Here is a 115343-nt window from a genome sequence, read left to right on the forward strand (position 1 = left end):
TTAGCCGCTGATTTATATGATCGAAATCATATATTTGTTTCTGAAATATGCCACTATATGAGTATGTCAGAATAAGGTTGTGTAAAATTTTAACGTTAAATGTTTAATGATGTTAAATTTTAAGGGTAGAAGAATGTTTATTGCCTGGTATTGGATTGTATTAATTGCACTCGTTGCGGTGGGTTATTATTGCCATATGAAACGTTATTGTCGGGCATTCCGCCAGGACAGAGATGCCTTACTTGAAGCGCGAAACAAACTCTTTCGCCGCTCTGGTGAAGATAACAGCGCGGTTAAGGAACAGGATTAGTCCTTCATATTCTGCTATGGATGAGCGGATGCTGTAAATTTGCAGGGTGGCATCCGCCCTCTGGATTATCCGATTCCCATCGACTGGAGGATGACGAGGCTTAATCCCATCACCGACATTCCACATAACACCCCATAGCTGGGATTATTATTGGGATCGATCTCTTTTGCCAACGGCATCAATTCATCGACGGACAGCGCCACCATAATACCTGCGACTGCCGCCATTATTGCCGCCATCACCACCGGTGATATCAGGCTACCGAGAATTAACCACGCCAGTACGCCGCCCAGTATTTCTGCCATACCTGAAATCCCTGCCCAGAATATCGCCGTACGTTTGGAGCCTGTGGCGGCATAGACGGGACCCGCCACCGCTAATCCTTCAGGAATATTGTGCAATGCAACGGCGAGGGCAATACCAAAGCCCAGCTCAAGGTTGCTACTGGCGGTAACAAACGTCGCAATCCCTTCAGGAAAGTTGTGCAGGCTGATGCCGAGCGTTAATAAAATCGCGGTGCGTTTAATAGAGCCGGGTAGAGGCTGCGTTGTTTTTTGTACCAGATCCTGAGGGTGCGCGTGCGGCAATAGACGGTCCAGACCAAAGTAGCCCAGTAAGCCGACGATAAACATTCCGTAGCCCAGCACTGGCGACATACCTTCAGCGGCCAGCGCAGCAGGTAGCATCTCCATAAGGGAGATCAGTAACATAATCCCGGCGGCGAAGCCTAAAGAAAAGGCGAGAACGCGGTTAGACGGTTTTTGCCCTAACACGCCGAGAAATGCGCCGATAAACGTGGCGGCACCTGCCAGTAAAGTCAGAAGTAAAGGTACTGACATCGACAAATAAAACTCCTTATCAATCTGCTGTCCGGGTTAGATCGTCAAAATAACTGATGATCTTCATCATGGTTATCTGAGTTCTTCATCAACCGAATAAGCGTATTGTGGTGGTATCAAAATGACTCCCTCAGTAAGGATATCATCATGTCTTCAACTCGTATGCCAGCATTGTTTTTGGGTCACGGTAGCCCGATGAATGTTCTGGAAGATAACGTTTATACCCGTGCCTGGCAGCAACTGGGGGAAACGTTGCCGCGTCCGAAAGCCATTGTGGTGGTCTCGGCGCACTGGTTCACCCGTGGAACGGGTGTGACTGCGATGGAAGCCCCCAAAACGATCCACGATTTTGGCGGTTTTCCGCAAGCATTATATGACACCCATTACCCGGCTCCCGGCTCGCCTGAACTGGCGCAGCATCTGGTTGACTTGCTTGCTCCAGTGCCTGTGACCCTGGACAAAGAAGCCTGGGGTTTTGACCACGGTTCCTGGGGCGTGCTGATCAAGATGTATCCGAATGCGGACATTCCGATGGTGCAGTTGAGTATCGACAGCACCAAACCTGCGGCATGGCATTTTGAGATGGGCCGTAAGCTGGCGACGCTGCGTGATGAAGGCATTATGCTGGTGGCCAGTGGTAACGTGGTGCATAACCTGCGCACTGCGCGTTGGCACGGTGAGAACACGCCTTATCCGTGGGCGACTTCATTCAATGACTATGTTAAGGCAAACCTGACATTGCAGGGACCGGTTGAGCAGCACCCATTGGTGAACTATCTCGATCATGAAGGTGGATCGTTGTCGAACCCGACGCCGGATCACTATCTGCCGCTGCTGTATGTACTCGGGGCTTGGGACGGTAAAGAGTCTGTCACGATCCCGGTAGATGGTATTGAGATGGGAAGTTTAAGTATGTTGTCGGTGCAGGTTGGATGATGAATGCCCGATGGCACTGCGCTTATCGGGCATTAAGTTCGCGTCGTAGGCCGGGTAAGGCGAAGTCACCACCCGGCTCTCTCAATTATTCGACAAAAATATGCGGATAGAAACGTGACAGATCCTGCGTGATTAATGCGCGGTCTTCACGAATGCCGATCCCGGCTGGTTGATCGTTGATCAGCCAGCTGCCAATCAGCATATAGCTGTCGCCAAACTTCGGTAGCTGATGGAACTGCTGCACGATCATGCCTTCTTCACCGTACGGTCCTTCCACGGATTCGATCGTTTTACCGTTCTCAATGATGGAGACATTAGCCCCCTCGCGCGAGAAGATCGGTTTGACGACGAATTTATCCATCTGCGGATGGTCGTCTTCGGCGAAGTACGCTGGCAGCAGGTTCGGATGGTCCGGGAACATTTCCCATAACAGCGGCAACAGTGCTTTGTTGGAGATAATGCTCTTCCAGGCCGGTTCCAGCCAGCGAACGCCAGCGTCTTCCAGCTTGGTGGAGAACATTTCACGCAGCATGAATTCCCACGGATAGAGCTTGAACAGGTTAGCAATTACCTGATCCTGCATGTCGGTGAACTGACCTTTTTCACCAAGACCAATATCTTCTACATAGAGGAATTCTGTTGCGATCTCAGCTTCGGCAGCGCAATCCTGCAGATACTGGATCGTACCGCGATCTTCTACCGTATCACGACAGCAGGTCAGATGAAGCAGTTGAAAACCATACTGCTCACGCAGCTCGGTGAAACGCTCGATCAGTTTTTCCTGCAGACTGTTGAACTGATCGCTGCCTTCCGGCAGGTTGCCCGCATTGAGCTGATCTTCCAGCCAGATCCACTGGAAAAACGCGGCTTCGTACAGCGAGGTTGGCGTATCGGCGTTGTTTTCTAAAAGCTTGGGTTCACCCGTGCCGTCCCACGCCAGATCGAGACGTGAATAGAGCGACGGTTGCTGTGTCTGCCAGGACTGGCGGACAAAGCCCCAGGTATGCTTCGGAATGCGAAACTTGGTCATCAACTCATCGCTGGCGATGACCTTTTCCACCACCTTGAGGCACATTTGATGCAGCTCTGCGGTGACCTCTTCCAGCTTTTCAACCTGAGCAAGAGTGAGCTTATAGTACGCGTCTTCACACCAGTAAGGCTCGCCGTACATAGTGTGAAAATTGAAACCGTATTCGGTGGCTTTGTCGCGCCAGTCCGGGCGCTCAACAATACTGACTCTTTCCATGACGATCAGCCACCCATTGAACGTGTGGTGGTGCCGCTTGCGCTACGCTGCATGGTGCTCTGTTTGGCCACAGACTCACCAAATCCGCCGCGGGTTACGGTAGAGGTGGTAGCTGGTTTCGGTGCCATAGCGGTTTTCGGTACGGTCATGGTGCGACCCGGCGTTGCTGCACCGTAGTTTTTACCGCTGGCATCCGTGTATTTGCCGTAAGCCGGGCTGGCTGGGTTTTTCGAGCTGAACAGCGGTTGCTGAGCGCCCATTCCGCCGCCCATCAGTCGGCCCATCATGTAGCCCGCCATCAGCGGCATCCAGAAGCTGCCGCTGCTTTGATTCTGCGCCTGAGCCTGGCCTTCACCGGTCGGTGCCATTCCCGCTTGCGCAGGAGCCTGCTGGCACTGGCCTTCGCCGAATTCAGCGATACAGTCTTCACGAGTGGCGTATTTTGGTGCGGTACGTTCAGCTTCTTTCAGCGCATTGTTAAACGCGGTAGTACATTCGGCGCTTTTACCCGGATTCGCCGCAGAGCAGTCGTCAGCGTTCTGATAAAGCGAAACCGTTTCGTCGCTCTTTTCACAGCCCGCGAGCATAAACACAGCGGTAACTGCCAGGGCGACAGGAGTCAGATGGCGCGCGCTCCAGCTTTTGCGGAACGAGGCGTGATGTATAGATTTTGTCCGTTTCATTTATGTCTTCCAGTACCCAGTGGTAACTCTGCTCAGAATAGAGGATGACTGGTCGAAATTGAAGCGGTAAGAGGCGAGAATGCGGAAGAAGGGGCGGATCTTTACGTTGTCTTACGTTCAGACGGGGCCGAAGCCCCGTCATCAGCATCAGTTACGGAACGGGTTGTTGCCGGTGCTGCTGGTTGAACGTACTGCTGTCGGCTGCGCCGCAGGCGTCGCGCTGTTGGACGTATAACCGTCCGCCGCGGCATCTTGCTGCGCGTTTTCCGGCGCGATCGAATCCGGGGTAGTGGATACGGGTTTACCCAGCGTATTGTTCAGTGCCACCAGATCCTGCTCGTTCAGCGTACCGAGCGCAGATTTGACGTTTAACTGGTTGATAAGATAGGTATAACGCGCATTCGCTAGTTGCTGCTTGGCGTTGTACAGCGTGGTGGTGGCATCCAACACATCCACAATGGTACGTGTACCTACGGAATAGCCGGCTTCCATCGCATCCAAAGAACTTTGTGCAGAGACAACCGCTTGTTTGTAAGCGTTAATGCTACTGATAGACGCATTAATGTTGTTGAACGAAGAACGAACGGTCTGCACCACGCTGCGGTGTGCGCTTTCCAGTTGTTCACTCGCGCCAACAAAGTTGTACTGCGCTTGTTTCACCTGCGAGTTAACCATTCCGCCCTGGTACAGCGGCAGTGAGAAGCTCAGACCGATTTTATTCTGGCCCATATTGCTGTCGTCATACTGGGAGCTGTTGGTTTTAGACCCGCTGTACGAGGTGTCAGATACCCCGGTAGAGGCGGTCAGGTCCAGAGTCGGTAAATGACCATCCTGCGCCAGACGAATCTGCTCACGTGCCAGATCCTGGCTCAAACGGGCCTGCAATAACGACAGGTTGCGGTTTTCTGCTTCTTTCAGCAGCGCATTCACCGCCTGCGGTTTGTTGGTTTTAAAACCATCAACGTTCAGTGAAGCCAGTTCCGGATAGTAGTTACCGGTTACCTGGCGCAGCTGTTCTACCGCGTTATCCAGATTGTTACGCGCGGTAACTTCATTCGCCAGTACAGTATCGTATTGTGAACGGGCGTTTTGTACGTCAGTGATGGCAACCAGGCCAACGTTAAAACGCTGAGTGGTCTGATCTAACTGACGATAGACCGCATCTTTCTGTGCCTGAGTGTAAGAAAGCACGTCAATTGCGTTTAGTACGTTAAAATAGGCCGTGGCGGTATTCAGGATCAGCGTTTGCTGATCGGTCTGATAGGTCACGTCCTGGATGCCCGCTGATTTTTCTTGCAGCGTCAGGGCACGCCATTTAGACATGTCAAAAATAGACTGAGTTAACTGCAAAGATGCGCTGGTGGCGTTGGAGTTGACGCCATTTGCATCACGGTAGCCATTGCTGTAGGTGTAATCGGCACCTAAACCCAGTTGCGGCAGTAATGGGCTACGCGCTTCGTTAATTTTTTCGAATGCAGCATCGCGATCGGCGGCGGATTTACGCAATTCCGGGTTGCTCAGGCGTGCTTGCTGATAAACCTGCATCAGGTTTTCTGCCTGGCTCAAAGTACTGAACCCCGACAGGCTCAGGCCGATAAGGATGGGGAGCAATTTCTTCATTTGCATTCCTTGTTGTGAAGCAGTATTTAGCGCTGATCAAATTGTAAAAATATTTGCTGATTCTAGCAGAATCCGCCACTTCAAAAAGTTGGCGTTACGTGCCATACGGCGTTAATTTGCATCAATTTAACACAAGGGCGTTCAAACATCAGTCAAACGACCTTGAAATTCACATTTTAATCACTATTGGTTTCAGGACAGCACAATGCGTAAACCAGACAACTTGCCAATGACTTTCACTAAAAATGATGTAGAAATTATTGCACGAGAAAAGCTATACCGCGGTTTTTTTTCACTGGATCTTTATCGGTTTCGCCATCGCCTGTTTAACGGGGGGATGAGCGGCGAGGTAACGCGCGAAATTTTTGAGCGCGGACACGCGGCAGTCTTGCTACCCTTTGACCCTGAGCGAGATGAAGTTGTGCTGGTCGAGCAGATCCGTATCGCGGCATTTGATACCAGCGAAAGCCCGTGGTTACTGGAAATGGTGGCAGGGATGATCGAAGAGGGCGAAACCGTTGATGATGTAGCCCGTCGTGAAGCAATGGAAGAGGCCGGGCTGGAAGTTAAACGGACGAAGCCCGTTCTGAGCTATCTGGCAAGCCCGGGTGGCACCAGTGAGCGCCTGTCTATTTTAGTCGGCGAAGTGGACGCCACGACCGCGAGCGGGATCCATGGTCTGGCTGATGAAAACGAAGATATTCGTGTTCATGTGGTAAGCCGGGAACAGGCTTACCAATGGGTAGAAGAGGGGAAAATCGACAACGCAGCGTCTGTCATCGCCTTGCAATGGTTACAGCTGCACTATCAAGAGTTAAAAACTGAGTGGAAAAAATGAAGCGTTACACACCTGACTTCCCTGAAATGATGCGTCTGTGCGAAACCAACTATTCGCAATTGCGCCGCCTGCTGCCACGTAATGATGCAGCCGGTGAAACAGTGAGCTATCAGGTAGCAAACGCACAATATCGGTTAACGATCGTGGAATCGACCCGATACACTACGCTTGTTGCGATCGAACAAACGGCACCGGCCGTCACATACTGGAGCCTGCCTTCATTGACCGTGCGCCTGTATCATGACGCAAGGGTGGCTGAAGTGTGTTCAAGTCAGCAGATCTTTCGCTTCAAAGCGCGGTATGATTATCCAAATAAAAAGTTGCATCAACGCGACGAAAAGCATCAAATTAATCAGTTTTTGGCCGACTGGTTACGGTACTGTTTAGCACATGGAGCGATGGCGATTCCGGTTTATTAGCGTCGTGAAACCTAAGGACACCATTTGGAAAGCCTGTTAACCCTTCCTTTGGCTGGTGAGGCCAGAGTCAGGATCTTACAAATTACAGACACTCACCTGTTTGCCGAAAAGCATGAAACGCTGCTGGGTGTGAACACCTGGGACAGCTATCAATCCGTACTGGATGCAATACATGCAGAGTCGCCTGAGTACGATCTGATCGTCGCGACGGGTGATTTGGCGCAGGATCAATCCGCTGCGGCTTATCAGCATTTTGCTGAGGGCATCGCAAGTTTTCGTGCGCCCTGCGTTTGGCTACCGGGCAATCACGATTTTCAGCCGGCAATGTACAGCGCGCTGCAGGATGCGGGCATTTCCCCGGCCAAACGCGTTTTCATTGGCGAACAGTGGCAAATATTGCTGCTCGACAGCCAGGTGTTCGGCGTTCCCCACGGTGAGTTAAGTGAATTCCAGCTCGAATGGCTGGAGCGTAAACTTGCTGATGCGCCAGAGCGTAATACCTTGCTGCTTCTTCATCATCATCCTCTGCCTGCGGGCTGCAGCTGGCTCGATCAGCACAGTCTGCGAAATGCCGCTGAGCTGGATAACGTGCTGGTGAATTATCCTCGCGCCAAGTATCTATTGTGCGGGCATATTCATCAGGAGCTGGATCTGGACTGGAACGGTCGCCGTCTGCTGGCGACGCCGTCGACCTGCGTGCAGTTTAAACCGCACTGTTCCAACTTCACATTGGATACCATCAGCCCAGGCTGGCGGACGCTGGAGCTTTTTGCCGACGGGACGTTGCAGACTCAGGTACGTCGCCTGCAGGGTAATCGGTTCCACCCTGATACCGCTTCAGAAGGCTACTGATGTCTACGCTTCTCTATCTTCACGGATTTAATAGCTCTCCTCGTTCGGCGAAGGCGTGTTTACTGAAAAACTGGCTGGCGGAACACCACCCGCACGTTGAGATTATCGTGCCGCAGCTACCTCCGTATCCTGCGCAGGCCGCAGAGATGCTGGAATCGATCATTCTTGAACACGGCGGAGAGTCGCTGGGGATTGTCGGTTCCTCTTTAGGCGGCTATTACGCCACCTGGCTGTCGCAATGTTTTATGCTGCCGGCAGTGGTGGTGAACCCTGCCGTACGGCCTTATGAACTGCTGGTCGACTATCTCGGTCAAAACGAGAACCCCTACACGGGGCAGCAATATGTGCTAGAGTCACGCCATATTTACGATCTTAAAGTCATGCAGATTGACCCGCTGGAAGCGCCGGATTTGATCTGGCTGCTCCAACAAACGGGCGATGAAGTGTTGGACTACCGCCAGGCGGTGGCGTATTACGCCTCCTGCCGTCAGACAGTTATTGAGGGCGGAAACCACGCATTCACGGGCTTCGAAGATTATTTCAACCCGATTGTCGATTTCCTTGGACTGCACAGTTTCTGACGATCAATTCGAATTGCTTATTTAAACCATGACGCAAACTTATAACGCTGATGCCATTGAGGTACTCACTGGGCTTGAGCCGGTACGCCGTCGCCCTGGGATGTACACCGATACGACCCGTCCGAACCATCTTGGGCAGGAAGTGATTGATAACAGTGTGGATGAAGCACTGGCGGGCCACGCGAAACGCGTGGACGTGATCTTACATGCCGACCAGTCTCTGGAAGTCATTGATGACGGACGCGGCATGCCGGTAGATATTCACCCTGAAGAAGGCGTTCCGGCGGTTGAGCTGATCCTCTGTCGTCTGCACGCGGGCGGCAAGTTCTCTAACAAGAACTACCAGTTCTCCGGTGGTCTGCACGGTGTGGGTATCTCCGTTGTTAACGCCCTGTCCAAACGTGTGGAAGTGAACGTGCGCCGCGACGGGCAGGTATACAACATCGCGTTTGAGAATGGCGATAAAGTGCAGGATTTACAGGTTGTCGGTACCTGCGGCAAACGCAATACCGGGACCAGCGTGCACTTCTGGCCGGATGAAAGCTTCTTTGACAGCCCACGTTTTTCTGTTTCGCGCTTAACGCACGTACTGAAAGCAAAAGCGGTACTGTGCCCTGGCGTTGAGATCACTTTTAAGGATGAGGTCAACAACAGCGAGCAGCGCTGGTGCTACCAGGACGGTCTGAATGACTATCTGAGCGAAGCGGTGAATGGCCTACCGACGCTGCCGGAAAAACCGTTTATCGGTAATTTCAGCGGTGAGACGGAGACGGTGGACTGGGCGCTGCTCTGGCTGCCGGAAGGCGGCGAGCTGCTGACCGAAAGCTATGTGAACCTGATCCCAACCATGCAAGGTGGTACGCACGTTAACGGTCTGCGTCAGGGACTGCTGGATGCGATGCGCGAGTTCTGCGAATACCGTAACATCCTGCCGCGTGGCGTGAAGCTGTCGGCGGAAGATATCTGGGATCGCTGTGCTTATGTGTTGTCGGTAAAAATGCAGGATCCGCAGTTTGCCGGACAAACCAAAGAGCGCCTCTCTTCGCGTCAGTGTGCGGCATTCGTCTCTGGCGTGGTGAAAGATGCATTCAGCCTGTGGCTGAACCAGAACGTGCAGTCAGCCGAACTGCTGGCTGAGATGGCGATTTCCAGCGCGCAGCGTCGTCTGCGTGCAGCGAAAAAAGTAGTGCGTAAAAAGCTGACCAGCGGTCCGGCACTGCCGGGTAAACTGGCGGACTGTACCGCACAGGATCTTAATCGCACCGAACTGTTCCTTGTCGAAGGTGACTCGGCGGGCGGATCGGCCAAGCAGGCGCGCGATCGTGAATATCAGGCGATCATGCCGCTGAAAGGTAAGATCCTCAATACCTGGGAAGTCTCTTCCGATGAAGTGTTGGCTTCGCAGGAAGTTCACGATATTTCCGTGGCGATCGGTATCGATCCGGACAGCGACGATCTGAGCCAATTGCGCTACGGCAAGATCTGTATCCTGGCGGATGCGGACTCCGATGGTCTGCACATCGCTACGCTGCTGTGCGCGCTGTTTGTGAAGCACTTCCGCACGCTGGTGAAACACGGTCACGTCTACGTGGCGCTGCCGCCGTTATATCGTATCGACCTCGGTAAAGAGGTGTATTACGCGCTGACGGAAGAAGAGAAAGCGGGCGTACTGGAGCAGTTAAAGCGCAAGAAAGGTAAGCCGAACGTGCAGCGCTTTAAAGGTCTGGGTGAAATGAACCCGATGCAGCTTCGTGAAACTACGCTGGATCCGAACACCCGTCGCCTGGTGCAGCTCATTATCGATGATGAAGACGATCAGCGTACCAACGCAATGATGGATATGCTGCTGGCCAAGAAGCGTTCTGAAGATCGTCGAAACTGGTTGCAGGAGAAAGGCGACCTGGCGGATCTCGAAGGGTAATTGCATGTAGAAAAGCCGGAGACGGGCGTAAAATGCCTTATCCGGCTCTCATCTGACGAAGCGATTTATGCCGGATAGCTAAGCGTCACCCGGCAAATCGACAATCTTAAATGCCCGACTCCAGAATACGAATATTCATGTCCAGCACGTCACCTTTCACGGCTTCGCTGTAGGCTTTCATATGCGGGGTCTGCAAATGCGCTTCAAGATGCGCGATGCTTTCCCACTGCTCAACCATCACGATTGAATCTGGTGCTGTAGTCTGAAAACTCACACCTGCGGCGTGATCCACCATCGGCGCATAGCCGTGGCAGCCTTCTTCTTTCAGTACGGTAGGAACGATTTTGGCAAACTGATCCAGTACCGCCTGGCGGTGATGTTGACCTGGACGTGTACGGATTTCTGCAATAACGGTAAGCATGGTTAACTCCTTCTAATTCCAGGTTACCAGTTAACCAAAAATTTCGGTCAGATGCTTGCGATATTCTGCGATATAACGCGGGACGTCCGGCATTTTAATCACGTCATTGGTGATAAAGGTCGGCAGCGCTTCCATTCCCAGGAACTGGTTTGCCTTATGGAACGGGAGATAGACGCCATCAACGCCAACGCCATGGAAGAACTGGTCTTTTTCAGTGAAGGCTTCCATCGGTGCGTTCCAGGTCAGGGACAGCATGTATTTTTTGCCCTGAATCAGCCCGCCGGAGCCGTATTTTTTAGAGGCATCTGAACGTGTGCGGCCGTCGCTGGCGTACAGCGTACCGTGACCTTCGGTAAACACGTCATCGATGTATTTTTTCACGGTCCACGGTGCGCCCATCCACCAGCCAGGCATCTGCCAGATAACCGCATCGGCCCAGACGAAATTCTGCACTTCTGCTTTTACGTCATAATCGCTGTCTGCGCGTACGACTTTAACATCATGCCCGAGGTCGCGCAGGATACCGTCCGCGACCTCGGTCAGGGTGTCATTCAGTTGACCATTAGAATGGCCGAATTTTTTCGCCCCGTTGATAATCAGAATGTTGCTCATTTTGTGTCCTCAAGGAAATACGTTTGAGGACGATTTTACTCCCACCAGCGGTGCGGTGAAATTAGCAAAATGTGCAAAGTCTTTTGCTATATGAGCAACAATAACGCAATTACCAACTGACTTTTGCTTCAAAGCCACCTTCCGGAGCGTTGCCAAACGAGGCTGACATTCCATGCAATATCGCGATACGACGGACAATCGACAGGCCGAGACCGCTGCCGGTCACGCTTTGCCCCGGTGGACGATAAAAGCGTTCTCCAATGTGCATCAGAACTTCCGGCGCAATACCTGGACCATTGTCTTTGACGCTAAAATTGCGGGCGTTGAGCGTCACTTCCACAATACTTCCCCGTGGACTATAGCGAATCGCATTATCCAGCAGATTTCGCACCATCAGGCTGAGTAACAGCGGTTGCCCGGTACATGTGATGCCGTGCGCGTTAATCTGCAAACGTACGTCAATATGCGCCTGCTGGGCCGAATGGTAGATATCCATCACCGAAGATTGCAGCAACTCCTCCAGCGAGATTTCTGCCACATCCTGAAGATTGTCGAGGGAGTCAAGGCGCGAAAGCGTCAGTAACTGATCGACCAGACGCGTGGCGCGATCGATCCCGGCCTGCATCTGCATTAAGGCTTTTTGCCGTGCCTGCGGGTCATCGTCAGACAGTTGCGCCACTTCGGTTTGCACTTTCAGCGCCGTCAATGGACTACGCAACTCGTGAGCGGCATCTGAAGTAAAGCGCCGTTCACGCACCATGGTGGTATGAATTCGGGTGAAAAGTTGGTTGAGTGATTCAACCAGCGGGCGAACCTCGCCAGGAATGCCTTTCAAACTGAGCGGTTCTTCTGATTCCGGGTCGCGTAAACGTAGCGCCTGCGCCAGTTTCTTCAGTGGCTTAAGTTCAAGACTTAACAACACAATCAGGATTAACAGCATCAGCGGCAGAGCGACCAACCACGGCACCAATTGTGCTGTCACAATCGCTAAAGCCATATCTTCACGATATTCCCATTCCTGGCCGACAACGATTCGATACTTTTTATCTGCGGAAGTCAGCCAGACAAAACGCCATTTATCGTTGTCGCCATTCAGATAGCCATCGTCAAAACCTTCCCGGCGGTAGCTGTAGGGAATGTATTGGCCATTGTCGCCATCGTGAAGAACCATTTTCCCTTCTGGCGTGTAGGCCGCGAAGGTCAGTACATCGTCGTCAATATGACCATGCTTGAATTTTTTCGGGGTATGCGCGATGCGTTCAGAGGCTTTGAGTTCATCAAGATCCAGCGTGACCAGACGCTTGGCGAACAGCATTTGCTGCGTGTCGAACATCTCATTCACGTTATCGGTGGTTTGCTTCCAGGCGACAAAGCTGGAAATCAGCCAGGTCACTAAAACCAAAATCATGAAGATAAGCGTTAGCCTGATGCGCAGGCTGAGGCGTTGTGCGAGTTTCATGCGTCACCCAGGGTGTAGCCAATGCCATGCACGGTACGGATAAAGTCGCTGCCGAGCTTACGGCGTAAGTGATGGACGTGTACTTCAACCGCATTGCTGGAGACGTTTTCGTCCCAGGTATACAGTTTTTCTTCAATCAGTTTGCGGGGCAGGACGCGACCTTTGTTGCGCATTAGCAGTTCCAGCAGCGCGAACTCTTTAGGTTTGAGTGACAAAGGTTCACCCGCCGCCGTGGCGACCAGCGCGCCGGGATCGAGCGTTACCTGGCCATGACACAATGTGTTGCTGGCCTGGCCGCTGGCACGACGTACCAGTGCCTCCAGTCTGGCGGCAACTTCGATCAGCGCAAAGGGTTTGCACAGATAGTCATCTGCGCCCAGGCGCAGGCCTTCAACGCGTTCTGCCAGTGCGTCGCGAGCGGTCAGAATCAGCACAGGCTCCTGCTTTCCGTTGGCTCGCCACTCGCGCAAAATGTCCCGTCCGTCTATGCCTGGCAGCGTCAGGTCGAGGATTACCGCATCATAAGGTGCGCTGTATAGTGCTTCTTTCCCCTGACGTCCTTCGGTAAACCAGTCGATGCTAAAACCCATTTTACTCAGACCTGTTTTCAGGCCATCGCCAATCAACGTGTCATCTTCGATCAGTAAAATACGCATATGTTCATCCCTGCGAACTCATTTGCAGTTAGTAAACCTGTGGCTACAGCCTCTGTACAGCAAAAAAAGTATCTTTTTTTGCCTTAAGAACTTGTTAAGGATTAACTTATTTAATAGTCGTAAACCAACATGAAAGGGAGACATGACGATGAAAAAATTAGCTGCAATGGTTGCCGTAATGGCACTGTGTTCCGCACCTGTTCTGGCAGCGCAGCAGGGCGGCTTCTCTGGGCCAACGACAACCACCACGCAGAGCCAAAACGGCGGATTTGTCGGCCCGAACGGTAGCAGCACGACGGTAGAAAGCGCCAAATCACTGCGTGATGACACCTGGGTTACCCTGCGCGGGAACATCGTTGAGCGTATTTCCGACGACCTGTACGTGTTTAAAGATGCGACCGGCACGGTTAATGTGGATATCGACCACAAGCGCTGGAACGGCGTAACCGTCACACCGCAGGATGTGGTTGAAATCCAGGGTGAAGTGGATAAAGACTGGAACTCCGTTGAAATCGACGTAAAACAGATTACCAAAGTTGCTAAGTAATCCCCATCAGGGCCGCATTCGCGGCCCTTTTCTTTGTGACTCAACACGCCAGATAGGGTAGTATCTGCGGCAATATTGCCCTTCAATAGAGGGGTACAAAGTTGAGGAACCACGATTAATGAGCGATATGGCAGAGCGCCTGGCGCTGCATGAATTCACGGAAAACGCCTATCTGAACTATTCCATGTACGTCATCATGGACAGGGCGTTGCCGTTTATTGGCGATGGTTTGAAACCCGTTCAGCGTCGCATCGTATACGCGATGTCCGAACTGGGGCTGAATGCCAGCGCCAAATTTAAAAAATCCGCCCGTACCGTCGGTGACGTGCTGGGTAAATACCATCCGCACGGCGACAGCGCCTGCTATGAAGCGATGGTGCTGATGGCGCAGCCGTTCTCTTACCGTTACCCGCTGGTTGACGGGCAGGGGAACTGGGGGGCACCGGACGATCCGAAATCCTTCGCGGCGATGCGTTATACCGAATCACGCCTGTCTAAATATGCGGAAGTCTTGCTGGGCGAACTCGGTCAGGGAACGTCGGACTGGGTGCCAAACTTCGACGGCACCATGCTGGAGCCGAAGATGCTGCCTGCGCGTCTGCCAAATATTCTGCTGAACGGCACGACCGGTATTGCCGTTGGTATGGCAACGGACATTCCGCCACATAACCTGCGTGAAGTGGCAAAAGCAGCGATTACCCTGATTGAGCAGCCGAAAACGACGCTGGATCAGTTGCTGGATATCGTGCAAGGGCCGGATTACCCGACCGAAGCGGAAATTATTACTTCGCGCGCGGAAATTCGTAAGATTTACGAAAACGGACGCGGCTCCGTACGTATGCGTGCGGTATGGACGAAAGAAGACGGCGCGGTGGTGATTTCCGCGCTGCCGCATCAGGTTTCCGGGGCAAAAGTGCTGGAGCAGATCGCTGCTCAAATGCGCAATAAAAAGCTGCCGATGGTAGACGACCTGCGCGACGAATCGGATCACGAAAACCCGACCCGTCTGGTGATTGTCCCACGCTCTAATCGTGTGGATATGGAGCAGGTGATGAACCACCTGTTTGCCACTACCGATCTCGAAAAAAGCTACCGTATCAACCTGAACATGATCGGTCTTGATGGTCGTCCGGCGGTGAAAAACCTGCTGGAGATCCTCACCGAATGGCTGGCGTTCCGCCGCGATACCGTGCGTCGCCGCCTGAATTATCGTCTGGAAAAAGTGCTCAAGCGCCTGCACATCCTTGAAGGTTTGCTGGTGGCGTTCCTCAACATTGACGAAGTCATCGAAATTATTCGTCATGAAGATGAACCTAAGCCTGAGCTGATGTCGCGGTTTGGCATTTCTGAAACCCAGGCTGAAGCCATCCTTGAGCTGAAATTGCGCCACCTTGCCAAACTAGAAGAGATGAAAATCCGCGGTGAGCAGGATGAGCTGGCGAAAGAGCGCGATCAGTTGCAGGCCATTCTGGCTTCCGAACGTAAAATGAGTAACCTGCTGAAGAAAGAGCTGCAGGCCGATGCAGACGCCTATGGCGACGATCGTCGTTCTCCGTTGCAGGAACGCGAAGAAGCGAAGGCGATGAGCGAGCACGACATGCTGCCATCTGAGCCGGTGACCATTGTGTTGTCCCAGAGTGGCTGGGTGCGTAGCGCCAAAGGCCACGACATCGATGCGCCAGGATTAAGCTATAAAGCGGGCGACAGCTTTAAGTCGGCAGTGAAGGGTAAGAGCAACCAGCCGGTGGTGTTCGTGGACTCGACCGGACGCAGCTATGCCATCGACCCGATTACGCTGCCGTCGGCGCGCGGTCAGGGTGAACCGCTGACCGGGAAGCTCACGCTGCCGCCAGGCGCGACGGTTGAGCACATGCTGATGGAAGGCGACGATCAAAAACTGCTGATGGCCTCCGATGCGGGCTACGGTTTTGTCTGTACCTTCAATGACCTGGTCGCACGTAACCGTGCTGGTAAGGCATTGATTACACTGCCAGAAAATGCGCGCGTGATGCAGCCGGTGGTGATTGAAGATGAAACCGATATGCTACTGGCTATTACTCAGGCTGGTCGCATGTTGATGTTCCCGGTGAGCGATTTACCGCAGTTGTCGAAAGGCAAAGGGAACAAGATCATTAATATCCCTTCAGCGGAAGCGGCGAAAGGCGAGGATGGCCTGGCGCAACTTTACGTGCTGCCGCCGCAGAGCACGCTGACCATCCACGTCGGTAAGCGCAAAATCAAACTGCGTCCTGAAGAGTTGCAGAAAGTGACCGGAGAGCGCGGCCGTCGCGGCACGCTAATGCGTGGTCTGCAGCGTATCGACAGCATTGAGATTGACTCGCCTCGACGCGCCAGTCACGGCGACAGCGAAGAATAACGCTACCGTCCGGCTCTCCCTGTTAAAGCCCAGGGAGAGCCAACGTTAAAAATTCCCGTGAAACCGTTGTTTATTCGTGCGTTGCGATTAACAATACGCTTTTCCAGAGAGCCGCCCTTAACAAAGCCCTAACCTGATACCGCGTGATGAATCAGGTGACGTAAAATGCCAGGCTCTTAGGCCTTAGAGGTTGTTATGCTATATATTTTTCGTTTAATTATTACTGTTATTTACTGCGTTCTGGTCTGTATTTTCGGTTGCATATACTGTCTGTTCAGCCCACGAAATCCAAAACACGTTGCAACGTTCGGCCATATGTTTGGCCGCCTGGCTCCCCTTTATGGCCTGAAGGTCGAGTGCCGCATGCCGGCAGACGCGCAGAACTATGGTAATGCTATCTATATTTGTAACCATCAGAACAACTATGACATGGTTACCGCTGCGAATATCGTTCAGCCGCCGACGGTGACGGTAGGTAAAAAAAGCCTGCTGTGGATCCCTTTCTTCGGGCAGCTGTACTGGTTAACCGGTAACCTGTTGATTGACAGAAACAACCGCGCTAAAGCGCACAGCACCATTGCTGCCGTGGTGAATCATTTCAAAAAACGTCGCATTTCTATCTGGATGTTCCCTGAAGGGACGCGTAGCCGCGGTCGCGGTCTGCTGCCGTTTAAAACCGGCGCGTTCCATGCAGCGATTGCTGCTGGTGTCCCGGTCATTCCGGTGTGCGTTTCCACAACCTCGAACAAGATAAAACTCAATCGACTCAATAATGGTCTGGCAATTGTCGAGATGTTGCCACCGGTGGATATTAGCCACTTTGGGAAAGATCAGGTTCGTGAACTGGCAGCGCATTGCCGCACGCTGATGGAACAAAAAATCGCAGAACTCGATAAAGAAGTTGCTGAGCGGGAAGCCGCCGGTAAGGTTTAATCCGCGCAATTCGGGTTTTTTACAGGAAATGACTTCCTGCGTGTTAATAGCCAGTTTTTTATGGAGTTTATATGTCATTCAGTCGGCGTCAGTTCATTCAGGCATCGGGGATCGCACTGTGTGCAGGTGCTGTTCCGCTGAAGGCTAATGCTGCCGGTCAGCAACAACCGTTACCCGTGCCTCCGCTGCTGGAATCCCGCCGGGGGCAGCCGCTATTTATGACGCTGCAACGTGCGCACTGGTCCTTTACACAAGGCACGCGCGCACCTGTCTGGGGAATTAACGGCCGCTATCTGGGACCGACAATCCGCGTCTGGAAAGGGGATGACGTCAAGCTTATCTACAGCAACCGTCTGACTGAAAATGTCTCGATGACCGTCGCCGGGTTACAGGTACCTGGCCCGCTGATGGGCGGCCCGGCGCGCATGATGTCCCCGAATGCTGACTGGGCGCCGGTGCTACCGATTCGCCAGAATGCCGCCACGTTGTGGTATCACGCTAATACACCAAATCGTACTGCTCAGCAGGTCTATAACGGTCTTGCCGGGATGTGGCTGGTTGAAGATGAAGTGAGTAAATCACTGTCTATTCCCAACCACTATGGCGTGGATGATTTTCCGGTCATTATCCAGGACAAGCGGCTGGACAACTTTGGCACGCCGGAATACAGCGAGCCCGGCAGCGGTGGCTTTGTCGGTGATACGCTGCTGGTCAATGGGGCGCAAAGCCCGTATGTCGAAGTCTCCCGCGGCTGGGTGCGCTTGCGTTTGCTGAACGCTTCAAACTCGCGTCGTTACCAGCTGCAAATGAGCGATGGCCGTGCGCTGCATGTGATTTCCGGCGATCAGGGTTTTTTACCTGCGCCTGTTTCGGTGAAGCAGCTCTCGTTGGCTCCGGGCGAGCGTCGTGAGATCCTGGTGGATATGACGAACGGTAATGAGGTCTCTATCACCTGTGGTGAGGCGGCCAGTATTGTCGACAGGATCCGCGGGTTCTTTGAGCCTTCCAGTATTCTCATCTCCACGCTGGTGCTGACTCTGCGTCCAACGGGCCTTCTGCCGCTGGTGACCGATAGCCTGCCAATGCGCCTGCTGCCAACGGAAATCCTCAGCGGTTCGCCGATTCGCAGCCGTGATATCAGCCTGGACGACGATCCTGGCATCAACGGTCAGCTGTGGGACGTCAATCGTATGGATATTACTGCCCAGCAGGGCTCCTGGGAGCGCTGGACGGTACGGGCGGATATGCCCCAGTCCTTCCATATTGAAGGTGTTTCGTTCCTGATCCGTAATGTGAATGGCGCGATGCCGTTCCCGGAAGACAGAGGCTGGAAAGATACTGTCTGGGTTGATGGCCAGGTTGAATTACTGGTTTATTACGGACAGCCTTCCTGGGCCCATTTCCCGTTCTACTTTAATAGCCAGACGCTGGAAATGGCGGATCGTGGCTCAATCGGACAGATGTTGGTGAACCCGGCGCCGTAATGCGCCGGGGTATTCGTTACGCCCGCCAGAACATGCGCGAGAACAGGATCAGAATGGGGTAAATCTCCAGACGCCCCATGATCATGGCCGCGCACATCAGTAGCTTTGCTTCCTCGTTTAAGGTGCCAAATGTTGTGGCGGTGACGCCAAATCCTAGCCCCATATTGTTGATGCAGGCGGCAACGGTGGCGAAAGAGGAGAAGAGATCGTAGCCCATCAGATTGAGCGCCCAGATAAAAAAGCTGGTGAACAAAACGTAGAGAAAGAAAAAGCTCCATACCGAACGCACCACCCGGTCGCTTACCACGCTATTGCCCACTTTGATGTTAAGCAGGGCACGAGGGTGCGCGAGCTGGTGTAACTCCTGACGGCACTGCTTGAACATAATCAAAAAGCGCAGCACCTTAATCCCCCCGCAGGTCGATCCCACACAACCGCCGAAGAAACTGGCGCTGAGCAGCATGAAGATCGTGTGCGAAGGCCACTGCGCGTAATCCGCCGTCGACAGACCATTATCTGTCAGCATCGAACTGGCCAGAAAAAAAGCATGCACCAGGCTGTCCGTTAATCCGTACATGCCTGCCCGCCAAACTTGCCAGGTGGCGATCAGAGTGACCACCAACGCAATAAGCAAAAAGAAACGCAATTCGGCATTACGACGAAAGGGTTTGAAGGTACGTTTCACGATAGCAACGTACCAGAGGGTGAAGTTAAACGCAGACAGCAGTGAAAATACCCCGGCGACAAGCTCAATGGCATGGCTGTTATAAAAGCCGATGCTCTCGCTGCGAGTGGAAAATCCGCCGAGAGAGACCGTCGACAGCCCGTGGCATAAGGCGTCGAAAAACGACATCCCGGCAGCCCAGTAGGCCAGAGTACAAATAAGACCCAGAATGACATAGGTCATCCACAGCGTGCGTGCAGTATCAGCAAGTCTTGGCGTGAGGCGTTCTTCTTTAAAAGGGCCCGGCATTTCAGACTGATACAGCTTCATGCCACCAATACCCAGCAGAGGCAATACCGCCACGGCGAGGACGATAACACCCAGACCGCCAATAAAATTGAGCTGAGCCCGATAGTACAGATACGACTTCGGCAAGGCGCTGACGTCATCAATCACCGTTGCGCCTGTAGTGGTAATCCCAGAAACTCCTTCAAACAGGGCATCCGCAAAAGAGAGGTTTAAGCCATCGTCCATCCACATCGGCATCGCGCTGATAAACGAAAACAACAGCCAGAACAGGACGATAATGACGAAACCATCCCGGGTGCGCAGTTGAATCCCCGCATGTTTGGTTGCCAACCACGCCCCGCCGCCGAGGGTGAAGAAAGTCATAAACGTGCTGAAAAAGGCGAACAAGCTCCGCTCTTTGTTTAACAAAGCGATGAGCATCGGTGGCAGCATAGAAAAGCTGTAGAGAAGAACCAGAAATCCGCACAGGTGAACAACAACCCGTAACTGGGAAATATGCAGTGAATCGTTGAGTCGCAATGAAAAATCCCCCGCCGAAAAAGAGTTATCTCAGCTGGCCGGCATGGTCTTAATTATGATCGATAAAAATGATCGTCGTAAAATTTAACAATTTATATAACTTTCTACTGGTCTGGTTCAGACTCCACTTCATTTCTTGCCGACATACAGCGTATAATCCTCGGCCTTTGATTATTTTTTTACCATTTTTGGAAGCATTATGAGCGCAATATCCCTGATCCAGCCGGACAGAGACCTTTTCTCCTGGCCGCAGTACTGGGCTGCCTGTTTTGGCCCGGCACCGTTTTTGCCGATGTCACGCGACGAAATGGACCAACTTGGCTGGGATAGCTGCGACATCATTCTGGTTACCGGCGATGCATACGTCGATCATCCCAGCTTTGGCATGGCAATTTGCGGACGAATGCTGGAAGCGCAGGGCTTTCGCGTAGGGATTATCGCCCAGCCGGAGTGGAACAACAAAGACGATTTTATGCGTTTGGGTAAACCGAACCTGTTCTTTGGTGTGACCGCAGGCAACATGGACTCGATGATCAACCGTTACACCGCCGATCGTCGACTGCGCCATGACGATGCCTACACGCCGGACAACGTTGCGGGCAAGCGTCCGGACCGCGCCACGCTGGTCTATACCCAGCGCTGTAAAGAAGCATGGAAAGATGTGCCGGTTATTCTCGGCGGTATTGAGGCCAGCCTGCGCCGTACCGCGCACTATGACTATTGGTCTGATACCGTTCGTCGCTCTGTTCTGGTGGATTCCAAAGCCGACATGCTGATGTTCGGCAACGGCGAACGTCCGCTGGTGGAAGTGGCGCATCGTCTGGCGATGGGCGAAACCATCGATCAGATCCGCGACGTGCGTAACACTGCGATTATGGTTAAAGAAGCGCTGCCGGGCTGGAGTGGGGTGGATTCCACGCGCCTCGACACGCCGGGCAAGATTGACCCGATCCCGCATCCGTATGGTGAAGATCTGCCGTGTGCTGACAACAAGCCTGTCGCACCGAAAAAGCAGGAAGCGAAAGCGGTAACCGTACAGCCGCCGCGCCCGAAACCGTGGGAAAAAACCTACGTGCTGCTGCCGTCCTTCGAAAAAGTGAAGGGCGATAAAGTGCTGTATGCGCATGCGTCGCGTATCCTGCACCACGAAACCAACCCAGGCTGTGCGCGTGCGCTGATGCAAAAGCACGGCGATCGCTACATCTGGATCAACCCGCCAGCCATTCCGCTCTCTACCGAAGAGATGGATAGCGTCTTTGCGCTGCCGTACAAACGTGTGCCGCATCCGGCGTATGGCGACAGCCGCATTCCGGCCTATGAGATGATCCGTTTCTCGATCAACATTATGCGTGGCTGCTTTGGCGGCTGTTCGTTCTGTTCGATTACCGAGCACGAAGGTCGCATCATCCAGAGCCGCTCTGAAGACTCGATCATCAATGAAATCGAAGCCATTCGCGACACCGTTCCAGGCTTTACCGGCGTGATTTCCGACCTCGGCGGCCCAACGGCGAACATGTATATGCTGCGCTGTAAGTCACCGCGCGCGGAGCAAACTTGCCGTCGTCTGTCATGCGTCTACCCGGATATCTGTCCGCATATGGACACCAACCACGAACCGACGATTAACCTTTATCGTCGTGCGCGTGATTTGAAAGGCATTAAAAAGATCCTCATCGCTTCGGGCGTGCGTTATGACATCGCGGTTGAAGATCCGCGCTATATCAAAGAACTGGCGACCCACCACGTTGGCGGCTATCTGAAGATTGCGCCAGAGCATACCGAAGAAGGCCCGTTGTCGAAGATGATGAAGCCGGGGATGGGCAGCTACGATCGCTTTAAGGAATTGTTCGATACCTACTCTAAGCAAGCGGGTAAAGAGCAGTACCTGATCCCGTACTTTATTTCCGCGCACCCGGGTACGCGTGATGAAGATATGGTGAATCTGGCGTTGTGGTTGAAGCAACGTCGTTTCCGTCTGGATCAGGTGCAGAACTTCTATCCATCACCGTTGGCGAACTCCACAACCATGTATTACACCGGGAAAAACCCGCTGGGTAAAATTGGTTATAAGAGTGAAGATGTGGTGGTGCCGAAAGGTGATAAGCAGCGTCGTTTGCATAAAGCCCTGCTGCGTTACCACGATCCAGCCAACTGGCCGTTAATCCGCCAGGCGCTGGAAGATATGGGTAAAAAGCATCTGATCGGCGGTCGTCGCGAATGTCTGGTCCCGGCGCCTACGCTGGAAGAGATGCGCGAAGCGCGTCGCCAGAACCGTCATACCCGTCCGGCGTTGACCAAGCACACACCGGTGGCGCATCAGCGCCAGACGCCTGCCGCGAACAAAAAACGCGGGAAAGTGGCAGGGCGCTAATCTGCCTTGCCCGGTGGTGAAACGCTTATCAGGCCTACGAATAGAACAGTTTTGTAGGCCGGATAAGGTGCTTGAACCGCCATCCGGCAGAGAGACTCAGTATTTATGCTTCACGAATTCTGGCCGCTAATGCGGCCAGTTTTGCATCATCCGCCCGTTCATGATCGTGTGAAGAAAGATATCCTTCATACTGCTCGAAAAATTTGTTCTGCCGCGCTTCAATCGGTTTCCAGTGAGTTAGATCGCCAGTGCCATGCATGGGGCTTAATTTGCTGTGCACATGGTCTACGCCGAAACCTTCGAAGAACATCCCCGTACGACTGACATCCGGGAAAGCCTTATCCAGTTTCTTAGCCACTTTTTGGGTCGCCAGCATCAGATCAGCCAGTGCCTGCGGCGGCATATCGAAGGCATAGCTGGGATAATGCTTTTTCGGGATCACCACGGTAAAACCGTCGGTGTTCGGGAAAATCGACAGAAAAGCCAGATGATGCTCGTCTTCCCAGACCTTATGGCAGGGTGCTTTACCTTCAACTATTTGACAGAAAATACAGGTCATTCCTTTTCTCCGCAGGTAAGGTGATTCGTCAGGACGCAGTCAGTTTAGTACAGACCCAACACCTTCCACCACATCAGACCCACGGTGATAAACACCGCCTGGTTAAACAAGCTGATGATAAATCCTGTACGCCACCAGACGCCCGTTGGAACGTACCCGGCACCAAACAGGATTGGACCGCGAGCGTGGGTGTACTGGGTGAGCGAGCAGTACAAACTGCTGGTGAAGGCCAGCATTAATGCCGTGGGGGCTGCGGGAATGTTCAGATGCAGACCGACACCAAGGAAAACGGCGTACAGCGCGGCAATCTGTGCATTACCGCTGGCAAAAAAGTAGTGGGTATAGAAGTAGGCGGCGTTCAACAGCAGCAGGACGATCACCCAACTGGTACCGTGCATAGTACTGCTCAGGCTATCGCCGATCAGATTGCCAAACCAGGTGGTGAAGCCCAGTTTTTTCAGCTGGTTCGCCATCATCAAAAGCGCGGCAAACCAAATCAGTGTGTCCCATGCGCCTTTCTCGCTCTTCACATCTTCCCAGCTCAGAACGCCGCTTAGCAATAAAATGGAAAGTCCCACGAACGAGGCAGTGGTGGCGTCGACGCCTAACGTATCGCCAAAAATCCACAGCACCAGCAGCACGCCGACGGTAGCCAGCATCAGCCATTCGCCGCGAGACATACTGCCCATTTCCGCCAGCTCTTTGCGCGCCAGGTTAGGGGCATCCGGCGTGTGTTTAATTTCCGGGCGCACGATCCAGTAGACCAGCAGTGGAACCAGCAGTAAGGACACCAGGCATGGCAGCAGCGCCGCCATAAACCAGCCGCCCCAGGTCAGCGTGACGCCCGCATTGGCCGCCAGCTTCACCGCCAACAGGTTGCCGGTATAGCCGGTCATAAAGAGCGCGGCGGTGACGTCGTTGACGTTGCCAATACAGGTGATAAGAAAGGTACCGATTTTACTGCGGGACTCATCTTCCGGGTTCGAATGGAAACTGCGTGCCAGAGAGTCAGCAATCGGATAGATGACGCCGCCGCAGCGTGCTGTATTACTCGGCATTGCCGGGGAGAGGATCAGATCGGCAAAGGCCAGACCATAGGCGAGTCCCAGCGTGCGCTTGCCGAGCAGACGGATCATCTGCAGCGCAATGCGTCGTCCGAGGCCGGTTTTGATAAACCCGCGGGCAATCATAAAAGCCACGACGATAAGCCAGATAAGTGAACTGTTCAGCTCACTCAGTGCTGTGGTGATAGCGCCGCTGGCGGTTTTATCCCCGGCAGCATAGGCGAGTGCAAAAACCGTAATCCCAATAATGCCGACCGCGCCGATGGGTAAAACTTTTGCCACGATAGAGGCAATAGTCGCGACGAAAATGATTGCCGAATGCCAGGCTGGCGCACTTAGCCCGGAAGGTGGAGTAAGCTGCCACAGTCCGGCAGAAATGAATATTATAAGAATTAATGGGAGCCATTTGACTCCGCTACTTTTTTTCTCAGTCACGTTTACGCACCTATAGATATGGTGAATATATTCATCAAATAAATATATTTATTTAATAATTAACAGGTTATGTTGCGTAATGCTGCTCCAGCGACTGCAAGAAATACATCAATATATGTGTGTGAATTGTTTCCTGATATTTCAAATCAGTAAAGGCCCGACGAGAGTGTCGGGCTGGAGGAAGGGGTTAACCGCCGAACTGATCCGGGTCTGGCCCCAGACGTTTGCCCTGATCGAGTTTCGCGATTTCGCCTAATTCGTCTTTATCCAGGCGGAAGTCCCAGACGTTAAAGTTTTCTGCGATACGCGCAGGGGTGACAGATTTTGGAATCACCACCAGCCCGCTATCCAGATGCCAGCGGATGACAATCTGCGCCGGTGATTTGCCATATTTCTCAGCGAGGTCACGGATGATCTTTTGATCAAAGACGTCTTTGCCGCCCTGCGCCAGCGGGCTCCAGGATTCGGTCTGAATTTTATGCGTTGCGTTCCAGGCATGCAGTTGGCGCTGTTGCATAAGCGGATGAAGTTCGATCTGGTTAATCACCGGAGGTACGCCGGTTTCATCCATCAACCGCTGGAGATGATTGATCTGAAAGTTGCACACGCCGATGCTCTTAATCAGACCTTCTTTTTGCAGGTCGATCATGTTTTCCCACGCTTCAACGTAGTGGTCGATCGCCGGAACCGGCCAGTGCATCAGGTACAGATCGAGGTAATCAAGCTGGAGTTTTTCCATGCTTTCGAGCAAGGCTTCCCGGGGGCGTTTTTGGTCATCATTCCACAGCTTGGTGGTGATGAATAACTCGTCCCGTGGTACGCCAGCATCGCGTATTGCTTTGCCGACACCTTCTTCGTTTTTGTACGCCGCAGCGGTATCAATTGAGCGATACCCCACTTCCAGCGCTTTATGAATGGCGGTGATGACTTCTTCGTTGCTTGCCTTCCAGACCCCCAGGCCCAGTTGTGGCATGACGTTACCATCCTGTAGCTTGATAATGGTTGGACCGGTCATAATTCCCCCCCACACTTAATCCTTCAGGCTGCCTCTTTGTTGGCTGCTTGCGTTTACCCCGGTCACGTACTTATGTACGCTCCCGGGGATTCACTTAATTGCCGCCTCGATGCCTCATGAATGATTGGGTGTAAATTGAGTTCACCGGGGCAGCCCCCGGTGAGTTAGGTGTGACTTAAGCCTGGTATAAATACCCAAAAACGAAAGGCGGAGGTTAAAAAACCTTAGCGGGCAGCTTCGTAAATCCGACGGCTGACTTCAAGCGTAATGTCCTGATGTTCGCCCAGTTGCGTACCACCGTGTGCTTCCAGTTTTTCCAGCAATGCCGGGATGGAGCTACCGTCCAGGCCATAGTCAGACAGGCGAGTGGGTACGCCCATTTGTTCGAAGAAAGCGCGGGTAGCGGCAATGGCGGCGTCGATGCGCTGGTCGTCGGAACCTTCGGTGATATTCCAGATACGCTCTGCGTATTGCAGCAGTTTGGCACGCTTGGTATCACGTTTTTCATTCCACAGCGCTGGCAGAACGATGGCCAGCGTTTGAGCATGATCCAGACCGTGCATTGCGGTCAGTTCATGGCCCAGCATATGCGTTGCCCAGTCCTGCGGTACGCCTGCGCCAATCAGGCCGTTCAGCGCCTGGGTTGCCGCCCACATAACGTTCGCACGCACGTTGTAGTTTTCCGGCTCCTGCAAGGCTTTCGGACCTTCTTCTACCAGCGTGAGCAGAATGCCTTCGGCAAAGCGATCCTGAATTTTCCCGTCTACCGGATAAGTCACATACTGTTCCACGGTATGAACAAAAGCATCCACAACGCCGTTTGCAACCTGACGCGGCGGCAGGGTGTAGGTGTAAACCGGATCCAGTACGGCAAACACTGGCTGCACGAACGGGGTCATAAAGGCCAGTTTATCGCCGGTGGTTTTACGCGAAATTACCGCGCCGGAGTTAGATTCAGAGCCGGTTGCAGGCAGGGTTAATACGGAGCCCATCGGGATGGCGCTTGTTACGTCGTTGCCGTGGGTTTCCAGAATGCGCCATGGATCGATGCCATCAGCGTACTGTGCCGCTGCCGCGATGAATTTGGTGCCGTCCAGCACTGAACCGCCACCTACCGCCAGCAGAAACGTCACTTTCTCATCACGCACGATTTTTACTGCGTTCATCAGCGTTTCATAAGACGGGTTTGGCTCGATACCGCCAAACTCCAGCACATCCAGGCCTTTCAGCGCGTCCTGAACCTGTGCCAGGACGCCAGTTTTTTTCACGCTGCCGCCGCCATAGGTAACCAGTACGCGAGCGTCCTGAGGAATTTGATCGCGCAGCTCAGCAATCGCGCCTTTACCAAACAAAATACGTGTTGGGGTATGGAGATTAAAGTTGTTCATTGCTCGTTCCCTTTGGTGGGTAATAAAAGAGGGCAGGTGAGTGTCTGCCGGATGATGAACATTGTGGTCGCCCGCCGCGCTGCTCTCAATGCTCATTTCTGCCGATGTCTTGCCCATTTCTACAGACTGCTGGAGAAAACGGATAAATCTGCGCATTATGTCAGGGTCGAAAACCGATGATGAAATGGTGCCCCATGAACCGTGATGAGATCTGTTTTCTGCTGACAGATAAAATTAAGCAGCTGAAAAACAATGAAAATAGACTTAATGAACTGCTGCCAGATGTCCGCCTGCTACACGGTACGGAGCCGGCGGCGCGTACACCGGTCATGTATCAGCCAGGCATCATATTTCTCTTTTCGGGACATAAAATTGGTTACATCAATGAGCGCGTATTTCGCTATGACGCCAACGAATACCTGCTGCTAACCGTACCTTTACCCTTTGAATGTGAAACCTATGCGACGCCGGAGGTTCCTCTGGCCGGTATTTATCTGAATGTCGATATCCTGCAATTGCAGGAGCTGCTGATGGACATTGGGGAAGACGAGCTGTTCCAGCCCGCCATGGCGGCCAGCGGGATTAACTCTGCAACGCTCTCTGACGAAATTCTCTGCGCTGCTGAGCGCCTGCTGGATGTGATGGAGCGACCGCTGGATGCGCGTATTCTGGGGAAACAGATTATTCGCGAGATCCTCTACCATGTGCTGACCGGACCGCGCGGCGGCGCGTTACTTGCGCTGGTCAGTCGCCAGACGCATTTCAGTTTGATAAGCCGGGTACTGAAGCGGATTGAAACCAAATACACCGAAAACCTCAATGTAGAACAGCTGGCGGCAGAGGCGAACATGAGCGTGTCGGCTTTTCATCATAATTTTAAAGCGGTGACCAGCACGTCGCCGCTGCAATATCTTAAGAGCTATCGCCTGCATAAAGCACGGATGATGATGGTTCACGATGGGATGAAGGCCAGTGCGGCTGCCATGCGCGTCGGCTATGAGAGCGCATCGCAATTCAGTCGGGAGTTCAAACGTTTCTTTGGCGTAACGCCGGGGGAAGATGCGGCAAGAATTCGTATGATGCAGGGGAGTTGATTTCTTGTAGGCCTGACAGGTATACCGTAGGCCTTAAAGCCGCGCGCCATCAGGCAAAATGCCGGGAATTACCCCGGCTACGGATAATACTCAGGCGCTACAGTATTTTTTTTTTAATCACCACGAACAATGTTCCCAACAATCCTGCGGTTAACAGGGCAATCGGCAGGATCATTAGAAAGGTCATCACCTGATCTTCATGGCGTTTAACGAACGGGATCATGCTCAGCGCATAGCCGAAACTGGTGACGACGGTGACCCACAGCAGGCCACTCAGCCAGTTAAAAAACTGGAACCGACGGTTAGGAAGCCCTGAAATGCCAGCCATCGTTGGCAGCAAGGTGCGAACAAACGCCAGGAAACGCCCTGCCAGCAGCGCCATCAGACCGTGTTGGTCAAACATGCAGGTGGCGCGCTGATGGTATTTTTCCGGTAATTGCGCCAGCCAGCCTTTCACCGTGCGCGTGTTGCCTAGCCAGCGTCCCTGAATATAACTCAGCCAGCAGCCCAGACTGGCTGCGGCCGTCAGAATAGCTATGGTAGGTAAAAAACTCATCACGTCCTGAGCGATCAGCGCTCCTGCCAGTAATAACAGGCTGTCTCCGGGTAAAAAGGAGGCGGGCAGCAGGCCATTTTCTAAAAACAGCGTGGCGAACATGACGAAGTACACCACGCTCACAACGTGCGGATCCGCCAGTGCGGCAAAATCGTGTTGCCAGAGCGCGGAGACAATATCTTGAATGACTACCATGGACTTTCCTGTGGAACAGCATTTATGTGTGGATTGTACTCCTGAATTGCCCGGGATGCCTTGATCCCGGACGCAACAATTGCAGACTTTTCCACCAGAAGTGTCTGCATATATGTCCATCTGTGGCAATTTTACTCGATTCGGGCAAATCCTGCGGCCAAATCGGCAATCAGATCGTCAACATTCTCTAAACCGATATGTAAACGGATGAGCGTTCCGCTGAAATCCACCTTGCCTTGCGGACGGATTGCCGCAATGTGTTCCGGCTGGTTGGCGAGAATCAGCGACTCAAAACCGCCCCAGGAGTAGGCCATACTGAACAGGCTGAAGTGATCCAGATACGCAGCAAGCTCCTCATTATTGAGCTTCTTATTCAATACAAAGGAGAACAGGCCGCTGCTGCCGGCGAAATCACGCTTCCAGAATTCATGGCCTTTACTGCCGGGCAGTGCCGGGTGGTTCACGCGGGCGACCTGCGGATGGCTGGCCAGCCACTCGGCGACCTTTAAGCTGCTTTCATGGTGCTGACGCAGGCGAACGCTCAGCGTACGCAGTCCACGGCTGGTCATATAGGCGGTATCGGCGTCCAGCATTTGCCCCATCAGATAGGCATTTTCGCGCAGTTGATCCCAGCAGCGGGTATTAGATACCGCCGTGCCGACCATGCCGTCAGAATGACCAATCAGATATTTGGTGCCTGCCTGAATAGAGATATCAATGCCAAAATCCAACGCTTTGAACAGCACCCCGGCAGCCCAGGTGTTATCAATCATGATGATTGCATCCGGCGCGACGCTTCTGACGGCGGCAACAATAGCTGGAACATCATGCACTTCCATAGTGACAGAGCCGGGAGATTCCAGAAATACGACTTTCGTGTTCGGCTGTATGTGCTTAACGATATCGGCGCCAACCAGCGGATCGAACCAGCCGGTGGACACGCCGAGCTTGCCGAGAATTTTGGTACAGAAATCCTGACTGGGTTCATAGGCTGTGTTGGTCATCAGCACATGATCCCCTTGCTCCACAAAGGCAAGGATGGTGTTGGCAACGGCCGCCGCACCGCAGGGGAACAGCGCGCAACCCGCACCACCTTCCAGTTCGCACATCGCTTCCTGCAGAGAGAAATGCGTCAGGGTTCCGCGACGCCCATAGAAAAGCGCACCGTTCGCCCGGTTGTGCGTGGCCTGTTTTTTGGCCTCTACGGTGTCAAAAACCAGCGAAGAAGCGCGCTGGATCACGCTATTTACCGAGCCCAGCGTGTACTTTTTACTGCGTCCTGCGTGAACGAGTTTGGTTTCAAGTTGCTTATCTGCCATGTTGTCTTACCTGTTTTTATACGTCTGGATGTCTAAACTACCATGAATCAAAGATGACGCATCCTGCAGAACGGTCATACAGTAGAAAATAATCTCAAAATGCTTCTGGTGACTTTTTTACTGCGTAAGCGCAAGGAAAAGAAACCAAAGGTGCGGCAATATGTAAATAGTAATGAGAACGACTATCAATTCGACGTCGTTTTGATATGATTACGCTCAGATTTTGTGATTTGCGTCCTGGAGATACAGAGTGGGTAATAATTTGATGCAGACGGATCTTTCCGTCTGGGGTATGTATCAGCACGCCGATATCGTGGTTAAGTGCGTGATGATTGGGCTGATTTTGGCGTCAGTGGTCACCTGGGCTATCTTCTTTAGTAAGAGCCTTGAGTTCTTTACTCAGAAACGCCGCCTTAAGCGTGAACAGCAACTGCTGGCGGAAGCCCGCTCTTTAGATCAGGCAAGTGAAATTGCCGCAGGATTCGATGGCAAAAGCCTGGGCGCACAGTTGATTAACGAAGCGCAGAACGAGCTGGAACTGTCAGAAGGCAGCGACGATAACGAAGGCATTAAAGAGCGTACCGGCTTCCGTCTGGAGCGTCGTGTGGCGGCGGTAGGTCGTCATATGGGCCGCGGTAACGGATACCTGGCCACCATCGGGGCTATCTCTCCATTCGTCGGTCTGTTCGGTACCGTATGGGGCATCATGAATAGCTTCATCGGGATTGCACAAACTCAAACGACCAACCTCGCCGTTGTTGCGCCGGGTATCGCAGAAGCGCTGTTAGCGACCGCAATTGGTCTGGTTGCAGCAATTCCAGCGGTTGTTATCTACAACATTTTCGCACGTCAGATTGGCAGCTATAAAGCGATGCTGGGCGATGTCGCGGCACAGGTGCTGTTGTTGCAAAGTCGCGATCTGGACCTGAATGCAAGCGCATCCGCGCATCCGGTACGTGCAGCGCAGAAATTACGTGTAGGATAATGTTCCATGGCAATGAGCTTTAATGAAAACCTGGACGATAACGGTGAAATGCATGAAATCAACGTGACGCCGTTTATCGACGTTATGTTGGTTTTATTGATCATCTTTATGGTTGCCGCGCCGTTGGCAACTGTAGATGTGAAGGTGAATCTCCCTGCCTCCACCAGCACGCCGCAGCCGCGTCCGGAAAAACCGGTTTACCTGTCAGTTAAAGCCGATAAGAGTATGTTTATTGGCAACAATCAGGTGACGGATGAAACCATGATTAACGAGCTAAATGCGTTAACTGACGGGAAGAAAGACACCACGATTTTCTTCCGGGCAGATAAAACCGTTGATTATGAGACCATGATGAAGGTGATGGATACGCTGCATCAGGCGGGCTTCCTGAAGATTGGTCTGGTTGGCGAAGAGACTGTGAAAGCGAAGTAATCTTCCTCATTGCCGGGTAATGGTTGCCGCCTTACCCGGCGTGTCTCTCCTGATTCAACTCCCTCGCACACTTGTTCTTATCTGTTCTCATCTAACGCGACCGTGGTTATCCTGGTGGGTTCGTAGTTCCCTTCAGACAGCTTTCGCGTCAGGCGTAAGGTGGCCGTTTCCCGCGCGAGTATATGCTGGTAGGTGCTTTCCAGTCGGGCCATGATTTTGTCCCGCAGTTCTGGTTGCTGCTCCATAATGGCTTCGATCGCGGCACCGTAGATCTCTTCTTTAGCCTGTAGCGAGTAAATTTCACGGCGATTTTGCCATTTCATCCGCACCAGTGCAGCGGGAATAGAGACTATCTCCTGAGCAACGCTTTCCAGTGTCGCGTTTTTATTGGCAATCAACACGGCTAAATTTTGCTTTAAGACAAACTCATCGCTTTTATGGTTATCTAAAGCCAAATAAACATTATTATCCTCAACATCTTTCATTTTATTTCTCTTCCAGAGAATAAAAAATAGGGTTGCTGGTTTCACGGGTAATTAAATTAAGCCAAATTTTGTTGCCCTGTTCATTTATGATGGCTGTTTTTTGAGTCAAAATTTTACTTAATTCTTGTGCATTAATGTCGCCTTCTGCCTGTAGTGAATTGAGCAGGCGAGAGAATGACTCAATTTTTGCTGCACGAAATAGGCGCTCTTTTAAATGGCGGTCGCACTCTTCAAATAGCATATTTCGTGACTGGCCGGTAGCAGCAGAGCTAATCAAAATATCGGATTCGTAATCGCTTAATGTTATCTTCCCCTGAGTCAAATTTTCACTATTATCTGTGGAGGTGGTATTGTCAGGTGAGCTGGATAAGTGAAAACGCGAGGGAACAAGATGCTCGGGAAGCATGTTGAAATATCCTTTGATGCCAATGATATGTTGTTTTAAATAAACCATGCCGCGTTGACAATAGCATGGCGTAATTTTAAAATCAAAAAAAATGGAGCCAGTATATGAACAGTATATTTTATTCTGTTATTACCCTGCTATTGCTGACCTGCGGGGTACTTTTGTTGATGCGCAGTGCAAATAAAAACCGTAATGCAGAAAATGGATACGCTGAAAACCAGCCGGAAATACTGAGTAAAGAAGAGGGTGAAGATCATTTCTCGGTACTGATGAATTCGATTACTCCGGTTTGGTATTGGCGTGTCAATCACGAATATATCGATTTTATCCACTCGACGATCAAACGGATGACAATGGTGGAGCTGAATGAGACGCCAGGGCTATTTGATGCGCAGCGGCGTTGCAGCGATCTCAACTCTGCGGTGTATAAATATTACGACAATATTAAAAAACGCTGTCTGAGTGGCGAGAAAGTCCCGCATGCCGATTTGGACGTGCTTAACTTACGTCAGTGCTTCAGGGAGTTCAGCCTGGAAGCCTATCCTGCACTTGTCGCGCTGGTGTGGCCGGAATATCAGCGCTCAGAAATCAAAGCAGAAGAGGTGTGAGGAGCTGGCTGGCCCGTATTACGTGCCGGGAAGAACAACGTTGCTACCCGGCACGGGATTACCTACGGCTATTTGTCAGATGAGGCCTGCCACAGGTTCAGCTTACCGTCCGCGACGTGCTTATCGATCTGCGCCAGTTCTTCGGCGCTGAACGTCAGATTCGCCAGCGCCTGAACGTTTTCTTCCAGTTGCTCCGGTCGACTGGCGCCAATCAATACCGACGTTACCCTGTTGTCTTTTAGCAGCCAGCTTAAGGCCATTTGTGCCATCGACTGTCCACGCTGTTGCGCCATCTCATTAAGCAAGCGCAGGCTGGTAAGGTTTTCTTCCGTCAGCATGTTTTCCGTTAACCCACGAACTTTTTTCCCTTCACGCTGCATGCGTGAACCTTCCGGAATCCCGTTAAGGTATTTCCCCGTCAGCAGTCCCTGAGCCAGCGGCGTAAATGCGATGCAGCCCATACCGTTGGATTCCAGCGTATCCAGCAGGCCGCTGCTGTCTACCCAGCGGTTAAGCAGGTTGTAAGACGGCTGATGGATCAGCAATGGAATTTTCCATTCCCGCATCAGCTCGGCCATTTTCTGCGTACGTTCCGGAGAATAGGATGAGATGCCGACATACAGCGCTTTACCGCTTTGCACGGCATGGGCCAGCGCCGAGGCGGTCTCTTCCATTGGCGTATTTTCGTCAACGCGGTGAGAGTAGAAGATATCGACATAGTCGAGACCCATGCGTTTCAGACTCTGGTCGAGGCTGGCGAGCAGGTATTTGCGCGAACCGCCAGAACCGTATGGCCCAGGCCACATGTCATAGCCTGCCTTGGTGGAGATAATCAGTTCATCGCGATAGTGCGCAAAATCCTCGCGCAGTAATCGGCCAAAATTCTCTTCTGCGCTGCCTGGTGGCGGCCCATAGTTATTGGCTAAATCAAAATGCGTGATGCCTAAATCAAATGCTTTACGCAACAGGGCGCGCTGTGAATCCAGCGCCTGAACGTGCCCAAAACTGTGCCATAAACCCAGCGATAGCGCGGGTAAACGCAAACCGCTGCGCCCACAGTAGCGATAGAGCATCTGCTCGTAACGTTCAGGATTGGCAAACCAGGCCATGAGATCTCCTTAGTGCAGGTGAATTTCGAAACAACGTTTCTATTCTAGCGGGTTCACGGTGAATATCCCGTTCACCAGGTCACACTGAGATGAAAAACTGGGCAAAAACAGGTCACTGTGCTTTGCTTAAAAAAACATCAATCAGGAGTGCGACGATGCCGCGTTTGACTGCCAAAGACTTTCCGCAAGAACTGCTCGACTACTATGACTATTACGCGCATGGCAAAATAACGAAACGCGAGTTTCTCAATCTGGCAGCGAAATATGCAGTGGGTGGCATGACGGCGTTGGCTTTATTCAATTTATTGAAACCCAATTATGCCCTCGCAACGCAGGTAGAATTTACCGATCCCGATATTCTGGCGGAATATATTACCTATCCTTCGCCTGAAGGGCATGGTGATGTGCGGGGATATTTAGTTAAACCTGCGAAGGTGACAGGGAAAGTTCCGGCGGTGGTGGTAGTGCATGAGAATCGTGGGCTGAATCCGTATATTGAAGATGTGGCGAGACGGGTGGCGAAGGCGGGCTTTATGGCACTTGCGCCGGATGGATTAAGTTCGGTAGGGGGATATCCTGGCAATGATGATAAAGGTCGGGAATTGCAGCAGCAGGTTGACCCCGTAAAGTTGATGAATGATTTTTTTGCCGCCATTGAATTTATGCAATCTTATTCAGGGACGACGGGAAAGGTAGGTATCACCGGATTTTGCTACGGTGGTGGTGTGTCGAATGCCGCTGCTGTAGCTTTCCCTGAACTGGCCTGCGCGGTGCCTTTTTATGGGCGGCAGGTTCCTGCATCAGATGTCCCCAAAATAAACGCGCCTTTATTACTGCACTATGCGCAATTAGACACACGTATTAATGAGGGATGGCCTGCCTATGAAGCGGCGCTTAAGGCCAATAAGAAAGTCTATGAAGCCTATATCTATCCCGGCGTTAATCATGGCTTTCACAACGATTCGACCCCCCGTTATGATAAAGCTGCCGCTGATTTAGCCTGGGAACGTACTCTTGCGTGGTTTAACAAATATTTGCGATAGAAAACAATAGATTATTTAATGCTTATAACTAATTACCTGAATAATAATGCTACCTAATTTCATTAGCATTCATATTGATATAGTGTGGAGAGAGAGTGGATGTACTTAAGAAAGTAAAAAAATAAAGAACGCATTATATCTTCTCTACTGCCTGCCGATAACAAGGATAAGTATCGCCTGATGGCGAATTCCTCATCAACGGCAAGGAAATTATTATGCGTTTGCTGAAAAACTTCACTATTCGTATTGTCATGTTGGCAATACTGGGACTTTTTTGCCTGCTCTGGTCGGGCGTGGGTTTATTCAGTCTTCATTCGTTATCAAAAATATCTGAAGGCAATGATATTGACCGTCATCTTGTCCATCAGATGACGGTTCTCAGTCAGGGCAACGATCAGTACTTTCGCTTCGTAACGCGCTTAAGTCGCGCCATGGATGTCAAAATGAGTGGCGGAACGCCTGATTTTGCGCCAGCGCAACAGTCCCTGGAGAATATGAGCAAAAAACTCCAGGAGATGAAAACATTATCTCCGGGCCCTATGGACCCTGACGTCGCTAACGCAGTACTGACGAAGTGGCAGGCGCTGCTGGACAACGGCGTGATCCCGCAAATGCAACTGGCGCAGCAGGGAACGCTTACGGCCTTTGCTGAGCATGCCAGCACTATTACACCCGCGTTGAGCCGTGAATTTGGCGCCAGTGCCGAGCGTTTTAACGCCACGGCAGGCGAGCGACTCGATACCACCCGCGTGATGGTCGATGGCAAAACCTCTATCATCCGGACGCTAATTATCACCGCCGTGATCCTTGGGATTGCCCTCCTTTTCTTTACCGACCGCTACCTTGTTTCCATGATGGTGAAACCGCTGGGACGTATTCGCCAACAGTTCCAGCAGATTGCGCAGGGCGATCTCAGCCATCCCATCGAAGATTTTGGTCGTAACTGTGTGGGTCAACTGGTGCCGTTATTGTGCGCGATGCAGGATAGCCTGCGCGAAGCCGTCAGTACCATCCGTTCAGGTAGTGACAACATCTGGCGAGGGGCGACGGAAATTTCGACCGGGAATAACGATCTCTCCTCACGTACTGAAGAGCAGGCTGCGGCACTGGAAGAGACCGCTGCCAGCATGGAGCAACTGACCGCAACGGTAAAACTGAACGCAGAAAATGCACGTGAAGCCAGCCAACTTGCCGATACGGCCACAGAAACGGCAGGCAAAGGGAGCACGCTGGTTTCAGAAGTGGTTGAGACGATGGACGGCATTGCCGCCAGCTCTAAACAGATCGCGGAAATCACGTCAGTTATTAATAGCATTGCTTTCCAGACCAACATTCTGGCGCTGAACGCGGCGGTTGAAGCAGCCAGGGCAGGCGAGCAGGGGCGCGGTTTTGCCGTCGTCGCCGGTGAAGTACGCAACCTTGCCAGTCGCAGCGCCGGGGCGGCGAAAGAGATTGAGACACTGATTGGCGAGTCATCGCGTCGTGTTGATCAGGGCGCTCGTCTGGTTAAAGAAACAGGATTAACCATGGAGGCGATTCTGCGCGGCGCCACCGAAGTGACTGTCATCATGAAGCAAATTGCCTCTGCCTCGGAAGAACAGAATAAGGGTATCTCGCAGGTGAGCGTGGCGATCACGCAGATGGACAGCGTAACGCAACAGAATGCTGCGCTGGTAGAGCAAGTTTCCGCCGCGGCAGTGGCGTTGGAACGACAAACAGAGGAGCTGCAACGCTCGGTGCAACAGTTCCGCCTTTCCGCTAATGATGTGCAATACGCAACCAGCCAAACCACTTCCTCTTCAGCAGACAGCAAAACGTCTGCGGCCGCTAAAACGGATGAGTGGGTGTCCTTTTAAGCCGTTATAAAAAGTTCGTGATACCTCTGGTCTTTGCTTAAAAAATCGCTATATAATTTATTATATAGCGATTGGAGGTTATGCATGGACAACCATTTTGGTAAAGGCCTGATGGCCGGATTAAACGCCTCAAGTGCGGACAGTGCACGCTCAGTGGCGAATTTTTGTGCGGATTATAAGCGTGGTTTTGTGCTGGGATTTTCACATCGAATGTTTGAAAAAACGGGTGATCGACAGCTCAGCGCGTGGGAAGCGGGGATCCTGACGCGCCGTTATGGGCTGGATAAAGAGATGGTGATGGATTTCTTTAAAGAGAATCAGTCCAGTACAACAATTCGGTTTTTCATGGCTGGCTATCGACTCGAAGCTTGATCCGAAAGGGGTATTATCTTGCTTTAATTAATTACACTATTGACCTACGCCTTCGTTTTGTTGCTCCGCCGAAGTATTATAATGCACATAACCATATAAAAAGTGTGGTAATGGCGCGCCGATCGCAATATGCAACATGCGAATGGTGCAAAATAAAAGCCAGGTCTTCGCAACGGAATAACTATAAAATGACTGGAGATAACTCTCTCATCAATTCGAGCGGCATTAATCGCCGTGATTTCATGAAGCTTTGTGCAGCACTGGCCGCTACCATGGGGCTCAGTAGCAAAGCCGCCGCAGAAATGGCCGAATCAGTTTCTCGTCCTCAGCGCCCACCGGTTATCTGGATTGGTGCTCAGGAGTGTACGGGTTGTACTGAATCGCTGCTTCGCGCGACACACCCTACAGTGGAAAACCTCGTTCTGGAGACAATCTCTCTGGAATACCATGAGGTGCTCTCTGCCGCCTTCGGCCATCAGGTCGAAGAGAACAAACATAACGCTCTGGAGAAGTACAAAGGGCAATATGTTCTGGTAGTAGATGGTTCTATCCCACTGAAAGATAATGGTATTTACTGCATGGTTGCCGGTGAGCCGATCGTGGATCACATCCGCCGGGCCGCAGAAGGCGCAGCCGCTATCATTGCCATCGGCTCTTGCGCCGCGTGGGGTGGTGTTGCTGCCGCTGGCGTTAACCCAACGGGTGCCGTCGGCCTGCAAGAAGTTCTGCCAGGCAAAACCATCATCAACATCCCCGGCTGTCCGCCGAACCCGCATAACTTCCTCGCAACGGTCGCGCATATCATCACTTATGGTAAGCCGCCGAAGCTGGATACCAAAAACCGTCCGACATTCGCCTATGGCCGTTTGATTCACGAACACTGCGAACGTCGCCCGCACTTCGATGCTGGTCGTTTTGCTAAAGAGTTTGGTGATGAAGGCCACCGTGAAGGTTGGTGCCTCTACCATCTGGGCTGTAAAGGACCAGAAACCTACGGCAACTGCTCAACGCTGCAATTCTGCGATGTGGGCGGCGTGTGGCCGGTGGCTATCGGTCACCCTTGCTACGGCTGTAACGAAGAAGGCGTCGGCTTCCATAAAGGTATTCACCAGCTTGCTCATGTAGAAAACCAAACGCCGCGTTCCGAGAAACCTGACGTCAACATGAAAGAAGGCGGCAATGTTTCTGCCGGAGCGATTGGACTGCTGGGTGGCGTAGTAGGACTGGTTGCCGGTGTCAGCGTGATGGCGGTTCGTGAACTGGGGCGTCAGCAGAAGAAAGATAACGCTGACTCACGGGGAGAATAACCGTGAACAGACGTAACTTTATCAAAGCAGCCTCCAGCGGGGCATTGCTGTTGGGCGCAGCGCCGTCCATCAGCCATGCGGCTGCAGAAAACCGTCCGCCGATCCCAGGTTCTCTTGGGATGCTCTATGACTCGACGCTGTGCGTAGGCTGCCAGGCCTGTGTCACCAAGTGTCAGGATATCAACTTCCCGGCGCGTAACCCGGAAGGCGAGCAAACCTGGTCGAACAACGACAAACTGTCGCCGTATACCAATAACATCATTCAGGTGTGGCGTAGCGGAACAGGCGTTAACAAAGACCAGGAAGAAAATGGTTACGCATACATCAAGAAACAGTGCATGCACTGTGTTGATCCGAACTGCGTTTCCGTTTGCCCGGTCTCCGCGCTGAAGAAAGATCCGAAAACCGGCATCGTCCATTATGACAAAGATGTCTGCACGGGCTGTCGTTACTGCATGGTCGCCTGCCCGTACAACGTGCCTAAGTACGACTACAACAACCCGTTTGGTGCACTTCACAAATGTGAACTGTGTAACCAGAAAGGCGTTGAGCGTCTGGACAAAGGTGGTTTACCGGGTTGTGTTGAAGTGTGCCCAGCCGGTGCGGTGATTTTTGGTACGCGTGAAGAGCTGATGGCTGAGGCGAAAAAACGTCTCGCGCTGAAGCCTGGTAGCGAATACCACTATCCGCGTCAGACGGTGAAAGCAGGCGATACCTATCTGCATACGGTACCGAAGTACTACCCGCACCTGTACGGTGAGAAAGAAGGCGGTGGTACGCAGGTTATGGTACTGACGGGTGTTCCTTACGAGGATTTGGATCTGCCGAAGCTGGATGATCTTTCAACTGGTGCGCGTTCCGAACATGTTCAACATTCCCTGTACAAGGGCATGATATTACCCCTGGCTGCGCTGGCGGGCTTAACCGTGCTGGTTCGTCGTAACACGAAAAACGACCATCACGATGGAGGAGACGATCATGAGTCATGATCCTAAACCGCTGGGCGGAAAAATAATCAGCAAACCGGTCATTATTTTTGGGCCGCTTATCGTCCTGTGTATGCTCCTGATCGTGAAACGTCTGGTCTTCGGACTGGGCTCAGTCTCCGATCTGAACGGCGGTTTCCCATGGGGTGTATGGATCGCGTTTGACCTGTTGATTGGTACTGGCTTCGCGTGCGGTGGTTGGGCGCTGGCGTGGGCGGTGTATGTTTTCAACAGAGGCCAATACCATCCGTTGGTTCGTCCGGCGCTGCTGGCGAGCCTGTTTGGCTACTCGCTGGGTGGTCTGTCGATCACCATTGACGTCGGTCGTTACTGGAACCTGCCGTATTTCTACATTCCGGGCCACTTCAACGTGAACTCGGTACTGTTCGAAACGGCGGTCTGTATGACCATCTATATCGGCATCATGGCGCTGGAATTTGCTCCGGCTCTGTTTGAACGTCTGGGGTGGAAAGTTTCCCTCAAACGTTTGAATAAAGTGATGTTCTTTATTATTGCCCTCGGCGCGCTGCTGCCAACCATGCACCAGTCTTCAATGGGTTCATTGATGATTTCTGCGGGTTATAAGGTGCATCCACTATGGCAAGCTTATGAAATGCTGCCGCTTTTCTCGGTATTAACCGCCTTTATTATGGGCTTCTCGATCGTCATCTTTGAAGGCTCGTTGGTACAAGCCGGTCTGAAAGGTAACGGTCCGGACGAGAAAAGTTTGTTCATCAAGCTGACGAATACCATCAGCGTGCTGCTGGCTATTTTCGTCGTTCTGCGCTTTGGCGAACTGATCTATCGCGACAAGCTGTCCTATGCGTTCTCAGGCGATCTTTACTCCCTGATGTTCTGGCTTGAAGTCGTGCTGATGGTCTTCCCACTGGTGGTGCTGCGCGTCACTAAACTGCGTAATGACTCGCGCATGCTGTATCTGTCTGCGCTGAGCGCATTGCTGGGTTGTGCAACATGGCGTCTATCCTATTCGCTGGTGGCGTTCAATCCTGGTGGTGGCTACCACTACTTCCCGACCTGGGAAGAGTTGTTGATTTCTATTGGTTTTGTGGCTATTGAGATTTGTGCATACATCGTACTCATTCGTCTACTGCCGATACTTCCTCCTTTAAAACAAAACGATCAAAATCGTCATGAGGCGAGCAAAGCATGAGCCAGAGAATTACTATTGATCCGGTAACCCGTATTGAGGGTCATTTACGCATCGACTGCGAAATCGAAAATGGCGTGGTATCTAAAGCATGGGCTTCCGGTACCATGTGGCGCGGCATGGAAGAGATCGTGAAAAACCGCGATCCGCGCGATGCCTGGATGATTGTGCAGCGTATCTGTGGCGTTTGTACGACCACTCACGCTATCTCTTCCGTTCGTGCAGCAGAAAGTGCGCTGAATATTGATGTTCCGGTGAACGCACAGTATATCCGTAACATCATTCTGGCCGCGCACACCACGCATGACCACATTGTTCACTTCTATCAGCTGTCTGCGCTGGACTGGGTGGATATCACTTCTGCACTGAAAGCCGACCCAGCGAAAGCGTCTGCCATGCTGAACGGCGTGTCCTCCTGGCACCTGAACAGCGCAGAAGAGTTCACCAAGGTTCAGAACAAGATCAAAGATCTTGTTGCCAGCGGTCAGTTAGGCATTTTTGCTAACGGTTGCTGGGGTCACCCGGCAATGCAGCTGCCGCCGGAAGTGAACCTGATTGCGGTCGCACACTACCTGCAAGCGCTGGAATGCCAGCGTGATGCCAACCGCGTTGTGGCACTGTTGGGCGGTAAAACGCCGCACATCCAGAACCTGGCAGTAGGTGGGGTTGCTAACCCAATTAACCTTGATGGCCTCGGCGTGCTGAACCTTGAACGCCTGATGTACATCAAGTCCTTCATCGATAAGCTGAGCGACTTCGTTGAGCAGGTGTACAAGGTTGATACCGCGGTTATTGCTGCGTTCTATCCTGAGTGGCTGGAACGTGGTCAGGGTGCGGTTAACTACCTGAGTGCGCCGGAATTCCCGACAGACGGTAAAAACGGCAGCTTCCTGTTCCCGGGCGGTTACATCACCGATGCCGATCTGTCGACCTATCGTCCGATCACCTCTCACTCCGATGAGTACCTGATCAAAGGGATTCAGGAGAGTGCGAAACACGCGTGGTACAAAGACGAAGCGCCGCAGGCTCCGTGGGAAGGCACAACGGTTCCTGATTACACCGGTTGGTCAGATGACGGCAAATACTCCTGGGTTAAAGCGCCGACCTTCTACGGCAAAACGGTTGAAGTGGGTCCGCTGGCCAACATGCTGTGTAAACTGGCAGCCAAACGCGAGTCTACTCATGCCAAGCTGAATGAAATCATCGCGATTTACACCAAGCTGACCGGTAAAACTATCGAAGTGTCGCAGTTGCACTCTACGCTGGGCCGTATTATTGGCCGTACCGTTCACTGCTGTGAACTGCAGAACGTTCTGCAGGATCAGTACAACGCGCTGATTGTGAACATCGGTAAAGGCGACCACACCACCTTCGTGAAACCGGATATTCCGGCAACAGGCGAATTCAAAGGTGTTGGTTTCCTCGAAGCGCCACGCGGTATGCTGTCTCACTGGATGGTGATTAAAGACGGCATTATCAGCAACTACCAGGCGGTTGTACCGTCAACCTGGAACTCTGGCCCACGTAACTTTAATGATGAAGTGGGACCGTATGAGCGCTCGCTGGTAGGTACGCCGATTGCCGATCCAAACAAACCGCTGGAAGTGGTTCGTACCATTCACTCCTTCGACCCTTGTATGTCATGTGCGGTGCATGTGGTGGACGTTGACGGGAACGAAGTGGTCTCAGTTAAGGTTCTGTAATGCGGATATTAGTCTTAGGGGTCGGCAATATTTTGCTGACCGACGAAGCCATCGGGGTACGTATCGTTGAGGCATTAGAGCAACGGTACATCCTGCCAGACTTTGTTGATGTTCTGGACGGTGGTACGGCTGGGATGGAGCTTCTCGGCGATATGGCGAACAGAGATCATCTGATCATTGCTGACGCCATTGTGTCGAAGAAAAACACGCCAGGAACGATGATGGTCCTGCGGGATGAAGAGATCCCGGCGCTGTTTACCAACAAAATCTCACCGCACCAGCTTGGCCTGGCCGACGTATTGTCGGCCCTGCGTTTTACCGGCGAGTTTCCGAAAAAGCTGACCTTAGTCGGCGTTATTCCGGAATCGTTGGAACCGCATATCGGGCTAACGCCAACGGTTGAAGCGATGATTGAACCTGCGCTGGAGCAGGTTCTTGCCGCGCTTCGCGAATCAGGCGTTGAAGCGATCCCTCGGGAGGCGGCTCATGTCTGAGGAGTTTGTCGGTTTTCAGACGGCCCCGAAGACGCAGATTCAGGCAGCGTTTGAAGAGGTTGCCCGGCGTTCGATGCACGATCTCTCTTTCTTGCATCCGAATATGCCGGTGTATGTCTCTGATTTTACGCTGTTTGAAGGACAGTGGACGGGGTGTGTTATCACACCCTGGATGCTCAGCGCACTGATTTTCCCCGGACCGGACCAGATCTGGCCGGTGCGTAAAGTCAGCGAAAAAATCGGGTTGCGTCTGCCGTATGGCGAGATGACCTTTACCGTTGGTGAACTGGAGGGCGTATCGCAATACTTTTCCTGTTCACTGATGTCGCCGCTTTCGCACAGTATGTCGGCGCAAGAAGGTGTGCGTCTGACTGACGATTGCGCGCGCATGCTGTTATCGCTGCCGGTGAGCGATCCGAATGCGCCGCAGCTAAATCGCCGCGCGCTGCTGCTGGGTCGTCGGAACTGCGAAAATGCATGAGCTGTCCCTTTGTCAGAGCGCGGTTGAGATTGTTCAACAGCAGGCAGAGCAGCACGGTGTCAAACGTGTAACCGGCGTTTGGCTGGAAATCGGAGCGCTCTCGTGCGTTGAAGAGAGCGCCGTCCGTTTCAGTTTCGACATCGTCTGTCAGGGCACGCTGGCGCAAGGGTGTGAGCTGCATATTGATTACAAACCAGCCCAGGCATGGTGCTGGGATTGCAGTCAGGTTGTGGAAATCACCCAGCATGATGCGCAGTGTCCACTATGTCAGGGCGATCGTCTGCGGGTTGATGCAGGCGATTCACTGAAAGTGAAAAGTATTGAAGTCGAATAACCCATAGGTTGCTATGGGGCGGAGTCAGATATGTGTATTGGAGTCCCTGGTCAGGTTCTGGCCGTTGGTGAAGATATTCACCAGCTTGCGCAGGTTGAAGTGTGCGGCATCAAACGTGATGTCAATATTGCCCTGATTTGTGAAGGTGATACCGCTGAGCTGGTCGGGCAATGGGTGCTGGTGCACGTAGGGTTCGCCATGAGCATCATTGATGAAGATGAAGCTAAAGCCACGTTAGACGCACTTCGCCGCATGGAGTACGACGTCACCAGCGCGTGACAATCGGTTAGTGCCTGATGACGTTACGCTTATCAGGCCTACGCCTTCTATGTAGGCCGGATAAGGCATTTATGCCGCCATCCGGCATCTTGCGTTAACCCTGGCGCTTATCTTCGGTATTGGTGTCGAAGTCGCTGGCGTCATGACGTTCATGAAGCTGCTCGTTCAGCGGCCCGTTAGTGCGGTTTACAATACGACCACGCTTAACTGCCGGACGCGCGGCAACCTCTTTTGCCCAGCGCTGCACGTGCTTGTAACTTCCTGCATCGAGGAACTCTGCCGCGTCGTACACGTTGCCCAGCACCACATTGCCAAACCACGGCCAAACCGCCATATCGGCAATGGTGTATTCATCTCCTGCCACAAACTGATTCTGTGCTAACTGCTTATCCAGTACGTCGAGTAAGCGCTTGGCTTCCATCGTGAAGCGGTTAATAGCGTACTCAATTTTTACCGGCGCATAGTTATAGAAGTGACCAAAACCACCGCCGAGGAACGGCGCCGCACCCTGTAACCAGAATAACCAGTTCAGTGTTTCAGTACGTTTTGCCAAATCCTGCGGCAGGAAATAACCATATTTTTCCGCCAGATAGAGCAGAATTGCGCCAGATTCGAATACGCGAACCGGTGGGTTTTGCGAGTGGTCGCGCAGTGCCGGGATCTTCGAGTTCGGATTCACCTCAACAAAGCCGCTGGAAAACTGATCGCCATCGCCAATGCGGATAATCCAGGCATCGTATTCCGCGCCCTTCACGCCCTGCGCCAGCAGCTCCTCCAGCATAATCGTCACTTTCTGCCCGTTTGGTGTACCCAACGAATAGAGCTGCAGCGGATGCTTGCCAACCGGCAGCGTCTTCTCGTGGGTGGCACCGGAAACAGGACGGTTGATATTGGCGAAAGCGCCGCCGTTCGATTTTTCCCACGTCCAGACTTTCGCGGGCTGATAGGTATTGTCTGACATATTGACCTGCCTTCTGAGTGGTTGTGTTGATGCAGTGTAGCAGTTAGGTAGAACTCAATTTAACAGATTGGGACTTTATGTCGCTTTGTGCTGAAAGGGGAAGACAAATCTAACCCGTTCATTGTACCTGGCTCGTACTCCATGAAGAGGAAATCAATGTTGGACGGAAATTGCTACCGTATTCACCATCAAAAATTGGCGGTGAATAAGCAGTAATAATGAAAAATGGTGTTCCAGGAGTAAGCGGTTATCAGGGCCCTGCGGGTGGGTGGGGTGCGGTAAAAGCCGTCACTGCTTCGGTGTTTTCGCAAAAGGCTGTCGCGCGCGACATTATCGCGATGTTCAAAATGAACCAGGTGAAAGGGTTCGATTGTCCGGGCTGTGCGTGGCCGGACCCCGGGCATCGTGCGGTAATGGAGCTGTGCGAAAATGGCGTTAAGGCGGTTTCCTGGGAGACAACCAGTAAGAAAGCGTCACCGGAATTTTTCAGTCGTCACCCGGTTTCCACACTCTGGCACTACAGCGATTATGAACTGGAAAACATTGGTCGTTTGACGCATCCAATGAAATACGATGCAGTGTCAGACACCTGGCAGGCGGTGGATTGGGATATCGCCTTTCGGGAGATCGGCGAGCGTCTGCGCAGCTATGATTCAGCACAACAGGTTGAGTTTTATACCTCCGGCAGAACGTCAAATGAGGCGGCGTTCCTGTATCAGCTGTTTGCCCGCGAATATGGTAGCAGCAACTTTCCTGATTGCTCAAACATGTGCCACGGACCGACCAGCGCAGGGCTAACGCCAGCCATTGGCCTTGGGAAAGGGACCGTTGAACTTGATGATTTTGACCACTGCGATCTGGTGATTTGTATCGGGCATAACCCTGGTACTAACCATCCACGCATGTTGACCACCTTACGCGACGTTGCCAAACGTGGAGCCAAAATTATCTCCATCAACCCGCTGAACGAAAGGGGGCTTGAGCGCTTTAGCTTCCCGCAAAGTGCGAAAGAGATGTTCACCGGTCAGGCGACGGAGCTGAGCAACGACTACTACCAGGTAAAAATGGGCGGTGACGCCTCGTTGCTCAAAGGCATAATGAAGGCGCTGATCGAAATGGACGAAGCGCGGATCCTACTGGATCAGCAGCCGACGCTCGATCATGCGTTTATCGACCAACATACCGCGGGATATGCAGCGCTGTATGACGACTTACGTCAGCATAACTGGGCGGAGCTGGAACAGGACTCGGGTCTGACGCGCAGTCAGATGGAAGATCTGGCGCACAGCTACAGTAAATCCAGCGCCACGATTGTTTGTTATGGTCTGGGCATCACTCAGCATAAAAACGGCACCGAGAACGTCCAGCAGCTGGTAAATCTGTTGCTGCTGAAAGGCAATATGGGTAAGCCGGGGGCGGGGATCTGCCCGTTACGCGGCCATTCTAATGTGCAGGGCGATCGTTCTGTAGGGATCAACGAAGCGGCGTCCGAAGACTTCCTGCAACGACTTGAGAAGCATTTTTCTATCCGCGTTCCGCGCAAACATGGACGCTCCAGTGTGGAGAGCATTCGGGCCATCGAGCGGGGAGACGCAAAAGCGCTCATCTGCATGGGCGGCAATCTGGCGGTAGCGATGCCCCAGCCGCAGCGTACCTTTGCGGCGATGAAAAATCTGGATCTGCAGGTCCATGTGGCGACCAAACTGAACAGATCGCATCTGCTGCTGGCAAAGCATAACTACCTGCTACCTGCATTAGGCCGAACGGAGCGCGACATGCAGGCGACGGGGATCCAGTCAGTGACCGTCGAAGATTCTATGTCGATGGTTCACGCTTCCTGTGGCGCGCTGAAGCCGGCTTCCCGCTGGCTAAAATCGGAGCCCGCGATTGTGGCGGGCATGGCGCGTGCCACGCTGCCGCATTCTCCGATCAACTGGGAAGCATTTACCGGGGACTACGCGTTGATCCGTGACGCCATTGAAGCCGTGATCCCGGCGTTCCACGATTACAACGCACGTATTGCCGAGCCGGGCGGATTTCGTATGGATACACCTGCTTCGCGCCGTGAATGGCGAACGGAGAATGGCAAAGCCAACTTTATCGTCAGCCATCAGCGGGCGGTAGAGCGGGAACATCAGCCTGCTGATGCACTGGTTCTGGCAACGCTGCGTAGCCACGATCAGTACAACACCACGATTTATGGTATGAACGATCGCTATCGTGGCATTACTGGCCGTCGGGATGTGGTGTTTTTAAGCGCCGAAGAAGCGACGAGCCGCGGTCTGAGCCAGGGTGATGTGGTCAACGTTCAGGCGCTGGACGACAACGGTCAGCCCTGCGCGGATCGCATCATGTACGGCTTAACGGTGGTGATTTACAACATGGCGGCTGGCTCAATTGGCGCTTATCTGCCTGAAGCGAATGTCCTGCTTTTGCTGGATGCAGTAGATACACAAAGTTTGACTCCGGCGTATAAAAGCGTACCGGTCACCCTGACCAAAGCGTAGTTCCTGCTGTGAATTTTTCGCCTCTGAGCGCCAGCCGCTGCGTTGAGGTGTATGATGATGTCGACCTCTGTCCGGTTAGTGTCGCAGAGCAGGCAATCAGAGCGAAAAATTCACGCCAACCTGCTCAGGCTGTATTGTTTTGAGGTAAGGTGCATGAGCAAAGGAACGACCAGTCAGGATGCCCCATTCGGGACATTATTGGGCTATGCCCCAGGTGGCGTAGCAATCTACTCTTCAGATTACAGCTCCCTCGACCCACGGGACTACGACGATGATGCAGCATTTCGCAGCTATATCGACGATGAATACATGGGCCACAAATGGCAGTGCGTAGAGTTCGCACGCCGCTTTCTCTTCCTTAACTATGGCATGGTCTTCACCGATGTGGGTATGGCCTGGGAGATCTTCTCCTTACGCTTCCTGCGCGAAGTAGTGAATGACAACATCCTACCGTTACAGGCATTTCCGAATGGTTCGCCCCGCGCGCCGGTAGCAGGGGCTCTGCTTATCTGGCAAAAAGGCGGTGAATTTAAAGATACCGGGCATGTGGCGGTCGTCACCCAGTTGCTGGAAAACAAAATCCGTATTGCCGAACAGAACGTGCTCCATACGCCGCTGCCTCCCGGACAGCAGTGGACCCGCGAACTGGAGATGGTGGTTGAGAACGGTTGTTACACCCTGCGTGATACCTTTGACGATACGACTATTCTTGGTTGGATGATCCAGACCGATGATACCCGTTTCAGCCTACCGCAGCCGGAGATCGCCAATGACTCGCTGAAAATTGGCGGCGCGCGACTGGAAGATAACGGGCAATTTGACGGTAAATGGCTGAATGAGCAGGATCCGCTGCAAAAAGCCTACGTGCTGGCGAACGGCCATGTGATTAATCAAGACCCGCATCAGTACTTCACCATTACCGAGAGCGCCGAGCAGGAGCTGATTAAAGCCACCAACGAGCTGCACCTGATGTATCTGCATGCGACCGATAAGGTGCTGAAAGACGACAACCTGCTGGCGCTGTTTGATATCCCGAAAATCCTCTGGCCGCGCCTGCGCCTTTCCTGGCAGCGTCGTCGGCATCATATGATTACGGGGCGTATGGATTTCTGTATGGATGAACGTGGACTGAAGGTGTATGAGTACAACGCCGATTCCGCATCGTGCCATACCGAAGCCGGTTTGATCCTCGAAAGATGGGCCGAACGGGGCTACACAGGGCAGGGACACAACCCGGCTGAAGGGTTGATCAACGAACTGGCGGGGGCCTGGAAGCACAGCCGCGCACGTCCGTTTGTCCACATCATGCAGGATAAGGATATCGAGGAAAACTATCACGCGCAGTTTATGCAGCAGGCGCTGCGTCAGGCCGGGTTTGACAGCAAAATTCTGCGAGGTCTGGATGAACTGCGCTGGGATGACGCCGGTCAATTGATTGACGGGGACGGCCGTCTGGTGAACTGCGTCTGGAAGACCTGGGCGTGGGAAACCGCAATTGAGCAGGTGCGCGAGGTCAGCGAAACGGAGTACGCCGCGGTGCCAATTCGTACCGGGCATACGAATCAGGAAGTGCGCTTAATCGATGTGTTGCTGCGCCCGGAAGTGCTGGTCTTCGAACCTCTGTGGACGGTTATCCCTGGCAATAAAGCGATTCTGCCGATCCTCTGGCAACTGTTCCCGCACCACCGTTATCTGCTTGATACGGATTTCACTGTTAATGAAGAGCTGGCGCAAACCGGTTATGCGGTGAAACCTATTGCAGGACGTTGTGGCAGCAACATCGATCTGGTGAGTCATCAGGAAGAGCTACTGGATAAAACCAGCGGTAAGTTTGCCGAGCAGAAGAACATTTATCAGCAGCTTTGGTGTCTGCCAAAAGTTGCCGGTAAATATATCCAGGTTTGTACCTTTACCGTAGGTGGTAACTACGGCGGTACCTGCCTGCGCGGTGACGAGTCGCTGGTGATTAAAAAAGAGAGCGATATCGAACCGCTGATTGTGGTGAAGGAAGACTAATCTTTCTGCTCGCTCACGAGTGAGATATGAAAAGCCGGAGTATCTCTCCGGTTTTTTTATTTATGATTAGATTGATAGTACTTATATTTAAATGAGTGTCTATATTTATATAAATGACAGCAAGTATTCTCATGGTAAATATTTATTTAATGATTAATGCATTCGTTAAATGAATGCATCAATCATTAAATAATTATTGTTGTTTGTATTAGATAAATATCTTCTTGATTGTCATTTTAAATATAAAAACATAATGTGTTATTCGATTAATTAATGACATTGATCATGTTTTTACCTATGGAATATATCGGATTGCGTTAGCGTGATAATTATAATAGTTAATTGTCATCAACAGCCATTGTTAACTGCCTGCAGAAATGACGTTGTAAGAAACATGTTGAGCGATTGGAACGTGCTCCATTAGGAAACGCAAAATACCGGCAGGAGTCGCCGGTCTGAGAGGGACGTATGGGTGACAGTTTTCAGAATGAAGTGCCGACGGCACGCGTTAATATTAAGTTAGATTTACACACCGGAGGCGTTCAAAAGAAAGTTGAATTGCCTTTAAAACTACTGACTGTCGGTGATTTCAGTAATGGCAGAGAGCAGCGACCATTATCTGAGCGTGAAAAGATAGATATTAATAAAAATAATTTTAACGATGTGCTGGCCAAGTTTTCACCAGTGGTTAATTTAAGTGTTAAAAATACGTTAGCTGATGATGACAGAAAGGACGATATTAACCTTACCTTTAAGAATATCCGCGATTTTGAACCTGAGCAGGTCGCACGAAATATCCCACAATTACGTGTTCTGTTGGCTATGCGTAACTTACTACGTGACCTGAAATCTAACTTACTCGATAACGCTGCTTTTCGTCGCGAGCTGGAAACAATCCTTAAGGATCCAGCCCTGAGTCAGGAATTGCGTAATGAGCTGGCAACTATGATGCCAGAAGAGATTTAACGCTCTACAGGGTTTCCTCCGCTAAATCGGCAGGAATAGTAAAGGAACATAAAAGGAATATGTTGATGTCTGTTCAGGAACATACCTCTTCAGCCGCGACCACCACGACCAGTGAACGCAGTGTTTATCAGTCCCTCTTTGACAAAATTAATCTTTCCCCCGTCGCGTCATTAAAAAATGTAGATGCGTGGCAGAGTGATGAAGCGCTTTCTGATGCCGCTCCGGCGGAGCGTGTGACCGCTGCTATTCAGGTTCTGGTCTCATGTCTGGCGGATGCCGCACAACCCTTAGAACGCCTGGATAAAACGCTACTCGATGAGCAGATTGCTCGTCTGGATAAGCAGATTAGCGATCAGGTTAATGAAGTTATGCATCATGCTGAATTTCAAAAACAAGAATCGCTCTGGCGTGGTTTGCATTCAATGATCTCTGGTATCGATTTTCGCCGAAATGTCCGTGTCGAAATGATGGATGTCAGTAAGGATGCGCTGCGTGATGATTTTGATGACGCGCCGGAACTTATCCAGAGTGGGTTATATCGTCATGTTTATATTGAAGAATATGACCAGCCAGGTGGAGAACCTATTGCGGCAATGATTTCAGCGTACGAATTTGATAACAGCCCGCAGGATATCGCGCTACTGCGCAATATTTCTGGCGTATCGGCAGCCTGCCATATGCCATTTATTGGTTCAGTTGGGCCGAAATTCTTCCTGAAAGAAAATATGGAAGAGGTCGCAGCCATAAAAGATATCAATGATTATTTCGAACGTGCTGAATACATCAAATGGAAAGCATTTCGTGATAGTGATGATTCACGCTATATCGGATTAACTATGCCGCGTGTACTCGGGCGTTTGCCGTACGGCCCTGATACCATTCCTGTGCGCAGCTTTAACTATGTCGAGGAAGTTAAGGGCCCGGATCACGAAAAATATCTGTGGACCAGCGCATCTTTCTCTTTCGCTGTGAATATGGTGAAAAGTTTTATCAAGAATGGTTGGTGCGTCCAGATCCGTGGACCACAGGCGGGTGGCGCGGTTAAAGATTTACCTATCCATTTGTACGATCTGGGGACGGGTAATCAGGTGAAAATCCCGTCTGAAGTGATGATCCCGGAAACTCGTGAATTTGAATTCGCCAACCTTGGTTTTATTCCGCTTTCTTATTATAAGAATCGTGATTACGCCTGCTTCTTCTCTGCTAACTCGGCTCAAAAACCTGCGCAGTTTGATACCCCGGAAGCAACAGCTAATAGTCGAATTAACTCACGTTTGCCGTATATCTTCCTGCTTTCTCGTATTGCTCATTACCTGAAAATCTTGCAGCGAGAAAACATTGGTACGACCAAAGATCGCCGCCTGCTTGAGCTTGAACTAAACAACTGGTTACGCAGTCTGGTAACCGAAATGACCGATCCTGGCGATGATTTGCAGGCTTCACATCCGCTTCGTGATGGGCGTGTCGTGGTGGAGGACATTGAGGATAACCCGGGTTTCTTCCGCGTGCGCCTGTACGCCATCCCGCATTTCCAGGTTGAAGGTATGGATGTCAGCTTGTCGTTAGTTTCACAGATGCCTAAGTCGAAATCTTAACGGCGTAATGCACAGGAGGTGCGATGAAGATCTATCGTCCGTTATGGAGCGAGGGGGCTTTTCTGGCTCCCCAACAGTTTCAGCAACAGACACGTTGGGATGCTTACGTTGCTGACGTTGTTGCTCACATGTCACTTTCATCACCGTGGGGCGTCATCAGCGCGGAGTTTGATGAAAGTGCGCTAACGGTTTCCCGTTTGAATCCCGTTAATCTGGTTGTGCGCTTTCCTGACGGTACGTTAGTGGATACAGGTATTTCAGATAACCTGCCTCCAGCGTGTGATTTATCGCATCTTACTGGCTACAACAGCGTTGATATCGTGCTGGCATTGCCGCTGCTTTCAGCTAATGGCGGCAATCTTTCATCAGGCAACGGTGTCAGCCGTCCGTGTCGCTGGCAGCAGGAATGGCTGCCAGTTCAGGATCTCTCCGGTCAGGAACGGACTGATATGGCAGTGCTGCGGCATGCTATCACCCTCCGGTATGCCCATGACGATAACAGCGCTTACCTGACTTGTCCGGTAGCTTGCCTTATTCGTAATGCTCAGGGGCAATGGGAGCTGGGACGTGATTTTTTACCCCCCTCGCTTTCACTCTCAGCCAGCCCCTTATTAATCAACTCGCTCAGTGATTTGGTGCATCGTATCCAGGCTCGTTGTCGCCGCCTGATGTCCTTGCGCCGAGAAAGTAACGAACGAATGGCGGATTTTGCAGTAGCAGATGTTTCGTTGTTTTGGCTGCTGAATGCGCTTAATAGTTCGGAACCTGTTCTGAAAGAAATGCTGCAAAACCCAGGCCGTCATCCCGAACTTTTGTGGCGTGAGCTGGCGCGGTTAGCGGGCAGCCTGCTGACCTTCTCGTTAGAAAATGATGTCAGCGTTGTACCTCCATATCAGCATGCAAATCCGCAGCAGGTATTCCCGCCGCTGTTTGCTCTGCTGGTGGAACTGCTGGAAGCCAGCCTGCCGTCTCGTGTTGTCGCTATTGAACTGACGCAGGAGCGACAGTTCTGGTATGGCGCTCTGTCGGATGCCCGACTGCGTGAAGGTGCTGATTTTTACCTGTCCGTTCGCTCGGGTCTCCCCGCACATGTCCTCCTGGCGCAATTTCCACAGCTCTGTAAAGCAGGGAGCCGGGCGGATGTGTCAGATGTCGTCAATGTGGCACTCAGCGGTATTCCATTAAAACCGCTGACACATGTACCCGCAGCCATCCCGTTACGACTGGAAAATCAATACTTTGCTCTTGAAATTAATCATCCAGCAGCCCAGGCCATGTTGGACGCCGGTAATTGTGCTTTCTATGTGCCGGGAACGCTGGGAGAGATTCAACTTGAGCTGTTTGCAGTATTAAGGGATTGAAATAAATGAATAAGGAAATTGATCAGGTTTTCTGGCCAACATGGCTTGCTGTAAGCCAGCTACGTGACGGGGCAGAAGTCGACGACGGAGCTGTTCTTTATCGTCGGGCCAGCCAATGGGTTGAATCTGCACGTGAGGCATTGCGTGATATGGGGTACAGCGAACACAGCGTTGAACATATGCTCTACACGCAATGTGCGTTACTGGATGAAAGCGTGTTGAACCGCAACCGGCAGGATAGCGGTTATATCACCTGGCTTGCGACACCCTTACAGGCCCGTTATTTCAATACCACCAACGCAGGGGAAGAGTTCTGGGAACGCATCCGGTCTGTGCTGCGTGAGCCCGTTCCTGATACCGCCGTAATAACCTGCTTTTATCGCGCAATCACGCTCGGTTTTGTTGGGCGCTATCGTGAGCAAGGTGACGAACGTCGTGAAGATGTTCTTGAGGCGCTGGCGGCTCAGGCGAAGCCTTTTAAGTTAACGCACGATGCGCCCGTAATCATGCAGGCGTCCGGTTTCTCTGGCAGTAAGCGTCGCTGGTGGCAGGCATGGATTGTCGGCGCGGTGGCGTTGGGGGCTTTATGGTTAACATTTTCTCATGTCTTACAAGGGCTGGTTGCTCAGCTTATTGGGCAGGGCTAAAACATGGCTCAGTTGCGAGGGATCGTTAACTATGTGCTGACAGCTGTGCTGGCTTTGTTGCTGGTTTGGGGATTCAGTCCGTTAAGTACGGGTGTCCGGGGCGGCCTGACCGTCTTTATTTTATTGTTTTCCATTCCAGGGATCGTTTACGGCTGGCGTCAATATGGCCAGTTGAGATCAGCGCATACCGAGCATGAAGTTCCGCTCCCTCCGGAGAGTTTCAGTGGGCCAGTTGTGCTCGTGTGTGGCGATAATGCCCCCTTGTTTGCCGGACGCAGCGGTTCTTGCGAGAGCTCGCAGGGCTGGTATTTATCTGTCCAGTCCCCTGAGCATTACATTGCTCTGGTTCGTCAGATAGCTGCTCAGCGTCCAGGGCTTCTTATGCGCGTCTCCGTAATGCTGGCATTAACTCCGGAACGGCATACTGATGAAGATGCGCTTAAGCACATACTGCTCAGTTGGCGGCGAGTGGTGACCCAGAGTCGGCGTTGGTTATCAGGTGTACCGCCGTTTTGGTTGTGTTGTTGGCTGAATTCTCCTCAATGTAATGAGGCTGTACGCTGGTTTATTCGAACCCCTCAGGATGCAGAAGTGCAGTCGGCTACGGGATTAGACGACTTTGCTCCTTTCTCTTCGCAAGAGAGCCCAGCCCGCCATTTTCATCTTACACATGCAGTGTGGTTAGATAATTTACTGGGCTGGCTGAAGAAGGTACAAGGCGATACTGAACACCATGCTCTGCCTGTTTTCTTTGCATTACGGGTTGTGTGTTTCACCTCATCAGCGGTCTGCGAAAATAACCTCTGGCAACGTCATATCATTGCTCAAACAACGCTTTCCCCTGCGGCGTCAGTAGCGCCCGCACTGCTGCCTTTTCCAGATTTAGCATTGCCATTCTTATCCCGCCGTCGGGCGTTGACAGCATTTCAACGGACGGTGGGCGTAAGTGGTCTGTTATGCGGCATTTTCATCGGAATGGCGATGGCATGCAGCTTTATCAATAACCAACATCTCATCAGGATCACAAACGATCACCTGATGCTATACCGCCAACTTAGCGGTAATCCTGCCGAGCCAAAGATCTTGGCCCAGGATCAACTTCGTCGTGATGCACAACTCCTTGAGCGCTGGTATCAGCGTGGCGAACCACTTTCTCTTTCAATGGGATTGTATCAAGGAATGAGATTGATCCCCCCTTTGCAGGTTGCCATAAGTGACTGGGGGTCACCCGAAAAACCGAAAGTGACTGCCCCGCAAACTGTACGTCTCGACAGTATGTCGCTGTTTGATACGGGTAAGTGGGCGCTAAAAGCGGGTTCAACAAAAGTACTCATTGGGGCTTTGGTCAATATCAAAGCCAAACCCGGGTGGCTGATAGTCATCGCCGGACATACCGATGATGTGGGTGACGATAAATCTAATCAGCTGCTCTCTCTCAAACGCGCGGAATCTGTTCGTGACTGGATGCGAGATACCGGTGATGTCGCGGAGAGCTGTTTTGCCGTTCAGGGCTACGGCGAATTACGCCCCTACAAAAACAACGATACGCCGGAGGGTCGGGCTGCCAACCGCCGTGTAGAGATCAGTCTGGTACCGCAGGCTGATGCCTGTCGGCTGCCGGGCATGAAGGAACCGTCACCGCAAGGTGGTGACGCATTAGCGAAGTAAAAATGGAGAAAGAGTTATGGCAATTCCAGTCTACCTTTGGCTGAAAGATGATGGCGGCGCGGATATTAAAGGTTCTGTTGACGTAAAAGACCGTGTAGGCAGTATCGAAGTGGTGGCACAGGAACATAACCTGTACATCCCTACCGATAACAATACAGGTAAGTTGACCGGTACGCGCATCCATACCCCGTTCCTTTTCACTAAGGAAATCGATGCCTCCAGTCCATATCTGTACAAGGCTGTAACCACCGGTCAGACCCTGCGCCAGGCAGAGTTCAAATGGTATCGCATCAATGACGCGGGTCAGGAAGTGGAATACTTCAACACCACGTTACACAACGTGAAAGTGGTGAAAGTAAACCCTGTGATGTACGACATCAAAGATCCCGCAAAAGAGAAGCATAACCACCTGGAACAAATTGAACTGCGCTACGAGAAGATCGTCTGGACGTATAAGGATGGCAACATTATCCATTCTGACGCCTGGAACGAGCGTACCACCGCGTAATGCGCTAACGGATGAGGATTTCCTCATCCGTTTTTTTATGCCCTCTGCTGAGCTTCCGGGGCGGGGGTTTAGCAGAGAGTATCAACATCACTATTACCTTATGGGCATTGGATTACGGCCACGGGCGGTAGCGTGCCTGAATACAGGGAGCCAGGAAGCAAATGGAACACCAGTCAGCAGTGTTATTACGACGTCTCAACCCCTATTGCGCCCAGGCGCTCGAAGCGGCGGCATCGTTATGTCAGACGCGCGCGCATGCAGAAATCACTCCCGAACACTGGTTACTGAAGCTGTTGGAGCAGGGGGAGGGCGATATGACTGTCATTGCTCGTCGTTATGAATGGGATATCGACAATCTCTGGCAATCGCTGCTGACGCATCTGGATGTTCAGCCTCGTTCCGTGAAAAGCCGCCCGCAGTTGTCTGATGCGCTCCTTTCTTTAATGCAACAAGCGTGGCTGTGTGCCGCAACGGATGAAAATTCGCAGATACGTGGTGTGCATCTACTGATGGCCCTGGTGGGAAAGCCTTCGCTACTGAAGTGTGATGGCCTGTGGCCTCTTCTGAGCGCCGGACATACTCAACTGGAACGCCTCCTGCCGCTATTAAATGTCCAGTCGGATGAACGTCCGGAAAGGCTGCAAGAAGCCGCTCTGGTGCAGGTTTCTCCTGATGATGAACCGCGTCCGGGTCAGGTTGAGTCGACGTTGTCGCCAGCATTACAAGGCGTGCTCGATAAATTTACGCTGGATGTAACCGCGAAAGCGCGTGCCGGCGATATCGACCCGGTATTTGGTCGCGATAATGAAATCCGGCAAATGGTGGATGTGTTGTCCCGTCGGCGAAAAAATAATCCCATTCTGGTCGGGGAACCCGGTGTCGGCAAAACCGCTCTGGTGGAAGGTCTGGCGCTGCGTATTGCTGAAGGTAACGTGCCGGATAGCCTGAAATCAGTAACATTACGCACGCTGGATCTTGGGCTGTTACAAGCAGGTGCCGGGGTGAAAGGTGAGTTTGAGCAGCGGTTGAAAAATATCATTGATGCCGTTCAACAATCGCCAACGCCTGTTCTGCTCTTTATCGATGAAGCGCACACCATCATTGGGGCCGGTAATCAGGCGGGAGGCGCTGATGCAGCCAATCTGCTAAAACCCGCTCTGGCCAGAGGTGAATTACGAACTATCGCGGCGACCACATGGAGTGAATATAAACAGTATTTTGAGCGTGATGCTGCGCTGGAGCGGCGTTTTCAGATGGTTAAAGTGGATGAGCCGGATGATGACACTGCTTGCTTAATGCTGCGTGGTCTGAAATTACGCTATGCAGAACACCATGGCGTTCACATCACCGACGAAGCGGTTAAAACTGCTGTTACGCTCTCTCGCCGCTATCTTACCGGGCGACAATTACCCGACAAAGCCGTCGATCTGCTGGACACCGCAGGTGCAAGAGTGCGGATGAGCCTTGATACCGTTCCGGAACCACTGACGCGTTTGAAGTCTGAGATCACCGCGCTTGAAATTGAAAAGCAGGCATTGCTTGCAGACCTCGCGGTAGGAAATGGTCAGCATGGTGAAAGGCTGGCCACCATTGAACAGCGTGAAAATCGTCTGCTTGTCGAACTGGATGAACGCGAAACCCAGTATGGTCAGGAATTAACGCTCACTGAGCAACTGCTGGCCAGCCGCCGTGATATTTCTCGTCAGGCGGAAACGGTTGAATTGCAACTGCAGCTAAGTATGCTTCAGCAGGGCCATCCTTTGCTGTTTCCGGATGTAGACGCGCGCACCGTTGCTACGGTAATTGCCGACTGGACCGGTGTACCATTGTCATCATTAATGAAGGACTCCCAGGTAGACTTGCTGACGCTTGAAACCCAGATGGGAGAACGCGTTGTCGGGCAGAATTACGCGCTGAATGCGATCGCACAGCGGTTGCGGGCATCAAAAACAGGACTGACGCCGGAAAACGGCCCACAGGGTGTGTTCCTGCTTACTGGACCAAGTGGAACCGGCAAAACGGAGACGGCGCTGGCCCTGGTTGACATTCTGTTTGGTGGTGAAAAATCGCTGATCACGATTAATCTGTCTGAATATCAGGAGCCGCACACTGTGAGCCAGCTAAAAGGCTCACCTCCGGGATATGTGGGTTATGGTCAGGGAGGGATCCTGACCGAGGCGGTGCGAAAACGCCCCTATAGCGTGGTACTGTTGGATGAAGTAGAAAAAGCGCATCGCGACGTCATGAATCTGTTTTACCAGGTATTTGACCGTGGTTTCATGCGTGACGGCGAAGGCCGTGAAATTGATTTTCGCAATACTGTTATTTTGATGACCTCCAATCTTGGCGGCGACGCTGTAATGCAGATGCTGGAAGAACAACCGGAAACCACAGAGTCTGAGTTGCACGAACTGCTGCGCCCACTTTTGCGCGAACACTTCCAGCCAGCGCTACTGGCCCGCTTCCAGACGATTATCTACCATCCGCTCAGTGAATCTGCGCTACGTACGATTGTACAAATGAAACTGGATCAGGTTAGCCAGCGATTACTTCGTCACTACGGCATCACCACAACGATATCCGAGAGCCTTTTTGATGCCCTGACCGCCGCTTGCCTGCTACCGGATACGGGGGCGAGGAATATTGATAGTCTGCTCAATCAACAAATCTTACCTGTGCTTAGCCAGCAGTTGTTAACGTATCTTTCCCGGCAGCAAAAACCTCAGCAACTCACTTTAAGTTGGAGTGATGAAGAGGGAATTGAACTGATAATTGATAGCGAGTGAAAAATAAAACCCAGTAATAATACTAGCGCTGGGTTTTACTTTGTATCGGGATATGCTTTGCGCAAAAGGACTAAATATGGATGGTGCTAAAGATCTTGCAAAAGATATGCTCGAAGCTATTAACGTTGATGATTCTGGATTTATAGCTGCTTTGGCTAAAGGGCTTATATCATTTCCTGTGAGTATGGGATATCTGGCCTACGATTTTATGGATACAGAACATCGCAGAACGAATGAAGATAATAAATACAGGTTTGCCAGACTTCTTAATAAAGCAAAGTTAAATAAGGAGTTGATAGGTCAGGTTATTGATATTTTTATTAGTGATTTTTCTTCGCGACTGGACGTTGCTTTAATGACAGAGAAAATTGTTGGGAGTAGTGCTGGAAGGATAATTTTCTCAGAGCTAACTGGCGTTAAAATTGGGGCTGTTATTTCTAATCGGTTAGTCACAGCATTTTTTTCAGGTGCTCTTATAGGCTCGCTTCTTACTTTGGGAGCGGAAGTATCCAGAGCAATCTATACATCTCGCTATCTGGCTGCAAGGAGTCCGGGTAATTATCAGAAATTGAAAGATATGGGGGATCTGGATCTGCTTTATTTTCTGATAGAAGATCTTGTTTCACCTTTTGAAAAAGCAATTGAACTTCACAAAGCAAATGAAGTGTTTTTAATGAGGTTTGCCAATGTTTTCTGGACGGTTTGGGAAGTTTAGAGAAATAACTATATATTTAATGTATTATTTTTCATATCTGCTAGGGAATATTTTATGCATGTTTGGTATTGCCTTTTCTATTTGGTTTTTCTTCATTTCTGACGATGGGTTTAGATATTTATGGGGCATGGGGAATTTTTTATTGATCGTTTTAGGGTATTTTGTGATGAAATTTGGCTGGCCTCATGTGCGTAGTAATTGGGATGATTATCTGTAATTTTTTATTTAATGGGAAACTGTGCCGATCAGTTTTTATTATGATTTTATAAGCGCATAAATATAGTTTATTAAATAGCGTTAACTCTATGAATATGGAACTAACAACATCAGGGCCTACGCTTAACCGCTACAGCTTAACGATCCCTTCATGCCCGTATGCACTGGATGTGTTGCGTTTTGAGGGACTGGAGCAGTTAAGCGTTCTCTACCATTATTCAGTCCGTTTCATCAGTAGTATTGAGTTTGAGTTATGAAGAGCGAATGACTCTGGAGTTTAATGATGAGTAAACGTAACGATATTATTGAACCTTCCGAGTGGACATTGGATCGTAAAACAGGGCTTGTTTATAGCGAAATATTGGGATGGATAGATATAGGCCATGCACAGGGAAGTGATATTAAAAACCTACTGTCAGATATAAAACGAGGTGAATCAAGTAGTGATGGTTATTATGAAGTCACCTATAGCCAAAAGATGTTTGTAAATCATCGCCAGTTTGGTACAGGAAAGTTTGTTAAGTGGCGTATCAAACAAGGTTTATCTGCATGTGAGAAAAATAGCGTTGCGTTAGCCATGATGATGACGACGGCACGCTTGTTTGAAAGTTTGCAATCTAATTGGTGTTTTAGTTGGTATACCGACAGTGGATTTAGCGGTGAGGATCTTACCTCCGATCTTTTAGGCTTCTACCGGGCAATCCTTCCTTCAGACTATCAGTCAAGACTGAGGCTTGTCAGTAAAGAGCAGGCCCTGAGTAGATGGGATTATTATGGGCCGATAGGCAATTATAAAAATAAAGGATTTTTACCATTACTGTTTCCAGCCCCCAAGGATAACTGTGCTGTCCATAAACCCTATAAGGGGCAGCTGCCTTCATTTATGACATGGGTGCAACCGTGGAGTGATTTCACTTCTGGTCGGGTAGATATTATCGCCGGGGATGGCGGTTATTATTCATTTTTGTCGAGGTGAATGGTAATGAGCTACTATAAAATAATACTGGTGATGATTGTTTTGATTTTCTTGTCACCGCTGTTAATACCCTGGCCAGATAAATTAGAATATCGGGAAAGCGATCTTTTTGACTACTATTTCTATACTGATGTTGATATCAAGCAGGCTCCAAGGATATCAAATGATTATTACTTTGAATATATTTCTCCTGATGGAAGTACACGGGAAACAAATCTTATTGTTTTTCGCGGTGGTGATGTAGGAATTGTTCGTAATTATCTAACAGGTCTTGGCTTTCACCTTTATGATTATAGTGATAATGGAAGAGAAGAACTTTGGATATCAAATGATAATCGTCGATTTACTTTTTCTATTGTTACTAACAAGAAAAAAGATTTGGTCAGTTTAATAAAAACAATGCGTTGAAGGTAGGTTTTGTTCTGGAAGTGACTCTTTATAATATTACAGGGGGTAAATATATGGGAATGAGTGAATCACTTGACGGTGGGATGTCATTTATATCTGAAAATACGCTGAATCGCTATCAATTGTATATCCCTTCATGTAAATCGATACTGGATGTTATTAACTTTAATGGTACAGAGGAAATGAGTTCGCTGTATCGATACGTAGTACACTTTTCCAGCCAGGATAAAGATATTGCGGCCGAATCGATACTTAGAAAATCAACGACATTGACTATGGGAATGGGGAAGTTAAGTGAGTTAACTGCCCGTAAAATGGTACATGGTATTGTGACATCTTTCCATCGTATCAGTGGTTCAAAAGACCAGGCAATTTATCAGATAATCATTGAACCCTTTGTCGCGTTGCTGAAAAACCAATTTCGTACACACCGTTTTTTTATTAATATGTCAGTTCCGGAAGTTGTTACTCAAATTTTACAAGAGCATGGTTTAAAAGACTGGGAATATAATTTTGATTTAGTAATGGAATATCCCAAAAGAGAGCAAATTAATCAGTATCAGGAGAGTGATCTGGTTTTTATTGAACGCCTGCTCTCTGAAGTTGGGATTTTCTTCTTCTTTAGGCTTCAGACTGATGCTGGCACTGAGGTGATCTATTTTGCTGACAAACAAAGCGCATGGGAGTTTGGCAAAACATTACCGCTGAATAGTCCCTCCGGAATGAATGACAATGGCATCGACTCAGTCTGGGATATTCAGTTCCAACAGTCTGCGGTGCAGGCATCGGTTACTGCCGGGGATTATAACCATCGCCAGGCTCAGAAAATATTATTTTCTGCACAAACTGATATGACTTACGGTGAAGGTGACGAGGTGACTTACGGGGATGTTTACCACTATCGCCCACGCCATCTTGAAACGGGTGATAAGGTTTCGCCGGCGCCTGAGACAGGGAATTTTTGGGCGCGTCTGGAACATGAGCGTTATCTCTCCTCACAAGCGACAATCTCTGGATTATCAACCGATGTAAGCCTCAGCCCGGCTCAGGTCCTGAATATTACGGAATCCACTCCTGTCCCAACGCTTCCTGTCAGTGTGCGTAACAGCTTGCTGGTTACGGCGGTTTCATTCAGCGCAAGCCGAAAGGAAGCGCTACAAGTGGTGTTGATGGCGACCATTTACAGTGAAACGCGCTGTTGGAGACCTCCACTCAAATCGCGCCCAGTGATTAGCGGCACACTAATGGCACGTGTTTCAAGCCCGAAAAAGAATGATGAATATGCTCATTTAAATCAGAGCGGGCTTTATTGGGTTAAGTTTGATGCGGATCGCGATGATAAACAACAGGGCTACGAAAGTATGCCGGTACGCCTTGCCAAACCCTACGGCGGCGACACTTATGGTATTCACTTCCCGCTGATACAGGGCACAGAAGTGGCGGTGGCGTTCCATGAAGGGGACCCGGACCGGCCCTATATCGCGCATGCGCTGCATGACTCCCGGCATCCGGACCACGTGACACAGGCAAACCATACCCGCAACGTCATCCGCACGCCCGCGAACAACAAGCTGCGCATGGAGGACAAACGGGGTGAGGAGCACGTCAAGCTCAGCACCGAGTACGGCGGGAAGACGCAGCTTAATCTGGGGCATAACGTGGATGCGGGACGTGCGCTGCGGGGAGAGGGGGCCGAGCTGCGCACAGACGACTGGGTGGCGGTACGCGGAGGTAAAGGGGTTTTTATCACTTCGGACAGGCAGAGTGATGCTTCGGACAGGATGCTGGAGATGAAAAATGCTGCCGCGCAAATGGTTCAGGCGCTGTCTGTGAGTGATGTCCTTGCGAATGCTGCCGATATCGCACAGGCCTGGCCGGCAGATTCAGATACAGCAAAGGCACTGAATACAGCGTTAAACAATCTTACTCAGCCAGGGATTGTGCTCAATGCACCGGAGCACATAAGCATCAGTAGTCCGAAGTCGGTGCGTCTGTCGTCCGGCAGTGAAAGCGTGGGGCTGGTCGCGGGTGGTAATACAGATATCAGCGTGATGAAGAAATTTACTGCCGTGGCGGGGGAAGCCATCAGTCTGCTGGCCCTGAAGCTGGGTATACGGTTATTTGCCGCAAAGGGGAAGGTTGAAATCCAGGCCCAGGATGACGGGATAGATGCCGTGGCAAAAAAGGACATTACCGTCACAAGCGTGGAGGGCAAAGTGGTGGTGACGGCAGCCGACGAGCTGGTGCTGAACTGCGGAGGAGCCTATATCAAACTCAGCGGCGGAAATGTGGAGATAGGCTGTCCGAAAAATATTCTGCTCAAATCTATCAGCGTGCAGAAATTAATGGCTGCTGATTATGACCTGCCAAAACCAGAGTTACCGAAAGGATTTAATGATTTCTTTATCGCCAAAGATGAGGATTCCGGAGAGATTATGCCTTTCGTACCTTATCGAATTAAAACAGGAGAGGGAAACGTATATGAGGGGGTAACGGATGCCGAAGGTAAAACCATTACCGTATATACCGCACAGCCTGAATCTTTAGATATCGAATTACTTTGATTTTTTAATTTTAAACAGGGAGGTATTTATGGCAACAGGTGAAGAGAAAACTAAAACGTCTGCGCAAGGCTCAGGAAAAGTTGTTAAAGGTAAATACGAACCGGAAATTTATCTCCACCCTGGTAGCGCGACAGTACTTTGTGTTGATGCAACTGCTGAAAAAACAATTAAGGAGGAGCATTACTTTTTATCAGGGTTACTGGAAAAACAGCTGCAGGCAAAGAAAGATCTTGATGAAGCCAATTATGCGGCAATTTTACAGGCTGATACCGTACCAGAAAGACAGCTTCAGAGTAAGGTAACAGAAGCATACGCCGCACTCAATAAAGCCAATAAAGCATTTCGCCAGGAATTAATGACTCTCACGGCCAATGTCCCTGAAGGGGAACTTTTGGATGAAAAAATGAAGGAGAGTGCTATTGGCATTATGGAGTTAATTCCCCTTAATAAAAACTCTGTCACTGGATTCAAAAAAACTTATATTCGTTCTGAAAAGATCAAAGAAGATTGGCGTAGATATAAGCTTAGCAATGTTGACAAAAAAACAGGCGAAGCCAGCTTTATTAAGTACCATGACAAAAACATTTCCGTGCAAGATGAAAATGGTAAAACTGTTAATAAAACTGTACGTCAGGCGAAAATAGACCCCCAGGAGCTAAAAAAACAGCTGAAAGAAGCCTCTGTTAAGTTCAAGTTTGATATTTGTGAAGATAGCAACATTATTGTCAGCGATTGGGCAAAAGAGATGAATAAATCGCTGTCCTGGCCGAAGGGGGGGAATGCTGATGAGTCCGTCTATCATCAGTATGTTGATATTAGCGCTCAGGCCCAGCTCATGCGATTTAGCCATGGCGCAGGGATATCCGCGGAATTTAATCCACTAAAGGGTAAGGTTGAAGGGAAATTAGAGGGGCACGCCAGTTTTGCGTTAGGTGAAGCGAAAGCAGAAAGCACTTTATATGTTCCGGACAGGCTAGGCATCAGTCTGCTGTTTCCGGCAAAAGCCGATACCCCGCAAACGCCAGGCGGTATCTGTAATATGGGGGCGCTGCGTTTTGCCCTGAAAATGGTGTTGTCCGGCAGTGTCGGAGCCAGTGTGGCAGTTGAGGTTGGCGCAACGCTCGACTGGAGCGGTGAAATGGGCAAAGGTTACGGAATTAAAGGCCGTCCAGCGGAGCTTCCTCCCCCGCCGCTACCGGGCAAACGAACGATTAATTTACATACTCCGGAAACACCTGAAGCACAGGGCGGAGGAGAAATTGGCGCTTTTGTGGGTGCCCAGTTCGGGGGCAATATCAGCGGTGCCATAGAATGGTTCGATCCGCATCCTGACGACACGCCTCCCGCTAACGTCGGGAAGACGGACGATAAAACCATCGTCACTAAAGAACGGAAATTTGCGGCAATTGCGAAGCTGGAAATGGGGGTATCGCTACAGGCGGGTGCCGGGGGAAGTGCGGTTTTCTATGTCACCTACATCCAGGGGCGTTTTCGTATTTTTTGTAAAGCGGCATTTTGCTGGGGGGCCGGTGCAAAGGGGAGTCTGGGGTTTGAGGTTGATGGCGGCTGCTATTTAGCCTTTATGAAAAGTTTTATGTATATGCTACGCAACGTTGATTATCAAAAGTTAGCCGACATGATGGAATTAGATGCCTTTCAGGCATTGTGCGCCATCCCCTTAATTATGGCGGCCCGCGGCGTTCAGGCGGCGGTCGCTATGGCGGATCAGGCAATGGATATCATTACCCAATTAGGAGATGATCTAACCGAGGAAAATAACCGGGTTAAGCTGATGGAGAGTGTGCTGAATAACCCGGATCAGTTTAAATACTCGCCACCGGAAACCAAAGGCGCGCTGATTGCGCAGTTAATGGATATCAATTGGGCGGACCCTCTCGACCCGCGAAACCAAAACAATAACCCGCTCACGTTTAACTCCTGGAAATTAGGGCCAATGAAACGCCGTAAGCAGGCCATCTTCCTGGCGTTGAAATGGGTGCAGAGTAAAGCGGATTACGACAATGTTATGCAGCATATTACTGAAAGTCCTGGAAAGGGAAAAGGTGACCGTAATAAAAATGAACAAGCAGTGATTACATTCCTCTCTGATGGTGAGAATGATTCTATATTTTTTACCCATTACGGTAAGAAGCTACCTGAGTTATATAACAATCTTCCGGAGAGGGTTTCACCAGAGGAACCGTTCAAGCCTATTCCCGATAAATTAATGGATCAGTATTTAGCGTTGATTGACCAGCAACAGACATATGACCCCATGAGTGATGATGGACAGACCAGAACGGTTTAATTAAGGATATCATAATGAATAAGCAATACTGCGCCGCGCTATTAGTAACAATAGCATTTTGTAATGGCTGTGATAACAGCACCAGTACGGAAAGCCAGCAGCTCACGCAGGCGCTGGTGAAGCGCTCGCTGGATAATATGGTCCCGGTCACGGGCGGTGAGTTTTTAATGGGGGACTTCGGTCCGCTGATTTGGGAAAAACTGCCCTTCAGCATGAACCAGGATGATAAATACCTGCATAAGGTCAGGCTGAGTGACTTTATGATTGGCAAATATAAGGTCACGCATAAAGATTATAATGAGTATATAAAAATCACCCATAGCAAAAAGCTTACGTATGTATTTGGTGGAAAATTACTGGCGGATGACGTTCCCGTCAGTGTCCCCTGGCAGATGGCCAAAGACTACTGCCTGTGGCTGGGTAAAATGTCGGGTAAACGGGTGGATTTACCCACTGAAGCGCAGTGGGAATACGCGGCCCGCTCCCGGGGACAGTATTTGCCCTATGCCACCAGTAACGGAAAAATAGAGCGCGGAGTCAATGTTCCCACCTTTGATGAAAGAGCAAAAATGAACGATGTAGGGATATCGATTTACCCGGTCGGGAAATATCCCCCCAATCCACTGGGATTGTATGACATGGGACTAAGTGGTCTGGAGTGGGCTAATGACTGGTATGCGGCGGACTACTATGCGCACTCGCCGGTTGATAACCCGCAGGGACCGGAGAGCGGCGACAGGAAGGTACAAAGGGGCTATCCGGGAGGGGATTATCAGTATGCCCTGACCATGTTTCGTGAGTCAGACTTCCCTTCTCCACTTTTGAATGGGCGTAAGGCAGAAGATTATAGATTTTCTCCTAAATATGTTTTTCGCTGCGTGGTGAATAACGGATGACGGCGCATATTCTGAAACTTCTTACCCCGGGAATATTTTTGCTGGCGCTGACCGGCTGTGATAACAGCACCAGTACGGAAAGCCAGCAGCTCACGCAGGCGCTGGTGAAGCGCTCGCTGGATAATATGGTCCCGGTCACGGGCGGTGAGTTTTTAATGGGGGACTTCGGCCCGCTGATTTGGGAAAAACTGCCCTTCAGCTCGAACCAGGATGATAAATACCTGCATAAGGTCAGGCTGAGTGACTTTATGATTGGCAAATATAAGGTCACGCATAAAGATTATAATGAGTATATTAAAATCACCCAAGGCAAAAAGCTTACTTATATTTTTGATGGGAAGTTACTGGCGGATGACGTTCCCGTCAGCGTCCCATGGCAGATGGCCAAAGACTACTGCCTGTGGCTGGGTAAAATGTCGGGTAAACGGGTGGATTTGCCCACTGAAGCGCAGTGGGAATACGCGGCCCGCTCCCGGGGACAGTATTTGCCCTATGCCACCAGTAACGGAAAAATAGAGCGCGGAGTCAACGTTCCCACCTTTGATGAAAGAGCAAAAATGAATGGTGTAGGGATATCGATTTACCCGGTCGGGAAATATCCCCCCAATCCACTGGGATTGTATGACATGGGACTAAGCGGTGATGAATGGGCTAATGACTGGTATGCGGCGGACTACTATGCACACTCGCCGGTTGATAACCCGCAGGGACCGGGGACCGGCGACAGGAAGGTTATGAGGGGATATTCAGGAGGAGATTATCAGTATGCCCTGACCATGTTTCGCAAGTCGAACCTCCCTTCCCCACTTTTTGACGGGCATAAAGCAGAAGATGACCAATTTCCTCCCAATTTTGGCTTTCGCTGTGTGGTGAATAACGGATGACGGCGCATATTCTGAAATTTCTTACTCTGGGAATATTTTTGCTGGCGCTGACTGGTTGTGATAGCAGCACCAGTACGGAAAGCCAGCAGCTCACGCAGGCGCTGGTGAAGCGCTCGCTGGATAATATGGTCCCGGTCACGGGCGGTGAGTTTTTAATGGGGGACTTCGGTCCGCTGATTTGGGAAAAACTGCCCTTCAGCTCGAACCAGGATGATAAATACCTGCATAAGGTCAGGCTGAGTGACTTTATGATTGGAAAATATAAGGTCACGCATAAAGATTATAATGAGTGTATTAAAATCACCCATCGAAAAAACTCGTTTATATTTATTAAGTGAAGGCTGTACTTTGAAGAAGAAAGTGACTGGATTTTTTTTTAATATTTTTATTAATTGTCGATTTGTTTCCTTTTATACTGGAGTGAAATATGTCAAAAGGTTTTGTTTTGCTTGGTGATAAAACGACTCATGGTGGAAGTGTAATATCTGCATCTTCAACCATGTTTGTTCAAGGGAAAAAAGTAGTTCTTCTGGGGGATATGGTCAGTTGCCCGATACCATTCCATGGCATTAATCCTATTATTGAAGGTTCGCCAGAATGGTTTTCTGATGGTAAGCCGATAGTTGTCGATGGATGCCACAGTTTGTGTGGATGTCAGGTTATTTCAAGTGCGCCAGAAGCATCAATAGGATGAAATCATGGGCTGGGAACGCCATAGAATTATCATGCCCGTAGCTCCTGAACCTCTTTCTCTCTGGCGATGGACACTGGCTGGTATATTATCAGTAATAATAAGTATCTTACTTTTTGTATTGCATGCAACAGAACATCTATTTTTTATTAATGATGTCAACATCTGGCTGGTTTCGCTCTTTCCAGCGTTCCTGTGGTTAATAATTGCTAGTGTTAGAGCATATTTATATGGGCGAGCGCTTGAATATTATGAATTTTTGCAAAAAGAAATATTGATTTCTCAGCGTGAATGGCAGTCCTGGGGACAGCGCTCTATTGTCGTGATGAATAGCTGCATATTGTTACCAGAGAAAATTACCGTTTCGTTTATTGCAGGTAATCCCACAAATATTGAGAATAAATGTGGTTTAGCTCATCGTATTGACTATTTGCCTAATGTCAAAAATCAAGACAATGCAGTGACTGTTTTGCTGAACAGTATTGCTGAATCTCTGAGTATATTACCGATAGCCATTCCTTTGCATGTAACACTCATCACCGATGGTTCAACGGAAGAACGGCATTTACTGCAAAATAACTTTAATAGCATCTGGCAGATGACTTTCCCTGGCAGGCCACAACCTTCCTCTGTACGAGTAGAAATGGAGTTTCCTTTTTATCGACTGGAAACGAACCTGAAAAATGCAGAAGTCAGGAGCGATCTTGTTCTGGTTTTACAATTTAACGGGAATCAGAATTATTCTGATGGAATGGCAGTCTTTCTTTTAACCAGTGATGACGTAGCGCGTATTTATGGGTTCAACGGTAAGTGCCATTTTCTACGTCCAATGCCTCTGGATAAAGCGTGTTTACCTCAAGATTTAACCACTTTTTTTACTACTCAGGTAAGCGCGATAAATACCAAAAACATTGTGTCTGATGGTCAGTTAATTGATTTGTTGAGTGCGCAACTCTATCCAATTGGTCACAATCATGGCGCTCATTGGCAGGTTGAAAACAAAATTATTCTTGAAAGATTTATGGGGATCCCCGGTCCATTTTCCGGTTGGCTATGCGCTGGCGTGGCGGCTGATATGTCAAAGCATAACTTAGAGTCATATTTAGTCGTTTCTGTTCAGGAAGAACAATCATATATCTGCACCGTTTTACCCTGGAGTAATAATGAATACGACAAGCCATCTGTGGCGTAGGGGAAGTCTGCTTGTTTTAATTGTGGCATTTTTAGCGGGGCTGACATGGCTGATTAGGAGCTATGGTGATCTCCTGGGGGCTGATTCACTTACGAAAAAAGTCATCTTAGGTATATTGACGGTAATTTTGATTATTGTTGTTCGCTGGTATCCACTTATCAACATTTATGCCAAGGAGCACCTTTTTCGGGTAAAAGAAGAAAACGATAGAGTTTTTCCAGACAAAGAATCCCGAATAGAGGAACCGCCCTCCGGGAATATGCTGATAGGGGAAATTCGTGATGTACTCAAGGTATATTACAGTTATCGCTGGCGCGCCAAAACGCGTCTCCTGCTGGTGATGGGGGATGCCTCCCAGGTTGATCAATTAGTACCTAAACTCACCTCTCAACGCTGGGTTGAAGGGGATGGCGTGGTGTTAATCTGGGGAGGTACGCTCACTGAAGCGCCAGATGCCTCGTTGTTTGATGCGATACGCAAGCTGCATCGGCGTCCGCTGGATGGGATTGTATGGGTAACCCCCACTTTTCAGCACCAGGATACACTGGTTCAATCGGCACCTGTTGTCTCTTTAACCGCAGAACAAATAGATAATGCCGCCCGCCATTTTCAGGCTGTTTTTACCACGCTCCGCTGGCGAGTACCGTTATACCTTTGGTCGCTGTATGGCGCTCAATTCGTCCGGGATGACGTAACCTTGCACTCTGCGACATGTTTGTTCCCTGCAGGATGCACCACGGCTTTATGTCGTTCGCAGTTGACCTCGCTGGCAATGCAGATGGCGGAGCAGGGTACGCAGCAGGTTACGCGCAATATCCGTGATAACTTCTTACTGAAAATGGCTAATTTGCTGATGCCTGGCGCAGAAGCTATCAGCGAATCGTTGTCCACTTTTTTCAGCCCGCATCGGCCTCTGCCGCTGGCGGCGGTAATCCTGAGCCAGTATGCGGAAAATACTTCATCGCACGTCGCGCATGCCTGGATGCGTGATGAGCGCTGGCGTGCGCTGCTTGATTCACTCCCTGCGTTACCTGCTGAACTTAAGGCACAGCGTACAGGCCGTTCAGGGATGCGCGTGCTGGCAGTCGGTACAGCCGGTTTGATGCTGCTATGGGGAGCGGGAATGGTGGTGTCTTTCCTGGCGAATCGCAATCTGATTGGCGAAAGTCTGTACCAGGCGAGCCTGGCAGGCGGTGCGGATAAACCGCTCGCCGAGCGTCTTACGGCGCTGTCTGCTCTGCAGCAAACGCCAGGCATGCTTCGCTGGCGTCAGCAGAATGGGACGCCGTGGTACTACCGTTTCGGCTTAAGCCAAAATGATGCTCTGCTGGATGCGCTATGGCCGCGCTATACGCGTATCGCTATTCCGCTCCTGCGTGATGAAGCCGCCCAACATCTTACCCAGGAATTAACGGCGTTAACCCGACTGGCTCCAGACAGCCCGCAGTTTGCCGCCCAGGCAAAGATCGCCTACAACCAGTTGAAAATGTATCTGATGCTTTCCCGGCCTGAACAGATGGAGGCGTCATTTTTTAGTCAGGCGTTGATGCAAGACTGGCCGGAGCGAGCGGGTATTTCGCGCGCATCATGGCAGGGCGTTGGCCCTGTGCTCTGGCAATTCTGGGGAGAGAACCTTCAGGCGCATCCTGAATGGAAGATAGCAGCCGATAAAAATCTTATTAGCCAGGTGCGAACGCTGTTAATTCGTCAGATGGGGATCCGCAATGGCGAAGCCGCCCTGTATCAGAAAATCATTGAACAGGTAACGCCGCATTACACCGCTCTTCGTCTGGAAGACATGACCGGCGATACCCGGGCAGAGCACGTATTTTATACCCACAGTTCGGTTGCTGGCGTGTATACCCACAAAGCCTGGGAAGAGGAGGTTTTGCCCGCCATTGAGAAAATCGTCAACAACCGCCGGGAAGAAATGGATCAGGTGCTGGGAGATGATACGCATTCTGCAAGCGACCCTCTCTCTCCACAGGCCTTAAAGGTGCGTCTTAGCGAGCGTTACTTCACGGATTTTGCCGACAACTGGCTGGATTTTCTCAACAGTATTCGCTGGAAGCGCACCCAGACGCTAAGTGATGCTATCGATCAACTCACGTTGATTGCAGATATCCGTCAGTCTCCTCTGGTTGCGTTAATGAATACGCTCGCCGTTCAGGGACGCACAGGGTTAACCGGAGAAGCGCTGTCGGACTCACTGGTGAAGTCGGCAAAGGATCTATTTAACACCAAAGAAAATCAAACCATTGACCAACATGCGCGGGAAGAAGGCCCTATGGCGAGTACCTTCTCGCCAATCCTGGCATTGATGGATGAACAATCGGCTGGGCAGGATATCAGTCATCTGAGTCTGCAAACCTACCTGACCCGGGTAACGCAGGTCAGGCTGAAACTCCAGCAGATTACTAACGCTGCCGATCCGCAAGGCATGAGCCAGGCCCTGGCGCAAACGGTGTTTCAGGGTAAAACCGTCGATCTCACCACCACGCGTGACTATGGCAATCTGGTGGCTGCCAGTCTGGGGCAAGCATGGAGTGGATTTGGTCAAACGATGTTTGTACAGCCGCTGGAGCAGTCATGGCAGCAGGTGTTGCAACCAACCGCGGCGGGCCTGAATGCGCAATGGAAGGCGCTGATTGTGAATGACTGGAACAGCGCATTCGGCGGACGTTATCCGTTTCGCGATGTTGGCAGTGAGGCTTCTCTGCCGCTGCTGGCGCAATATCTACGAAGCGATAATGGGCGAATCCCGCATTTTCTCGAAAGTCATTTAAGCGGTGTGCTGCATAAACAGGGAAGTCACTGGGTTGCCGACACGGTGAATGCTCAGGGGCTGGAGTTTAATCCGGCGTTCATTGAGGCAATGGATCAGCTCAGTCAAATTGCGGATGTCGCATTTATTCGTGGGGAAGCTGGGATGCGTTTTGAATTGCGTCCTGGAACGGCGCGCGACGTGATGCAGACTGACCTCGTGCTGGATGGACAGAAACTCACCTACGTTAATCAGATGCCAGCGTGGAAAAATGTTGTCTGGCCTGCTGATACTCAGGCTTCAGGGGCAACCCTAAGCTGGGTGAGCACCAATACGGGAACCCGAATCTACTCAGATAACCCCGGTACCTGGGGGTGGATCCGACTGCTTGAGAAAGCGGAGATAACCGATAACGCTGGTGTGAGTAGCGGTTTTAACCTGCGCTGGACTGCGCAGGATGGATTGCCGCTGAACTATACCCTGCGAACGGAAGCCGGTGAAGGTCCTCTTGTATTACTCAAACTCCGCGATTTTGAACTACCAGAAGCAATTTTTGTTGTAAGCGGCAATATTTCCTCAGAGGAAGAAGAATGAGTGCCCTGAAACGTCTACTGGCCGCCAGCACGGCTTCGCCAGATGAACAACAGCAACTAATGGAACAGGCGCAAACGCAGACTACGCTATGGAAAAACTGGCTATTGCCCATTTCAGCAGCCAACCCCGGTGGTGAAGATCCTGGCTATGACGATGATTTTCAGCGCATGCGAGAGGAGGTGAATAAACTTTCTGGCGCACAAACGGATCTCATCATTGAGCTTGCGGAAAAACTTCTGATCACCACCTGTAAGGATGTCCGTGTTGTCACTTACTACACATGGGCACGTTTGTATCAGGATGGTGAGCCCGGCCTGGCGGATGGTCTGATTTTGCTGGCTGGCCTGATGCAACAATATGGCGATTCTCTCCATCCCTTAAGAGCCAACAGCCATAAAGCTGCTCTTGAATGGCTGGCAGGCGGGCGGATGCTGGATAGTCTGGCGCGTTTTCCCGAAGTTTCACGACCTGACGCGCAACGGATCGCCGGTGCGCTGATGCTGCTGGAGCAGCAGTTTGGCCAGCGAGAGGAGAGTATTCGTCCTGGGCTTGGGGCGCTGTATAGCGCGCTGGAGAACCGTCTGGCCCAATCTGGCGGGGCTCAGGCATTGGTGCCGCAAAATATCAGTACCCAAGCCAGTAGGCACAGCGCAGAAACTCCTGTCCTTAAAAGTATTGCCTCTGGCCGTGAGCTGCTGGAGCAGGCGCGGGTGTTGGCGAAATACTTAAGCGATCAGCCGGATGGTTGGCTGGCGGCGCATCATTTGATGAAAAGCGTGCGGCTCGATACGGTCAGCCAGCTTCCACCGCCAGATGGCGCCGGACGTACGCGCCTGGTACCGCCCAAGAGTGATTATCGCGCGCAGCTCAAACGTCTGTATTTGCAGCAAAGTTGGACTGAACTGATTGAGTTAACGGACAGCTTATTTGTTGAGGGAGTGAATCATTTCTGGCTGGACGTGCAGTGGTACCTTCATCAGGCATTAACAAGAGCGGGATCGCCATGGGATAAAAATGCCGGGATTATTATCAGCGATCTGAAAATGCTGCTGCATCGGATGCCGGGGCTGGAAACGCTGGCGTTTAACGATGGGACTCCCTTTGCAGATGATGTCACGCGTGAGTGGATAGCCCGTGACGTGCTACAGGAAAGTGACTGGCAGATGGAAAAAATCGCTGCGGCTAGTGCAGGAGCGGACGACGATATTCTGCTACTTGAAAGCGAAGCTTTGACGTTAGCGGATAGCGAAGGCGTTGAAGCCGCGCTCGCCTGGGTTCAGGCACGACCAGGTATTGTTTCACGTCGACAGCGTTGGTTACGCCAGCTGTTGATGGCCCGTCTGACAGAACAATGTGGGCGCAACGATCTCGCGCTGCATTTGCTTGGGGAATTGAATACTACAGCACACTCTCTCACTCTCAAACAATGGGAGCCTGAACTGCTGTTTGAAGTTAAAGCGCGACGGCTGAAACTTTTGCGATTAAAAGCCAACCGCAGTGAAAGTGACAAAGCGCGTCTGGCACCAGAGATGGACTCACTGTTGTCCGGTTTGGTCGCCATTGATCCCGCCAGAGCCGCCGTTTTGTGCGGTTAAAACAAAATAAGCGAACTGTGAAATGGAAGATTTAACTCTGCGTTATTATGACGCGGAAATGCGTTATTTAAGGGAAGCGGCAAAAGAGTTTGCGCAGGCGCATCCGGATCGTGCAGCGATGCTGGATCTGGATAAAGCCGGCATTCCCGATCCCTATGTGGAACGGTTATTTGAAGGTTTTGCATTTTCGATGGGGCGATTGCGCGCCAAAATAGACGATCATCTCCCTGAATTTACCGAAGGGTTGATGAGTCTGCTGTGGCCACATTATTTACGTACCATTCCCTCCTTAAGTATTGTCGAGCTTTTACCTGATATTGATGTGCTGAAAATGAGCGAGCGGATTAACGCGAGGTTTGGCGTATTGTCACAGCCCGTTGGCCCTAAAAAAACGGTATGTCAGTATCGTACTACCCAGCCCGTCACGCTCAATCCGCTGTCTGTCGCGGCAGTGAAAATCGATGCCGAACCTGATGGGCGCTCGGTTATCCGTATGCGAATAAAGTGCAATCCACAGATGGACTGGTCGCAAACCGATCTGACGCGTCTCAGCCTTTACCTCAGCGGTGACGCGCCGGTAACCCACGCGCTGCACCTTGCTTTGACAAAGCGTCTGGCTTCTCTTCATTTGAGACTCCCCAACAGCGTAGAACGTATTCGACTGGAGGGTTTCTTTTCCCCGGGTGGATTTGCCGATGAAGACAGTTTGTGGCCAAAAGGCGATACGGCGTTTGGCGGCTGGCAATTATTGCTTGAGTATTTTACGTTCCGCGAAAAATTTATGTTTGTCCATCTTAACGGTCTGGAAAAAATATCGTTTCCTGAGGGTATAGACTGCTTTGAAATAGAAGTGATACTGACTCAACAGTGGGATTCTGAGCTTCCTGTGGGGAGTGAAAACATTCGTCTTCATTGTGTTCCGGTTATTAATCTTTTCACTATCGAAGCCGATCCACTGGTAGTTAATGGTCTGGAAAGTGAATATTTGCTGCGTCCGCGAAGGTTGCAAGATGGCCACACGGAAATTTATGCAGTCGATGCGGTTTCAGGATCACAGCGAACGCGTAACGCCGTTTATGCCCCTTTCACCAGTTTTCGCCACAAGGGAGGCATGATGCGCCGTAACGCACCCGAGCGTTATTACCATACGCGTGTCAGACGCGGCGTATCCGGGTTGTATGATACATGGCTGATCCTCGGCGGAGATGCCTGGGAGCGGGAGCGCCTTGCTGAGTATGAAACCTTGTCTTTGAAAGTGACCGGAACAAACGGTCAGCTACCGCGGCGAGCTTTGCAAAGTACATTGCTCAATTGTTGTGAGCAGATCCTCCAGACGCCGCTTGCCGTGCGCAATCTGTCTAAACCGACACTACCTGCTTACCCTCCCGCTGAGGATCGTTTTCACTGGCGAGTGTTGAGTCACCTGGGATCCAGCTTTCTGAATATGATGGCCAGCGCTGAAGTGCTCAAAGGAACGTTGTCTCTCTATAACTGGCAGGATGATGAACTTAATTATCGTCGTCTGGATGCGATCATGGATGTTCAACAACATGAAATACATCGCTTTGAAAAAGGATTTCTACTCCGTGGTGTGGACATCGAAGTAACGCTTGATGAAAACGGATTTACAGGCGAAGGCGATATTCATCTGTTTGGTGAAATGCTTAACCGCTTTTTTGCATTGTATGCGGATATTCATTTGTTTAATCAGCTTACTTTAATCATACAGCCGGCAGGGAAAAGCTTGCGATGGAAAGAGAATCACAATCAGCGACTACCCGGTTGCTAACGAGCCTTGGCGAACACCTGCCCCGTACTAATTTTTATCGTTTCTGTCAGTTGCTGGAACAGTGGGAGCCACAAGCGCCCTGTCCCGGAAGCCAACAAAGCCCACGTTTCGATACTATTCGTTTTCGCCCTCATCCGGGGATGGGATTCCCGGCGGGTGAACTAAAAAGTGCAGAATATGATCCGCAGCAACCCACACTTCCACCAACGGTTCGTGTCACTTTTATGGGGCTGTATGGCGTGGAATCGCCGCTGCCGACAACCTATCAGGATGATATTGCCCAGCGTCAGGAAGGTGCGGACGTTACCGCTGAGTTTCTGGATATTTTTAACCATCGCTTAATTACGCAGTTTTATCGAATCTGGCGTAAATACAGCTATCCAGCGACTTTTCGCTCAGGCGCGACAGATGAGACTTCACAATATTTGCTGGGGTTGACTGGGCTGGGAATTCAGGGGTGCGCCACACAAACAGCTACCCCGATATCGCGCTTTTTGGCGCTGCTGGGAATAATGAGAATGCCAACGCGTACGGCAGAAGGTATATCCGCGCTGGTTTCTTTATTATCGCCAACAACAAATACCACCGTGACCCCTCATGATAAACGCTTAATCCTGCTGGATAAGGCGTTAAAAATGAGTGTGCGGCAACCCGTTAGCCTCCATTCTCGTCCGGTGATGGGACTTAGCGCCGTAGATATTAACAGTCAGGTGCTAATTACGCTTACAACGGACGTTCCCGATGAAGCTCGCGAATGGTTACCGGGTGGCCAGCTTTACCATGATTTTCTCGCGCTGATGCACGTTTATTTAGGTGCCAGAGTGAATGCGAGACTGCAATTACGCATTCCTCGATCGGTGCTTCCGGATGCTCATCTTACCAGTAATAAAAGCGAGCACGCAGTTCAGCTTGGCCGCACGGCTGTGATGCGTCTGGATAACCAGGAAGCGAAGAATCAATTTATAACAATTAAGCTTGGGCTTTGGCAGAGCCTTACTCAACATGTTCAACGGAGGGAAGCCGATGAGGCTGGCGATTATCGCTATTAATTTTGCCGTAATAACCGGAATGGTCAGTTTAGTTACTGGGTGTGGTCTGACACAAAAAGTATCTGAAGGTACCGTGTCATTAACGAAGTCGATTTTTTATAAGGAAATTAAAACCCTGCATTTGGATTTTTCCGCCAGAGAAGCCGCAAATAAAAATGCGCAGGGCATAGCGCTTTCGACGGTCGTGCGTATTTACCAACTCAAAGATCGAAAAGCATTTGACTCGGCTAATTATCAGTCCTTATTTGCGCAAGATAGTACGGTGGTGAAAGCAGATTTATTGGCTCAGAGAGATGTTCGGGTACGACCTGGTGAAAGCGTAACTGTCGATATTCCATTCGAAAACGAAGCGCAATATGTTGCCGTGGCGGGAATGTTTATTTCTCCCGATCAGTCTGAAGATTCATGGCGTGTGGTATTACGTCGTGAAGATCTCGATCCTGATAAGGCGCGAGTGATTGAATTAAATTCTCAGGCTCTGGTTCTCCTGATGCAGGAGGGTGAGTAATGATTAAACAGCCTTCTCTTTATGACATCTTGCTGGGTAATTTTTCCGGTGGTTTTCCTTTGCACGCAGTCAGCGAAAATACGCAGGTCATCTTGTCCGTCCTCGATAATATGCAGCGCATTTTGAATACTCGTGCCGGTAGCCTCAAACATTTACCCGATTATGGTCTGCCGGATATGACCAAAATCCTCCAGGGTATGCCGGGAACAGCACATCAGCTTATCAGCACGCTTTCTCAGGTTTTGTTGAAGTATGAACCGCGACTAAAAGACATTCAGGTAACGATGCAGGAGCAGGAAGCGCCGGGGCATTTGCGTTATTCCATTGATGCGGAACTTCATGATCTTGGCATTGTGCGCTATGGCACTGATTTTACCCCTGAGGGGCGGGTTCTTATTCGTCATCTTAAGAAGCAGGGGTGGCTTGAGACGGGAGTGTACTGACATGGAAAAGAATCGCATCAGCACCGGCGACGATCCGCGTGCTTTCACGGAGTTTGGTCAGTTACGCGATGAAATCAGCAAGCTGACTCACCCCGCACGCCCGGACGTTGACTGGCAAAAGGTGGAACAGTTAAGCCTGGCGCTGTTTCGTCATAACGGAGTCGAACTGCAAACACTGGCCTGGTATACCGTCGCCAGAATTCGTAGCGCAGGTCTGGCTGGGCTGGCCGAAAGCGCTGAACTGCTGGAGGCATTACTGACGCATCACTGGAGCGTAATATGGCCGCAGCAAACCCATGCCCGCGTTGAAATATTGGCATGGCTGTCAGCTCGTTTACAGCAAGAATTACGCACGCTAACGTTGTCATATGCAGATTTATCGATGGTGTATCGGGTTGAGCAGAGTCTGAAACATGTCTGTGAGGTGCTGCAACGCCTTGAGTTAAAATCGTTAAGTAAACTAGACGCTGTCGTTACCTGGATGCATAACGCAGCTTTACGCCTGGAGAAGTCTGAAGCGGATTCGGGATCCACCGCTGTGATGATACCGGCTTCAGTTACGACTAATCACGCTGAGACGTCTTTGCCACAGTTGGTCTTTGTGGTTAATGAGGCATCGTCGCCCGATCAATCAAGCGCAGCGGAGTTTGCTACTCAAAGCGTTCATCGACCCCGGCGAATGTGGGTGGGATTCACCATCGGTGTCATGGTTACGGCAGTGGTGAGTACAGGCGCTTTTCTTGGTATCAGCCCTATGTGGGCCGACAGATTTGAACTGGTTCAGCCATTGCCACGGGGGCTGACACCTGAACAATTGTCCACATTGAAACATTCCTCAGATTTGAAGGAGAAGAAACAGGAATTAATCGCCGCAACGCAAGGGCAATTGGACGTTTTACATCGCCTGTCACCTTTGTGGTCAAGAGAATATGCCACATCATTAGCACAGCAGTTAGTCACCCTGTGGCCGGAAGAATCGCAGACTACGGTATTCGCCAGCGGATTACAGAAACAGTTAAACACGGAAGCGTTGCCGGAAAGTGCTCTGCAAAACTGGCATCATGCCCAGCAGGGGCTGGAGGCGTTAACTGCCCAGCTAAATTCACTTGATGAACGTAAAGGTAAATATCTGACGGGTTCGGAGCTGAAATCAGCCATTTTCACTATCCGCCGCCAGCTTGACCAATCGCCGCCGACAGAAGAGTTATTGCGTCAAATTGATGAGGAGTTAAAAAAGCAGGGAAGTGTATCACCCGCTTTGTATCAGCAACTCGATATGCGGATTAATCAGCTTCTTAATCGTTATGCGTTGTTGAAACAAAGTTCGGTGAAGAGAGAATAGTGACTATTCGCCAAAAGCAAAAACCCGCCTTTTGGGCGGGTTCTTTAAATGAGTGCTGCCTGGACTCGGACTAACGCTTTAAGCGTTGAACAGCGCGCTTGTCGCGCTGGCACCGAAGGGGTGAGCCGCTGGCGGCGAATAATCGAACGAAGTTCGATGAAGAGTCCGTTTCGCCAAAAGCAAAAAACCCGCCATAGGCGGGTTCTTCTAAATAGTGGTGCCCGGACTCGGAATCGAACCAAGGACACGGGGATTTTCAATCCCCTGCTCTACCGACTGAGCTATCCGGGCAACGAGGCGCATTAAACCCGATTCGCTTCGCTTCGTCAACGAAATTTCTTCAAATCAATGCAGACTGCACAATCTATCACCACATTGTTGCTATTGCACGCATTCTCAGGCAAAAAATGCCGTCCACGCGGCGGAAAGCGGCATTGCCAGCAGAAGGGCAGGAAGCATATTCACAACCGCAAACATTTTGATTCCACAAATACGTAAACCGGTTGCCAACAACAGTAGCCCACCTACGGCGCTGAAATCGGCCATCATGGCTGGCGTCGTTAGGGGCAAAATCATTGCCGCGCAGGTGGCAAGCGTTAACTGGATTGCCAGCATTGGTACACAAATTGCCGATACCGCGATACCTAATGAACAGGCAAAAATGATGGCCGTGAAGAAATCAAGAAACGACTTGGCGATTAAAATATTCGGATCGCCGGTCATCCCTTCATGTATCGCCCCGAAGATCCCGGTACCACTGGCGCAAAATAGCACGATGATGGCCACATAGCTCTGGATGAAGGATTCGTGCGTGGTGTTGGCATCCGACCGGGTGAAAAGCTGCTGCGCTTTGGCAACCGCGGTATTGATCCCTTTTTCCAGATAACAGAACTCACCAATTAATGCACCGACCAACGTAGCCAGGACCATCACCGGTAGGTTAGCGCATTTGATAACCAGCAAAATACCAATTCCCAAAGAGCACAATCCGAATATGGAGGTCATGGAGGCACGAATGCGTTCCGGTAAATGCTGGCTGAGTAGTGCGCCGAGAACACCACCAAATAAAATGGCGCCAGCATTAATAAAGGGTCCAATTACCACGTTTGCTCCTGCATACCCATTATCGTCTTGATGCTAAAGGCAATTCTCTGGGTAAAATATGTTTTCAGATTGCATTATTATGCCGCGATTGACAGACGAAATGCTTGTTTATCTGTGAGGTTCAGGCTCCGGATTTTATCTTGCGCCTGAAAGTGAAAGGTGCCATGATTGCGCGAATTTTCTCCTGTCTGAATGGGGCTGCCTGGGATGATATTACTCCCCCTACATCGCCTTCAACATCGCCTTTTTGCGCGACGTTTGCCCCTTCCTGCGACTTATCTTTACGCTCCCACCATGCGGTGAGGGCAGCGCACGCTCACTGCAGGATAACAGTAAAATCAGAGGCTATCTGCTTTTACTGATGTCTGGCGGTCGGGGCTGGTAACCAGTTTGACCTGTCATTTCGTGGGCAAAGCAATATGGCTTTGTCCGGGACTTTTGATTTTCCCGAAACGGGTTATTGCGCTTATGAAATCAATGAAAATTGCCGCCAGTGGAGAACTGGTTTCTCGTCTGTCCAGCCATCGTCAGGTGGTGTCGCTGGACAGTACTGATTTTACTGACGTTGCGGCAGTCGTCATTACCGTTGCGGATAGCCGCAGCGGGATCCTTGCTTTGCTGAAACACACCGGTTTTCATATACCCGTGTTTCTGTTCGCAGAGTCGGATGTTGATCTGCCGGCGGGCGTGAATGCGGTCATTCGCGGTCAGGCGCAGGACTGGCTGGAGCTGGAGTCTGCTGCCTGTCAGTATGAAGAAGATTTGCTGCCGCCGTTCTATGACACGTTGACTCAGTATGTCGAGATGGGGAACAGCACATTTGCCTGCCCAGGACATCAACACGGTGAGTTCTTTAAAAAGCATCCCGCGGGGCGCCATTTCTACGAGTTCTTTGGCGAGAATCTGTTTCGCGCGGATATGTGCAACGCCGACGTTAAGCTTGGCGATCTGCTGATTCATGAAGGCTCGGCGAAACATGCGCAGAAATTTGCCGCGAAAGTTTTCCACGCGGATAAAACCTACTTTGTGCTGAACGGGACCTCTGCGGCCAATAAAGTAGTAACCAATGCGCTGCTGACGCGCGGCGATCTGGTGCTGTTTGACCGTAATAACCATAAGTCGAACCACCACGGTGCGCTGATCCAGGCGGGTGCGACGCCGGTGTATCTGGAAGCGGCGCGTAATCCGTTTGGCTTTATTGGCGGTATTGACGAGCACTGCTTTGATGAGGAGTATCTGCGCCAGCAACTTCGCGAGGTTGCGCCGCAAAAGGCCGATCAACCGCGCCCGTTCCGTCTGGCGATCATTCAGCTCGGCACCTATGACGGTACGATCTACAACGCCCGGCAGGTGATCGACAAGATCGGTCATCTGTGTGATTACATCCTGTTTGACTCTGCATGGGTCGGTTACGAGCAATTTATTCCGATGATGGCCGATGGGTCACCGCTGCTGCTGGAGCTTGATGCTAACGATCCGGGGATTTTTGTCACCCAGTCGGTACACAAACAGCAGGCCGGATTCTCGCAAACTTCGCAGATCCACAAAAAGGATAACCATATTCGCGGTCAGGCGCGGTTCTGCCCGCATAAGCGTCTGAATAATGCATTTATGCTGCATGCTTCTACCAGTCCGTTTTACCCGCTGTTTGCGGCGCTGGATGTTAACGCCAAAATCCATGAAGGCGAGAGCGGCCGTCGGCTGTGGGCGGAGTGTGTGACGCTGGGCATTGAGGCCCGTAAAGCGATACTTACCCGCTGTAAGATGATTCAGCCGTTTGTTCCCCCGGTAGTTGATGGCAAACCGTGGGAAAGCTATCCGACACAGGTGATTGCCAGCGAGCGTCGCTTCTTTAGCTTCGAACCAGGTGCTAAATGGCATGGTTTTTCCGGCTACGCGCGCGACCAGTATTTCGTTGACCCTTGCAAACTGCTGTTAACCACTCCGGGCATTGACGCACAAACCGGGCAATATACCGAGTTTGGTATTCCGGCGACGATTCTGGCGCATTACCTGCGTGAAAACGGCATCGTGCCGGAGAAATGCGACCTTAACTCGATTCTGTTCCTGCTGACCCCGGCAGAAAGCGCAGAGAAACTGGCGCAACTGGTGGCGATGCTGGCGCAGTTTGAGCAGCATATTGAAGACGATACGCCGCTGGCAGATGTGCTGCCCACCATCTTCAATAAGTATCCGGTACGCTATCGGGATTACACCCTGCGTGAACTGTGCCAGGAGATGCACTCACTGTACGTCAGCTTTGATGTGAAAGATCTGCAAAAAGCGATGTTCCGTCAGGAAAGTTTACCTGCCGTGGCGATGAACCCACAGGATGCGAACAGCGCTTTTATCCGTGGTGATGTTGAACTGGTGCGGATTAGTGAAGCAGCTGGCCGCATTGCGGCGGAAGGTGCGCTGCCTTATCCTCCGGGCGTGCTGTGCGTGGTACCGGGCGAAGTATGGGGTGGGGCGGTACAGCAATATTTTCTGGCGCTGGAAGAGGGCGTAAACCTGCTGCCAGGCTTCTCGCCGGAGCTGCAAGGTGTTTACAGTGAAACGGATGCAGACGGTATTAAGCGTCTGTATGGATATGTGGTGAAGTAAGCGCAAAAAAAGCGGGTTACCTTTTGGTAACCCGCTTTTCTCTGCGTAAACGTTAGTGCGCGATAGTCTGTGTGCCTGCTGGAACGCGTACGTGTTTGTATTTAAACAGCGCAACGAAGGCAAAAGCCAGAACCAGCGAGTAACCTGCGAAGATCAACCACACGGTCTGCCAGTCGGTAATACCGTTCAGCGTATAGTGTTCAACAACTTTACCGCTCACCAGTCCGCCCAGAATACAACCGAAGCCGTTGGTCATCATCAGGAACATACCCTGTGCGCTGGCGCGGATTTCAGGGCGTACTTCTTTCTCCACGAACACAGAACCAGAGATGTTGAAGAAGTCGAAGGCGCAGCCGTAAACAATCATCGACAGAACCAGCAGCACGGTACCGAACGGCGTTGGATCGCCGTAGGCAAACAGGCCGAAGCGCAGCATCCACGCCACAATACTGATAAGCATCACGTTCTTAATACCGTAACGGCTTAAGAAGAACGGGATAGTCAGGATAAACAGCGTCTCGGAAATCTGTGAAATCGACATCATCACCGATGCGTGTTCCACGATAAAGCTACCGGAGAACAGCGGGTTGTTATCGAAGCTGTGCAGGAAGGTGTTACCAAACATATTGGTAATCTGCAGCTCTGCGCCCAGCATCATTGAGAAGATGAAGAAAATCGCCATACGCTTGTTTTTAAACAGCGCGAAAGCATCCAGACCGAGCATTGATGTCCAGCTCTGGTTTTTCTGCTGATTGGCAACCGGAATATGCGGCAGCGTCAGGGTGAACAATACCAGTACCAGGGACAATGTCGCACCGATGTACAGCTGCATATGGCTCAGTTCAAAGCCGGAGAAGCTCACGGCCCACATCGCCAGAATAAAGCCGATGGTGCCCCAGATACGAATTGGCGGGAAGTCGGTAACGATATCCATCCCGGCAGATTGCAAGCGATAGTAGGAGATGGTGTTGATTAGCCCCAGTGTTGGCATATAGGCCAGGGAGTTAAGCAAGATCACAAAGAACATGGCCCCTGGCGTGGTGACTTCGGCTGCGGCAAACAGCGTTCCTGCACCGACCAGGTGGCAAAGGGCGTAAACCCACTTCGCACTGATCCATTTATCGGCCACGATCCCTAACAGCGTTGGCATAAGCACGGCGGCGATCCCCAGCGAGCTATACACCGCGCCAATGGATGCACCATCGAATTTAAGGGTGACAAACATATAGGAGCCGAGGGTAGTGAGCCAACTACCCCATAAGCAGAACTGCAGAAACGAGAGAACTTTCAGCTGCAGCTTAAGATTCATGTTAATTTCCTCACACCGTAATGCGGATGAATGTTTTAAAAGGCACATTTGCCGTGGCTATATGATGTGATTCTATCAATGAGATGCACTCTTTTTTTGTTACCTGTGACAAATATTTGCAAACAATTTCTGATTGCAAAGCAAAAGAGTGATGGAGTTAACATTTTTGGTGCTTCAAGCCCCCGGTTTAGGGGGCTGAAGAGGAATACATTAGCGGCGTCGATAGGATTTTTGTGCGGAATTGACCTTGTAAAGGTATCGGCGTGATTCAGCAGAGGGATGTCGGGTGGTCAGCGTTTGATAAACGTCACCAGGAGACATGCTGTTAATGATATTCGCGGCCTGAATTTTATCGTTCGAGAACACGCGTAGCACGCTGCCCGCGCCGCCGTTATACGCGGTGATTACCGCATAGCGGCGTGAGGTCGGATTATCGATACCACCTAAATAGACATTGTTGAGCATTGCCAGATAGGCCGTGCCGGTATCAATGTTGCTGGCCGGATCAAACAAGAAGCTACGGCTTGGTGTGCCTGAGCGCCCTTGCGAGCGGAACACATCTTTCCCGGCGCTGTGCTGTACCACCTGCATCAGTCCCAGCGCATCGGCATGGCTCACCGCATACGGGTTAAACGAGGATTCGGTTTGCATGATAGCCAGAATCAGCGACTCGTCGACGCCATACTTACGTGAAGCCTGACGCACCATGCCAACGTATTTATGCGCGCGCTTATCAAGGTGGTTCGGCACCAGATTGATCGTCACGCTATAGATGATACGCAGGCCATTGCTGCGGCTTTTAAGTCGTGTTTGCAGCAGGTAGTTGGCAAAGTTGGTGGCACGCCCCTCCCAACGAATGGGCTGGCCGGTATTATCAACCACCTGTCCGTACAGGAATGGCTCTTTGGAAATCTTAATGTCGTCGACATCGGAATAGAGGTCGATAGAACCCGGATCATCGCCCATCAGCAATGTCTTGATAATCGCCCGACGCAGGTGTCCGGCGGGATCTGTCCCGGCAATGGTCTCGACGGTTATCGTACCGTCATCAAAGTTGATATGGCTGCGGGTTTGATACTGATCGGTATACTTGACGTAGTCCTTCGGACCCGCAATCAGCACTTCCTTAAATCCCCACAAATTCTCAATATTATGGGCAAATTGCCCCATCAGAATATCAAAACCGTTGGTATCCTTGACCCAGGCTTCGTTATAGGAATCGCCTTTTTTGGTCGAACTGGAACAGGAGATGAGCAACGGCGCAATAACGGCAAGCGCGAGAAATTTTTTCATCATTCCGGGAGTGCGTGTTGTGTTTGTTGTTTGCAAGGACCAGATTAAATCGTAGGCCGGATAAGCGCAGCGCCATCCGGCAACGGTTCTTATGATTCTGGCGTATAGCCTTCAATATGCACATCCTTACCTTCAAACAGGAAGTTAATCATCTCCTGTTCCAGTAACTTACGGTGTTCGACGTTCATCATATTGAGTTTTTTCTCGTTAATCAGCATGGTCTGTTTATGCTGCCATTGCGCCCATGCTTCTTTAGAAATCTCGTTATAAATGCGTTTTCCCAGATCGCCCGGGTACAGCTGAAAATCCTGGCCTTCTGCTTCGCGTTGCAGGAAAGTGCAAAAAATCGTTCTGCTCATAAAAAGTCCTCTTTATCGTCCGGTACGTTAAACGTGTGTACCGGCACGTAATTGCTGTAACAAACGCTCCACGGGAGCCGCCAGTCCGACCGACGGCGGTTGCGCTAAGTTATACCAGAGCGCGTTGCCTTCATCCATGCATGAGGTGAATGAAGACACGGGAAGCCACATAGGCACAATATCTAAGTGGAAATGGCTAAAGGTATGGCGAAACGCATTAAGTTGGGTCAGATTATCTGCGTTAATTTGTCGTTGCGCCAGCCAGTTGCGCAGTCCATCTTCGTCGTCAAACTGCGGAAAACAGTATAAACCACCCCATAAGCCGCTGGGCGGTCGCTGTGAGAGCAGCACTTCGTCATCATGCTGCATCAGTAAAAAATAGCCCGTTCGTTCCGGTAGCGTCTGTTTGGGCTTTTTACCGGGATACAGCGCCCAACTTGCATTGGCGCTCGCCACACAGCCATTTTCCAACGGACACAGGGAACATTTAGGTTTTGAGCGCGTACAGACCATGGCGCCTAAATCCATCATCGCCTGATTAAAACGCTCAACACCCTGGGCCGGCGTAACTTGCTCGCTCAGCTCCCACAGCTTCTTTTCGACCTCTTTTTTACCCGGCCAGCCGCTTACAGCATAACAGCGAGCCAGCACGCGTTTGACGTTACCGTCGAGAATCGGAAAATGCTGACCCAGAGAGAGAGAAAGGATCGCGCCTGCGGTTGAACGTCCGACGCCAGGTAGGGCTGCCACCTCATCAAAGGTTTGCGGAAATATACCGCTATGCAGCGTCACAACCTGCTGCGCGGCTTTATGCAGATTACGCGCACGGGCGTAATAACCCAGCCCGGTCCACAAATGCAGAACTTCATCCAGCGGCGCATGGGCCAAATCCGTTACCGTTGGGAAGCGCGCCATAAAGCGCTCAAAATAGGGGATAACGGTCGCAACCTGAGTTTGTTGCAGCATTACCTCAGAGAGCCATACTTTGTAAGGCGTCTTGTCAATTTGCCAGGGCAGCGTTTTCCGCCCGTATTTGTCGTACCAGCTCAAAACCTGAGCCGAAAATTGAGACGCTTGCATGATTACCGTTTCATTATTGCCGGGGGAAAGATTGCAGCACAGCGGCAACGGGGTGTAAACCGGAACTTTCCGCTGCTCACTTTCTTCCTTTACTTGCATCCGGCAACTAACTTTGGATAATGCCCGTTTTCAGAACTCAAACACAGCAGACTAAACTTTTATGAAGAACGACGTCATTTCACCGGAATTTGATGAAAACGGCCGCCCTCTGCGCCGGATTCGTAGTTTTGTTCGTCGCCAGGGGCGACTGACGAAAGGTCAGGAACACGCGCTGGAAAACTACTGGCCGGTGATGGGCGTTGAGTTCAGCGAAGAGCCTGTAGATTTCGCAGAACTGTTTGGCCGTGACGCGCCAGTCACGCTGGAAATCGGTTTTGGTATGGGAGCGTCGCTGGTTGCAATGGCGAAAGCGCGTCCGGAACAGAATTTCCTCGGCATTGAGGTTCACTCACCTGGCGTTGGTGCGTGTCTGGCTTCAGCCCATGAAGAGGGTGTCGAGAACCTGCGCGTCATGTGCCATGATGCCGTTGAAGTCCTGCATAAAATGATTCCTGACAATTCTTTATCTATGGTTCAGCTGTTTTTCCCTGACCCGTGGCATAAAGCACGTCATAATAAACGCCGTATCGTTCAGGTACCGTTTGCTGAGCATATCTTAAGTAAGCTGAAGCTGGGCGGCGTGTTCCATATGGCGACCGACTGGGAAGCGTATGCGGAGCACATGCTTGAAGTGATGTCCTCGATTGACGGGTATAAAAACCAGTCAGAGAGTAACGATTATGTACCGCGCCCGGAATCGCGCCCGGTAACCAAATTTGAACAACGTGGTCATCGTCTTGGCCACGGCGTATGGGACTTAATGTTCGAGAGGGTGAAATAATGGCAAAGAACCGTAGCCGTCGTCTGCGTAAAAAGATGCACATCGAAGAATTCCAGGAAGTAGGATTTTCGGTTGCATGGCGTTTCCCGGAAGGTACATCTGGAGAGCAGGTCGATCAAATCGTTGATGACTTTATCAATGAAGTCATCGAACCGAACAAGCTGGCTTTTGACGGCAGCGGCTATCTGGCCTGGGAAGGTCTGATCTGTCTGCAGGAAATCGGCAAATGCACCGAAGAACACCAGGCAATCGTGCGTAAGTGGCTGGAAGAGCACAAACTCGAAGAAGTGCGTACCAGCGAACTTTTCGATATTTGGTGGGACTAAGTAGCACAGGGTCGGCAAATGCCGGCCCGATTTGTATTGAGGGAAAGATATGATGCGCAAAACGCTGCTGGCGGCAGTCCTAACGTTCACGGCGATGGCCGCACATGCAGATTACCAGTGCAGCGTCACCCCGCGTGACGATGTGATTTTGAGCCCACAAACGGTGCAGGTGAAGGGCGAGAATGGCGACCTGGTTATTACCCAGGCTGGTGATGTCACCTTCAACGGTAAACAGTACAACCTGAACGCCGCACAGCGTGAGCAGGCCAAAGATTATCAGGCGGCGTTGCGTAGCAGCCTGCCGTGGATCGACGAAGGTGCCAGAGCGCGCGTAGAGAAAGGTCGCGTGGCGCTGGACAAAATCATCGCCAAAGAGGTCGGTGAAAGCAGCAACATGCGTGGCCGCTTAACCAAGCTGGATGCGCAATTGAAAGAGCAGATGAACCGCATCATCGAGCATCGAACTGATGGCCTGACTTTCCATTATAAGGCGATTGATCAGGTCCGCGCGGACGGACAACAGCTGGTGAATCAGGCGATGGGCGGCATTTTGCAGGACAGCATCAACGAGATGGGAGCGAAAGCCGTGCTCAAAGGCGGTGGTAATCCACTGCAGGGCGTACTCGGAAGCCTCGGTGGTTTGCAGACCTCAATTCAGAACGAATGGAAGAATCAGGAACAAGACTTCCAGCAGTTTGGCAAAGATGTTTGTTCCCGCGTTGTGACGCTGGAAAACGATCGTAAAACGCTGGTTAGCACTCTGAAATAATCTTCACCTCTTATTAACGGCACAGAAACATTCTGTGCCGTTTTATTTTGTATATTTCTGTTTTTTTGATATCCATCTCTAAGAACGGCAATTTGGTGGAGATATAAATCTGGTTAATTGGAACTCGTCACATTATTCATCTGTAGGATAGACATAATGCTGCAAATTCAAGTAACTGGAGAAATAACATGGAGTTTTTCAAGAAAACGGCACTTGCCGCACTGGTTATGGGTTTCAGCGGCGCGGCGCTTGCACTGCCAAACATCACCATTTTAGCGACCGGTGGGACGATTGCCGGCGGCGGTGATTCCGCGACAAAATCTAACTACACGGCAGGCAAGGTTGGCGTAGAAAATCTGGTTGAGGCCGTACCTCAATTGAAAGATATCGCTGTCGTTAAAGGCGAGCAGGTGGTGAATATCGGCTCCCAGGATATGAATGACGAAGTCTGGTTAACGCTGGCGAAAAAGATTAATACCGAGTGTGATAAAACCGACGGCTTCGTGGTAACACATGGTACGGATACCATGGAAGAAACCGCCTATTTCCTCGACCTGACCGTCAAGTGCAACAAGCCGGTGGTGCTGGTCGGTGCAATGCGTCCGTCTACGGGGATGAGCGCTGATGGCCCGTTCAACTTGTATAACGCGGTAGTAACTGCCGCAGACAAAGCCTCTGCCAACCGCGGAGTGCTGGTGGTGATGAACGACACCGTTATGGATGGTCGTGACGTGACTAAAACCAACACTACCGACGTCGCTACCTTCAAATCCGTTAACTACGGCCCGCTGGGTTACATCCATAACGGTAAAATCGACTACCAGCGTACGCCTGCGCGTAAGCACACCACGTCTACTCCGTTCGATGTGTCTAAGCTGACCGAGCTGCCGAAAGTTGGGATTGTTTATAACTACGCTAATGCCTCCGATCTGCCGGCAAAAGCGCTGGTGGATGCGGGTTACGCCGGGATCGTCAGTGCGGGTGTAGGTAACGGTAACCTGTATAAAACCATTTTCGATACGCTGGCAACCGCCGCGCATAAGGGTACCGTTGTAGTGCGTTCATCCCGTGTACCAACGGGCGCCACTACACAGGATGCAGAAGTTGATGATGCAAAATACGGATTTGTGGCTTCAGGTTCCCTGAACCCGCAAAAAGCACGTGTTCTGCTGCAGCTTGCGCTGACTCAAACCAAGGATCCTAAGCAGATCCAGGAAATGTTTAATCAGTATTAATCGATGAAGGTGGCTGCGCTTACCGCCCTAACCCTGTAGGCCGGATAAGACGCAGCCGCCATCCGGCAATTTTCCTGATGGCGCTACGCTTATCAGGCCTACGTTCACCAGCCATCACTCCGCCAGAAACAGCTCCAGCAGCGAATTCAAGAACAGCTTACCGTGTTGGGTAATCTGCCAGTACTCATCGCATTCACTCAGGTAGCCCTGGGAAATAGCCTCATCGATCTGTCGACGAATAACGTCTTCGGTAAGACCGGTATATTGCGTAAACTCCGCGCGAGGCGCGGCTTCCAGCAGCCGGAAACGATTCATGAAGAACTCGAACGGCTTATCGGCTTCGGCGACATCGCGCTGGCTTTCGAGATAACGCCCTTGCATATACCCACGCGGATGCCGTGTTTTGGTGGTGCGCAGGATTCGTCCGTCAGGGAATGTGATCTTACCGTGTGCGCCGCAGCCAATGCCAAGATAGTCGCCAAAACGCCAGTAGTTAAGGTTGTGCTGACACTGATAACCCGGTCTGGCGTAGGCTGAGGTTTCGTACTGCTGATATCCCGCGGCGGTCAGTAGCTGGTGGCCTTGCTCAAAAATATCCCACAGCGCGTCATCGTCCGGTAAAACCGGCGGTCGGGAACCGAACAGCGTGTTGGGTTCGATGGTCAACTGATACCAGGAAAGATGCGGTGGGTTGAGCTCGATGGCCTGCTGTAAATCACCCAGCGCCTCTTCCAGCGTCTGATCCGGCAAACCATGCATCAGGTCGAGGTTAAAGCTGCGTAGCCCCAGACCGCTCGCCAGGTGTGCTGCTCGTTTGGCTTCTTCCGGCCCGTGAATACGTCCCAGACGTTCGAGTTTGGCGGAGCTAAAGCTCTGTACGCCAATCGAGATACGGTTGACGCCAGCGCGTTGATAATCCACAAAGCGATCGGCTTCCACCGTCCCGGGATTCGCCTCCATCGTGATTTCTGCATCTTCGGCCAGATTCAGCCGTGCTCGCACGCCGTCGAGCAGCGTTTGCATCGCCGGGCCAGAAAGCAGGCTCGGCGTGCCACCACCGATAAAAATCGTCTTTACTTCACGTCCCTGGGCGTGGGCCACCTCAGTATCCAGATCGCTCAGCAGATGCTGCACATAGTCGTCATGAGGGACTTCGCCCTTTAGCGCATGCGAGTTGAAGTCGCAGTACGGGCATTTCTGCACGCACCACGGGATGTGAATATAAAGACTTAGCGGTGGAAGCTTAACCATTACGCAGGGCATCCAGCAACAGCTTCAGTGCCTGTCCGCGGTGAGAAATCGCACTCTTTTCTTCACGGGTCAGCTCAGCCGCGGTTTTCCCTTCAGACGGCACAAAGAAGATCGGGTCGTAGCCAAAACCACCGTTTCCGGCAGGTTCACGGGTAATCACGCCCGGCCAGCTTCCGTGGCACACAACAGGCGTTGGATCGTCTGCATGGCGCATATACACCAGCACGCAGTGGAACTGCGCCTGGCGCTTGTCATCAGGAATATCCTGCAGGGTGTGAAGCAGTTTTTCCAGGTTCTGCTGATCGGTCGCATCTTCGCCGGAATAGCGGGCTGAATAGATACCCGGCGCGCCGCCAAGGGCATTTACTGCCAGACCTGAGTCATCAGCAATGGCCGGTAAGCCGGTAATTTGCGCGGCATGACGCGCCTTCAGAATGGCATTCTCAATAAACGTCAGCCCGGTCTCGTCTGCAGAATCAACACCCAGTTCCGTTTGGGCAACAACATCAAGACCGAAATCACTCAGAAGAGAGGCGAGTTCACGCACTTTACCGGCATTGCCGGTCGCGAGGACAACTTTTTGCATGGGATACCTAATCAGTTAACGCCGCAATTTCGGGCGGGATCTGTTGCGGATGAATGATTTTAACCTGTTTGTGACGACCAAGCTCGCCCTTCTCAATGACGACCTGGCTTTTTGCCACACGGAACTGTTTGCCGAGAAACTTCACCAGATGGCTATTGGCCTGGCCATCTACTGGTGGGGCGGTAATGGCGACTTTAACTTCGTCGCCATGTAAACCCACAATACTGTCACGGCTGGCTTTAGGCTGAATGTAGAGCCGTAAAACCAGACCGTCGTCGCAGGGTGTAACGGCACTCATAGCGCCATCCACAGCCCCGGCAGCAGCATGTTGCCTGTCGCCTGCAACACTTCCGCGATGCCCATGTTAATAACGTAGAGCAGCAGAACCAGAATCATTGGGGAGAAATCGATCCCGCCCATGCCTGGAAGTATGCGACGGATAGGACGCAGCAGCGGATCTGCCAGTTGAATCAGCACGTACTCTACAGGACTGCGGCCCTGGCTGACCCAGCTCATAATCGCCATCACAAGCAGCACCCAGAAAATCAACAGCCCGATAGTCTTCAGGACAATCAGTACGGCGGCGATCCAGATGATCGGCTGGAACGTGACCACCTTAAACAGCACGATTGCTTTGATAAAGCTGAGAACGAGCGCAACTAATGCCGAGGCGCTGTCGATCGGCCCCATCGGGGGAATAATGCGGCGTAACGGCCCAATGATGGGCTGAGTGATTTTCACTATAAACTGCGAGAACGGGTTGTAAAAATCGCAGCGAGACCATTGCATCCACACGCGCAGCAGCAGCGCCATGGTATACAGCTCAATTACCGTTGAGAGCAGGAAGGTCAACGTATTCATGGTGTTCCTTAGTTTTCCTTATTTTTTAGTGTAATCACGAGCACCAAAAATGGCAGTGCCAATGCGCACCATCGTGCTACCCGCCGCGATGGCGGCATCCATATCATCAGACATTCCCAGTGAGAGAGTGTCGATGCCTGGGTAGCGTGTTTTCAACCCGGCAAATGCTACCGCCATTTGCTGTGCAACTTCAAACTGCCTTACATAATCTGACTCTGGAGCCGGAATCGCCATCAGACCACGCAGGGTAATGCGCGGCAGTACAGCGACTTCAGCGGCCAGTGCATCAAGCTCTGCCAGCGGAATTCCTGACTTACTGTTCTCATCGCTGATATTAATTTGAATCAGTACATTGAGCGGCGGCAGTTCCGCCGGGCGCTGTTCGCTCAGACGGGCAGCGATACGCAGACGGTCGATCGTATGGCACCAGTCAAAGTGCTCAGCGACCAGACGACTTTTGTTGGACTGCAGCGGGCCGATAAAGTGCCACTGCAGATCGTTGACGCCTTTTTCCTGGAAGTAGCGGATTTTATCCACCCCTTCCTGCACATAGTTTTCACCGAAGGCACGCTGCCCGGCGGCAATGGCTTCTTCGATGGCGCTCGCAGGTTTGGTTTTGCTGACTGCAAGCAATGTAACTTCTTCTGAAGACCGCCCGCAACGCGTCGCGGCGGCTGAGATTTTGTCCCGGACATGTGCCAGGTTATGCGCGATATCGTTCATTTTCCGAGGATGTTCATATGAATATGGAAGAAATAGTGGCCCTTAGTGTAAAGCATAACGTGTCGGATCTACACCTGTGCAATGCATGGCCTGCGCGCTGGCGCATACGTGGAAAAGTCGAAATCGCACCATTTACTACGCCTGGTGGGACTGTGGATGTGCTGAGTACAAAATGTGAGTCTGTAGGAAGATGTAAACAGATTTAACAAATAGAATTTTTAATTCGTTTTTATTTAGCTCAAGTTCGCTTTAATTTAAAGGTTTAAAGTAATAAAAACAGGTGTAAAATTATATCTCTAATAAAATTAAGCTATTGCTTGATTGGTGGGGGGAATATTGTTGCTTATTTTATAACTAAACGATAATACACATTGCAAATATAAGTTTGGGACATGGTGATGATGTCAATAAATGGAGTTGGAAGCATTTAATGTTCATGCTAATGGTTCGCTTTGTGATATTTAATATTCTTCATTTATAAATGAGGTGTTGTAAATGTGGAATAAAGAAGCCGCTATAAATTTTGTTAGACATAATGCTCATCCACACGCTACGGGTTATTGTGCCAGGGCAGTAACAGCAGCTATCGAACATGGCGGCGTATCATTACATCATGATAATGCTAAAAATATGGGTAAATATTTAGTATTAGCTGGTTTTCGTGAAGTATATGGGAATCCTATAAAAGGTGATGTTGCTATAATCCAACCATATACTGGAGGAAATACAGCAGGTCATATGGCGATTTTTGATGGGCATTACTGGTGGTCAGATTTCAAGCAGGAACATGGCGTGTACCCCGGACCTGGTTATCGTAAAAGTCAGCCTTCGTATAAATTATATAGGCACAACTGATGAAGCGATTAATATTATTTACTTTTCTATTCTCATCATTTGCTATGGCAGAAATAGTTCCTGCTGATATGCAAGCATTAAAATTCAATGCCTGGTATATAAAGCAGATTACTCATAATATCATCCCAGTTGCAGATAACCCGACGGCATTAGAGCCTTTTGTTAGTATTGATACATTGAATGAATTAAAACAAGCTTATATGAACAATGAGCTTGAAGAGGATTATTTTCTAAAGGTTCAGGATTTTGCAAATGAAGACTGGAGTAAGCATATTAGTATTGATCTAACTATAACTGATCCTATTTGTACCAATGTCTATTTGACATTTGGAACAGGTGAGTCATCTCAAAAAGTCATTGACTGCATGGTAGAAGAAAATGGTGTATGGAAAATCAAGAGCGTGGCTACTCGCCATTAGTTATTGTTTTCACCAATTGAAAATAATCCTGCGGTAATGGCTTCTTCGATGGCGCTCGCAGGTTTGGTTTTACTGACTGCAAGCAACGTAACTTCTTCTGAAGACCGCCCGCAACGCGTCGCGGCGGCTGAGATTTTGTCCCGGACATGTGCCAGGTTATGCGCGATATCGTTCATTTTCCGAGGATGTTCATATGAATATGGAAGAAATAGTGGCCCTTAGTGTAAAGCATAACGTGTCGGATCTACACCTGTGCAATGCATGGCCTGCGCGCTGGCGCATACGTGGAAAAGTCGAAATCGCACCCTTTACTACGCCTGACGTGGAGAATCTGCTGATGTGCTGGCTCAGTGAGCAACAACAGGTACAGTGGCAGGAACAGGGGCAGATTGATTTTGCTATTGCGCTGGCAGGTTCCCGGCGGCTGCGCGCCAGTGCTTTTGCTCATCAACAGGGAACCTCGCTGGCGCTAAGATTGCTCCCGCTTGATTGCCCACGTTTAGACGATCTCCAGACCCCTGACGTCATACCTGAACTGCTGCGCAGTGAAAATGGGTTAATTCTGGTGACAGGCGCTACCGGTAGCGGTAAATCAACGACTCTTGCGGCGATGGTAGAGTACCTGAATCAGCATGTTGCGGGGCATATTCTGACGCTGGAAGACCCGATTGAATATCGCTACACCAGCCAGCGTTGTCTTATTCACCAACGGGAGGTGGGCGTACACTGCGCTTCTTTCGCCGCCGGTTTGCGCGGCGCGCTGCGCGAAGATCCCGACGTCATTTTGCTGGGCGAACTGCGCGACGCGGAAACCATTCGTCTGGCATTAACGGCAGCGGAAACCGGGCATCTGGTGCTGGCAACGTTACATACGCGAGGGGCGGCACAGGCCATCGCGCGGCTGGTGGACACCTTTTCGGCAACAGAGAAGGATCCGGTGCGTAACCAGTTAGCAGACAGCCTGCGGGCGGTACTTTCGCAAAAGCTGGAGGAAGATAAGCTGGGAGGACGCGTGGCGCTATTTGAGCTGCTCGTCAACACGCCAGCCGTGGGCAATTTGATTCGTGAAGGGAAAACGCATCAGCTACCCGGCGTAATTCAAACCGGGCAGCAGACAGGTATGCAGACGTTTACGCAGAGCCAGCAGCAGCGCCAGGCGCAGGGTCGGCTTTAGTAGCCCTGCTCGAAATAGCTTTCGAGAATAATAACGGCAGAAGCGGAGTCCACTTTGCCTTTATTCAACGCCCGGTATCCGCCTTGTTCGAACAGGCCGGAGCGGGCCTCGACGGTGCTCAAGCGTTCATCGTGCAGCGTTACGGTTACGCCAAAGCGGCCGTGAATACGGTTAGCGAACTTACGCGCGCGCGCGGTAAGGGGCTGTTCTGTGCCATCCATGTTGAGTGGTAGGCCGACAATGATTTCATCCGGCTGCCATTCTTTCAGCAGGCGTTCAATCAAACTCCAGTCTGGCGTACCGTCCTGCGCCTTAATGGCGGGCAACGGTCTGGCCGTACCGGTAATGCGCTGACCAACAGCAACACCAATACTTTTCGTACCAAAATCAAAAGAGAGTAATGTTCCGCTCATCAGGCATGTCCCGCCACGCCAGGCATGGTCTGAATATCTATCCCGATAAGCTTCGCCGCATCGCGCCAGCGGTCGGCAATCGGCGTTTTGAATAAGATGTTGAGGTCTGCGGGCGCCGTGAGCCAGGCGTTATCCAGTAGCTCTTGTTCCAGTTGACCTTTTTCCCATGATGAATAACCCAGCGCAACCAGCACTTCGGACGGTTGCTCCTGCGTACCCAGGGTTTCTAGTACATCGCGGGAGGTTGTGATGATGGTGTTATCTGAGATGCGAATACTGGAGGCAAAGCGTGACGGTGGAGTGTGGAGAATAAATCCACGGTCTTCCGCCAGCGGGCCGCCGAGCATCACTGGTTTATCCAGACGAATGGCCGGATCGCGTTCTTCTGGGGTAATCTTCAGCTTTTCCAGAATCCCTTCAATTTGTAAGTTTTCCAGAGGCTTATTAACGATAATCCCCATTGCTCCGTTCTCATTATGTTCACAGATGTACACCACGGAACGGCGGAAAATCGGATCCTGGAGAGCAGGCATGGCAATAAGAAAGTGATGCTGTAAATTCATTGTCAGAGGTTCTGTTTCCTGGTTCAAAAAAGCAACAGAGCCCAGTATGTGGGCAAAGCTCGAAGATGTCACCCTCTGAAGATAGCATTGCCGGATGACGGCTTCGCCTAATCCGGTCTGCGGGGTGCAATTTCAGGCCGGATAAGACGCGATGGCGTCGCTATCCGGCAACGTATTTACTTCTGCAAACGCGCCTCAATGGCATCCATCAGCATACCGGTAATCGAAACCGGGAACTCCGCTTCGATTTCACGAATACAGGTTGGGCTGGTAACGTTAATTTCCGTCAGACGATCGCCAATGATATCCAGACCGACAAAAATCAAACCTTTCGCTTTCAGCGTTGGCCCAATGCGACGTGCAATTTCCCAGTCGCTGTCGGTCAAAGGACGCGGCTCGCCACGACCGCCAGCGGCCAGGTTGCCACGGGTTTCGCCGCCCTGCGGAATACGCGCCAGGCAATAAGGAACGGGTTCGCCATCGACCACCAGGACGCGTTTATCGCCATCTTTAATTGCTGGCAGATAGTTCTGCGCCATGCAGTAGCGGGTACCGTGCTCGGTCAGCGTTTCAGCAATGACGCCAAGGTTCGGGTCGCCTTCCTTCACACGGAAAATAGATGCGCCGCCCATACCATCCAGCGGTTTGAGAATGATGTCGCTGTGTTTTTGCCAGAAGGCTTTCAGCTGCGCTTTGTTACGCGTGACCAGCGTTTCCGGCGTCAGGTCGGCAAACCATGCGGTGAACAGCTTTTCGTTGCAGTCGCGCAGGCTCTGCGGTTTGTTGACGATCAGCGTCCCTTTTTCTTCTGCACGTTCCAGAATATAGGTAGCGTAGATGAACTCGGTATCAAACGGCGGATCCTTACGCATCAGAATAACGTCCAGGTCTGCCAGCGGGAGATCCTGCTCGCTCTTGAACTCATACCATTTGTCGTAGTTCTGCTCTACGCTCAGGGTACGCGTATGGGCGCGGGCTTCACCGTTGATCAGATAAAGATCGGCCATCTCCATATAATGAATTTCGTAACCGCGACGTTGCGCTTCCAGCAGCATAGCGAAGCTGGAATCTTTCTTGATGTTGATGCTTGCGATGGGATCCATCACGATGCCGAGCTTGATCATTTTCTTCTCCGTTTATGCCTTAGCCCAGATCGCCAAAACGCACCTGTAGCGCAGTAATGGCGGTGAGCGCGGTTGTCTCAGTACGCAGAACGCGAGGTCCTAACAGAATATCAGTAAACTGATAACGTGCGGTCATGGCAATTTCATCTGCCGACAACCCGCCTTCCGGGCCAATCAGCAAGCGGATGCGCTCCACCGGCAGCGGCAGCGTATTGATGCTGGCGCTGGCGCGCGGATGCAGGTTCAGTTTCAGACCTTCGTCCTGTTCCGCGCACCATGCTTCCAAATCCATTGCCGGGCGAATTTCGGGCACCCGGTTTCGACCGCACTGTTCGCAGGCGGCAATGGCGATTTTCTGCCACTGCTGGAGCTTCTTGTTCAGGCGTTCACTGTCCAGTTTAACGCCGCAGCGCTCAGAAAAAAGTGGCGTAATGAGGCTTACACCCAGTTCGATCGATTTCTGGATAGTAAATTCCATTTTTTCACCGCGCGACATCACCTGACCCAGGTGGATGTGTAACGGCGACTCACGATCGTCGAGTTCAGCGTTAAGTACCTTCACATCCACGCTTTTTTTACTGGCGTGGGTGATTTCAGCGTCGAATACCTGATTGCTGCCATCAAACAGCTGTAGCGCCTGGCCCGGTCCCATACGCAGCACGCGGCCGATATGGTTGGCTGCATCTTCACACAGTGAAATTTGGCTGCCGGAAGTGATTGGCTCAGGGTGATAAATGCGAGGAATGCGCATAGTTAAACATCCGCGTCATGGCCCTGGGCTACGAAATGCCAGGGCATGGTTAAAAATATTGACGCTAGTGTAGGTTAGCTCTTTTGCGCCTGGCAAGCGCGTTGCACATATGGGTTATGGTTCCCCTGTACCTTTGCAATGCGTTCGTCGCGCTCACACTCCCAGTCGGTGACCGGATATTGCTTATTCCAGGCGTTAAAAAGCTGAGTTTGCTGGCGGGAGAGCGTTAGATCGTACTGGTCGCGCATGTAAAAATAGGTACGAGCGATGGCACCACGGGCGCGGGCTGGCGGCTCGGCAACTTTCTCTTTGAAGTCGACCTTCATGGCGCATTGCCCATACTGACCCTCGCCACCGTTCCACTGGCTGTACATGAAGTTAGCGCGATCGCCATTTACCTCACCCACCGCAGGTTGCAGGTTATGCATGTCGCTTTCCATCTTACGATAGACTGGATCTTTGGCGCAGTTTTTACGCCCTCCGTCCTGCCAGCACTGACGCTGATGACCAAATTGCCAGGCGGGGACAACGTGCTCCCATTCAATTCGACTGGCGCGGTTTTCATTTTTTCGCACTTTATAGCCGCAGGATTCGAGGTCAACGACCCCTTTTTTGCCTTGCCAGTTAATTTTACAACCGCAGTAGAAATCGCCCGGCGCATCGGCGTTCACCTTTACGCCTGCTGCTTTTGCCTGAGAAAAACTGTTGATGCCTTCGGCTAAAACCGGGCCTGAAAACGCAGCGGCTAACAGGGCCGCAGCAAAAGAAAAATGACGGTACATCACAAACTCCGTGTCAAAACGAGCCCGCAACGTAGCGAAAGTTATTCCAGTATGCAATCAGTTAGGTCAGAAAAGTTCCTGATAATTCTGAAGATTATTCTGCAACCAGCGGTTCGCCGCAGTGAACACAGCGGTAGGTGGCCTCACCGCGCACAACGCGGTTATGGCGGCGGACGGTCAGTTGGTGCTCCTGACACTTACAGCGGTAAGTAAAGGTCTTGCGCTGCACCGATTGCAGTTCAAACTGATGCGTGCGCCGGGCCGGTACGCCCAAAACGCTTTCCATCATCCATTTCCACTCTTTCCCGTGTGGCGGCACGCGCCCAAAGTGCTTCCACACCAGTAAATGCGCCAGTTCATGGGGTACCACTTCGTTAATGAATGCGTCGACGTTTTCCATCAGCAGGACGGGATTAAGGCGAATTTCATAGGTTTGTAGCCACGCAGTGCCCGCGGCGGTGCCGCGCTGTTGGTAAACCAGCTTTGGCTCCGGGTATTGGCGTTCGAGCTTGAGATTGGCCTGGGCGAGTTTTTCCCGCAGGCTACGCATAACGGCTTGCTGGATGGCGATAGGGAGACGGGAGGTTTTCATAACGCCAGAGGATAGTGCGACAGGGAAGGGACTGCAAGAGGAAGGCTTCCTCCGCTGGGGAGGAAGCCTTTGGTGATTAGTTGTGTGCGCCAATTTCGCGCAGTTTACGACCCTTCATCAGGTTACGCTCAATGTGTTCCAGAGAGACGTTTTTAGTTTCAGGGATCAGCCACAGAGTCAGGAAGATGAACAGTACGTTCAGGCCGCCGTAGACCCAGAAGGTGTTGGCGCTGCCCAGTGAGTTCAGCATCGTCAGGAAGGTTGCGCCGACGATCATGTTGGCAATCCAGTTGGTTGCAGTAGAGCAGGTGATGCCGAAATCGCGGCCTTTCAGCGGCTGGATTTCAGAGCACAGTACCCAAATCAGCGGACCGGCGCTCATGGCAAAGCCAACGATAAACATCAGCAGCATCAGTACTGCGAAGTATTGTGCGGATGCCGAGTGAATCCCCACGTGCATCATTGTACCCAGCACGCCCATACCAACGGCCATCACGATAAAGCCAAGGATCAGCGTAGGCTTGCGGCCCCAACGGTCAACCAGGCCAATGGCGATAAAGGTTGCCAGCACGTTGGTCAGACCGACGATAACAGTCCCCCACATCTGCTCGGTGGTGTTGGTGTAGCCCGCCAGCTCAAAGATTTTCGGTGCGTAATACATGATGACGTTCATCCCGGTGAACTGCTGCATCACCTGTAACAGAACGCCAAGGAATACCGCGCGACGGAAGTTGCTGTTTTCTTTAAACAGCGCCCAGCCGCTCTGCTTCACCTGCAGACTTTCACGGATTTCATCCAGCTCGCGTTTGGCTTCTGCGCTGGTGTCACGCAGACGCAACAGGACGCGTTCAGCATCAACAAAACGACGTTTAGCTGCAAACCAACGTGGGCTGTCCGGCAGGAAGATAACGCCAACCAGCAGCAGCAGGGCAGGGATGATGATTACACCCAGCATCCAGCGCCATGCGCCGCTGTAGCTAAACGCTGTATCGGAAAGATACGCGCCCAAAATACCGATGGTGATCATCAGCTGATACATGGAGATCATGCTGCCACGAATCTTTTCCGGGGCAATTTCAGACAGGTACAGCGGCGCGGTATAAGACGCAACGCCTACAGCCAGGCCGAGCAGCACGCGGGAAACCAGCAGGACTTCAACGTTTGGCGCAGCGGCGGAGAACAGTGAACCCGCAACAAACAAGATCGCACCGATCATCAGGCTTTTTTTGCGTCCCAGTTTGAAGGAGAGCCAACCGCTGCCGACAGCACCTACCGCCGCACCAAACATCATGGAGCTCACCACCCATTCCTGAGTGTGCGGGGTAATTTGAAACTCGTCGGTGATGAACGGTAAAGCACCGGCAATAACACCGATATCCAGGCCAAAAAGTAATCCAGCCAGGGCTGCCAGAAAGCAGACAAAAAATGTCATGGCTTTGTTGGAACGCCCCGTTTTTTTATTGTCAGGCATGATGCCCTCCGGTTGGGTAGCTAGTTTTGTTGATGTTAAGGGTAGGTGAGTACGGGGTAAAAAAATGCGAATCACATCACATTAGTGTAATCGATTACACTGTCATTCATGCGGATTATTGGTTAATTCATTGAAAGTTAACATTATTTATTGGGATTAAATAATGTTGGTCGTCTGAATTTAAGACAATGATGAAATATAATGTAACAGTGATGCAAGTGTGCTGGATAAGAGATGTTAATTCAAGGTAGAGGGAAATATGGTGTGATGTAATCGCTTTCATTTTCATTTAAAGCAATAGTAATCAGCGCGGTTTGGTGATGGATGTGGGAGAGGAAATAGGTATAAAAAAAGACCAGCGCGAGGCTGGTCTTCATAAGCGTTAAGTCTGGTTTAAATTACTTCAGACCGGCAGCGTCGCGCAGCAACTGTGCTTTGTCGGTTTTTTCCCATGGGAAATGTTCGCGACCAAAGTGACCGTAAGCAGCGGTTTCTTTGTAAATCGGGTGCAGCAGATCCAGCATCTGAATCAGGCCATACGGGCGCAGGTCGAAGAACTCACGCACCAGAAGAGTCAACTGCTCTGAAGGCACTTTTTCAGTACCGAACGTTTCCACCATGATAGATGTCGGTTCTGCCACGCCGATTGCGTAGGAAACCTGAATCTCACAACGGTCAGCCAGGCCTGCGGCAACGATGTTTTTCGCTACGTAACGGGCTGCATAGGCTGCGGAACGGTCAACTTTAGACGGGTCTTTACCAGAGAATGCACCGCCGCCGTGACGCGCCATGCCGCCGTAGGTATCAACGATGATTTTACGACCGGTCAGACCGCAGTCGCCCATCGGGCCGCCGATAACGAAACGACCAGTTGGGTTGATGAAGAATTTGGTCGAAGCGGTCAGCCATTCAGTCGGCAGTACCGGCTTGATGATCTCTTCCATAACGGCTTCTTGCAGCGATTTCTGGTCGATATCTTCAGAGTGCTGAGTAGACAGAACAACCGCATCAATACCGACGATTTTGCCGTCGTCATACTGGAAGGTTACCTGGCTTTTGGCATCCGGACGCAGCCAGGATAAGGTGCCGTTTTTACGCACTTCAGCCTGACGCTGCACCAGACGGTGAGCATAGGTAATAGGTGCTGGCATCAGCACGTCGGTTTCGTTGGTTGCATAACCAAACATCAGGCCCTGGTCGCCTGCGCCCTGTTCCAGCGGATCAGCACGGTCAACACCCTGGTTGATGTCCGGAGACTGTTTACCAATCGCGCTCAGTACCGCGCAAGAGTTGGCGTCAAAGCCCATGTCGGAATGCACATAGCCAATTTCGCGAACCGTGTTACGGGTGATCTCTTCGATATCAACCCATGCGCTGGTGGTGATCTCACCGCCAACTAAAACCATACCGGTTTTGACGTAGGTTTCGCAGGCAACGCGTGCTTTTGGATCCTGTTCCAGGATTGCATCCAGCACAGCATCAGAGATTTGGTCAGCGATTTTGTCAGGATGCCCTTCTGATACGGACTCGGACGTAAAAAGGTGTTTTGCCATATTTAATTTCACCTAAGGAGAATTTGGTTAGCTCAAACTGTCGAGTGGAATAGCCATGTGTAGAAGATTCTACCATGAGTCTGCAGATGACGGACACTGGCAGTCTGAGTGTTAATCGGTATAGATGGATTAACATCTGGACGGCTATTTTAGGACAGTTCTTCGCCTGATTTCCAGCTTTTTTTGATTGAGGTCGCATTGTACTGAAAATGTAACTGGAAATTTTTCCTGACGGTGCTGGCAATGTGCATATTTATCTTTTGCTTTTTGACTTTCTTATCGGTATAAAACGCGGCGCGCGGCTCATATCCGTCATACTTCAAGTTGCATGTGCGTTGGCTTCCTCGCTCGCCCCAGTCACTTACTCATGTAAGCTCCCGGGGACTCTCTGCGTTGCCGCCTTCCCGCAACTCGAATTATTTAGGGTAGACAAAAGCACACGACGTTTTCATCGTGTTGCCACTTCCAGCCGGGTTAAAACTTTAGCTTTGGCTTGTGGGTTCGTTCCGTAAGGAGCAACCGTGGAGGTGATACGAGATAATGAACCGTTGTATTCTGCAGAATCTGTCGCACCGTTCTGGTGTACATATGTCCCCCGCAATCTGCATCTCTGCTTTGCATACCTGTCGATGTTATATACACAAAATCATTTATGCTGCGTCGAGGCGGCAAGTGAATGAGTCCCCTGAACGTACGAGTAGTACGTGACTGGGGCGAATGAGCGTAGCCAACAAAGTGGCTGCATGAAGGATGAAGTGTATACCCATCTCGGCGTATCTCAGGACTCAAGAGCCGGTAACGGTCACTAAGAACTGAACAAGGGCGCTCTTGGTAAACAAGAGTTTTCTCGTGGTTTCGCCGAACCGTCAGCATTAAGTTCGGTTACGTGTTTACATTGATATGAAAAAGAAACCGGTCGCACAGTCGGAGCGTCAGCACTATCTGCTGCAAATTCTGCCTGTATTTGGGTTGTTATCGCGTCTTCGGATTGCGATAGTAGTCAACTGTTTTACACTTGTTAATAAAATTGAGGTTCGCTATGTCTGACGACATTTCTTTGGGTTCGCCTTCGTCAGCAGGCGAACACGGTGTACTACGCTCCATGCAGGAGGTTGCAATGAGTTCCCAGGAAGCCAGCAAGATGCTGCGTACTTACAATATTGCCTGGTGGGGTAATAACTACTACGACGTCAATGAACTGGGTCACATCAGCGTGTGCCCGGATCCGGACGTACCCGAAGCGCGCGTTGACCTTGCTGAGTTGGTGAAAGCCCGAGAAGCGCAGGGCCAGCGTTTGCCTGCATTGTTCTGCTTCCCGCAGATCCTGCAACACCGTCTGCGTTCGATTAACGCCGCGTTTAAACGTGCCCGTGAATCTTACGGTTACAACGGTGACTATTTCCTCGTTTACCCGATCAAGGTCAACCAGCACCGCCGCGTGATTGAATCGCTGATCCACTCCGGCGAACCGCTGGGACTGGAAGCGGGTTCCAAAGCTGAACTGATGGCCGTTCTGGCTCATGCCGGAATGACCCGTAGCGTGATCGTGTGTAACGGTTATAAAGACCGCGAATATATCCGTCTGGCGCTGATTGGCGAGAAGATGGGCCATAAGGTCTATCTGGTCATCGAGAAGATGTCTGAAATTGCAATCGTGCTGGATGAAGCTGAACGCCTGAATGTCGTTCCGCGTCTGGGCGTGCGTGCGCGTCTGGCGTCGCAGGGCTCTGGCAAGTGGCAGTCCTCCGGCGGGGAAAAATCGAAATTCGGCCTGGCGGCAAACCAGGTGCTGCAACTGGTCGAAATTCTGCGCGAGCGCGGTCGTCTGGACAGCATTCAGTTGCTGCACTTCCACCTTGGCTCGCAGATGGCGAACATTCGTGATATTGCCACCGGCGTACGTGAATCGGCGCGTTTCTACGTTGAGCTGCACAAGCTTGGCGTCAATATCCAGTGCTTCGACGTGGGCGGTGGTCTGGGCGTGGATTACGAAGGTACCCGTTCGCAGTCTGACTGTTCCGTAAACTACGGCCTGAACGAATACGCCAACAACATCATCTGGGCTATTGGCGACGCCTGCGAAGAACACGGTCTGCCGCATCCGACGGTAATCACCGAGTCTGGCCGCGCGGTTACCGCGCACCATACCGTGCTGGTATCAAACATTATCGGCGTTGAGCGTAGCGAACACACAGAAGCAACGCCTCCGGCTGATGATGCGCCGCGTGCTCTGCAAAGCATGTGGGAAACCTGGCAAGAAATGCATGAACCGGGAACTCGCCGTTCGCTGCGTGAATGGCTGCACGACAGCCAGATGGATCTGCACGATATTCACGTTGGTTACTCTTCAGGTACCTTTAGCCTGCAAGAGCGTGCGTGGGCTGAGCAGCTTTATCTGAACATGTGCCATGAAGTGCAGAAACAACTCGACCCGAGCAACCGCGCGCATCGCCCGATTATCGACGAGCTGCAGGAGCGTATGGCGGATAAGATTTACGTCAACTTCTCGCTGTTCCAGTCGATGCCAGATGCGTGGGGGATCGATCAGCTGTTCCCGGTAATGCCGCTGGAAGGACTGAATCAGGTACCTGAGCGCCGCGCGGTGCTGTTGGATATAACCTGTGACTCTGATGGCGCTATCGACCACTACGTTGACGGTGATGGCATTGCGACCACCATGCCGATGCCGGAATATGACCCGGAGAACCCGCCGATGCTGGGCTTCTTTATGGTGGGTGCGTACCAGGAGATCCTCGGCAACATGCACAACCTGTTTGGTGATACCGAAGCGGTTGACGTGTTCGTCTTCCCTGACGGCAGCGTAGAAGTTGAGCTGTCCGACGAAGGGGATACCGTGGCGGATATGCTGCAGTACGTGCAGTTGGATCCGAATACCCTGCTGACGCAGTTCCGTGACCAGGTGAAAAACACCGATCTGGATACCGAGCTGCAGCAACAGTTCCTCGAAGAGTTTGAGGCCGGTCTGTACGGTTATACTTATCTCGAAGACGAGTAATTAAGACATATCTGCTTGAGGGCCGGCTTATTTATATAATCCGGCTCTTTTTTTATTGATGGAATCTGAAATATAGCCACAACCCTTTCTTTTATTTTTTAATACACCTACTGTTGCCGCTGTAATAAATCGGAAACAGAAAGGGAATCGAGATGAAGGGATTAAAGTGGAACGTCTTTTTTGCCGTGATTTTTTTACTTGCTGGTGGGTGTTCTGGGCCAGTACAGTATAGCAGTGCATCTTCGCCAGCTATAGGCACGGCCTGGGGCGAAGACGTTCGCTCAACGGTAACGGGCGTATCGGTAGAACGTGCGGAGCGCGATCCTGCTGAAGTTATATTAATAAATTACTCCGCAAAGCATTCGACGGGTTACGATAGAGTATACAGCATACGCATTAGTGACTTGGAATATGCCGTTCGCGATGCTAATTTTAATTCCGTACCTATTACCCGTTTTTACAACTCATCAGTTGGCCAATGGCAATATAGGCTTCCTGCCAAAGTAGGGGCAAATTATCAATTATATGTGCGCAATTATAGCCGAGATACAAACTATGAAATCGTGGCGACAGTGGATGGGCTTGATGTACTTAACGGTAAACCTGGTTCGCTGAATAATAGCGGCTATATTGTTAATGCAGGAGATTCACTGGCAATCAAAGGGTTCAGAAAAGACAAGCATACTGAAGCGGCATTTCAGTTTTCCGATGTTTCTGACGCCTACGCCGCTAACTCTGCGCAGGGAGACGTGCGCAACATTGGAGTGATTGGTTTTGCCGCCTTTGCTTTGCAGGGGCCGGCCGTCAAAAAACTCCCGCCTTGCTCCGCGCAGGCCTTCCCGGCGGACAGTAATGATTACGCCCCTCCGCCATGTCGTCAATAACGAGCTGCTTGAAGCGGGGAAGTTTTAAGGCGATAATTGCACAAAATGTGTTTTAAAAAATCTAACCCTTCCTCGTCGGGCCTAACGACGCGGAAGGGTTTTTTTATACCGACGAATATGAGGTTTTTGCCATGAGCACCTTAGGTCATCAATACGACAACTCCCTGGTTTCTAACGCCTTTGGTTTTTTACGTCTGCCGATGAACTTCATGCCATACGACAGCGACGCCGATTGGGTGATCACCGGCGTACCGTTTGATATGGCAACGTCTGGTCGTGCGGGCGGGCGTCATGGTCCGGCGGCGATCCGTCAGGTTTCCACTAACCTGGCGTGGGAGCATAACCGCTTCCCGTGGAACTTCGATATGCGCGAGCGCCTGAACGTGGTGGACTGCGGCGATCTGGTTTATGCCTTCGGTGATGCGCGTGAAATGAGTGAAAAACTGCAGGCTCATGCTGAGAAACTGCTTTCTGCCGGTAAGCGCATGCTCTCCTTCGGCGGCGACCACTTCGTCACGCTGCCGCTGTTGCGCGCGCACGCTAAGCATTTTGGTAAAATGGCGCTGGTGCATTTTGATGCCCACACCGATACCTACGCGAACGGCTGCGAATTCGACCACGGCACCATGTTCTACACTGCGCCGAACGAAGGGCTGATCGATCCGAATCACTCTGTGCAGATTGGTATTCGTACCGAATTCGACAAAGACAACGGCTTTACCGTGCTGGATGCTTGCCAGGTGAACGATCGCAGCGTAGATGACATCATCGCCCAGGTTAAGCAGATTGTCGGTGATATGCCGGTGTATCTGACCTTTGATATCGACTGCCTGGATCCAGCATTTGCGCCGGGTACCGGTACGCCAGTGATCGGCGGTCTGACTTCTGACCGCGCGATCAAGCTGGTTCGTGGTCTGAAAGATCTGAACATCGTCGGGATGGATGTTGTTGAAGTGGCTCCGGCCTACGATCAGTCAGAGATCACCGCGCTGGCGGCGGCTACGCTGGCTCTGGAAATGCTGTACATCCAGGCAGCGAAAAAAGGCGAGTAAGTTGTTTTGCCGGATGGCGCTAACGCTTATCCGGCCTACAGCTGGTTGATGTTTGTAGGCCGGATAAGGCGTTCACGCCGCATCCGGCACGATTAACGGTTATTTGATCCCGTCGGCGCTCATGCGATCGCGAATATGTTGCGCACGTTCTGCGGATGCCGGGTGATCGTCAAACATTGAGCTTTGACGTCCAGCTTCCAGTTTGGCCAGTTTCTCAAAGCTGGTGGCTAAACCTGCCGGATTGATCCCGCGTTTGCGCAACAAATCATACGAGTAATCATCCGCCTCGGATTCCTGACGCTGGGAGAACTGCGAGTTCACCAGTTTCTCGCCAAGATCGCCCAATTGCGACTGCGACAGGCTGCCGACAATGCCGCCAGCGGATGCCGCCGCTGCACGTACAGCGTTGGTACCCAGCGCAACCTGCATACCTTTTTTCACGTGACCCAGCGCGACGTGGCCCATTTCATGGCCGATCACCGCTTCGACTTCGTTGTCGGTCATCATATCCATCAGGCCGCTGTACACGCGGATACAGCCGTTTGCCATGGCAAAGGCATTCACATCTTTCGCCATATAGACTTTGTAGTTCACCGGCTGGCCGTTAATGTTATCGCCAAGCGCGGCGGCGATTTTGCCAAGACGCGTTGCGTACTCGCTGCTGGTCGGGGCGATAGTAGCCTTGCTGTCCATATCTTTACAGGCCTGATCGCTCAGCGCTTTTACCTGAGCATCGCTCAGACTGTAGGCCTGAAAAGCCTCCGCGCCAGAAGAAAGCAGTCCGTTGGAGTCCATGTTCTGGCAGCCGGTCAATGCCGCAGCCATGCTCGTAGCAAGCAGTAAAGCGCGAATTTTCATTTTTTCTCTTCCGCACAAAGTCAGGATTATTCTAAAAATTACGTCGTTTGCAGGTGAACCGACGCTCGGCCTAAGTATAAAGAAAAGAACAATACGCGGGCGAGAAGATTGCGCAACTTGCGCGCATGATCCAGAGATTTCTGAAGCGGCAAAAGGATGCTCCATGTACATGACACGCGGCTTGGGTTACATTGTTGGCACTTTTTTCCGGCGTAGCCCAAAACGCGCTGTCGTCAAGTCGTTAAGGGCTCAGCCTTCATTATCCGATCTGGAGTCAAAATGTCCTCACGTAAAGAGCTTGCCAATGCTATTCGTGCGCTGAGCATGGACGCAGTACAGAAAGCCAAATCCGGTCACCCGGGTGCCCCGATGGGTATGGCTGACATTGCCGAAGTCCTGTGGCGTGATTTCCTGAACCACAACCCGACTAACCCGTCCTGGGCTGACCGTGACCGCTTCGTGCTGTCCAACGGCCACGGCTCCATGCTGATTTATAGCCTGCTGCACCTCACCGGCTACGATCTGCCGATGTCCGAGCTGCAGAACTTCCGTCAGCTGCACTCCAAAACTCCGGGTCACCCGGAAGTGGGTTACACCGCGGGTGTTGAAACCACTACAGGTCCTCTGGGTCAGGGCATTGCGAATGCAGTGGGTATGGCTATCGCTGAAAAAACGCTGGCGGCGCAGTTTAACCGTCCAGGTCACGACATCGTTGACCACTTCACCTATGCTTTCATGGGCGACGGCTGCATGATGGAAGGTATCTCTCACGAGGTATGTTCCCTGGCTGGTACGCTGAAGCTGGGCAAACTGGTTGCGTTCTACGATGACAACGGCATCTCTATCGATGGCCACGTTGAAGGTTGGTTCACCGATGACACCGCGAAGCGTTTTGAAGCTTACGGCTGGCATGTGGTTCGTGGTGTTGATGGCCACGATGCTGACGCGATTAAGCGCGCAGTAGAAGAAGCACGCGCAGTGACCGACAAACCGTCCCTGCTGATGTGCAAAACCATCATCGGTTTCGGTTCTCCGAACAAAGCGGGTACTCACGACTCTCACGGTGCACCGCTGGGCGATGCAGAAATCGCACTGACCCGTGAACAGCTGGGCTGGAAATACGCGCCGTTCGAAATCCCGTCTGAAATCTACGCGCAGTGGGATGCGAAAGAAGCCGGTCAGGCAAAAGAAGCTGCATGGAACGAGAAGTTCGCTGCTTATGCGAAAGCCTACCCGCAGGAAGCGGCTGAATTCACCCGTCGTATGAAAGGTGAAATGCCGTCTGACTTCGACGCCAAAGCGAACGAGTTCATTGCTAAGCTGCAGGCTAATCCGGCGAAAATCGCCAGCCGTAAAGCTTCTCAGAACGCGATTGAAGCCTTCGGTCCTCTGCTGCCTGAATTCCTCGGCGGCTCCGCTGACCTGGCACCGTCTAACCTGACGCTGTGGTCTGGTTCGAAAGCGATTAACGAAGATACTGCCGGTAACTACATCCATTACGGTGTGCGTGAATTCGGTATGACCGCTATTGCGAACGGTATCTCCCTGCACGGTGGTTTCCTGCCGTACACCTCCACCTTCCTGATGTTTGTGGAATATGCCCGTAACGCGGTGCGTATGGCTGCGCTGATGAAACAGCGTCAGGTCATGGTCTACACCCACGACTCCATCGGTCTGGGCGAAGACGGCCCGACTCACCAGCCGGTAGAGCAGGTTGCTTCTCTGCGTGTGACCCCGAACATGAGCACATGGCGTCCGTGTGACCAGGTTGAATCCGCCGTTGCGTGGAAATACGGTGTTGAGCGTCAGGACGGCCCGACCGCGCTGATCCTCTCCCGCCAGAACCTGGCACAGCAGGAGCGTACCGAAGAGCAACTGGCAAACATCGCTCGCGGTGGTTACGTGCTGAAAGACTGCGACGGTCAGCCGGAACTGATCTTCATCGCTACCGGTTCTGAAGTTGAGCTGGCTGTGGCTGCGTGGGACAAACTGACTGCCGAAGGCGTGAAGGCTCGCGTGGTTTCCATGCCGTCTACCGACGCGTTCGACAAACAGGATGCCGCTTACCGTGAGTCTGTGCTGCCGAAAGCGGTTTCCGCTCGCGTTGCAGTGGAAGCAGGTATCGCGGACTACTGGTTCAAATACGTGGGCCTGAACGGCGCAATCGTCGGTATGACCACCTTTGGTGAGTCTGCTCCGGCAGAGCTGCTGTTTGAAGAGTTCGGCTTCACCGTAGACAACGTTGTCGCGAAAGCTAAAGAACTGCTGTAATTTCGATTACAGGTGAAAACGGGTCGCTCAGGCGGCCCGTTTTTTTTTGCTTTTCCGGAACGCGCCGCGCGTTGCGCAATCGCACGGCGCAGTCTGCTATCCAGACCGTCTGCGGCATCGTTGAAGGGCTCCGGGACTCGGACCTCGCGCTGGTGATTAGATGCAGGTTAGGGGGCTTTCTGATTTAAATCAGGGTGTGTAACACGACAATGAAATAATTTTGCTACGGTTATTCGTCATTCTGGAATATGGAATAAATTTAGCGTTGAAGGGCGTTAAAATGTGACGCAAGTCAGATAACTGTGTTCTGTTGCTGGACAAACATTCCTTTTATTCCTCGTTTCGCTTATTCTAGCTGAAGCGTTTCAGTCGATTAAATGTTCGACAATTAACCAATTAGTCGCAGTTTGCGACAGGTAAGGTTTCCCTGAGCGATTTGCTGCATTACTCTGTCTGCCACATCGTTTCTGAGAAATCCTTGCAGGAGACCTATGACCGTACGCGTAGCGATTAATGGTTTCGGTCGCATCGGACGCAACGTGGTTCGTGCTTTGTATGAATCCGGGCGTCGGGCGGAAATCACCGTGGTGGCAATCAACGAACTTGCGGATGCTGCAGGCATGGCGCATTTGTTGAAATATGACACCAGCCATGGACGTTTTGCCTGGGATGTTCGTCAGGAACGTGACCAGCTCATCGTTGGCGATGACGCTATCCGCATTCTGCATGAGCGAACACTCGATGCACTTCCATGGCGCGAACTGGGTGTCGACATCGTGCTGGATTGTACGGGGGTCTTCGGCAATCGCGAACACGGCGAGGCGCATATTGCCGCTGGTGCAAAAAAAGTGCTCTTTTCACATCCTGGTAGTCACGACATCGACGCAACCGTTGTGTATGGCGTTAATCAGGATCAGCTGCGCGCTGAGCACCGGATCGTTTCCAACGCTTCCTGCACCACGAATTGCATAATACCCGTCATTAAATTGCTGGATGATGCTTACGGCATTGAGTCTGGTACCGTCACCACGATCCACTCTGCGATGCACGATCAGCAGGTTATTGATGCTTATCATCCTGACCTGCGTCGCACGCGAGCGGCCAGCCAGTCGATTATTCCGGTTGATACCAAACTGGCGGCGGGCATCACGCGAATTTTCCCGCAGTTTAACGATCGTTTTGAAGCGATAGCGGTGCGTGTACCGACCATAAATGTGACGGCGATCGACTTAAGCGTGACGGTGAAAAAACCAGTAAAAGCCAGTGAAGTCAACCAGTTGCTGCAAAAAGCAGCACAAGGTGCATTTCATGGTATAGTTGACTATACGGAATTACCGTTGGTCTCTGTAGATTTTAACCACGACCCGCACAGCGCCATCGTTGATGGTACGCAAACGCGTGTGAGTGGCGCTCACCTGATCAAAACGCTGGTCTGGTGTGATAATGAATGGGGCTTTGCTAACCGTATGCTCGACACTACGTTAGCGATGGCTGCTATTGGTTTCAGGCTCGACGCTTGAGCGTCGACAAAACTTTATGAATCAACGAGAGGATTCACCATGTCTGTAATTAAGATGACCGATCTGGATCTGGCTGGTAAACGCGTTTTTATCCGTGCGGACCTGAACGTACCAGTTAAAGAAGGGAAAGTAACCAGCGATGCGCGTATCCGTGCTTCTCTGCCGACCATCGAACTGGCCCTGAAACAGGGTGCGAAAGTGATGGTAACTTCCCACCTGGGTCGTCCTACCGAAGGCGAGTACAACGAAGAATTCTCTCTGCTGCCGGTAGTTAACTACCTGAAAGACAAACTGTCTGCTCCGGTTCGCCTGGTAAAAGATTACCTGGACGGCGTTGAAGTCGCTGCCGGTGAACTGGTGGTTCTGGAAAACGTTCGCTTCAACAAAGGCGAGAAGAAAGACGACGAAGCACTGTCCAAAAAATATGCTGCGCTGTGCGACGTATTCGTAATGGACGCTTTCGGTACAGCTCACCGTGCACAGGCTTCTACTCACGGTATCGGTAAATTCGCTGATGTAGCTTGCGCAGGTCCGCTGCTGGCTGCTGAGCTGGATGCGCTGGGTAAAGCACTGAAAGAACCTGCTCGTCCGATGGTTGCTATCGTTGGCGGTTCTAAAGTTTCCACCAAACTGACCGTTCTGGATTCTCTGTCAAAAATCGCTGACCAGCTGATCGTTGGCGGTGGTATCGCGAACACCTTCGTTGCCGCTCAAGGCCACAACGTGGGTAAATCCCTGTACGAAGCTGACCTGGTTGACGAAGCTAAGCGTCTGCTGACCACTTGCGACATCCCGGTCCCGACTGACGTTCGCGTAGCGACTGAATTCTCTGAAACTGCACCGGCTACTCTGAAGTCCGTTAGCGATGTGAAAGAAGACGAGCAGATCCTGGACATCGGCGACGCTTCTGCACAGCAGCTGGCTGACATCCTGAAAAATGCGAAAACCATTCTGTGGAATGGCCCGGTTGGCGTGTTCGAATTCCCGAACTTCCGCAAAGGTACTGAAATCGTTGCTAACGCTATCGCAGACAGCGAAGCGTTCTCTATCGCAGGCGGCGGTGACACCTTGGCAGCAATCGACCTGTTCGGCATTGCTGACAAAATCTCCTACATCTCCACTGGCGGCGGCGCTTTCCTCGAATTCGTGGAAGGTAAAGTATTGCCAGCAGTAGCGATGCTCGAAGAGCGCGCTAAAAAGTAAGCATTTAATGGGCAGGGAAACCTGCCCAATTATTAGCGCGCTTTAGAGCGCGCGCCCTTTCCAAGGCCGAAGATACAGGATTCGTAATATGTCTAAAATTTTTGATTTCGTAAAACCAGGCGTAATCACTGGTGATGACGTACAGAAAGTTTTCCAGGTAGCAAAAGAAAACAACTTTGCCCTGCCAGCTGTTAACTGCGTTGGTACCGACTCCATCAACGCCGTTCTGGAAACCGCTGCAAA

The 115343-nt window shown here is 51.3% G+C and carries 105 protein-coding genes, 1 tRNA gene and 5 pseudogenes (1 of these 111 running past the window's edge); 71 read left to right on the forward strand and 40 right to left on the reverse strand.

The window, feature by feature from the left end; genetic code table 11:
- The first annotated feature begins 133 nt into the window (after positions 1–133).
- Positions 134–310: a hypothetical protein gene (locus BZK40_RS24610; RefSeq protein WP_071446370.1), complete on the forward strand. Its 177-nt coding sequence runs from the start codon at positions 134–136 to the stop codon at positions 308–310.
- 65 nt (positions 311–375) lie between these two features.
- Here the strand turns inward: BZK40_RS24610 and zupT are convergent, their stop codons facing one another.
- Positions 376–1149, reverse strand: coding sequence for a zinc transporter ZupT (gene zupT, locus BZK40_RS02750; RefSeq protein WP_003024600.1), 774 nt, complete (start codon positions 1147–1149; stop codon positions 376–378).
- Positions 1150–1296: 147 nt separating this feature from the next.
- Here zupT and ygiD point away from each other — a divergent pair, with 147 nt between their 5' ends.
- Complete coding sequence (gene ygiD / locus BZK40_RS02755) at positions 1297–2085, forward strand: 4,5-DOPA-extradiol-dioxygenase (protein ID WP_079934118.1); 789 nt, start codon at positions 1297–1299, stop codon at positions 2083–2085.
- A gap of 85 nt (positions 2086–2170) precedes the next feature.
- On the opposite strand, the gene BZK40_RS02760 is transcribed toward ygiD, so the two are convergent.
- From BZK40_RS02760 to tolC, 3 genes are all read right to left on the reverse strand, one after another.
- Entirely contained in the window at positions 2171–3331 is a 1161-nt protein-coding gene (locus tag BZK40_RS02760) for a glutathionylspermidine synthase family protein (protein WP_079934119.1), read from the reverse strand.
- Between the two features lie 5 nt (positions 3332–3336).
- Positions 3337–4014, reverse strand: coding sequence for a DUF1190 family protein (locus BZK40_RS02765; RefSeq protein WP_003024591.1), 678 nt, complete (start codon positions 4012–4014; stop codon positions 3337–3339).
- 147 nt (positions 4015–4161) lie between these two features.
- The gene (gene tolC, locus BZK40_RS02775; protein WP_095533102.1) at positions 4162–5640 is read right to left on the reverse strand and encodes an outer membrane channel protein TolC; all 1479 of its coding nucleotides are present in this window, start codon (positions 5638–5640) and stop codon (positions 4162–4164) included.
- Between the two features lie 199 nt (positions 5641–5839).
- On the opposite strand from tolC, the gene nudF reads away from it, so the two are divergent.
- Genes nudF through parE form a run of 5 tightly spaced genes read left to right on the forward strand, consistent with a single transcriptional unit; the run spans position 5840 to position 10245 of the window.
- The gene (gene nudF / locus BZK40_RS02780) at positions 5840–6472 is read left to right on the forward strand and encodes an ADP-ribose diphosphatase (protein ID WP_079934120.1); all 633 of its coding nucleotides are present in this window, start codon (positions 5840–5842) and stop codon (positions 6470–6472) included.
- Positions 6469–6891 carry a DUF1249 family protein gene (locus BZK40_RS02785; protein WP_003024582.1) on the forward strand — a complete coding sequence of 141 codons (423 nt, stop codon included), beginning with the start codon at positions 6469–6471 and terminating at the stop codon, positions 6889–6891. The genes nudF and BZK40_RS02785 overlap by 4 nt, the downstream gene beginning before the upstream one ends.
- Before the next feature lie 24 nt (positions 6892–6915).
- Positions 6916–7743 carry a 3',5'-cyclic-AMP phosphodiesterase gene (cpdA, locus tag BZK40_RS02790; RefSeq protein WP_016154517.1) on the forward strand — a complete coding sequence of 276 codons (828 nt, stop codon included), beginning with the start codon at positions 6916–6918 and terminating at the stop codon, positions 7741–7743.
- A complete protein-coding gene (gene yqiA / locus BZK40_RS02795; RefSeq protein ID WP_079934121.1) occupies positions 7743–8324 on the forward strand; it encodes an esterase YqiA in 582 nt (193 codons plus the stop codon). The genes cpdA and yqiA overlap by 1 nt, the downstream gene beginning before the upstream one ends.
- 28 nt (positions 8325–8352) lie before the next feature.
- Positions 8353–10245, forward strand: a complete 1893-nt coding sequence (gene parE / locus BZK40_RS02800; protein ID WP_003024571.1) for a DNA topoisomerase IV subunit B — start codon at positions 8353–8355, stop codon at positions 10243–10245.
- A 106-nt stretch (positions 10246–10351) separates the two neighbouring features.
- Here parE and BZK40_RS02805 read toward each other — a convergent pair whose 3' ends face one another.
- From BZK40_RS02805 to qseB, 4 genes are all read right to left on the reverse strand, one after another.
- Positions 10352–10666, reverse strand: coding sequence for a putative quinol monooxygenase (locus BZK40_RS02805; RefSeq protein ID WP_003024557.1), 315 nt, complete (start codon positions 10664–10666; stop codon positions 10352–10354).
- Positions 10667–10696: 30 nt separating this feature from the next.
- Positions 10697–11278: an NAD(P)H-dependent oxidoreductase gene (locus BZK40_RS02810; RefSeq protein ID WP_003828397.1), complete on the reverse strand. Its 582-nt coding sequence runs from the start codon at positions 11276–11278 to the stop codon at positions 10697–10699.
- 109 nt (positions 11279–11387) lie between these two features.
- Complete coding sequence (qseC, locus tag BZK40_RS02815) at positions 11388–12737, reverse strand: quorum sensing histidine kinase QseC (RefSeq protein ID WP_032945028.1); 1350 nt, start codon at positions 12735–12737, stop codon at positions 11388–11390.
- Positions 12734–13393, reverse strand: coding sequence for a quorum sensing response regulator transcription factor QseB (gene qseB, locus BZK40_RS02820; RefSeq protein ID WP_003828394.1), 660 nt, complete (start codon positions 13391–13393; stop codon positions 12734–12736). The genes qseC and qseB overlap by 4 nt, the downstream gene beginning before the upstream one ends.
- Before the next feature lie 148 nt (positions 13394–13541).
- Here qseB and BZK40_RS02825 point away from each other — a divergent pair, with 148 nt between their 5' ends.
- The 4 genes from BZK40_RS02825 to ftsP all read left to right on the forward strand — a co-directional run bounded on the left by BZK40_RS02825 (position 13542) and on the right by ftsP (position 18734).
- A complete protein-coding gene (locus tag BZK40_RS02825) occupies positions 13542–13940 on the forward strand; it encodes a YgiW/YdeI family stress tolerance OB fold protein (RefSeq protein ID WP_003024544.1) in 399 nt (132 codons plus the stop codon).
- A 118-nt stretch (positions 13941–14058) separates the two neighbouring features.
- On the forward strand, positions 14059–16317 hold the full coding sequence (parC, locus tag BZK40_RS02830; RefSeq protein WP_079934122.1) for a DNA topoisomerase IV subunit A: 2259 nt from the start codon (positions 14059–14061) through the stop codon (positions 16315–16317).
- Between the two features lie 195 nt (positions 16318–16512).
- Positions 16513–17250, forward strand: a complete 738-nt coding sequence (plsC, locus tag BZK40_RS02835; RefSeq protein WP_003024540.1) for a 1-acylglycerol-3-phosphate O-acyltransferase — start codon at positions 16513–16515, stop codon at positions 17248–17250.
- A gap of 71 nt (positions 17251–17321) precedes the next feature.
- Positions 17322–18734 carry a cell division protein FtsP gene (gene ftsP, locus BZK40_RS02840; protein WP_008785819.1) on the forward strand — a complete coding sequence of 471 codons (1413 nt, stop codon included), beginning with the start codon at positions 17322–17324 and terminating at the stop codon, positions 18732–18734.
- A gap of 16 nt (positions 18735–18750) precedes the next feature.
- Here the strand turns inward: ftsP and BZK40_RS02845 are convergent, their stop codons facing one another.
- Positions 18751–20226, reverse strand: coding sequence for a TrkH family potassium uptake protein (locus BZK40_RS02845; RefSeq protein ID WP_048236773.1), 1476 nt, complete (start codon positions 20224–20226; stop codon positions 18751–18753).
- A gap of 199 nt (positions 20227–20425) precedes the next feature.
- On the opposite strand from BZK40_RS02845, the gene BZK40_RS02850 reads away from it, so the two are divergent.
- Positions 20426–22597 (forward strand): YgiQ family radical SAM protein, encoded by a 2172-nt coding sequence (locus BZK40_RS02850; RefSeq protein ID WP_003024532.1) that lies wholly within the window; start codon positions 20426–20428, stop codon positions 22595–22597.
- Positions 22598–22700: 103 nt separating this feature from the next.
- Here the strand turns inward: BZK40_RS02850 and BZK40_RS02855 are convergent, their stop codons facing one another.
- From BZK40_RS02855 to yqhD, 4 genes are all read right to left on the reverse strand, one after another.
- Positions 22701–23156, reverse strand: a complete 456-nt coding sequence (locus BZK40_RS02855) for an HIT family protein (protein ID WP_008785817.1) — start codon at positions 23154–23156, stop codon at positions 22701–22703.
- Positions 23157–23200: 44 nt separating this feature from the next.
- Complete coding sequence (locus BZK40_RS02860; RefSeq protein ID WP_003828381.1) at positions 23201–24655, reverse strand: DASS family sodium-coupled anion symporter; 1455 nt, start codon at positions 24653–24655, stop codon at positions 23201–23203.
- A 187-nt stretch (positions 24656–24842) separates the two neighbouring features.
- The gene (gene dkgA, locus BZK40_RS02865) at positions 24843–25670 is read right to left on the reverse strand and encodes a 2,5-didehydrogluconate reductase DkgA (protein ID WP_008785816.1); all 828 of its coding nucleotides are present in this window, start codon (positions 25668–25670) and stop codon (positions 24843–24845) included.
- Between the two features lie 224 nt (positions 25671–25894).
- On the reverse strand, positions 25895–27058 hold the full coding sequence (yqhD, locus tag BZK40_RS02870; protein WP_048215537.1) for an alcohol dehydrogenase: 1164 nt from the start codon (positions 27056–27058) through the stop codon (positions 25895–25897).
- A 194-nt stretch (positions 27059–27252) separates the two neighbouring features.
- Between yqhD and BZK40_RS02875 the strand changes: the two genes are divergently transcribed.
- A complete protein-coding gene (locus BZK40_RS02875) occupies positions 27253–28152 on the forward strand; it encodes an AraC family transcriptional regulator (protein ID WP_139762108.1) in 900 nt (299 codons plus the stop codon).
- A 90-nt stretch (positions 28153–28242) separates the two neighbouring features.
- On the opposite strand, the pseudogene yghB reads toward BZK40_RS02875, so the two are convergent.
- Both yghB and metC read right to left on the reverse strand, forming a co-directional pair.
- A pseudogene (yghB, locus tag BZK40_RS02880) lies at positions 28243–28903 on the reverse strand (DedA family general envelope maintenance protein YghB).
- Positions 28904–29034: 131 nt separating this feature from the next.
- On the reverse strand, positions 29035–30222 hold the full coding sequence (gene metC / locus BZK40_RS02885; RefSeq protein WP_079934124.1) for a cystathionine beta-lyase: 1188 nt from the start codon (positions 30220–30222) through the stop codon (positions 29035–29037).
- A 250-nt stretch (positions 30223–30472) separates the two neighbouring features.
- Between metC and exbB the strand changes: the two genes are divergently transcribed.
- Positions 30473–31207 (forward strand): tol-pal system-associated acyl-CoA thioesterase, encoded by a 735-nt coding sequence (gene exbB / locus BZK40_RS02890; protein ID WP_003024507.1) that lies wholly within the window; start codon positions 30473–30475, stop codon positions 31205–31207.
- Between the two features lie 6 nt (positions 31208–31213).
- A complete protein-coding gene (gene exbD / locus BZK40_RS02895) occupies positions 31214–31639 on the forward strand; it encodes a TonB system transport protein ExbD (protein ID WP_008785812.1) in 426 nt (141 codons plus the stop codon).
- A 77-nt stretch (positions 31640–31716) separates the two neighbouring features.
- Here the strand turns inward: exbD and BZK40_RS02900 are convergent, their stop codons facing one another.
- Positions 31717–32124 carry a hypothetical protein gene (locus tag BZK40_RS02900; protein ID WP_008785811.1) on the reverse strand — a complete coding sequence of 136 codons (408 nt, stop codon included), beginning with the start codon at positions 32122–32124 and terminating at the stop codon, positions 31717–31719.
- A gap of 1 nt (position 32125) precedes the next feature.
- Positions 32126–32530, reverse strand: coding sequence for a hypothetical protein (locus BZK40_RS02905; protein ID WP_079934125.1), 405 nt, complete (start codon positions 32528–32530; stop codon positions 32126–32128).
- 104 nt (positions 32531–32634) lie between these two features.
- On the opposite strand from BZK40_RS02905, the gene BZK40_RS02910 reads away from it, so the two are divergent.
- The gene (locus BZK40_RS02910; RefSeq protein WP_079934126.1) at positions 32635–33138 is read left to right on the forward strand and encodes an ESA_00282 family adhesion-associated protein; all 504 of its coding nucleotides are present in this window, start codon (positions 32635–32637) and stop codon (positions 33136–33138) included.
- A 68-nt stretch (positions 33139–33206) separates the two neighbouring features.
- Here the strand turns inward: BZK40_RS02910 and BZK40_RS02915 are convergent, their stop codons facing one another.
- Positions 33207–34247, reverse strand: a complete 1041-nt coding sequence (locus BZK40_RS02915; RefSeq protein WP_032945003.1) for an aldo/keto reductase — start codon at positions 34245–34247, stop codon at positions 33207–33209.
- A 155-nt stretch (positions 34248–34402) separates the two neighbouring features.
- Here BZK40_RS02915 and yghX point away from each other — a divergent pair, with 155 nt between their 5' ends.
- From yghX to hybG, 11 genes are all read left to right on the forward strand, one after another.
- Positions 34403–35290 carry a YghX family hydrolase gene (gene yghX, locus BZK40_RS02920; RefSeq protein WP_079934127.1) on the forward strand — a complete coding sequence of 296 codons (888 nt, stop codon included), beginning with the start codon at positions 34403–34405 and terminating at the stop codon, positions 35288–35290.
- Positions 35291–35505: 215 nt separating this feature from the next.
- Positions 35506–37146 (forward strand): methyl-accepting chemotaxis protein, encoded by a 1641-nt coding sequence (locus BZK40_RS02925; protein ID WP_079934128.1) that lies wholly within the window; start codon positions 35506–35508, stop codon positions 37144–37146.
- An 84-nt stretch (positions 37147–37230) separates the two neighbouring features.
- Positions 37231–37518 (forward strand): DUF2623 family protein, encoded by a 288-nt coding sequence (locus BZK40_RS02930; RefSeq protein WP_003024490.1) that lies wholly within the window; start codon positions 37231–37233, stop codon positions 37516–37518.
- A gap of 188 nt (positions 37519–37706) precedes the next feature.
- On the forward strand, positions 37707–38825 hold the full coding sequence (hybO, locus tag BZK40_RS02935) for a hydrogenase 2 small subunit (RefSeq protein WP_003024486.1): 1119 nt from the start codon (positions 37707–37709) through the stop codon (positions 38823–38825).
- A gap of 2 nt (positions 38826–38827) precedes the next feature.
- On the forward strand, positions 38828–39814 hold the full coding sequence (gene hybA, locus BZK40_RS02940; protein ID WP_003828357.1) for a hydrogenase 2 operon protein HybA: 987 nt from the start codon (positions 38828–38830) through the stop codon (positions 39812–39814).
- Complete coding sequence (gene hybB / locus BZK40_RS02945) at positions 39804–40982, forward strand: Ni/Fe-hydrogenase cytochrome b subunit (RefSeq protein WP_003828354.1); 1179 nt, start codon at positions 39804–39806, stop codon at positions 40980–40982. Before hybA ends, hybB begins: the two co-directional genes overlap by 11 nt.
- On the forward strand, positions 40979–42682 hold the full coding sequence (hybC, locus tag BZK40_RS02950) for a hydrogenase 2 large subunit (protein WP_003828353.1): 1704 nt from the start codon (positions 40979–40981) through the stop codon (positions 42680–42682). Before hybB ends, hybC begins: the two co-directional genes overlap by 4 nt.
- On the forward strand, positions 42682–43176 hold the full coding sequence (locus BZK40_RS02955) for a HyaD/HybD family hydrogenase maturation endopeptidase (protein WP_032944999.1): 495 nt from the start codon (positions 42682–42684) through the stop codon (positions 43174–43176). The genes hybC and BZK40_RS02955 overlap by 1 nt, the downstream gene beginning before the upstream one ends.
- The gene (gene hybE, locus BZK40_RS02960) at positions 43169–43657 is read left to right on the forward strand and encodes a hydrogenase-2 assembly chaperone (RefSeq protein ID WP_079934129.1); all 489 of its coding nucleotides are present in this window, start codon (positions 43169–43171) and stop codon (positions 43655–43657) included. The genes BZK40_RS02955 and hybE overlap by 8 nt, the downstream gene beginning before the upstream one ends.
- A complete protein-coding gene (gene hypA, locus BZK40_RS02965; protein WP_003828349.1) occupies positions 43650–43991 on the forward strand; it encodes a hydrogenase maturation nickel metallochaperone HypA in 342 nt (113 codons plus the stop codon). The genes hybE and hypA overlap by 8 nt, the downstream gene beginning before the upstream one ends.
- A 30-nt stretch (positions 43992–44021) precedes the next feature.
- The gene (hybG, locus tag BZK40_RS02970) at positions 44022–44270 is read left to right on the forward strand and encodes a hydrogenase maturation factor HybG (protein WP_003024459.1); all 249 of its coding nucleotides are present in this window, start codon (positions 44022–44024) and stop codon (positions 44268–44270) included.
- A 94-nt stretch (positions 44271–44364) separates the two neighbouring features.
- Here hybG and yghU read toward each other — a convergent pair whose 3' ends face one another.
- Complete coding sequence (gene yghU / locus BZK40_RS02975; protein ID WP_079934130.1) at positions 44365–45231, reverse strand: glutathione-dependent disulfide-bond oxidoreductase; 867 nt, start codon at positions 45229–45231, stop codon at positions 44365–44367.
- 218 nt (positions 45232–45449) lie between these two features.
- Here yghU and BZK40_RS02980 point away from each other — a divergent pair, with 218 nt between their 5' ends.
- The 26 genes and pseudogenes from BZK40_RS02980 (at position 45450) to BZK40_RS03110 (ending at position 80219) form a co-directional block, all read left to right on the forward strand.
- Positions 45450–47738, forward strand: a complete 2289-nt coding sequence (locus BZK40_RS02980; RefSeq protein ID WP_079934131.1) for an FdhF/YdeP family oxidoreductase — start codon at positions 45450–45452, stop codon at positions 47736–47738.
- A gap of 153 nt (positions 47739–47891) precedes the next feature.
- Positions 47892–49754, forward strand: coding sequence for a bifunctional glutathionylspermidine amidase/synthase (gene gss / locus BZK40_RS02985; protein ID WP_079934132.1), 1863 nt, complete (start codon positions 47892–47894; stop codon positions 49752–49754).
- Between the two features lie 468 nt (positions 49755–50222).
- Complete coding sequence (tssB, locus tag BZK40_RS02990; protein WP_048225523.1) at positions 50223–50720, forward strand: type VI secretion system contractile sheath small subunit; 498 nt, start codon at positions 50223–50225, stop codon at positions 50718–50720.
- A gap of 65 nt (positions 50721–50785) precedes the next feature.
- Positions 50786–52315: a type VI secretion system contractile sheath large subunit gene (gene tssC / locus BZK40_RS02995; RefSeq protein WP_048225521.1), complete on the forward strand. Its 1530-nt coding sequence runs from the start codon at positions 50786–50788 to the stop codon at positions 52313–52315.
- 23 nt (positions 52316–52338) lie between these two features.
- Positions 52339–53676 (forward strand): type VI secretion system baseplate subunit TssK, encoded by a 1338-nt coding sequence (tssK, locus tag BZK40_RS03000; RefSeq protein WP_079934133.1) that lies wholly within the window; start codon positions 52339–52341, stop codon positions 53674–53676.
- 5 nt (positions 53677–53681) lie between these two features.
- A complete protein-coding gene (gene tssL, locus BZK40_RS03005; protein WP_003828335.1) occupies positions 53682–54323 on the forward strand; it encodes a type VI secretion system protein TssL, short form in 642 nt (213 codons plus the stop codon).
- Between the two features lie 3 nt (positions 54324–54326).
- Positions 54327–55991, forward strand: a complete 1665-nt coding sequence (locus tag BZK40_RS03010; protein ID WP_079934134.1) for an OmpA family protein — start codon at positions 54327–54329, stop codon at positions 55989–55991.
- A gap of 16 nt (positions 55992–56007) precedes the next feature.
- On the forward strand, positions 56008–56499 hold the full coding sequence (tssD, locus tag BZK40_RS03015; RefSeq protein ID WP_003024437.1) for a type VI secretion system tube protein TssD: 492 nt from the start codon (positions 56008–56010) through the stop codon (positions 56497–56499).
- A 161-nt stretch (positions 56500–56660) separates the two neighbouring features.
- Entirely contained in the window at positions 56661–59285 is a 2625-nt protein-coding gene (tssH, locus tag BZK40_RS03020; RefSeq protein WP_079934135.1) for a type VI secretion system ATPase TssH, read from the forward strand.
- A 76-nt stretch (positions 59286–59361) separates the two neighbouring features.
- Positions 59362–60000: an Ssp6 family T6SS pore-forming effector gene (locus BZK40_RS03025; protein WP_253193173.1), complete on the forward strand. Its 639-nt coding sequence runs from the start codon at positions 59362–59364 to the stop codon at positions 59998–60000.
- 499 nt (positions 60001–60499) lie between these two features.
- On the forward strand, positions 60500–61192 hold the full coding sequence (locus tag BZK40_RS03035) for a hypothetical protein (RefSeq protein WP_079934136.1): 693 nt from the start codon (positions 60500–60502) through the stop codon (positions 61190–61192).
- 6 nt (positions 61193–61198) lie between these two features.
- Positions 61199–61600, forward strand: coding sequence for a hypothetical protein (locus BZK40_RS03040; RefSeq protein ID WP_079934137.1), 402 nt, complete (start codon positions 61199–61201; stop codon positions 61598–61600).
- 53 nt (positions 61601–61653) lie between these two features.
- Complete coding sequence (locus BZK40_RS03045; protein ID WP_079934138.1) at positions 61654–64164, forward strand: type VI secretion system Vgr family protein; 2511 nt, start codon at positions 61654–61656, stop codon at positions 64162–64164.
- Between the two features lie 28 nt (positions 64165–64192).
- Positions 64193–66472, forward strand: a complete 2280-nt coding sequence (locus BZK40_RS24750; protein ID WP_253193174.1) for a hypothetical protein — start codon at positions 64193–64195, stop codon at positions 66470–66472.
- A 14-nt stretch (positions 66473–66486) separates the two neighbouring features.
- Positions 66487–67368 carry a formylglycine-generating enzyme family protein gene (locus tag BZK40_RS03055; RefSeq protein WP_079934139.1) on the forward strand — a complete coding sequence of 294 codons (882 nt, stop codon included), beginning with the start codon at positions 66487–66489 and terminating at the stop codon, positions 67366–67368.
- The gene (locus tag BZK40_RS03060) at positions 67365–68252 is read left to right on the forward strand and encodes a formylglycine-generating enzyme family protein (RefSeq protein ID WP_079934140.1); all 888 of its coding nucleotides are present in this window, start codon (positions 67365–67367) and stop codon (positions 68250–68252) included. Before BZK40_RS03055 ends, BZK40_RS03060 begins: the two co-directional genes overlap by 4 nt.
- A pseudogene (locus tag BZK40_RS03065) lies at positions 68249–68569 on the forward strand (SUMF1/EgtB/PvdO family nonheme iron enzyme); the annotation flags it as partial. The gene BZK40_RS03060 and the pseudogene BZK40_RS03065, both read left to right, overlap by 4 nt.
- 110 nt (positions 68570–68679) lie before the next feature.
- Positions 68680–68946 (forward strand): PAAR domain-containing protein, encoded by a 267-nt coding sequence (locus BZK40_RS03070; RefSeq protein ID WP_079934142.1) that lies wholly within the window; start codon positions 68680–68682, stop codon positions 68944–68946.
- A 4-nt stretch (positions 68947–68950) separates the two neighbouring features.
- Complete coding sequence (locus BZK40_RS03075; protein ID WP_139762109.1) at positions 68951–70135, forward strand: KPHS_23130 family T6SS system protein; 1185 nt, start codon at positions 68951–68953, stop codon at positions 70133–70135.
- On the forward strand, positions 70107–73493 hold the full coding sequence (locus tag BZK40_RS03080) for an ImcF-related family protein (protein WP_079934144.1): 3387 nt from the start codon (positions 70107–70109) through the stop codon (positions 73491–73493). Before BZK40_RS03075 ends, BZK40_RS03080 begins: the two co-directional genes overlap by 29 nt.
- Entirely contained in the window at positions 73490–75088 is a 1599-nt protein-coding gene (gene tssA / locus BZK40_RS03085; RefSeq protein WP_079934145.1) for a type VI secretion system protein TssA, read from the forward strand. The genes BZK40_RS03080 and tssA overlap by 4 nt, the downstream gene beginning before the upstream one ends.
- A 22-nt stretch (positions 75089–75110) precedes the next feature.
- A complete protein-coding gene (gene tssF / locus BZK40_RS03090) occupies positions 75111–76877 on the forward strand; it encodes a type VI secretion system baseplate subunit TssF (protein ID WP_079934146.1) in 1767 nt (588 codons plus the stop codon).
- The gene (gene tssG, locus BZK40_RS03095; protein ID WP_079934147.1) at positions 76838–77926 is read left to right on the forward strand and encodes a type VI secretion system baseplate subunit TssG; all 1089 of its coding nucleotides are present in this window, start codon (positions 76838–76840) and stop codon (positions 77924–77926) included. The genes tssF and tssG overlap by 40 nt, the downstream gene beginning before the upstream one ends.
- On the forward strand, positions 77901–78434 hold the full coding sequence (tssJ, locus tag BZK40_RS03100; protein ID WP_079934148.1) for a type VI secretion system lipoprotein TssJ: 534 nt from the start codon (positions 77901–77903) through the stop codon (positions 78432–78434). The genes tssG and tssJ overlap by 26 nt, the downstream gene beginning before the upstream one ends.
- Positions 78434–78877 carry a type VI secretion system baseplate subunit TssE gene (gene tssE / locus BZK40_RS03105; RefSeq protein WP_079934149.1) on the forward strand — a complete coding sequence of 148 codons (444 nt, stop codon included), beginning with the start codon at positions 78434–78436 and terminating at the stop codon, positions 78875–78877. Before tssJ ends, tssE begins: the two co-directional genes overlap by 1 nt.
- Position 78878: 1 nt before the next feature.
- The gene (locus tag BZK40_RS03110) at positions 78879–80219 is read left to right on the forward strand and encodes a VasL domain-containing protein (protein WP_079934150.1); all 1341 of its coding nucleotides are present in this window, start codon (positions 78879–78881) and stop codon (positions 80217–80219) included.
- A gap of 215 nt (positions 80220–80434) precedes the next feature.
- On the opposite strand, the gene BZK40_RS03115 is transcribed toward BZK40_RS03110, so the two are convergent.
- Positions 80435–80510 (reverse strand) — tRNA-Phe (locus BZK40_RS03115).
- 105 nt (positions 80511–80615) lie between these two features.
- Positions 80616–81323, reverse strand: coding sequence for a DUF554 domain-containing protein (locus tag BZK40_RS03120; protein ID WP_048215570.1), 708 nt, complete (start codon positions 81321–81323; stop codon positions 80616–80618).
- Positions 81324–81791: 468 nt separating this feature from the next.
- On the opposite strand from BZK40_RS03120, the gene BZK40_RS03125 reads away from it, so the two are divergent.
- Entirely contained in the window at positions 81792–83927 is a 2136-nt protein-coding gene (locus BZK40_RS03125) for an ornithine decarboxylase (protein WP_079934151.1), read from the forward strand.
- A gap of 52 nt (positions 83928–83979) precedes the next feature.
- Here the strand turns inward: BZK40_RS03125 and BZK40_RS03130 are convergent, their stop codons facing one another.
- The 4 genes from BZK40_RS03130 to mutY all read right to left on the reverse strand — a co-directional run bounded on the left by BZK40_RS03130 (position 83980) and on the right by mutY (position 87968).
- A complete protein-coding gene (locus tag BZK40_RS03130) occupies positions 83980–85236 on the reverse strand; it encodes a nucleoside permease (RefSeq protein ID WP_071445575.1) in 1257 nt (418 codons plus the stop codon).
- A 210-nt stretch (positions 85237–85446) separates the two neighbouring features.
- Entirely contained in the window at positions 85447–86532 is a 1086-nt protein-coding gene (gene mltC, locus BZK40_RS03135; protein ID WP_008785777.1) for a membrane-bound lytic murein transglycosylase MltC, read from the reverse strand.
- 86 nt (positions 86533–86618) lie between these two features.
- The gene (locus tag BZK40_RS03140) at positions 86619–86888 is read right to left on the reverse strand and encodes an oxidative damage protection protein (RefSeq protein ID WP_003027126.1); all 270 of its coding nucleotides are present in this window, start codon (positions 86886–86888) and stop codon (positions 86619–86621) included.
- Positions 86889–86915: 27 nt separating this feature from the next.
- Positions 86916–87968 (reverse strand): A/G-specific adenine glycosylase, encoded by a 1053-nt coding sequence (gene mutY / locus BZK40_RS03145; protein ID WP_032941749.1) that lies wholly within the window; start codon positions 87966–87968, stop codon positions 86916–86918.
- A gap of 160 nt (positions 87969–88128) precedes the next feature.
- On the opposite strand from mutY, the gene trmB reads away from it, so the two are divergent.
- The 4 genes from trmB (at position 88129) to ansB (ending at position 91178) form a co-directional block, all read left to right on the forward strand.
- Positions 88129–88848: a tRNA (guanosine(46)-N7)-methyltransferase TrmB gene (gene trmB / locus BZK40_RS03150; protein ID WP_003825406.1), complete on the forward strand. Its 720-nt coding sequence runs from the start codon at positions 88129–88131 to the stop codon at positions 88846–88848.
- Entirely contained in the window at positions 88848–89174 is a 327-nt protein-coding gene (locus tag BZK40_RS03155) for a YggL family protein (RefSeq protein ID WP_003027115.1), read from the forward strand. The genes trmB and BZK40_RS03155 overlap by 1 nt, the downstream gene beginning before the upstream one ends.
- Positions 89175–89223: 49 nt before the next feature.
- The gene (locus tag BZK40_RS03160) at positions 89224–89943 is read left to right on the forward strand and encodes a YggN family protein (RefSeq protein ID WP_003825409.1); all 720 of its coding nucleotides are present in this window, start codon (positions 89224–89226) and stop codon (positions 89941–89943) included.
- 188 nt (positions 89944–90131) lie between these two features.
- Complete coding sequence (ansB, locus tag BZK40_RS03165; protein WP_003027108.1) at positions 90132–91178, forward strand: L-asparaginase 2; 1047 nt, start codon at positions 90132–90134, stop codon at positions 91176–91178.
- A gap of 114 nt (positions 91179–91292) precedes the next feature.
- Here ansB and hemW read toward each other — a convergent pair whose 3' ends face one another.
- From hemW to BZK40_RS03190, 5 genes are read right to left on the reverse strand one after another with little or no spacing between them, the layout of a single operon-like run.
- Positions 91293–92429: a radical SAM family heme chaperone HemW gene (gene hemW, locus BZK40_RS03170; protein ID WP_079934153.1), complete on the reverse strand. Its 1137-nt coding sequence runs from the start codon at positions 92427–92429 to the stop codon at positions 91293–91295.
- Entirely contained in the window at positions 92422–93015 is a 594-nt protein-coding gene (locus tag BZK40_RS03175) for an XTP/dITP diphosphatase (protein ID WP_003825414.1), read from the reverse strand. Before BZK40_RS03175 ends, hemW begins: the two co-directional genes overlap by 8 nt.
- Positions 93016–93022: 7 nt before the next feature.
- Positions 93023–93313 (reverse strand): DUF167 family protein YggU, encoded by a 291-nt coding sequence (gene yggU / locus BZK40_RS03180; RefSeq protein ID WP_003027101.1) that lies wholly within the window; start codon positions 93311–93313, stop codon positions 93023–93025.
- Positions 93310–93876, reverse strand: coding sequence for a YggT family protein (locus tag BZK40_RS03185; RefSeq protein WP_003825417.1), 567 nt, complete (start codon positions 93874–93876; stop codon positions 93310–93312). The genes yggU and BZK40_RS03185 overlap by 4 nt, the downstream gene beginning before the upstream one ends.
- 18 nt (positions 93877–93894) lie before the next feature.
- Positions 93895–94599, reverse strand: coding sequence for a YggS family pyridoxal phosphate-dependent enzyme (locus tag BZK40_RS03190; RefSeq protein WP_079934154.1), 705 nt, complete (start codon positions 94597–94599; stop codon positions 93895–93897).
- Between the two features lie 17 nt (positions 94600–94616).
- Between BZK40_RS03190 and BZK40_RS03195 the strand changes: the two are divergent.
- From BZK40_RS03195 to BZK40_RS03205, 3 genes and pseudogenes are all read left to right on the forward strand, one after another.
- Positions 94617–94742, forward strand: a pseudogene (locus BZK40_RS03195) (type IV pili twitching motility protein PilT); the annotation flags it as partial.
- Between the two features lie 352 nt (positions 94743–95094).
- Entirely contained in the window at positions 95095–95454 is a 360-nt protein-coding gene (locus tag BZK40_RS03200) for a hypothetical protein (protein WP_071692592.1), read from the forward strand.
- On the forward strand, positions 95454–95873 hold the full coding sequence (locus BZK40_RS03205) for a DUF3828 domain-containing protein (RefSeq protein ID WP_003825424.1): 420 nt from the start codon (positions 95454–95456) through the stop codon (positions 95871–95873). The genes BZK40_RS03200 and BZK40_RS03205 overlap by 1 nt, the downstream gene beginning before the upstream one ends.
- Before the next feature lie 5 nt (positions 95874–95878).
- On the opposite strand, the pseudogene BZK40_RS03210 reads toward BZK40_RS03205, so the two are convergent.
- Positions 95879–96049, reverse strand: a pseudogene (locus BZK40_RS03210) (YggS family pyridoxal phosphate enzyme); the annotation flags it as partial.
- A gap of 17 nt (positions 96050–96066) precedes the next feature.
- On the opposite strand from BZK40_RS03210, the gene BZK40_RS03215 reads away from it, so the two are divergent.
- Positions 96067–97047 (forward strand): type IV pilus twitching motility protein PilT, encoded by a 981-nt coding sequence (locus BZK40_RS03215; RefSeq protein WP_079934155.1) that lies wholly within the window; start codon positions 96067–96069, stop codon positions 97045–97047.
- Here the strand turns inward: BZK40_RS03215 and ruvX are convergent.
- The 8 genes from ruvX to metK form a co-directional block, all read right to left on the reverse strand.
- Positions 97044–97460, reverse strand: a complete 417-nt coding sequence (gene ruvX / locus BZK40_RS03220) for a Holliday junction resolvase RuvX (RefSeq protein WP_003825428.1) — start codon at positions 97458–97460, stop codon at positions 97044–97046. The genes BZK40_RS03215 and ruvX overlap by 4 nt on opposite strands.
- Positions 97460–98023, reverse strand: a complete 564-nt coding sequence (locus BZK40_RS03225; RefSeq protein ID WP_003027086.1) for a YqgE/AlgH family protein — start codon at positions 98021–98023, stop codon at positions 97460–97462. Before BZK40_RS03225 ends, ruvX begins: the two co-directional genes overlap by 1 nt.
- Positions 98024–98199: 176 nt before the next feature.
- Positions 98200–99147 (reverse strand): glutathione synthase, encoded by a 948-nt coding sequence (gene gshB, locus BZK40_RS03230; RefSeq protein ID WP_003027083.1) that lies wholly within the window; start codon positions 99145–99147, stop codon positions 98200–98202.
- Between the two features lie 19 nt (positions 99148–99166).
- Complete coding sequence (gene rsmE, locus BZK40_RS03235; RefSeq protein ID WP_008785768.1) at positions 99167–99898, reverse strand: 16S rRNA (uracil(1498)-N(3))-methyltransferase; 732 nt, start codon at positions 99896–99898, stop codon at positions 99167–99169.
- 74 nt (positions 99899–99972) lie between these two features.
- Entirely contained in the window at positions 99973–100680 is a 708-nt protein-coding gene (gene endA, locus BZK40_RS03240) for a deoxyribonuclease I (protein ID WP_008785767.1), read from the reverse strand.
- A 94-nt stretch (positions 100681–100774) separates the two neighbouring features.
- Entirely contained in the window at positions 100775–101272 is a 498-nt protein-coding gene (locus BZK40_RS03245) for a SprT family zinc-dependent metalloprotease (protein WP_003825440.1), read from the reverse strand.
- Positions 101273–101348: 76 nt separating this feature from the next.
- Positions 101349–102743: a galactose/proton symporter gene (gene galP, locus BZK40_RS03250; RefSeq protein WP_079934156.1), complete on the reverse strand. Its 1395-nt coding sequence runs from the start codon at positions 102741–102743 to the stop codon at positions 101349–101351.
- Between the two features lie 398 nt (positions 102744–103141).
- Positions 103142–104296 carry a methionine adenosyltransferase gene (gene metK / locus BZK40_RS03255; RefSeq protein WP_020996311.1) on the reverse strand — a complete coding sequence of 385 codons (1155 nt, stop codon included), beginning with the start codon at positions 104294–104296 and terminating at the stop codon, positions 103142–103144.
- Between the two features lie 540 nt (positions 104297–104836).
- Here metK and yqgG point away from each other — a divergent pair.
- The 5 genes and pseudogenes from yqgG to speB all read left to right on the forward strand — a co-directional run.
- Positions 104837–104938, forward strand: a pseudogene (yqgG, locus tag BZK40_RS24935) (small protein YqgG); the annotation flags it as partial.
- 258 nt (positions 104939–105196) lie between these two features.
- The gene (yqgB, locus tag BZK40_RS03265) at positions 105197–105343 is read left to right on the forward strand and encodes an acid stress response protein YqgB (protein ID WP_071692618.1); all 147 of its coding nucleotides are present in this window, start codon (positions 105197–105199) and stop codon (positions 105341–105343) included.
- Positions 105336–107312 (forward strand): biosynthetic arginine decarboxylase, encoded by a 1977-nt coding sequence (gene speA / locus BZK40_RS03270; protein WP_071692619.1) that lies wholly within the window; start codon positions 105336–105338, stop codon positions 107310–107312. The genes yqgB and speA overlap by 8 nt, the downstream gene beginning before the upstream one ends.
- Positions 107313–107464: 152 nt before the next feature.
- Entirely contained in the window at positions 107465–108196 is a 732-nt protein-coding gene (locus BZK40_RS03275; RefSeq protein WP_079934157.1) for a hypothetical protein, read from the forward strand.
- Between the two features lie 131 nt (positions 108197–108327).
- Positions 108328–109248, forward strand: a complete 921-nt coding sequence (gene speB / locus BZK40_RS03280) for an agmatinase (RefSeq protein ID WP_003027056.1) — start codon at positions 108328–108330, stop codon at positions 109246–109248.
- Between the two features lie 99 nt (positions 109249–109347).
- Here speB and loiP read toward each other — a convergent pair whose 3' ends face one another.
- Positions 109348–110106, reverse strand: a complete 759-nt coding sequence (gene loiP / locus BZK40_RS03285; RefSeq protein ID WP_048225486.1) for a metalloprotease LoiP — start codon at positions 110104–110106, stop codon at positions 109348–109350.
- Positions 110107–110385: 279 nt separating this feature from the next.
- On the opposite strand from loiP, the gene tkt reads away from it, so the two are divergent.
- The 4 genes from tkt to fbaA all read left to right on the forward strand — a co-directional run.
- Positions 110386–112377, forward strand: coding sequence for a transketolase (tkt, locus tag BZK40_RS03290; protein ID WP_003825453.1), 1992 nt, complete (start codon positions 110386–110388; stop codon positions 112375–112377).
- A 491-nt stretch (positions 112378–112868) separates the two neighbouring features.
- Positions 112869–113897, forward strand: a complete 1029-nt coding sequence (epd, locus tag BZK40_RS03295; protein WP_008785759.1) for an erythrose-4-phosphate dehydrogenase — start codon at positions 112869–112871, stop codon at positions 113895–113897.
- A gap of 39 nt (positions 113898–113936) precedes the next feature.
- Positions 113937–115100, forward strand: a complete 1164-nt coding sequence (gene pgk / locus BZK40_RS03300) for a phosphoglycerate kinase (RefSeq protein WP_003027032.1) — start codon at positions 113937–113939, stop codon at positions 115098–115100.
- A gap of 88 nt (positions 115101–115188) precedes the next feature.
- Positions 115189–115343, forward strand: the beginning of a protein-coding gene (gene fbaA / locus BZK40_RS03305; RefSeq protein ID WP_003027029.1) for a class II fructose-bisphosphate aldolase. 925 nt of this gene lie beyond the right edge of the window; 155 of the gene's 1080 nt are visible here — the first part of the coding sequence; it begins with the start codon at positions 115189–115191; its stop codon lies beyond the right edge, outside the window.

This window comes from Citrobacter portucalensis (genome assembly GCF_002042885.1).
Classification (GTDB): Bacteria; Pseudomonadota; Gammaproteobacteria; order Enterobacterales; family Enterobacteriaceae; genus Citrobacter; species Citrobacter portucalensis.

Excerpts from the sequence above, each read along its gene's own strand:
- BZK40_RS24610 (WP_071446370.1), top strand. The coding sequence starts at position 134 with ATGTTTATTGCCTGGTATTGGATTGTATTAATTGCACTCGTTGCGGTG.
- zupT (WP_003024600.1), bottom strand. The coding sequence starts at position 1,149 with ATGTCAGTACCTTTACTTCTGACTTTACTGGCAGGTGCCGCCACGTTT.
- ygiD (WP_079934118.1), top strand. The coding sequence starts at position 1,297 with ATGTCTTCAACTCGTATGCCAGCATTGTTTTTGGGTCACGGTAGCCCG.
- BZK40_RS02760 (WP_079934119.1), bottom strand. The coding sequence starts at position 3,331 with ATGGAAAGAGTCAGTATTGTTGAGCGCCCGGACTGGCGCGACAAAGCC.
- BZK40_RS02765 (WP_003024591.1), bottom strand. The coding sequence starts at position 4,014 with ATGAAACGGACAAAATCTATACATCACGCCTCGTTCCGCAAAAGCTGG.
- tolC (WP_095533102.1), bottom strand. The coding sequence starts at position 5,640 with ATGCAAATGAAGAAATTGCTCCCCATCCTTATCGGCCTGAGCCTGTCG.
- nudF (WP_079934120.1), top strand. The coding sequence starts at position 5,840 with ATGCGTAAACCAGACAACTTGCCAATGACTTTCACTAAAAATGATGTA.
- BZK40_RS02785 (WP_003024582.1), top strand. The coding sequence starts at position 6,469 with ATGAAGCGTTACACACCTGACTTCCCTGAAATGATGCGTCTGTGCGAA.
- yqiA (WP_079934121.1), top strand. The coding sequence starts at position 7,743 with ATGTCTACGCTTCTCTATCTTCACGGATTTAATAGCTCTCCTCGTTCG.
- parE (WP_003024571.1), top strand. The coding sequence starts at position 8,353 with ATGACGCAAACTTATAACGCTGATGCCATTGAGGTACTCACTGGGCTT.
- BZK40_RS02805 (WP_003024557.1), bottom strand. The coding sequence starts at position 10,666 with ATGCTTACCGTTATTGCAGAAATCCGTACACGTCCAGGTCAACATCAC.
- BZK40_RS02810 (WP_003828397.1), bottom strand. The coding sequence starts at position 11,278 with ATGAGCAACATTCTGATTATCAACGGGGCGAAAAAATTCGGCCATTCT.
- qseC (WP_032945028.1), bottom strand. The coding sequence starts at position 12,737 with ATGAAACTCGCACAACGCCTCAGCCTGCGCATCAGGCTAACGCTTATC.
- qseB (WP_003828394.1), bottom strand. The coding sequence starts at position 13,393 with ATGCGTATTTTACTGATCGAAGATGACACGTTGATTGGCGATGGCCTG.
- BZK40_RS02825 (WP_003024544.1), top strand. The coding sequence starts at position 13,542 with ATGAAAAAATTAGCTGCAATGGTTGCCGTAATGGCACTGTGTTCCGCA.
- parC (WP_079934122.1), top strand. The coding sequence starts at position 14,059 with ATGAGCGATATGGCAGAGCGCCTGGCGCTGCATGAATTCACGGAAAAC.
- plsC (WP_003024540.1), top strand. The coding sequence starts at position 16,513 with ATGCTATATATTTTTCGTTTAATTATTACTGTTATTTACTGCGTTCTG.
- ftsP (WP_008785819.1), top strand. The coding sequence starts at position 17,322 with ATGTCATTCAGTCGGCGTCAGTTCATTCAGGCATCGGGGATCGCACTG.
- BZK40_RS02850 (WP_003024532.1), top strand. The coding sequence starts at position 20,426 with ATGAGCGCAATATCCCTGATCCAGCCGGACAGAGACCTTTTCTCCTGG.
- BZK40_RS02855 (WP_008785817.1), bottom strand. The coding sequence starts at position 23,156 with ATGACCTGTATTTTCTGTCAAATAGTTGAAGGTAAAGCACCCTGCCAT.
- dkgA (WP_008785816.1), bottom strand. The coding sequence starts at position 25,670 with ATGACCGGTCCAACCATTATCAAGCTACAGGATGGTAACGTCATGCCA.
- yqhD (WP_048215537.1), bottom strand. The coding sequence starts at position 27,058 with ATGAACAACTTTAATCTCCATACCCCAACACGTATTTTGTTTGGTAAA.
- BZK40_RS02875 (WP_139762108.1), top strand. The coding sequence starts at position 27,253 with ATGAACCGTGATGAGATCTGTTTTCTGCTGACAGATAAAATTAAGCAG.
- metC (WP_079934124.1), bottom strand. The coding sequence starts at position 30,222 with ATGGCAGATAAGCAACTTGAAACCAAACTCGTTCACGCAGGACGCAGT.
- exbD (WP_008785812.1), top strand. The coding sequence starts at position 31,214 with ATGGCAATGAGCTTTAATGAAAACCTGGACGATAACGGTGAAATGCAT.
- BZK40_RS02900 (WP_008785811.1), bottom strand. The coding sequence starts at position 32,124 with ATGAAAGATGTTGAGGATAATAATGTTTATTTGGCTTTAGATAACCAT.
- BZK40_RS02905 (WP_079934125.1), bottom strand. The coding sequence starts at position 32,530 with ATGCTTCCCGAGCATCTTGTTCCCTCGCGTTTTCACTTATCCAGCTCA.
- BZK40_RS02910 (WP_079934126.1), top strand. The coding sequence starts at position 32,635 with ATGAACAGTATATTTTATTCTGTTATTACCCTGCTATTGCTGACCTGC.
- BZK40_RS02915 (WP_032945003.1), bottom strand. The coding sequence starts at position 34,247 with ATGGCCTGGTTTGCCAATCCTGAACGTTACGAGCAGATGCTCTATCGC.
- yghX (WP_079934127.1), top strand. The coding sequence starts at position 34,403 with ATGCCGCGTTTGACTGCCAAAGACTTTCCGCAAGAACTGCTCGACTAC.
- BZK40_RS02925 (WP_079934128.1), top strand. The coding sequence starts at position 35,506 with ATGCGTTTGCTGAAAAACTTCACTATTCGTATTGTCATGTTGGCAATA.
- BZK40_RS02930 (WP_003024490.1), top strand. The coding sequence starts at position 37,231 with ATGGACAACCATTTTGGTAAAGGCCTGATGGCCGGATTAAACGCCTCA.
- hybO (WP_003024486.1), top strand. The coding sequence starts at position 37,707 with ATGACTGGAGATAACTCTCTCATCAATTCGAGCGGCATTAATCGCCGT.
- hybB (WP_003828354.1), top strand. The coding sequence starts at position 39,804 with ATGAGTCATGATCCTAAACCGCTGGGCGGAAAAATAATCAGCAAACCG.
- hybC (WP_003828353.1), top strand. The coding sequence starts at position 40,979 with ATGAGCCAGAGAATTACTATTGATCCGGTAACCCGTATTGAGGGTCAT.
- BZK40_RS02955 (WP_032944999.1), top strand. The coding sequence starts at position 42,682 with ATGCGGATATTAGTCTTAGGGGTCGGCAATATTTTGCTGACCGACGAA.
- hybE (WP_079934129.1), top strand. The coding sequence starts at position 43,169 with ATGTCTGAGGAGTTTGTCGGTTTTCAGACGGCCCCGAAGACGCAGATT.
- hypA (WP_003828349.1), top strand. The coding sequence starts at position 43,650 with ATGCATGAGCTGTCCCTTTGTCAGAGCGCGGTTGAGATTGTTCAACAG.
- hybG (WP_003024459.1), top strand. The coding sequence starts at position 44,022 with ATGTGTATTGGAGTCCCTGGTCAGGTTCTGGCCGTTGGTGAAGATATT.
- yghU (WP_079934130.1), bottom strand. The coding sequence starts at position 45,231 with ATGTCAGACAATACCTATCAGCCCGCGAAAGTCTGGACGTGGGAAAAA.
- BZK40_RS02980 (WP_079934131.1), top strand. The coding sequence starts at position 45,450 with ATGAAAAATGGTGTTCCAGGAGTAAGCGGTTATCAGGGCCCTGCGGGT.
- gss (WP_079934132.1), top strand. The coding sequence starts at position 47,892 with ATGAGCAAAGGAACGACCAGTCAGGATGCCCCATTCGGGACATTATTG.
- tssB (WP_048225523.1), top strand. The coding sequence starts at position 50,223 with ATGGGTGACAGTTTTCAGAATGAAGTGCCGACGGCACGCGTTAATATT.
- tssC (WP_048225521.1), top strand. The coding sequence starts at position 50,786 with ATGTCTGTTCAGGAACATACCTCTTCAGCCGCGACCACCACGACCAGT.
- tssK (WP_079934133.1), top strand. The coding sequence starts at position 52,339 with ATGAAGATCTATCGTCCGTTATGGAGCGAGGGGGCTTTTCTGGCTCCC.
- tssL (WP_003828335.1), top strand. The coding sequence starts at position 53,682 with ATGAATAAGGAAATTGATCAGGTTTTCTGGCCAACATGGCTTGCTGTA.
- BZK40_RS03010 (WP_079934134.1), top strand. The coding sequence starts at position 54,327 with ATGGCTCAGTTGCGAGGGATCGTTAACTATGTGCTGACAGCTGTGCTG.
- tssD (WP_003024437.1), top strand. The coding sequence starts at position 56,008 with ATGGCAATTCCAGTCTACCTTTGGCTGAAAGATGATGGCGGCGCGGAT.
- tssH (WP_079934135.1), top strand. The coding sequence starts at position 56,661 with ATGGAACACCAGTCAGCAGTGTTATTACGACGTCTCAACCCCTATTGC.
- BZK40_RS03025 (WP_253193173.1), top strand. The coding sequence starts at position 59,362 with ATGGATGGTGCTAAAGATCTTGCAAAAGATATGCTCGAAGCTATTAAC.
- BZK40_RS03035 (WP_079934136.1), top strand. The coding sequence starts at position 60,500 with ATGAGTAAACGTAACGATATTATTGAACCTTCCGAGTGGACATTGGAT.
- BZK40_RS03040 (WP_079934137.1), top strand. The coding sequence starts at position 61,199 with ATGAGCTACTATAAAATAATACTGGTGATGATTGTTTTGATTTTCTTG.
- BZK40_RS03045 (WP_079934138.1), top strand. The coding sequence starts at position 61,654 with ATGGGAATGAGTGAATCACTTGACGGTGGGATGTCATTTATATCTGAA.
- BZK40_RS24750 (WP_253193174.1), top strand. The coding sequence starts at position 64,193 with ATGGCAACAGGTGAAGAGAAAACTAAAACGTCTGCGCAAGGCTCAGGA.
- BZK40_RS03055 (WP_079934139.1), top strand. The coding sequence starts at position 66,487 with ATGAATAAGCAATACTGCGCCGCGCTATTAGTAACAATAGCATTTTGT.
- BZK40_RS03060 (WP_079934140.1), top strand. The coding sequence starts at position 67,365 with ATGACGGCGCATATTCTGAAACTTCTTACCCCGGGAATATTTTTGCTG.
- BZK40_RS03070 (WP_079934142.1), top strand. The coding sequence starts at position 68,680 with ATGTCAAAAGGTTTTGTTTTGCTTGGTGATAAAACGACTCATGGTGGA.
- BZK40_RS03075 (WP_139762109.1), top strand. The coding sequence starts at position 68,951 with ATGGGCTGGGAACGCCATAGAATTATCATGCCCGTAGCTCCTGAACCT.
- BZK40_RS03080 (WP_079934144.1), top strand. The coding sequence starts at position 70,107 with ATGAATACGACAAGCCATCTGTGGCGTAGGGGAAGTCTGCTTGTTTTA.
- tssA (WP_079934145.1), top strand. The coding sequence starts at position 73,490 with ATGAGTGCCCTGAAACGTCTACTGGCCGCCAGCACGGCTTCGCCAGAT.
- tssF (WP_079934146.1), top strand. The coding sequence starts at position 75,111 with ATGGAAGATTTAACTCTGCGTTATTATGACGCGGAAATGCGTTATTTA.
- tssG (WP_079934147.1), top strand. The coding sequence starts at position 76,838 with ATGGAAAGAGAATCACAATCAGCGACTACCCGGTTGCTAACGAGCCTT.
- tssJ (WP_079934148.1), top strand. The coding sequence starts at position 77,901 with ATGAGGCTGGCGATTATCGCTATTAATTTTGCCGTAATAACCGGAATG.
- tssE (WP_079934149.1), top strand. The coding sequence starts at position 78,434 with ATGATTAAACAGCCTTCTCTTTATGACATCTTGCTGGGTAATTTTTCC.
- BZK40_RS03110 (WP_079934150.1), top strand. The coding sequence starts at position 78,879 with ATGGAAAAGAATCGCATCAGCACCGGCGACGATCCGCGTGCTTTCACG.
- BZK40_RS03125 (WP_079934151.1), top strand. The coding sequence starts at position 81,792 with ATGAAATCAATGAAAATTGCCGCCAGTGGAGAACTGGTTTCTCGTCTG.
- BZK40_RS03130 (WP_071445575.1), bottom strand. The coding sequence starts at position 85,236 with ATGAATCTTAAGCTGCAGCTGAAAGTTCTCTCGTTTCTGCAGTTCTGC.
- mltC (WP_008785777.1), bottom strand. The coding sequence starts at position 86,532 with ATGATGAAAAAATTTCTCGCGCTTGCCGTTATTGCGCCGTTGCTCATC.
- BZK40_RS03140 (WP_003027126.1), bottom strand. The coding sequence starts at position 86,888 with ATGAGCAGAACGATTTTTTGCACTTTCCTGCAACGCGAAGCAGAAGGC.
- mutY (WP_032941749.1), bottom strand. The coding sequence starts at position 87,968 with ATGCAAGCGTCTCAATTTTCGGCTCAGGTTTTGAGCTGGTACGACAAA.
- trmB (WP_003825406.1), top strand. The coding sequence starts at position 88,129 with ATGAAGAACGACGTCATTTCACCGGAATTTGATGAAAACGGCCGCCCT.
- BZK40_RS03155 (WP_003027115.1), top strand. The coding sequence starts at position 88,848 with ATGGCAAAGAACCGTAGCCGTCGTCTGCGTAAAAAGATGCACATCGAA.
- BZK40_RS03160 (WP_003825409.1), top strand. The coding sequence starts at position 89,224 with ATGATGCGCAAAACGCTGCTGGCGGCAGTCCTAACGTTCACGGCGATG.
- ansB (WP_003027108.1), top strand. The coding sequence starts at position 90,132 with ATGGAGTTTTTCAAGAAAACGGCACTTGCCGCACTGGTTATGGGTTTC.
- hemW (WP_079934153.1), bottom strand. The coding sequence starts at position 92,429 with ATGGTTAAGCTTCCACCGCTAAGTCTTTATATTCACATCCCGTGGTGC.
- BZK40_RS03175 (WP_003825414.1), bottom strand. The coding sequence starts at position 93,015 with ATGCAAAAAGTTGTCCTCGCGACCGGCAATGCCGGTAAAGTGCGTGAA.
- yggU (WP_003027101.1), bottom strand. The coding sequence starts at position 93,313 with ATGAGTGCCGTTACACCCTGCGACGACGGTCTGGTTTTACGGCTCTAC.
- BZK40_RS03185 (WP_003825417.1), bottom strand. The coding sequence starts at position 93,876 with ATGAATACGTTGACCTTCCTGCTCTCAACGGTAATTGAGCTGTATACC.
- BZK40_RS03190 (WP_079934154.1), bottom strand. The coding sequence starts at position 94,599 with ATGAACGATATCGCGCATAACCTGGCACATGTCCGGGACAAAATCTCA.
- BZK40_RS03200 (WP_071692592.1), top strand. The coding sequence starts at position 95,095 with ATGTGGAATAAAGAAGCCGCTATAAATTTTGTTAGACATAATGCTCAT.
- BZK40_RS03205 (WP_003825424.1), top strand. The coding sequence starts at position 95,454 with ATGAAGCGATTAATATTATTTACTTTTCTATTCTCATCATTTGCTATG.
- BZK40_RS03215 (WP_079934155.1), top strand. The coding sequence starts at position 96,067 with ATGAATATGGAAGAAATAGTGGCCCTTAGTGTAAAGCATAACGTGTCG.
- ruvX (WP_003825428.1), bottom strand. The coding sequence starts at position 97,460 with ATGAGCGGAACATTACTCTCTTTTGATTTTGGTACGAAAAGTATTGGT.
- BZK40_RS03225 (WP_003027086.1), bottom strand. The coding sequence starts at position 98,023 with ATGAATTTACAGCATCACTTTCTTATTGCCATGCCTGCTCTCCAGGAT.
- gshB (WP_003027083.1), bottom strand. The coding sequence starts at position 99,147 with ATGATCAAGCTCGGCATCGTGATGGATCCCATCGCAAGCATCAACATC.
- rsmE (WP_008785768.1), bottom strand. The coding sequence starts at position 99,898 with ATGCGCATTCCTCGCATTTATCACCCTGAGCCAATCACTTCCGGCAGC.
- endA (WP_008785767.1), bottom strand. The coding sequence starts at position 100,680 with ATGTACCGTCATTTTTCTTTTGCTGCGGCCCTGTTAGCCGCTGCGTTT.
- BZK40_RS03245 (WP_003825440.1), bottom strand. The coding sequence starts at position 101,272 with ATGAAAACCTCCCGTCTCCCTATCGCCATCCAGCAAGCCGTTATGCGT.
- galP (WP_079934156.1), bottom strand. The coding sequence starts at position 102,743 with ATGCCTGACAATAAAAAAACGGGGCGTTCCAACAAAGCCATGACATTT.
- metK (WP_020996311.1), bottom strand. The coding sequence starts at position 104,296 with ATGGCAAAACACCTTTTTACGTCCGAGTCCGTATCAGAAGGGCATCCT.
- yqgB (WP_071692618.1), top strand. The coding sequence starts at position 105,197 with ATGAAAAAGAAACCGGTCGCACAGTCGGAGCGTCAGCACTATCTGCTG.
- speA (WP_071692619.1), top strand. The coding sequence starts at position 105,336 with ATGTCTGACGACATTTCTTTGGGTTCGCCTTCGTCAGCAGGCGAACAC.
- BZK40_RS03275 (WP_079934157.1), top strand. The coding sequence starts at position 107,465 with ATGAAGGGATTAAAGTGGAACGTCTTTTTTGCCGTGATTTTTTTACTT.
- speB (WP_003027056.1), top strand. The coding sequence starts at position 108,328 with ATGAGCACCTTAGGTCATCAATACGACAACTCCCTGGTTTCTAACGCC.
- loiP (WP_048225486.1), bottom strand. The coding sequence starts at position 110,106 with ATGAAAATTCGCGCTTTACTGCTTGCTACGAGCATGGCTGCGGCATTG.
- tkt (WP_003825453.1), top strand. The coding sequence starts at position 110,386 with ATGTCCTCACGTAAAGAGCTTGCCAATGCTATTCGTGCGCTGAGCATG.
- epd (WP_008785759.1), top strand. The coding sequence starts at position 112,869 with ATGACCGTACGCGTAGCGATTAATGGTTTCGGTCGCATCGGACGCAAC.
- pgk (WP_003027032.1), top strand. The coding sequence starts at position 113,937 with ATGTCTGTAATTAAGATGACCGATCTGGATCTGGCTGGTAAACGCGTT.